99 protein-coding genes (2 of these 99 running past the window's edge) are annotated in these 115,343 nt (G+C 69.4%); 53 read left to right on the top strand and 46 right to left on the bottom strand.

Annotated elements, in window-relative coordinates:
- Positions 1 to 590: the 5' portion of a potassium channel family protein gene (locus RM423_RS05130; RefSeq protein ID WP_311421925.1), read on the bottom strand. 70 nt of this gene lie to the left of the window's left edge; the window shows 590 of its 660 coding nt (coding positions 1-590); its start codon is at positions 588 to 590; its stop codon lies beyond the left edge, outside the window.
- Entirely contained in the window at positions 590 to 1,258 is a 669-nt protein-coding gene (locus RM423_RS05125; RefSeq protein WP_311421924.1) for a potassium channel family protein, read from the bottom strand. The genes RM423_RS05130 and RM423_RS05125 overlap by 1 nt, the downstream gene beginning before the upstream one ends.
- Before the next feature lie 117 nt (positions 1,259 to 1,375).
- Between RM423_RS05125 and RM423_RS05120 the strand changes: the two genes are divergently transcribed.
- From RM423_RS05120 to RM423_RS05100, 5 genes are all read left to right on the top strand, one after another.
- Positions 1,376 to 2,758, top strand: coding sequence for a class I SAM-dependent RNA methyltransferase (locus RM423_RS05120; protein ID WP_311421923.1), 1,383 nt, complete (start codon positions 1,376 to 1,378; stop codon positions 2,756 to 2,758).
- A gap of 50 nt (positions 2,759 to 2,808) precedes the next feature.
- Positions 2,809 to 4,794, top strand: coding sequence for a 1-deoxy-D-xylulose-5-phosphate synthase (dxs, locus tag RM423_RS05115; RefSeq protein WP_311421922.1), 1,986 nt, complete (start codon positions 2,809 to 2,811; stop codon positions 4,792 to 4,794).
- 99 nt (positions 4,795 to 4,893) lie between these two features.
- Positions 4,894 to 5,610 carry a response regulator transcription factor gene (locus RM423_RS05110; protein ID WP_311421921.1) on the top strand — a complete coding sequence of 239 codons (717 nt, stop codon included), beginning with the start codon at positions 4,894 to 4,896 and terminating at the stop codon, positions 5,608 to 5,610.
- Between the two features lie 2 nt (positions 5,611 to 5,612).
- The gene (locus RM423_RS05105) at positions 5,613 to 6,794 is read left to right on the top strand and encodes a sensor histidine kinase (protein WP_311421920.1); all 1,182 of its coding nucleotides are present in this window, start codon (positions 5,613 to 5,615) and stop codon (positions 6,792 to 6,794) included.
- Between the two features lie 15 nt (positions 6,795 to 6,809).
- Positions 6,810 to 8,276 (top strand): hypothetical protein, encoded by a 1,467-nt coding sequence (locus RM423_RS05100; protein WP_311421919.1) that lies wholly within the window; start codon positions 6,810 to 6,812, stop codon positions 8,274 to 8,276.
- Positions 8,277 to 8,287: 11 nt separating this feature from the next.
- On the opposite strand, the gene RM423_RS05095 is transcribed toward RM423_RS05100, so the two are convergent.
- The 4 genes from RM423_RS05095 to RM423_RS05080 form a co-directional block, all read right to left on the bottom strand.
- Positions 8,288 to 10,399, bottom strand: coding sequence for a 3-hydroxyacyl-CoA dehydrogenase NAD-binding domain-containing protein (locus tag RM423_RS05095; protein ID WP_311421918.1), 2,112 nt, complete (start codon positions 10,397 to 10,399; stop codon positions 8,288 to 8,290).
- A gap of 20 nt (positions 10,400 to 10,419) precedes the next feature.
- Complete coding sequence (locus RM423_RS05090; protein ID WP_311421917.1) at positions 10,420 to 11,679, bottom strand: thiolase family protein; 1,260 nt, start codon at positions 11,677 to 11,679, stop codon at positions 10,420 to 10,422.
- A gap of 115 nt (positions 11,680 to 11,794) precedes the next feature.
- Positions 11,795 to 13,141 (bottom strand): HRDC domain-containing protein, encoded by a 1,347-nt coding sequence (locus tag RM423_RS05085; RefSeq protein ID WP_311421916.1) that lies wholly within the window; start codon positions 13,139 to 13,141, stop codon positions 11,795 to 11,797.
- A complete protein-coding gene (locus tag RM423_RS05080; protein WP_311421915.1) occupies positions 13,131 to 13,751 on the bottom strand; it encodes a DUF3000 domain-containing protein in 621 nt (206 codons plus the stop codon). Before RM423_RS05080 ends, RM423_RS05085 begins: the two co-directional genes overlap by 11 nt.
- A gap of 108 nt (positions 13,752 to 13,859) precedes the next feature.
- On the opposite strand from RM423_RS05080, the gene hemE reads away from it, so the two are divergent.
- From hemE to hemQ, 3 genes are read left to right on the top strand one after another with little or no spacing between them, the layout of a single operon-like run.
- Positions 13,860 to 14,915 carry a uroporphyrinogen decarboxylase gene (hemE, locus tag RM423_RS05075; RefSeq protein ID WP_311421914.1) on the top strand — a complete coding sequence of 352 codons (1,056 nt, stop codon included), beginning with the start codon at positions 13,860 to 13,862 and terminating at the stop codon, positions 14,913 to 14,915.
- 21 nt (positions 14,916 to 14,936) lie between these two features.
- Complete coding sequence (gene hemG, locus RM423_RS05070) at positions 14,937 to 16,391, top strand: protoporphyrinogen oxidase (protein ID WP_311421913.1); 1,455 nt, start codon at positions 14,937 to 14,939, stop codon at positions 16,389 to 16,391.
- Positions 16,378 to 17,073, top strand: coding sequence for a hydrogen peroxide-dependent heme synthase (gene hemQ / locus RM423_RS05065; protein ID WP_311421912.1), 696 nt, complete (start codon positions 16,378 to 16,380; stop codon positions 17,071 to 17,073). Before hemG ends, hemQ begins: the two co-directional genes overlap by 14 nt.
- Before the next feature lie 65 nt (positions 17,074 to 17,138).
- Here hemQ and msrB read toward each other — a convergent pair whose 3' ends face one another.
- Positions 17,139 to 17,558, bottom strand: coding sequence for a peptide-methionine (R)-S-oxide reductase MsrB (msrB, locus tag RM423_RS05060; RefSeq protein ID WP_311421911.1), 420 nt, complete (start codon positions 17,556 to 17,558; stop codon positions 17,139 to 17,141).
- A gap of 49 nt (positions 17,559 to 17,607) precedes the next feature.
- Positions 17,608 to 17,856 (bottom strand): hypothetical protein, encoded by a 249-nt coding sequence (locus RM423_RS05055; protein WP_311421910.1) that lies wholly within the window; start codon positions 17,854 to 17,856, stop codon positions 17,608 to 17,610.
- A 194-nt stretch (positions 17,857 to 18,050) separates the two neighbouring features.
- On the opposite strand from RM423_RS05055, the gene ligD (RM423_RS05050) reads away from it, so the two are divergent.
- A complete protein-coding gene (gene ligD, locus RM423_RS05050) occupies positions 18,051 to 19,112 on the top strand; it encodes a non-homologous end-joining DNA ligase (protein ID WP_311421909.1) in 1,062 nt (353 codons plus the stop codon).
- Positions 19,113 to 19,421: 309 nt separating this feature from the next.
- Here the strand turns inward: ligD (RM423_RS05050) and RM423_RS05045 are convergent, their stop codons facing one another.
- From RM423_RS05045 to RM423_RS05035, 3 genes are all read right to left on the bottom strand, one after another.
- The gene (locus RM423_RS05045; RefSeq protein ID WP_311421908.1) at positions 19,422 to 24,842 is read right to left on the bottom strand and encodes a winged helix-turn-helix domain-containing protein; all 5,421 of its coding nucleotides are present in this window, start codon (positions 24,840 to 24,842) and stop codon (positions 19,422 to 19,424) included.
- 516 nt (positions 24,843 to 25,358) lie between these two features.
- The gene (locus RM423_RS05040; protein ID WP_311421907.1) at positions 25,359 to 26,015 is read right to left on the bottom strand and encodes a nucleotidyl transferase AbiEii/AbiGii toxin family protein; all 657 of its coding nucleotides are present in this window, start codon (positions 26,013 to 26,015) and stop codon (positions 25,359 to 25,361) included.
- The gene (locus RM423_RS05035; protein ID WP_311421906.1) at positions 26,015 to 26,527 is read right to left on the bottom strand and encodes a helix-turn-helix transcriptional regulator; all 513 of its coding nucleotides are present in this window, start codon (positions 26,525 to 26,527) and stop codon (positions 26,015 to 26,017) included. Before RM423_RS05035 ends, RM423_RS05040 begins: the two co-directional genes overlap by 1 nt.
- A gap of 158 nt (positions 26,528 to 26,685) precedes the next feature.
- Between RM423_RS05035 and ligD (RM423_RS05030) the strand changes: the two genes are divergently transcribed.
- Positions 26,686 to 26,826 carry a non-homologous end-joining DNA ligase LigD gene (gene ligD / locus RM423_RS05030; RefSeq protein ID WP_311421905.1) on the top strand — a complete coding sequence of 47 codons (141 nt, stop codon included), beginning with the start codon at positions 26,686 to 26,688 and terminating at the stop codon, positions 26,824 to 26,826.
- A gap of 30 nt (positions 26,827 to 26,856) precedes the next feature.
- Here ligD (RM423_RS05030) and RM423_RS05025 read toward each other — a convergent pair whose 3' ends face one another.
- From RM423_RS05025 to RM423_RS05015, 3 genes are all read right to left on the bottom strand, one after another.
- The gene (locus tag RM423_RS05025; protein WP_311421904.1) at positions 26,857 to 27,420 is read right to left on the bottom strand and encodes a dihydrofolate reductase family protein; all 564 of its coding nucleotides are present in this window, start codon (positions 27,418 to 27,420) and stop codon (positions 26,857 to 26,859) included.
- Between the two features lie 111 nt (positions 27,421 to 27,531).
- Positions 27,532 to 28,365 (bottom strand): EamA family transporter, encoded by an 834-nt coding sequence (locus RM423_RS05020; RefSeq protein WP_311421903.1) that lies wholly within the window; start codon positions 28,363 to 28,365, stop codon positions 27,532 to 27,534.
- Positions 28,366 to 28,377: 12 nt separating this feature from the next.
- Complete coding sequence (locus RM423_RS05015) at positions 28,378 to 29,991, bottom strand: alpha/beta hydrolase (protein ID WP_311421902.1); 1,614 nt, start codon at positions 29,989 to 29,991, stop codon at positions 28,378 to 28,380.
- Positions 29,992 to 30,093: 102 nt separating this feature from the next.
- Here RM423_RS05015 and RM423_RS05010 point away from each other — a divergent pair, with 102 nt between their 5' ends.
- A complete protein-coding gene (locus tag RM423_RS05010) occupies positions 30,094 to 31,167 on the top strand; it encodes an ATP-dependent DNA ligase (protein ID WP_311421901.1) in 1,074 nt (357 codons plus the stop codon).
- Here RM423_RS05010 and RM423_RS05005 read toward each other — a convergent pair whose 3' ends face one another.
- Positions 31,168 to 31,953, bottom strand: coding sequence for a pyrimidine reductase family protein (locus tag RM423_RS05005; protein ID WP_311421900.1), 786 nt, complete (start codon positions 31,951 to 31,953; stop codon positions 31,168 to 31,170).
- Between RM423_RS05005 and zapE the strand changes: the two genes are divergently transcribed.
- From zapE to RM423_RS04980, 5 genes are all read left to right on the top strand, one after another.
- Complete coding sequence (gene zapE / locus RM423_RS05000; RefSeq protein ID WP_396327593.1) at positions 31,952 to 32,986, top strand: cell division protein ZapE; 1,035 nt, start codon at positions 31,952 to 31,954, stop codon at positions 32,984 to 32,986. The genes RM423_RS05005 and zapE overlap by 2 nt on opposite strands.
- Before the next feature lie 91 nt (positions 32,987 to 33,077).
- Positions 33,078 to 33,539: a GreA/GreB family elongation factor gene (locus RM423_RS04995; protein WP_311421947.1), complete on the top strand. Its 462-nt coding sequence runs from the start codon at positions 33,078 to 33,080 to the stop codon at positions 33,537 to 33,539.
- A gap of 250 nt (positions 33,540 to 33,789) precedes the next feature.
- On the top strand, positions 33,790 to 34,788 hold the full coding sequence (locus tag RM423_RS04990) for a TerC/Alx family metal homeostasis membrane protein (RefSeq protein WP_311421898.1): 999 nt from the start codon (positions 33,790 to 33,792) through the stop codon (positions 34,786 to 34,788).
- Between the two features lie 42 nt (positions 34,789 to 34,830).
- Positions 34,831 to 36,990, top strand: a complete 2,160-nt coding sequence (gene uvrB / locus RM423_RS04985; RefSeq protein WP_311421897.1) for an excinuclease ABC subunit UvrB — start codon at positions 34,831 to 34,833, stop codon at positions 36,988 to 36,990.
- Positions 36,987 to 37,715 (top strand): LmeA family phospholipid-binding protein, encoded by a 729-nt coding sequence (locus tag RM423_RS04980; RefSeq protein ID WP_311421896.1) that lies wholly within the window; start codon positions 36,987 to 36,989, stop codon positions 37,713 to 37,715. Before uvrB ends, RM423_RS04980 begins: the two co-directional genes overlap by 4 nt.
- Positions 37,716 to 37,762: 47 nt before the next feature.
- Here the strand turns inward: RM423_RS04980 and RM423_RS04975 are convergent, their stop codons facing one another.
- Together RM423_RS04975 and RM423_RS04970 are read right to left on the bottom strand one after the other, a co-directional pair.
- Positions 37,763 to 38,665: a carbohydrate kinase family protein gene (locus tag RM423_RS04975; RefSeq protein WP_311421895.1), complete on the bottom strand. Its 903-nt coding sequence runs from the start codon at positions 38,663 to 38,665 to the stop codon at positions 37,763 to 37,765.
- Complete coding sequence (locus RM423_RS04970; protein ID WP_311421894.1) at positions 38,662 to 39,600, bottom strand: pseudouridine-5'-phosphate glycosidase; 939 nt, start codon at positions 39,598 to 39,600, stop codon at positions 38,662 to 38,664. The genes RM423_RS04975 and RM423_RS04970 overlap by 4 nt, the downstream gene beginning before the upstream one ends.
- Between RM423_RS04970 and RM423_RS04965 the strand changes: the two genes are divergently transcribed.
- The gene (locus RM423_RS04965; protein ID WP_311421893.1) at positions 39,599 to 40,012 is read left to right on the top strand and encodes a VOC family protein; all 414 of its coding nucleotides are present in this window, start codon (positions 39,599 to 39,601) and stop codon (positions 40,010 to 40,012) included. The two genes, RM423_RS04970 and RM423_RS04965, sit on opposite strands and share 2 nt — an antisense overlap.
- A gap of 8 nt (positions 40,013 to 40,020) precedes the next feature.
- Here the strand turns inward: RM423_RS04965 and RM423_RS04960 are convergent, their stop codons facing one another.
- From RM423_RS04960 to RM423_RS04940, 5 genes are all read right to left on the bottom strand, one after another.
- Positions 40,021 to 40,308, bottom strand: a complete 288-nt coding sequence (locus RM423_RS04960) for an antibiotic biosynthesis monooxygenase family protein (RefSeq protein ID WP_311421892.1) — start codon at positions 40,306 to 40,308, stop codon at positions 40,021 to 40,023.
- A gap of 44 nt (positions 40,309 to 40,352) precedes the next feature.
- The gene (fahA, locus tag RM423_RS04955) at positions 40,353 to 41,561 is read right to left on the bottom strand and encodes a fumarylacetoacetase (RefSeq protein WP_311421891.1); all 1,209 of its coding nucleotides are present in this window, start codon (positions 41,559 to 41,561) and stop codon (positions 40,353 to 40,355) included.
- Positions 41,558 to 42,412 (bottom strand): hypothetical protein, encoded by an 855-nt coding sequence (locus RM423_RS04950; protein ID WP_311421890.1) that lies wholly within the window; start codon positions 42,410 to 42,412, stop codon positions 41,558 to 41,560. The genes fahA and RM423_RS04950 overlap by 4 nt, the downstream gene beginning before the upstream one ends.
- Positions 42,409 to 43,617 carry a homogentisate 1,2-dioxygenase gene (locus RM423_RS04945; protein ID WP_311421889.1) on the bottom strand — a complete coding sequence of 403 codons (1,209 nt, stop codon included), beginning with the start codon at positions 43,615 to 43,617 and terminating at the stop codon, positions 42,409 to 42,411. The genes RM423_RS04950 and RM423_RS04945 overlap by 4 nt, the downstream gene beginning before the upstream one ends.
- A gap of 63 nt (positions 43,618 to 43,680) precedes the next feature.
- Positions 43,681 to 44,280 carry a nitroreductase family protein gene (locus RM423_RS04940; protein ID WP_311421888.1) on the bottom strand — a complete coding sequence of 200 codons (600 nt, stop codon included), beginning with the start codon at positions 44,278 to 44,280 and terminating at the stop codon, positions 43,681 to 43,683.
- Between the two features lie 129 nt (positions 44,281 to 44,409).
- Between RM423_RS04940 and RM423_RS04935 the strand changes: the two genes are divergently transcribed.
- The gene (locus RM423_RS04935; RefSeq protein ID WP_311421887.1) at positions 44,410 to 44,949 is read left to right on the top strand and encodes a flavin reductase family protein; all 540 of its coding nucleotides are present in this window, start codon (positions 44,410 to 44,412) and stop codon (positions 44,947 to 44,949) included.
- 28 nt (positions 44,950 to 44,977) lie between these two features.
- On the opposite strand, the gene hrpA is transcribed toward RM423_RS04935, so the two are convergent.
- The 3 genes from hrpA to RM423_RS04920 all read right to left on the bottom strand — a co-directional run bounded on the left by hrpA (position 44,978) and on the right by RM423_RS04920 (position 51,118).
- Entirely contained in the window at positions 44,978 to 49,057 is a 4,080-nt protein-coding gene (gene hrpA / locus RM423_RS04930; RefSeq protein ID WP_311421886.1) for an ATP-dependent RNA helicase HrpA, read from the bottom strand.
- A 148-nt stretch (positions 49,058 to 49,205) separates the two neighbouring features.
- Positions 49,206 to 49,865: an MBL fold metallo-hydrolase gene (locus tag RM423_RS04925; protein WP_311421885.1), complete on the bottom strand. Its 660-nt coding sequence runs from the start codon at positions 49,863 to 49,865 to the stop codon at positions 49,206 to 49,208.
- Positions 49,862 to 51,118 carry a DUF4032 domain-containing protein gene (locus RM423_RS04920; RefSeq protein WP_311421884.1) on the bottom strand — a complete coding sequence of 419 codons (1,257 nt, stop codon included), beginning with the start codon at positions 51,116 to 51,118 and terminating at the stop codon, positions 49,862 to 49,864. The genes RM423_RS04925 and RM423_RS04920 overlap by 4 nt, the downstream gene beginning before the upstream one ends.
- A gap of 106 nt (positions 51,119 to 51,224) precedes the next feature.
- On the opposite strand from RM423_RS04920, the gene RM423_RS04915 reads away from it, so the two are divergent.
- A complete protein-coding gene (locus RM423_RS04915; RefSeq protein WP_311421883.1) occupies positions 51,225 to 51,902 on the top strand; it encodes a uracil-DNA glycosylase in 678 nt (225 codons plus the stop codon).
- An 88-nt stretch (positions 51,903 to 51,990) separates the two neighbouring features.
- On the opposite strand, the gene RM423_RS04910 is transcribed toward RM423_RS04915, so the two are convergent.
- Positions 51,991 to 52,461, bottom strand: a complete 471-nt coding sequence (locus RM423_RS04910) for a PPOX class F420-dependent oxidoreductase (protein WP_311421882.1) — start codon at positions 52,459 to 52,461, stop codon at positions 51,991 to 51,993.
- A 227-nt stretch (positions 52,462 to 52,688) separates the two neighbouring features.
- Here RM423_RS04910 and uvrA point away from each other — a divergent pair, with 227 nt between their 5' ends.
- The 10 genes from uvrA to RM423_RS04860 all read left to right on the top strand — a co-directional run bounded on the left by uvrA (position 52,689) and on the right by RM423_RS04860 (position 65,128).
- Positions 52,689 to 55,730, top strand: a complete 3,042-nt coding sequence (gene uvrA, locus RM423_RS04905; protein ID WP_311421881.1) for an excinuclease ABC subunit UvrA — start codon at positions 52,689 to 52,691, stop codon at positions 55,728 to 55,730.
- A 48-nt stretch (positions 55,731 to 55,778) separates the two neighbouring features.
- On the top strand, positions 55,779 to 57,746 hold the full coding sequence (gene uvrC, locus RM423_RS04900) for an excinuclease ABC subunit UvrC (RefSeq protein WP_311421880.1): 1,968 nt from the start codon (positions 55,779 to 55,781) through the stop codon (positions 57,744 to 57,746).
- A gap of 82 nt (positions 57,747 to 57,828) precedes the next feature.
- Positions 57,829 to 58,713 carry an RNase adapter RapZ gene (rapZ, locus tag RM423_RS04895; RefSeq protein WP_311421879.1) on the top strand — a complete coding sequence of 295 codons (885 nt, stop codon included), beginning with the start codon at positions 57,829 to 57,831 and terminating at the stop codon, positions 58,711 to 58,713.
- Positions 58,714 to 58,859: 146 nt separating this feature from the next.
- Positions 58,860 to 59,981 carry a gluconeogenesis factor YvcK family protein gene (locus RM423_RS04890; RefSeq protein WP_396327604.1) on the top strand — a complete coding sequence of 374 codons (1,122 nt, stop codon included), beginning with the start codon at positions 58,860 to 58,862 and terminating at the stop codon, positions 59,979 to 59,981.
- Positions 59,981 to 60,961 carry a DNA-binding protein WhiA gene (whiA, locus tag RM423_RS04885; RefSeq protein WP_311421877.1) on the top strand — a complete coding sequence of 327 codons (981 nt, stop codon included), beginning with the start codon at positions 59,981 to 59,983 and terminating at the stop codon, positions 60,959 to 60,961. Before RM423_RS04890 ends, whiA begins: the two co-directional genes overlap by 1 nt.
- Before the next feature lie 181 nt (positions 60,962 to 61,142).
- The gene (gene gap / locus RM423_RS04880) at positions 61,143 to 62,150 is read left to right on the top strand and encodes a type I glyceraldehyde-3-phosphate dehydrogenase (RefSeq protein WP_311421876.1); all 1,008 of its coding nucleotides are present in this window, start codon (positions 61,143 to 61,145) and stop codon (positions 62,148 to 62,150) included.
- 86 nt (positions 62,151 to 62,236) lie between these two features.
- The gene (locus RM423_RS04875) at positions 62,237 to 63,475 is read left to right on the top strand and encodes a phosphoglycerate kinase (protein ID WP_311421875.1); all 1,239 of its coding nucleotides are present in this window, start codon (positions 62,237 to 62,239) and stop codon (positions 63,473 to 63,475) included.
- Positions 63,476 to 64,285: a triose-phosphate isomerase gene (gene tpiA / locus RM423_RS04870; protein WP_311421874.1), complete on the top strand. Its 810-nt coding sequence runs from the start codon at positions 63,476 to 63,478 to the stop codon at positions 64,283 to 64,285.
- A gap of 116 nt (positions 64,286 to 64,401) precedes the next feature.
- Positions 64,402 to 64,635 (top strand): preprotein translocase subunit SecG, encoded by a 234-nt coding sequence (gene secG, locus RM423_RS04865; protein ID WP_396327592.1) that lies wholly within the window; start codon positions 64,402 to 64,404, stop codon positions 64,633 to 64,635.
- 148 nt (positions 64,636 to 64,783) lie between these two features.
- The gene (locus RM423_RS04860) at positions 64,784 to 65,128 is read left to right on the top strand and encodes an RNA polymerase-binding protein RbpA (protein WP_311421872.1); all 345 of its coding nucleotides are present in this window, start codon (positions 64,784 to 64,786) and stop codon (positions 65,126 to 65,128) included.
- A 178-nt stretch (positions 65,129 to 65,306) separates the two neighbouring features.
- Here the strand turns inward: RM423_RS04860 and pgl are convergent, their stop codons facing one another.
- From pgl to tkt, 6 genes are all read right to left on the bottom strand, one after another.
- On the bottom strand, positions 65,307 to 66,089 hold the full coding sequence (pgl, locus tag RM423_RS04855) for a 6-phosphogluconolactonase (RefSeq protein ID WP_311421871.1): 783 nt from the start codon (positions 66,087 to 66,089) through the stop codon (positions 65,307 to 65,309).
- A gap of 4 nt (positions 66,090 to 66,093) precedes the next feature.
- Entirely contained in the window at positions 66,094 to 67,068 is a 975-nt protein-coding gene (locus RM423_RS04850) for a glucose-6-phosphate dehydrogenase assembly protein OpcA (RefSeq protein WP_311421870.1), read from the bottom strand.
- A gap of 73 nt (positions 67,069 to 67,141) precedes the next feature.
- Positions 67,142 to 68,674 (bottom strand): glucose-6-phosphate dehydrogenase, encoded by a 1,533-nt coding sequence (zwf, locus tag RM423_RS04845; RefSeq protein ID WP_311421946.1) that lies wholly within the window; start codon positions 68,672 to 68,674, stop codon positions 67,142 to 67,144.
- Positions 68,675 to 68,740: 66 nt separating this feature from the next.
- Complete coding sequence (locus tag RM423_RS04840) at positions 68,741 to 70,417, bottom strand: glucose-6-phosphate isomerase (RefSeq protein ID WP_311421869.1); 1,677 nt, start codon at positions 70,415 to 70,417, stop codon at positions 68,741 to 68,743.
- Positions 70,414 to 71,598 carry a transaldolase gene (gene tal, locus RM423_RS04835; protein ID WP_311421868.1) on the bottom strand — a complete coding sequence of 395 codons (1,185 nt, stop codon included), beginning with the start codon at positions 71,596 to 71,598 and terminating at the stop codon, positions 70,414 to 70,416. Before tal ends, RM423_RS04840 begins: the two co-directional genes overlap by 4 nt.
- Before the next feature lie 43 nt (positions 71,599 to 71,641).
- Positions 71,642 to 73,762 carry a transketolase gene (tkt, locus tag RM423_RS04830; protein WP_311421867.1) on the bottom strand — a complete coding sequence of 707 codons (2,121 nt, stop codon included), beginning with the start codon at positions 73,760 to 73,762 and terminating at the stop codon, positions 71,642 to 71,644.
- A 352-nt stretch (positions 73,763 to 74,114) separates the two neighbouring features.
- On the opposite strand from tkt, the gene RM423_RS04825 reads away from it, so the two are divergent.
- The 3 genes from RM423_RS04825 to RM423_RS04815 all read left to right on the top strand — a co-directional run bounded on the left by RM423_RS04825 (position 74,115) and on the right by RM423_RS04815 (position 78,332).
- Positions 74,115 to 75,044 carry a heme o synthase gene (locus RM423_RS04825; protein WP_311421866.1) on the top strand — a complete coding sequence of 310 codons (930 nt, stop codon included), beginning with the start codon at positions 74,115 to 74,117 and terminating at the stop codon, positions 75,042 to 75,044.
- Between the two features lie 92 nt (positions 75,045 to 75,136).
- Entirely contained in the window at positions 75,137 to 76,411 is a 1,275-nt protein-coding gene (locus tag RM423_RS04820) for a DUF445 domain-containing protein (protein ID WP_311421865.1), read from the top strand.
- Positions 76,412 to 76,529: 118 nt separating this feature from the next.
- Positions 76,530 to 78,332: a serine/threonine-protein kinase gene (locus RM423_RS04815; RefSeq protein ID WP_311421945.1), complete on the top strand. Its 1,803-nt coding sequence runs from the start codon at positions 76,530 to 76,532 to the stop codon at positions 78,330 to 78,332.
- Positions 78,333 to 78,336: 4 nt separating this feature from the next.
- Here RM423_RS04815 and RM423_RS04810 read toward each other — a convergent pair whose 3' ends face one another.
- The 4 genes from RM423_RS04810 to RM423_RS04795 all read right to left on the bottom strand — a co-directional run bounded on the left by RM423_RS04810 (position 78,337) and on the right by RM423_RS04795 (position 81,819).
- Complete coding sequence (locus tag RM423_RS04810; protein ID WP_311421864.1) at positions 78,337 to 79,398, bottom strand: COX15/CtaA family protein; 1,062 nt, start codon at positions 79,396 to 79,398, stop codon at positions 78,337 to 78,339.
- Entirely contained in the window at positions 79,389 to 80,150 is a 762-nt protein-coding gene (locus tag RM423_RS04805) for an ABC transporter permease (protein ID WP_311421863.1), read from the bottom strand. Before RM423_RS04805 ends, RM423_RS04810 begins: the two co-directional genes overlap by 10 nt.
- A complete protein-coding gene (locus RM423_RS04800; RefSeq protein WP_311421862.1) occupies positions 80,147 to 81,073 on the bottom strand; it encodes an ABC transporter ATP-binding protein in 927 nt (308 codons plus the stop codon). The genes RM423_RS04805 and RM423_RS04800 overlap by 4 nt, the downstream gene beginning before the upstream one ends.
- A gap of 74 nt (positions 81,074 to 81,147) precedes the next feature.
- The gene (locus tag RM423_RS04795; RefSeq protein ID WP_311421861.1) at positions 81,148 to 81,819 is read right to left on the bottom strand and encodes a lysophospholipid acyltransferase family protein; all 672 of its coding nucleotides are present in this window, start codon (positions 81,817 to 81,819) and stop codon (positions 81,148 to 81,150) included.
- 100 nt (positions 81,820 to 81,919) lie between these two features.
- On the opposite strand from RM423_RS04795, the gene RM423_RS04790 reads away from it, so the two are divergent.
- From RM423_RS04790 to RM423_RS04755, 8 genes are all read left to right on the top strand, one after another.
- Entirely contained in the window at positions 81,920 to 82,693 is a 774-nt protein-coding gene (locus tag RM423_RS04790) for a helix-turn-helix transcriptional regulator (RefSeq protein WP_396327603.1), read from the top strand.
- A 67-nt stretch (positions 82,694 to 82,760) separates the two neighbouring features.
- The gene (gene sufB / locus RM423_RS04785; protein ID WP_311421859.1) at positions 82,761 to 84,191 is read left to right on the top strand and encodes a Fe-S cluster assembly protein SufB; all 1,431 of its coding nucleotides are present in this window, start codon (positions 82,761 to 82,763) and stop codon (positions 84,189 to 84,191) included.
- Positions 84,192 to 84,194: 3 nt separating this feature from the next.
- Positions 84,195 to 85,421, top strand: a complete 1,227-nt coding sequence (sufD, locus tag RM423_RS04780; RefSeq protein ID WP_311421858.1) for a Fe-S cluster assembly protein SufD — start codon at positions 84,195 to 84,197, stop codon at positions 85,419 to 85,421.
- Positions 85,418 to 85,741, top strand: a complete 324-nt coding sequence (locus RM423_RS04775) for a non-heme iron oxygenase ferredoxin subunit (protein ID WP_311421857.1) — start codon at positions 85,418 to 85,420, stop codon at positions 85,739 to 85,741. The genes sufD and RM423_RS04775 overlap by 4 nt, the downstream gene beginning before the upstream one ends.
- 2 nt (positions 85,742 to 85,743) lie before the next feature.
- Complete coding sequence (gene sufC / locus RM423_RS04770; protein ID WP_311421856.1) at positions 85,744 to 86,511, top strand: Fe-S cluster assembly ATPase SufC; 768 nt, start codon at positions 85,744 to 85,746, stop codon at positions 86,509 to 86,511.
- Between the two features lie 75 nt (positions 86,512 to 86,586).
- Entirely contained in the window at positions 86,587 to 87,846 is a 1,260-nt protein-coding gene (locus RM423_RS04765; RefSeq protein WP_311421855.1) for a cysteine desulfurase, read from the top strand.
- A gap of 2 nt (positions 87,847 to 87,848) precedes the next feature.
- On the top strand, positions 87,849 to 88,355 hold the full coding sequence (gene sufU, locus RM423_RS04760) for a Fe-S cluster assembly sulfur transfer protein SufU (RefSeq protein ID WP_396327602.1): 507 nt from the start codon (positions 87,849 to 87,851) through the stop codon (positions 88,353 to 88,355).
- A 2-nt stretch (positions 88,356 to 88,357) separates the two neighbouring features.
- Positions 88,358 to 88,702 carry a metal-sulfur cluster assembly factor gene (locus tag RM423_RS04755; protein ID WP_311421853.1) on the top strand — a complete coding sequence of 115 codons (345 nt, stop codon included), beginning with the start codon at positions 88,358 to 88,360 and terminating at the stop codon, positions 88,700 to 88,702.
- 31 nt (positions 88,703 to 88,733) lie between these two features.
- Here the strand turns inward: RM423_RS04755 and RM423_RS04750 are convergent, their stop codons facing one another.
- Positions 88,734 to 89,495: a dihydrofolate reductase family protein gene (locus tag RM423_RS04750; RefSeq protein ID WP_311421852.1), complete on the bottom strand. Its 762-nt coding sequence runs from the start codon at positions 89,493 to 89,495 to the stop codon at positions 88,734 to 88,736.
- 4 nt (positions 89,496 to 89,499) lie between these two features.
- Positions 89,500 to 90,435 (bottom strand): KPN_02809 family neutral zinc metallopeptidase, encoded by a 936-nt coding sequence (gene ypfJ, locus RM423_RS04745; protein WP_311421851.1) that lies wholly within the window; start codon positions 90,433 to 90,435, stop codon positions 89,500 to 89,502.
- A gap of 263 nt (positions 90,436 to 90,698) precedes the next feature.
- Between ypfJ and RM423_RS04740 the strand changes: the two genes are divergently transcribed.
- From RM423_RS04740 to RM423_RS04725, 4 genes are all read left to right on the top strand, one after another.
- Entirely contained in the window at positions 90,699 to 92,303 is a 1,605-nt protein-coding gene (locus RM423_RS04740; protein ID WP_311421850.1) for an ABC-F family ATP-binding cassette domain-containing protein, read from the top strand.
- Between the two features lie 204 nt (positions 92,304 to 92,507).
- On the top strand, positions 92,508 to 92,723 hold the full coding sequence (locus RM423_RS04735; RefSeq protein ID WP_311421944.1) for a helix-turn-helix domain-containing protein: 216 nt from the start codon (positions 92,508 to 92,510) through the stop codon (positions 92,721 to 92,723).
- A gap of 74 nt (positions 92,724 to 92,797) precedes the next feature.
- Positions 92,798 to 93,583 carry an enoyl-CoA hydratase/isomerase family protein gene (locus RM423_RS04730; protein ID WP_396327601.1) on the top strand — a complete coding sequence of 262 codons (786 nt, stop codon included), beginning with the start codon at positions 92,798 to 92,800 and terminating at the stop codon, positions 93,581 to 93,583.
- Positions 93,584 to 93,692: 109 nt separating this feature from the next.
- The gene (locus RM423_RS04725; RefSeq protein WP_311421849.1) at positions 93,693 to 95,591 is read left to right on the top strand and encodes an ABC transporter ATP-binding protein; all 1,899 of its coding nucleotides are present in this window, start codon (positions 93,693 to 93,695) and stop codon (positions 95,589 to 95,591) included.
- On the opposite strand, the gene RM423_RS04720 is transcribed toward RM423_RS04725, so the two are convergent.
- From RM423_RS04720 to RM423_RS04700, 5 genes are all read right to left on the bottom strand, one after another.
- Positions 95,537 to 96,754 carry an ROK family transcriptional regulator gene (locus RM423_RS04720; protein ID WP_311421848.1) on the bottom strand — a complete coding sequence of 406 codons (1,218 nt, stop codon included), beginning with the start codon at positions 96,752 to 96,754 and terminating at the stop codon, positions 95,537 to 95,539. The genes RM423_RS04725 and RM423_RS04720 overlap by 55 nt on opposite strands.
- A 23-nt stretch (positions 96,755 to 96,777) precedes the next feature.
- Positions 96,778 to 98,082 (bottom strand): sugar ABC transporter permease, encoded by a 1,305-nt coding sequence (locus RM423_RS04715; protein ID WP_396327600.1) that lies wholly within the window; start codon positions 98,080 to 98,082, stop codon positions 96,778 to 96,780.
- Positions 98,083 to 98,138: 56 nt separating this feature from the next.
- Complete coding sequence (locus tag RM423_RS04710) at positions 98,139 to 98,921, bottom strand: ATP-binding cassette domain-containing protein (RefSeq protein ID WP_396327591.1); 783 nt, start codon at positions 98,919 to 98,921, stop codon at positions 98,139 to 98,141.
- A 135-nt stretch (positions 98,922 to 99,056) separates the two neighbouring features.
- Positions 99,057 to 100,286, bottom strand: a complete 1,230-nt coding sequence (locus RM423_RS04705) for a sugar ABC transporter substrate-binding protein (protein ID WP_311421845.1) — start codon at positions 100,284 to 100,286, stop codon at positions 99,057 to 99,059.
- 297 nt (positions 100,287 to 100,583) lie between these two features.
- A complete protein-coding gene (locus tag RM423_RS04700; protein ID WP_311421844.1) occupies positions 100,584 to 103,433 on the bottom strand; it encodes an aconitate hydratase in 2,850 nt (949 codons plus the stop codon).
- 276 nt (positions 103,434 to 103,709) lie between these two features.
- On the opposite strand from RM423_RS04700, the gene RM423_RS04695 reads away from it, so the two are divergent.
- The 8 genes from RM423_RS04695 (at position 103,710) to RM423_RS04660 (ending at position 112,545) form a co-directional block, all read left to right on the top strand.
- Positions 103,710 to 105,554: a C40 family peptidase gene (locus RM423_RS04695; protein WP_311421843.1), complete on the top strand. Its 1,845-nt coding sequence runs from the start codon at positions 103,710 to 103,712 to the stop codon at positions 105,552 to 105,554.
- A gap of 59 nt (positions 105,555 to 105,613) precedes the next feature.
- A complete protein-coding gene (gene moaA / locus RM423_RS04690; RefSeq protein ID WP_311421842.1) occupies positions 105,614 to 106,663 on the top strand; it encodes a GTP 3',8-cyclase MoaA in 1,050 nt (349 codons plus the stop codon).
- Between the two features lie 137 nt (positions 106,664 to 106,800).
- On the top strand, positions 106,801 to 107,958 hold the full coding sequence (locus RM423_RS04685) for an AAA family ATPase (protein ID WP_311421841.1): 1,158 nt from the start codon (positions 106,801 to 106,803) through the stop codon (positions 107,956 to 107,958).
- Positions 107,955 to 108,926, top strand: a complete 972-nt coding sequence (locus RM423_RS04680) for a DUF58 domain-containing protein (RefSeq protein ID WP_311421840.1) — start codon at positions 107,955 to 107,957, stop codon at positions 108,924 to 108,926. Before RM423_RS04685 ends, RM423_RS04680 begins: the two co-directional genes overlap by 4 nt.
- Entirely contained in the window at positions 108,923 to 109,882 is a 960-nt protein-coding gene (locus RM423_RS04675) for a VWA domain-containing protein (protein WP_396327599.1), read from the top strand. Before RM423_RS04680 ends, RM423_RS04675 begins: the two co-directional genes overlap by 4 nt.
- A gap of 89 nt (positions 109,883 to 109,971) precedes the next feature.
- A complete protein-coding gene (fabG, locus tag RM423_RS04670) occupies positions 109,972 to 110,676 on the top strand; it encodes a 3-oxoacyl-ACP reductase FabG (protein ID WP_311421838.1) in 705 nt (234 codons plus the stop codon).
- A 29-nt stretch (positions 110,677 to 110,705) separates the two neighbouring features.
- Positions 110,706 to 111,473, top strand: a complete 768-nt coding sequence (gene fabI / locus RM423_RS04665) for an enoyl-ACP reductase FabI (protein ID WP_311421837.1) — start codon at positions 110,706 to 110,708, stop codon at positions 111,471 to 111,473.
- 31 nt (positions 111,474 to 111,504) lie between these two features.
- Positions 111,505 to 112,545, top strand: a complete 1,041-nt coding sequence (locus tag RM423_RS04660) for a ferrochelatase (protein ID WP_311421836.1) — start codon at positions 111,505 to 111,507, stop codon at positions 112,543 to 112,545.
- A gap of 34 nt (positions 112,546 to 112,579) precedes the next feature.
- Here the strand turns inward: RM423_RS04660 and RM423_RS04655 are convergent, their stop codons facing one another.
- A complete protein-coding gene (locus tag RM423_RS04655; protein WP_311421835.1) occupies positions 112,580 to 113,335 on the bottom strand; it encodes a hypothetical protein in 756 nt (251 codons plus the stop codon).
- Positions 113,336 to 113,423: 88 nt separating this feature from the next.
- On the opposite strand from RM423_RS04655, the gene RM423_RS04650 reads away from it, so the two are divergent.
- Entirely contained in the window at positions 113,424 to 114,263 is an 840-nt protein-coding gene (locus RM423_RS04650) for a DUF3097 domain-containing protein (RefSeq protein ID WP_311421834.1), read from the top strand.
- A gap of 9 nt (positions 114,264 to 114,272) precedes the next feature.
- Here RM423_RS04650 and RM423_RS04645 read toward each other — a convergent pair whose 3' ends face one another.
- Positions 114,273 to 114,992: a CPBP family intramembrane glutamic endopeptidase gene (locus RM423_RS04645; protein ID WP_396327598.1), complete on the bottom strand. Its 720-nt coding sequence runs from the start codon at positions 114,990 to 114,992 to the stop codon at positions 114,273 to 114,275.
- A gap of 85 nt (positions 114,993 to 115,077) precedes the next feature.
- Positions 115,078 to 115,343, bottom strand: the end of a protein-coding gene (locus RM423_RS04640; RefSeq protein ID WP_311421832.1) for an MBL fold metallo-hydrolase. 361 nt of this gene lie beyond the right edge of the window; 266 of the gene's 627 nt are visible here — the last part of the coding sequence; the start codon falls outside the window, past its right edge; the stop codon is at positions 115,078 to 115,080.

Raw genomic sequence — 115,343 nt, 5'->3', positions numbered from 1 at the left:
CCGGGCTCCAGCGGCTCGTCCGGGGTCGGCACGATCACCCTGGAGCCGCGGATGATGGCCACCATCGCCGCGTCGGAGGGCAGGTCCAGGTCGCGGAGCGGCACGCCGGCACAAGGGGCGCCGACCGGCAGGGTGACCTCGATGAGGTTGGCCTGACCCTGGCGCAGGGTGAACAGCCGCACCACGTCGCCGACGGACACCGCCTCTTCGACCAGCGCCGCCAGCACCCGGGGCGTCGAGACGGCGACGTCCACACCCCAGGACTCGTTGAACAGCCACTCGTTGGCGGGGTGGTTGATCCGGGCCACCACCCGGCGCACCGAGAACTCGGTCTTGGCCAGCAGCGACACCACCAGGTTGACCTTGTCGTCCCCGGTGGCGCCGATGACGACCTCGCAGTCCTCCAGCTGCGCGTCCTCCAGGCTGGACAGCTCGCACGCGTCGGCCTGCAGCCACTCGGCCTCCGGAATGCGCTCAGGGCGCACCTTGGAGACCTCCTTGTCGATGAGCAGCACCTGGTGGCCGTTGGTCAGCAGCTCTCGGGCGATCGAGCGTCCGACGGCCCCCGCTCCCGCGATCGCGATCCGCATCAGTGCAGCCCTCCTGTCGGGCCGGCCGCCGCGGCGGCGCGGACGGTGTCGGTGAGTTCGTCGGTGACGGTCACGTGCAGCTCGTCGCCCGCCTGCACCACCGTCTGTGCGGTGGGCAGCTCGCCCTTGCCGAATCGGCTGATCAACGCCACCCGGCTGCCGGTGGCCCCTTCGAACGACGTGAGCTTCTCACCGACCCACGCCTCGGCGAGGTTCACGTGCAGCATGACGATCTGGCCGGTCGGATCCCGCCACTCCTCGTCGATGGTGCCGCCCATGATGTTCTTCAGGAGCCGGTTGGCGGTCCAGGGCACCGTGGCGATGGTGGGGATGCCGAGCCGCTCGTACACCTCGGCGCGCAGCGGGTCATAGATCCTCGCGACGACGTGGCCGACGCCGAACGTCTCGCGGGCCACCCGGGCGGCAATGATGTTGGAGTTGTCGCCGCTAGACACCGCGGCGAACGCGTCGGCGCCCTCGATCCCGGCGGCCATGAGCGTGTCGCGGTCGAAGCCGACTCCGGCGATCGTCTTGCCCTGGAACCCGTCGCCGAGGCGGCGGAAGGCAATCGGGTTCTGGTCGATGACGGCCACGCTGTGGTTGAGGCGCTGCAGATGGTGCGCGAGAGTTGAGCCCACCCGACCGCAGCCCATGACGACTATGTGCACGACACGCGACGGTACACACTTCCGCGGCTGGTAGCGCTGTCAGCCCAGGTGACGTCGAGTCGGGTCGCCGTCGCCCGGCCGGCTGAGGACCCGCCGGGCGCCGAATACGCTGGAGCGGTGAGCGAACAGGATCGGCCCGCGCCCGTGGATAACCCGAGCTGGCTCGGTCGCCGAGTGGAGCTGCGGATCGAGTCCGTCGCTCACGGCGGCCACTGCGTCGCCCGGCACGAGGGCAGGGTGATCTTCGTCCGGCACACCCTTCCCGGCGAGCACGTGCTGGCCGAGATCACCGAGGACCGGGGCGGTTCGTTCTGCCGTGCCGACGCCGTCGAGGTCCTGGCCTCGTCGCCGGACCGGATGCCCCCGCCGTGCCCGTACGCCCACCCCGGCGGCTGCGGTGGCTGTGACTTCCAGCACGTCGCACTTGCCGCCCAGCGCGGGCTCAAGGCCCACGTGGTCGCCGAGCAGTTGCGGCGGCTGGCGGCCCTCGAATGGCCGGTGACCGTCGAGGAGCTGGGTAGCGGCGCTCCTGACGGGAACGAGCGGGCTGGGCTCGGCTGGCGGCGGCGGGTCCGGTTCGCGGTGGCACCCGACGGGCAGCTGGGGCTGCGGGCGCACCGGTCGCACACGGTCATCGCGCTGGACCACTGCCCGATCGGCGCCCCGGGTGTCGGTGACAGCAGCGTGCTGGGCGCGCGGTGGATCGGCGTGGACGAGGTCGAGGTGGCCGCTGACGACGAGGGGGAGGTCGCAGTGCTGAGCCACCGCGAGGTTCCCGTCCGGCAGTCCCGCGACCGAAAGCACCACGCCGGAAAGCAACACGGCGGAAAGCAACACGCCGGTCAGCAGCACGGACGGGGGACACGCACCAGGACGAGCACCGAGCACGTGGCGGGTCCCGAGCTGCTCCGGTACTCCGCCGGCGGCCGGCACTTCGAGGTTTCCGCCGGGAGCTTCTGGCAGACCCACCCAAGGGCAGCGGACGTGTTCACTGAGCAGGTGCTCGCCGCCGCCGAGCTGGCTGCCGGTGAGAAGGCGCTGGACCTGTACGCCGGTTCCGGCCTGTTCACCGCGGCCCTGGCCGGTGCCGTCGGCCCCAGCGGCCAGGTGCTGGGGCTGGAGGCGGCCGGCGGCGCGGTGCACGACGCCGCCAGCAACCTCGCCGCCCTGCCGTGGGCGCGGGTGCGCCGAGCGGCCGTCACCGGCGCGGCGGTCACCGCGGCGGTCACCGAGCTGGACGGGGTCGCGGTGATCGTCCTGGACCCGCCGCGTACCGGTGCCGGTCGCGAGGTGATGTCGGCGATGCTGTCCGCGGCAGGCGGCAGCGGACCGGCGCGGCCCCGGGCGATCGTCTACGTGGCCTGTGACCCGGCGGCGCTGGCCCGCGATATCCGCACCGCGACGGACGAGGGCTGGCAGCTGGCCGGCCTGCGCGCGTTCGATGCCTTTCCGATGACGCACCACGTCGAATGCATCGCCGTCCTGCGGCCGGTGGCCTGATCGCGCGGCACACCGGCTCAACTCCGGCACAGCCAGTAGGCTCCGGTCTTGTGAGCTCTGTATTGAATCGGCTTTCCGGCCCAGCAGACCTGCGCCAGCTCAGCACCGACGAGCTGGCCTTCCTGGCAATCGAGATCAGGGACTTCCTGGTCAGGAAGGTGTCCCGGACGGGAGGTCACCTCGGCCCGAACCTGGGTGCGGTGGAGCTGACGCTCGCGCTGCACCGGGTCTTCGACTCGCCCACCGAGCCGATCCTGTTCGACACCGGCCACCAGAGCTATGTGCACAAGATCATCACCGGCAGGCGCGACGGCTTCGACGGCCTGCGCCAGGCGGACGGCCTGTCCGGCTACCCCAGCCGCGCGGAGAGCGAGCACGACTGGATCGAGAACTCGCACGCCTCGACCGCGCTCTCGTACGCCGACGGTATGGCGAAGGCCTTCGACGTCCGGGGGGCCCGCCGTCCGGTCGTGGCGGTGGTCGGCGACGGCGCCCTGACCGGCGGGATGTGCTGGGAGGCCCTGAACAACATCGCCGGTTCGGACCGTCCCGTCGTCATCGTGGTCAACGACAACGGGCGCTCCTACTCTCCGACGATCGGCGGCCTGGCCAATCAGCTGGCCGGCTTGCGGTTGCGCCCGGGGTACGAGCGGATGCTGCAGAACGTCAAGGGGACCCTCGAGCGGACGCCGCTGGTGGGCCCCCCGCTGTACGACGCGCTGCACGGGTTCAAGCGCGGGGTGAAGGACCTGCTCGCTCCGCAGGGCATGTTCGAGGACCTGGGCCTGAAGTACATCGGCCCGGTCGACGGGCACGACCAGGCGGCCCTGGAGCACGCCTTCGGGCTGGCCCGGCAGTTCGGCGGACCGGTGCTGGTGCACTGCGTGACCCGCAAGGGCTACGGCTACGCACCTGCCGAGAACCACCTCGCCGACCACATGCACGGCGGCGGCGCGTTCGATCCCGAGACCGGGGTCTCGCTGAGTTCCGGTGGCCGCAGCTGGACGAAGGTGTTCTCCGACGAGATCGTCCGGCAGGGCCGCGAGCGCGACGACGTGGTCGCGATCACCGCCGCGATGCTCGACCCGGTCGGCCTGGGTGCCTTCGCCGAGGAGTTCCCGAGCCGCTGCTTCGACGTCGGCATCGCCGAGCAGCACGCGTTGACCTCGGCCGCCGGAATGGCAGCCGCCGGCCTGCATCCGGTCATCGCGCTCTACGCCACCTTCCTCAACCGCGCCTTCGACCAGCTGCTGATGGACGTCGGGCTGCACAGGGCCGGCGTCACGGTGGTGCTGGACCGCGCCGGGGTGACGGGTGAGGACGGCGCCAGCCACAACGGCATGTGGGACCTGGCCATGCTCGGCATCGTCCCCGGCATCCATATCACCGCACCGCGCGACGAGCAGACCCTGCGGACAGGCCTGGCGCAGTGCCTGGACATCGCCGACGCGCCCTCGGTGCTGCGCTATCCCAAGACCGCGCTCGGACCCGACATCCCAGCCGTCCGGAGCACCGGCGGGGTCGACGTGCTGGCCGAGCCGGACTCCGGTCCCGTCGACATCCTGCTCATCTCGGTCGGTGCGATGGCCGCCGACGCGCTGGCGGCCGCCGGCCGGATCGCCGAGGCCGGCTACACCGTCCGGGTCGTCGACCCACGCTGGGTCACCCCGGTGCCGCCTGCCTTGTCGGCGCTGGCGGCCGATGCCGGGGTGGTGGTCACGGTCGAGGACGGGGTCGTCGTCAACGGCGCGGGCTCCCGCTTCGCCCAGTTCCTGCGGGAAGGGAGTCCGACGGTCCATACTCGCGAGATCGGGATCCCGGTCGAGTTCCTGGACCACGGCAAGGTGGCCGAGGTCCGCGCCGCGATCGGGCTCACGCCACGGGGCATCTCCCGGCGGACGATCGAGTTCGCGGCCGCGGTGCTCGGCCGTGGAATCGCTGACGGCAAAGCCGGGGGCGGTGCCGCGAGCGGGGAAGGGACTGTGTTCACGACGTCGCCCGAGCTGTCTCGCCGCTCCGAGCACCGCCCGGACTGACGTCTGCTAAACATCGCGACATAACCCTTCGTGAGATCGTTGTTGGCTTACCCCTCGCCACACCACCGGCCGAGGTTCCCGGAGAAGGCGGAGACACCCGTGCGAGTACTCGTGGTTGAGGATGAGACCCAACTGGCCGACGCCGTCGTGCGCGGGCTTCGGCGTGAGGGAATGGCGGTCGACGTCGCCTACGACGGCGACGAGGGCTTCGGCAAGGCCACCACCACCCGGTACGACGTGGTGGTGCTGGACCGCGACCTGCCGGGCAAGAGCGGGGACGAGATCTGTCGCTCGCTCACCGACGAGGGCGTGCTCACCCGGGTCATCATGCTGACCGCCAGCGGGTCGATCGAGGACAAGGTCGAGGGGCTCGCGCTGGGAGCCGACGACTACCTGGCCAAGCCCTTCGCCTTCGCCGAGCTGGTGGCGCGGGTCCGCGCGCTGGGCCGCCGGGCGACACCCGCCGCCCCGCCGGTGCTGCAGGCCGGGGACCTGGTGCTGGACCCGTCCAAGCGGACCGTCACGCGCTCCGGACGCAATGTCGACCTCACTCGCAAGGAGTTCGGCGTCCTCGAGACGTTGCTCTCGGCGGCCGGAGTCGTTGTATCCAGTGAGGAACTGCTGGATCGGGTCTGGGACGAGCACGCTGATCCCTTCACCACCACGGTGCGGGTGACGATGATGACGCTTCGCCGCAAGCTCGGTGAACCGCCGGTGATCGAAACAGTCGTCGGCTCCGGATACCGGGTCGACCCGACGCTGGTGACAGCGGCCGCGGAGGACGACGAGTCGGAGGGGAGCTCGACCGAGCAGTGAGAGTGGTGCAGCCGACGCTGCGGATCAGGATGGCGCTGTTGTACGGCGCCCTGGTGCTGCTCATCGGCGCTGCACTTCTGGCGACGTCCTACATCCTGCTGGACCGGGCGCTGACCGAGATCGCGTTGCCGCCGAATCCCGGTGATGTGACCATCATCGACAACACCACCCAGGTCCGCACGATGTGGAACCCGTCCGAAGCCCGCGCGGCGATGCGCACGAGCGCCCTGCACTACCTGCTCAACAACGGGCTGCTGTACTTCGGGGTCATCGTCCTCATCGGCTCCATCGGCGGGTACCTGCTCGCGCGGCAGGCGCTGCGACCCGTCGCCCGCATCACCGCCACCGCCAAGCAGCTCTCCACCAAGACCCTCAGCGAGCGGATCAGCCTCGGCGGGCCGGACGACGAGCTGCGCGAGCTGGCCGACACCTTCGACGAGATGCTGGCCCGCCTGGACGCCGCCTTCGGCAGCCAGCGCAGGTTCGTCGCCAATGCCAGCCACGAGCTGCGCACACCGCTGGCCGTGATCCAGACCGAGCTGGACGTGACCCTGGCGGATCCGAACGCCCCGCCGGACGAGCTACGCCGGATGGGCGAGGTGGTCCGCGACGCCACCAACCGCGCGCAGCGGCTGGTCGATGCCCTGCTGGCGCTGGCCAGGCTGCAGGGCCGCGAGGGACAGGGGCTGGAGCTCAACGAGGTCGTGACGCTGAACGAGCTGATTCCGAACGCCGTCGCCGCCGCCCAGGCCGAGGCCGCGACCCGGGGCATCACGATCACCGCCGAGGGGGAGCCGGTGCGGACCACCGGCGATCCGCGGCTGCTGGAGCGGGTGATCGGCAATCTCGTCGAGAACGCCGTCCGCTACAACGTTCCCGGCGGCTGGGTGCGGATCGAGACGGCGCGCGAAGGCAGCGGCACGTCCCAGCTGTCCAAGATCGTGGTGCTCAACAGCGGTGTGTCGGTACGTCCGGACGAGGTCGAGGGCCTGTTCGACGCGTTCCGCCGCGGTGGCCGGGCGCGGACCGGGCAGCGGGGTGCCGGGCTGGGGCTGTCCATCGTCCGGGCCATCGTGGACGCTCACCACGGCTCCATCCAGGCGACCGCCCAGCCGGCGGGCGGCCTGCGCGTCGAGATCTCGTTTCCGGCATCGGCGGCCCAGTCCGCGTCGCTGATCAGCTAGCCCGCACCACACCTGATGACCCGACTGCACCCGCGGCTGCCGCACTGGACCGCCCATCCCGGCTTCGGGGTCGCAGTGCTGCTCGTGCTGGCCGTGGTCCTCATCGCTCACGGCGAGCCGCAACCCTCGTCCCGGCCGAGCGGAACGTCGGTCGGGGTGAGCGGAACCGCCACCGCGGCCGGGGCCATCCCGCCGCTGCTGGTGCTCCGGCCCGGCCGGGTCGAGCTGCGCGAGCACGGCAGCACCCGTCGGATCGGGCTGCCTTCCGGTGCGCGTCCGCGCTCGGTGATTTCCGGCCGCGGGCTCAGCGTCGTTCTTGCGGTGCTGGGCGAGCGGCAGCACGCCTACGCCATCGACGCCAACCACGCCGTGCACGACCTCGGGTACGCCGACGGCGCCATCCGGGCCGAGACCGGTTCCGCGGCGGTGATCGTCGAGACGGCCCTCACCGACCCCGGCCTGATCACCGCCCCGGACGTGTTGCCCGAGCCTGGCCGCACCAGCTCGGTGACCACGGCCGGCGGAACCGGTGGCCGGACCAGCGGATCGGAGCAGGTGAGACCGAGTCCGACGCCCACCGAGCAGCCCGCGCTACGTAACTTCTCAGCGCGCCGCTACGACGGCGCCGCCCGTCCGCTCGGCTCCGTGGTGGAGCTTCCACCGGCGACCCGGCTGGCCACGGACAGCTCGGTGGGGCTGGTGGTGTGGCAGCCCGCGAACCGGGTGTTCGACGCCGGCGTCGCGCTGGAGCCGCTGTCGGCCGCGGCCACGCTGATCCGCCCGGACGGCTCGCTGCGCCCGCTGGGCCCGGTGCATCCGCTGGCGGCCAACACCCGGGATCTGCTGGTGTGGGACGTGGTGGGGCGCCGTTTCGGGCTGATGCCGCTCAGCTACGTCACCTCCACCGCGACCAGTACGGCTTCGCCGTTGCACTCGCCGACGGATGACGCGTCGGCGTCTGGGCGCTCATCCCGCAGCGCCACCCCGAGCCCGACGCCGACCGCCGTGGCTGGTGTGCGCTGGTTCCAGCCGACCCGCGGCATGATCGTCGTGACCGGTCCCGCCTCGTTCAACGCCGACGGCACCGCCTTCGCCGTGTACGCCCAGGTCGGCTCGCGCCGGCGGCTGGTCGTCGCCGAACTGACCAACCTCGGCACCGATCAGGTCGAGGTGCTGGCCCTGGTGCGGGCCGCGCCCCAGACCTCTGCTCCACCGTCGCCCTCAGCCGTGATCACGCCGGGGTCGGTAAGCGGCTCGGGCACTCCGACGAAGTCGCCGTCCCCGACGGCCACGCCATCCATTCCGGCCCTGGAGCCGGACGGCTTTCCGATCCCGGCCCCGCTGACGCCGATGTGGTGGAACGACCTGGTGGTGGCGGTCGGCGTCGACGGCGCGGTGATCGGCTACCGGCCCGGTGGGCACCAGTCATCGCAGCTGGACCTCGGAATGATCGGTATCCGGGCGCTCGCGGCGGCTCCCTGATTCGGTCGCCGCTAGGCGGACGGGACGCTGGCCACGCCCGGTGCCAGGAAGCGCGTGCCGGTGACCTTCTCCGAGACGCCCTGGCGGTCCAGGTACGGCGTGATGCCGCCGAGGTGGAACGGCCACCCGCCGCCGAGCAGCATGCACAGGTCGATGTCCTGGGCCTGGGCCACCACGCCGTCGGCGAGCATCAGCTCGATCTCCTGCGCCAGCGCCGACAGCGCCCGGTCGCGAACCTGTTCCTCGGTCGAGGGTGAGTCGCCGGTGACGAACAGGGCCTGCACCTCAGGATCGATCTGCTGGGTGCCGGTGTCCCAGGTGTAGATGCCCGGCTTCTTGGCGGCCACCAGCCGCCGCAGGTTCTCCGAGATGGAGTAGCGGTCGGGAAAGGCCTCGTGCAGGGTTTCCGACACGTGCAGCGCCACCGCGGGACCGACCAGCGCCAGCAGGATGAACGGTGACATCGGCAGCCCGAGCGGGGCCAGCGCGCGGTCGGCCACCTCGATCGGGGTGCCCTCGTCCACCGTCGCGGTCACCTCGCCCAGAAAGCGGGTGAGCAGCCGGTTGACGACGAAGGCCGGGGCGTCGGACACCAGCACGGAGGACTTCTTCAGGGCCTTGGAGACCGCGAAGGCGGTGGCCAGCGCCGCGTCGTCGGTCTTGGCACCCCGGACGATCTCGAGCAGCGGCAGCACCGCCACCGGGTTGAAGAAGTGGAAGCCGACGACCCGCTCCGGATGCGCCAGCTCCGCCGACATCTCGGTGATCGACAGCGACGAGGTGTTGGTGGCCAGGATCGCCTCGGGTGACACGTACCGCTCCAGCTCGGCGAGCACGGTCTTCTTGAGGGACAGCTCCTCGAAAACGGCCTCGATCACGAAGTCGGCGTCGGCGAACGCGTCCTTGGTGAGCGAGCCGGTGACCAGGGCCTTGAGCCGGTTCGCCGTGTCGGAGGAGAGCCGTCCCTTGGCGAGCTGGGCGTCCAGGTCGTTGTGGACGTAGGCGACGCCCTTGTCCAGGCGCTCCTGGTCCAGATCCGTCAGCACGACCGGAACCTCCAGCCGGCGCACGAACAGCAACGCCAGCTGGCTGGCCATCAGACCCGCGCCGACGACCCCGACCTTGGTGACCTTGCGGGCCAGCGACCTGTCCGGGGCACCGGCCGGCCGCTTGGCACGCTTGTTCACCAGGTCGAAGGAGTACAGGCCGCTGCGCAGCTCGTCGCTCATGATCAGGTCCGCGAGGGCCTCATCCTCGGCGGCGATGCCGTCGTCGAACGGCGCGGTCCTGGCCAGCTCCAGTAGTTCCAGGGCGCGGTACGGTGCCGGCGCGGCGCCATGGACCTTGGCGTCGGCGATCGACCGGCCCTTGGTGAGGGCGGCATCCCAGCCGGCGCCGCGGTCGATCTCGGGACGGGACACTCGCACCGCGCCGTCGAGCACCCCGGCTGCCCAGCGCAGCGACTCCGCCAGGAAGTCCGCCGAGTCGAGCAGCGTGTCGGCGATGCCGTACTCGGCGGCCTGCTGTGGCCTGAGCATCTTGTTCTGGCTCAGGGCGTTCTCGATGATCACCTTGACGGCCTGGTCGGGACCGATCAGGTTGGGCAGCAACTGGGTGCCGCCCCAGCCGGGAACCAGCCCGAGGAAGCACTCGGGAAACGCGATGGCGGCCGCGGAGGCGGACAGCGTCCGGTAATCGCAGTGCAGCGCCAACTCCAGGCCGCCGCCCATCACCGCGCCGTTGACGAACGCGAAGGTGGGGACGTCGAGGTTCTTGATCCGGCGGTAGACCTGGTGACCGGACTGCGCAATGGCCAGCGCCTGGGACCGGTCCCGGATCAGCCCGATGCCGGAGATGTCAGCACCTACCGCGAAGATGAACGGCTTGCCGGTGACGGCCATCGCGGTGACCTTGGGGGAGTGCGCCTCGATGCCGTCCAGTGCCTCGGCCAGCGACCGCAGACCGCCGGGACCGAAGGTGGACGGCCGGGTGTGGTCGTGCCCGTTCTCCAGGGTGATCAGGGCGATCTCACCGGGAACGCCCGGCACCTCCAGGTAGCGCACCAGCGATCGGGTGACGACCTCGTCGGCGAGGTCGGGCGCGGCCCCTGTTGCTTGGCTCACGGAACTGTCGGTGGTGGTGCTCACTTGGTGTCGTCTCCCTCGAAGTTGGGGTTCTCCCAGATCACGGTGCCGCCCTGGCCGAAGCCGACGCACATGGCGGTGAGGCCGTAGCGGACCTCCGGGCGCTCGGCGAACTGGCGCGCGAGCTGGGTCATCAGGCGCACGCCGGACGAGGCGAGCGGGTGGCCCAGGGCGATCGCGCCGCCGTAGGGGTTGACCCGCGGGTCGTCGTCGGAGATGCCGTAATGGTCCAGGAAGCTCAGCACCTGGACGGCGAAGGCCTCGTTCAGCTCGAACAGCCCGATGTCGTCGATGCTCAGGCCGGTCGAGCGCAACGCCCGCTCGGTCGAGGGGATCGGGCCGACGCCCATGACCGCCGGGTCGACCCCGGCGAAGCCGTACCCGACCAGGCGCATCTTGACGTCCAGACCCAGCTCGTCGGCCGCTTCGGCGCTGGCGAGGATGCAGGCGGTGGCACCGTCGTTCAGGCCCGCGGCGTTGCCCGCGGTGACCCGGCCGTGCGGGCGGAACGGGGTCTTGAGGTTGGCGAGATCCTCATAGGTGGTGCCCGGACGGGGCGGCTCGTCCTTGGTGGCCAGGCCCCAGCCGAGGGACTCCGAACGCGTCGCGACCGGAACCAGGTCGGGCTGGATCTTGCCCTCGGCGTAGGCCTTGGCGACCTTCTCCTGGCTGCGCAACGCGTAGCGGTCGGCGCGCTCCCGGGTCAGGTGTGGAAACCGGTCGTGCAGGTTCTCGGCGGTCGCGCCCATGGACATCGCCGAGAGGTCGACCAGCTTGTCGGACAGGAAGCGCGGGTTGGGGTCGGCCGCCTCGCCCATCGGGTGGCGTCCCATGTGCTCCACGCCGCCGGCGATCGCGACGTCGTAGGCGCCGAAGGCGATGGAGCCCGAGATGCTGGTGACCGCGGTCATGGCGCCGGCACACATCCGGTCGATGGCGTACCCGGGCACGGACTTCGGCAGGCCGGCCAGCATGGCGGCGGTACGGCCGATGGTCAGGCCCTGGTCACCGATCTGGGTCGCGGCGGCGATGGCGACCTCGTCGATGCGCTCGGGCGGTAGCTCCGGATGGCGGCGCAGCAGGTCGCGGATGACGGCGACGATCAGGTCATCGGCACGGGTCTCGGCGTACATCCCCTTGCCGGCCTTGCCGAACGGGGTCCGCGCGCCGTCGACGAACACCACGTCACGCAGCTGTCGGGGGAGCCGCTGCGAGCTCGGCCCGGAGTGAGCGGTCGCAGCGGCGGTTGGTGAGGTCACAGCAGTCTCCCTGAGGTAGGTGCCCGGCCGGCAACCGTTCGGTTACCGGTGGGTAACTTGACTCTAGCGGGAGGTCGGCGCGCAGCGCAGCCCGACTCGTGCGATGTGCACGGTGTCAGGAAGCGGGCTGGTCCGGCGCCGCTGGATCCCCGACCGTGGGAAGTGGCGTCGCCAGGGCGGCGGTCAGACCGGCCGCCAGCAGGTCAACCTGCCAGGGGCGGCCACCGAGTTCGCTGAGCTTGTGCCGGACCGCGTCCTCGGTCAGCGGGCTCACCGAGCGCCACGCCAACCGGCGGATGACTTCACCCGCCAGCAGGTTCTGGCTGACGACCTGATGCTCGGCGGCGACGTCGGCGATCATCGTCCGGCAGGCGGCGAGCCGGACGGCGGCCGCCGGATCCTTGTCCCGCCAGCGTGACTGCGTCGGCATGGCGTCGGGATCGTTGCTGCCCTGGGCCAGCGGAGGCAGCTGATCCTCCGGCAGCTCCCGGCCCTCGGCCAGCGCGTCGAACCAGTAGTCGATCAGCTTGCGCTGCCGGGGGCCGTTGAAGACGCTGACGGCGGCAAGCTCGGCGGGCTTCTTGGGGTTGGCCTTCACGGCGGCGACGATGGCGGCGTCCGGAAGGGTCCGGCCAGGAGCCACGTCACGCTGGCTGGCGAGCCGGTCCCGGGCCTGCCACAGGGATCGGACCATGGCGAGCTGGCGGCGGGTGCGCAGGCTGTGAATGCCTGACACCCGGCGCCACGGGTCGCTGCGAGGCGCGGCCGGCGGGGCGTTGAGGACCGCCTCGCACTCCTGCTCCGCCCAGGCGACCTTGCCCGTCCGCTCCAGCTCCGCCAGCAGTACGTCCCGGAGCTCGATGAGCAGCTCCACGTCGAGTGCGGCGTAGTCCAGCCAGTCCGACGGCAGCGGGCGGGTGGACCAGTCCGCGGCGGAGTGGCCCTTCTCCAGCGCCACACCCAGGTACTGCTGGACCATGGTTCCCAGCGCGACCCGCTCGGAGCCGAGCAGCCGTCCCACCAGCTCGGTGTCGAAGAGGGTGCGGGGCCGCATGCCCACTTCGGCCAGGCAGGGCAGGTCCTGGGTGGCGGCGTGCAGGATCCACTGCGCGTCCGCGAGGGCCAGGTCGATGGAGCTCAGGTCGGGAAGTTCGATGGGATCGATCAGGACGGTGCCGAAGCCGGCTCGCCGCAGTTGCACAAGATAGGCCCGCTGGCTGTAGCGATAGCCGGACGCGCGCTCGGCGTCGATGGCGACCGGCCCGGAGCCGGCGGCGAGTCCGGCGGCTGCCTCGGCCAGCTCGGCCGGCGTGGTGAGCGGGCGGGGGGTGCCGTCGCGGGGACTGCGTAACAGCTCGGGGATGCCCGCGTCCGACGCAAGCCCCGTCTCGTTCGGAACCGGTTCGTCAGTGCGTCCGCTCGTCGGCCGGGCAGCCCCGCCGGAGCCGTTGTCAGCGCTCACCGAGAACGGCCACACCTTCCGGTGGCAATCCGGCGGCGACGCTGAGCAGGTCCACGAAGGCGAGCAGATGCGGCGTCAGGTCGGTGGAGGTGGCGGTCCAGGAGCCGCGCAGCTCCAGTTGGGTCGTGCTGGACGGACCGTGCACGTCCCCGAACCGGGTGGACGTGGTCTGGGTGACAGTTCCACCGACAGCGGTGGTCGGCGCGCCACGCTGCTGGAGGGACTCCGTCAGCCAGCTCCAGCCGACGGCCGGCAGCAGCGGATCACCGGCCATGTCCGCGGCCAGGTCGGCTTGGGCGTAGGCCACCAGGCGGATCTCGCCGTCCCAGGCCTCGGTGCCGTCCGGGTCGTACAGGACGACCAGCCGGCCGGTGGCGGAGTCGGGACCCAGCATGCCGATGTCGACGGCGACCGCGAACGACCAGGGCGCCAGCCGCTGCGGCGGCCGGAGCCGCTCCACCCGCGCCTCCGGTCGTACGGTGGTGGCAAGCAGCGTGCTCACGGCAGTACGGAAGGCTTCCGGGGCACTGCTCGGAACGGCATCGGCATCGGCACCGCCTTCGGCGGCCGGGGGGCCGGGGGCGGTAGCGCCGGGGTCGGGCAACAACATTGTGGATGCGGGTCCCTTCCGATTACAGTGGGCGCCCAGAACTTCGCATGACGCCCAGTGCTCCCGCGTGAGGCGCGCCGCAGCCGGCTCGTGCGACGATGGTGGGCGATGACTGAGATCGCCGCTGCTTCGGACCGTACGCCGCCTGCCGCCCGCTCACTACTCGCGCGCGCCGCCGCCGGTGAGCGGGTGCAACGACCGCCGGTGTGGTTCATGCGCCAGGCCGGGCGCTCACTGCCGGAGTACCGAGCGCTGCGGGCCGGATCGTCGATGCTCGCGGCCTGCCGGACGCCGGATCTGGTCACCGAGATCACCCTGCAGCCGGTGCGCCGGCATGGCGTCGACGCGGCGATCCTGTTCTCCGACATCGTGGTGCCGCTGGTGGCGGTGGGGCTGGACATCGAGATCGTTCCCGGCACCGGCCCGGTGGTCGCCCGTCCGATCCGTACCGCTGAGGACGTCGCCACGATCCGGCCGCTGGACCCCGGTGACGTCGCCGACATCGAGCTCGCGGTCCGCCAGCTGGTGTCCGAGCTGGGCGAGACCCCGCTGATCGGCTTCGCCGGCGCCCCGTTCACCCTGGCGAGCTACCTCATCGAGGGCGGACCGTCCAAGGACCACGCCCGCACCAAGGCGCTGATGCATTCCCGTCCGGACGTGTGGCACGCCCTGCTCGACCGGTTGGCCGAGATCTCCGCCACCTTCCTGACCGTGCAGATCGAGGCCGGGGCGTCCGCCGTCCAGCTGTTCGACTCGTGGGCCGGCGGGCTGTCGGCCGCGGACTACACCGAATTCGTGCTGCCGCACTCGCAGCGGGTCTTCGCCGGCCTGGCCGGTCATCCGGTCCCCAAGATCCACTTCGGAGTGGGAACCGGTGAGCTGCTGGACCTGATGCGCACCGCCGGCGCCACCGTCGTCGGCGTCGACTGGCGGACCCCGCTCGACGTCGCCGCCCAGCGCATCGGCGGTGGAACCCCGGTACAGGGCAACCTCGATCCCGCGCTGCTGCTGGCGGACTGGCCGGTTCTCGAGGCCGCCGTCCGCCGGATCGTGGACGAGGGCCGCCGCGCCCCGGGCCACATCTTCAACCTCGGCCACGGCGTGCTTCCCGACACCGACCCCGAGACGTTGACCAGGGTCGTCCACCTGATCCACTCGCTCTAGTTCTACCCAGGAGCCAACCTCGTGCCCAGGATTGCCGTGGTCGGCGGCGGCATCGCCGGACTGAGCGCCGCCACCAGGATCAGCCGGGCACGTCCCGATGCCGAGGTGGTCCTGCTGGAAGCCTCGCCCAGGGTCGGTGGCAAGCTGCTGCGCGCCGAGGTCGGCGGCGCCTGGGTGGACGTGGGCGCCGAGGCGATGCTGGCTCGCCGGCCCGAGGGCGTGGCGGCGGCGGTCGAGGCTGGGCTGGAGTCCGAGCTGATCCAGCCGCTGACCACGGCGGCGCTGCTGCGCAACCGCGGCCGCAACGCCCGGTTGCCCGTCCGCACGCTGATCGGGGTGCCGGCCGACCTGGACGCGGTCCGCGCCGCCGGCGTGTTGAGTGCCGAGACCCTGGAACGGATCGAGGCCGAGCCGGCCGGCGGCCCGTACCCCCCGCTTACCGACGATGTTTCGGTCGGCGACCTGGTCAGTGAACGTTTCGGCGCGGAGGTGGTGGACCGGCTGGTCGATCCGCTGCTCGGTGGGGTGTACGCCGGACGAGCGGACGCCATCTCGCTCGACGCGGCCATTCCGGGGCTCGCCGCGCGGTTGCGGACCGACGGTGGGTCGCTGCTGCGGGCCGCGGCCGCGAGCCTGCCGCCGCCGGCTGCTGCTGGCTCAGGTTCGGGTGGTTCCGGTCCCGCCAGCCTGCCGAAGCCGGTGTTCGCCAGCGTGGCAGGTGGGCTGACACGGCTGCCGGAGCAACTCGCTGCCGGGGCGATATTCAGCATCCGCAGGTCCACCGCTGTCCGGCGAATCCGGCGCACGCCGGACGGCTTCGAGCTCAGTCTGGGGGCTGTGCCGGTCACCGAACTGCTCACCGCGGACGCCGTCGTGCTGGCGACCCCGGCCAGCAAGGCCAGCATGCTGCTCACCGACCTGGCACCAGTGGCCGGCGCGGAGCTCGCGACCGTCGAGAGCGCGAGCATGGCCATCGTGACGCTGGCGTTTCGCGGCCTGCCGACCAGCGCCCTACCGGCGGGCAGCGGCCTGCTGATTCCTGTCGTGGAGGGGCTGCGCGTCAAGGCCATGACGTTCTCGTCCCAGAAGTGGCCGGGTGTCGGTGCGGAGTCCGGCGTGTTCCTGATGCGCGCGTCGCTGGGCCGGATCGGCGAGGAATGGGTGCTGCAGCGCGCCGACGACGAGCTGGTGTCCATCGTCCGGGCGGAGCTTGAAAGCATCACCGGGCTGGCGGCGACGCCGGTCGACACCCACGTCCAGCGCTGGGGCGGCGGCCTGCCGCAGTACCCGCCGGGTCATCTGGCCCGAATCGAGCGGGTGCGTGCGGCAGTGGCCGAGGTGCCCGGTCTCGCGGTGTGCGGCGCGACTTATGACGGGGTCGGCATCCCTGCCTGCATCGCCTCAGCTCACATTGCCGCGGACCGGGTGCTGGCCGCGCTTCCTCCATCGGGACAATGGATTAATGGTCGACGGTAAGCAGGCTCGCGAGCTCAACGATGTCATCCGCTACACCGCCTGGTCGGTGTTCTCGGTCAGTACCCCGATCGGCGCTGCCGACCGGGCCGCGCTCGCCAGCGAGGTGGACGCGCTGTTCGCCGAGTTCGCGGCCGCCGACATCACCGTGCGGGGTGCGTACGACGTGGCGGCCCTGCGCGCCGACGCCGACCTGATGATCTGGTGGCACGCCGAAACCGCTGAGCAGGTGCAGAGCGCGTACAGCCGGTTCCGGCGCACGAAGCTCGGCAGCCACCTGACGCCGGTCTGGTCGGTGATGGCGCTGCACCGGCCGGCGGAGTTCAACAAGAGTCACATCCCGGCGTTCCTCGCCGAGGAGCAGAGCCGCAAGTTCGTGTGCGTCTACCCGTTCGTCCGGTCCTACGAGTGGTACCTGCTGCAGGACACCGAGCGCCGGTCGCTGCTCGCCGAGCACGGCAAGATGGCGCGTGACTTCCCGGACGTCAGGGCGAACACCGTCGCCTCGTTCGCGCTGAACGACTTCGAGTGGATCCTGGCGTTCGAGGCGGATGAGCTGCACCGCATCGTGGACCTGATGCGCCACCTGCGCGGATCGGAGACCCGCCGGCACGTGCGCGAAGAGGTGCCGTTCTACACCGGCACCAAGCGCACGATGTCCGAGCTGGTGGAGTCACTGCCTTAAAGCGGTACGGCCGTACGGGTCGTACTGCCGTAGCCGGCTTCGATCACGCCGGCGGCACCGGTCGCTTATTCGTCAGCCGCGAAGCTCATGCTGATCGAGTTGATGCAGTAGCGCAGGTCCGTCGGCGTGGCGTAGCCCTCACCCTCGAACACGTGGCCCAGGTGGCTGTGGCAGTTGGCGCACACCACCTCGACCCGGCGCATTCCCCCGCTGCTGTCCACCCGTTCGATGATCGCCTCGCCCGCGAGCGGTGAGAAGAAGCTGGGCCAGCCGCAGTGCGAGTCGAATTTCTGGTCGGAACGAAACAGCTCCGCGCCGCACGCTCGGCACGAATAGATCCCGGTCCGGTGATTGTCGGTGTACTCGCCGGTGTAGGGGCGCTCGGTGCCTGCCTTGCGGAGCACGGCGTACTCGGCGGCGGACAGTTGCGCGCGCCACTCGTCGTCAGTTCTTGTGACTCTGGGAGCGGTCTGATCGGTGGTCATACCCTCGACATTACCGAGCGCCATTACCCAGTGGTGGCGGTCGCGCGTCTCACCAGCTGGTGAGCATCACCAGCACGCTGAGAGCGATCGGCGCGAGAATGAGAACGACCAGGATGATGGCCATCGGCCGGGACACCGCACCGCGGCGGCTGAGACCCGCGGCAAAGTCGCCCATCATCCGGATCTCGCCCTCGGGGGAGTACGGACTCACCGCTCGATCCAGGTTCGGATCGAGATAGACGATGTGCTGCCCCGTGGAAGGTGGCTGCCGTTGGGGCTCGCGCGGTTCGGTATCCACTAGCACAGCATGCCTTGTTCGGCGTCGCTGCCGTTAGTCCGTGAACATCAGAGCCCGCAACCGGGTGCGCAGCGCGAGTGCCGCCGGCTCGCGCGGGCCGGCTGGTCCGCGTCGGGGAGCGCTGAGCCGCTCGGCCGCGATGGTGCTCCGGAACCAGTGTCCCGAGAACTGCCCACTGCCAGTACGGTGCGGGGATGGCATCGCCGTTCACCGAGGTTCAGATAGGCGACCGGACTGTGCGGGTCAGCAATCCGGACCGGGTTTATTTTCCCGAGCGGGGCGAGACGAAGCTCGACCTGGTTCACTACTACCTGTCCGTGGGCGAAGGCATCGTCCGGGCGCTGTACCAGCGGCCCTGCATGCTGCACCGCTACCCCGAGGGCGTCGGCGGCGAGAAGATCTATCAGAAGCGGCTGCCCAAGGGGGCGCCCGACTGGGTGCAGACAGCGGAGGTCAGCTTTCCGTCCGGGCGCACCGCCGACGAGCTGTGCGTGACCGAGGTGGCCGCGGTCGCCTGGGCGGTGCAGATGTCGACGGTCGAGTTCCACCCGTGGCACAGCCGCCGCGCCGACGTCGAGAAGCCGGACGAGCTGCGGATCGACCTCGACCCCCAGCCCGGCACCGGCTTCGCCGAGGCCAAGCGGGTGGCGCTGGTGGTGAACGAGGTGCTGGCCGAGCTCGGGTTCGTCGGCTGGCCGAAGACATCGGGCAGCAAGGGCATCCACATCTACGTCCGGATCGCACCGAACTACGGGTTCCGCGAGGTGCGCCGGGCCGCGCTGGCGTTCGCCCGGGAAGTGGAGCGCCGGGCTCCCGACCAGGTCACGACCGCCTGGTGGAAGGAGGAGCGTGGTGAGCAGATCTTCCTGGACTACAACCAGAATGCCAAGGACCGGACGATAGCGGCGGCGTACTCGGTGCGCGGCTTCCCGCACGGGCCGGTGTCCGCGCCGGTGACCTGGGATGAGTTGCCCGACGTCGAGATGCGCGACTTCACCATTGCGACCATGCCGGAGCGGTTCGCCCGGTTGGGTGATGTGGGCACGGGGATCGACGACGTCCATTTCGACATCGATCGGCTGCTGGAATGGGCGGATCGCGACGAGCACGATCACGGCCTGGGCGATGCCCCGTACCCGCCGAACTTCCCGAAGATGGAAGGCGAACCACCAAGGGTTCAACCGTCGCGCAAGAACAAGGCGAACTGGACTGGCGAATCGACGGCAAGCGGCGTCGAGCCGCAGCAGCTCGATTGACCCGTGCAGATCGCCGACTATGCGCGGGCTCGGTACTCGAGTCGGCGGCGATTGCGCGATCAATATGCTCGCGATAGCGGGCCTGAGGCACATGACATTCAACATCTATAGCAGCTGCCACGTGCGGGTGCCCCAGCCCAAGTGACGTGACACCGTTGCGTGCAGCAGACCCCTGCTGGCCGGATGCGGCGTGCTTCCGAACCCGTCTTCCTCATCGACGAAGCCCCGGCGGCACGCCGTCTCGAATAGATCGGTAAGAGGCAGCGTGAGAGCGCCGCAATACTTTCATACGAGCCAGCTCCGGTCTGGCTACTCCGAGTACGGGGCCAGGCGGCTGTCTCCTGCCACGACGAGGGCATCAACTGTCCGCTGCCAGCTATTTAAGGCTCCAGCCGCTTGGGCCGCTGTTCTGATCTCGATCAGCCATGGCGCGACAGTATAGCAGCGGTTGGCAACTGCCGCCGGGTCAGCGAGCACTGCTCTCCAAACCCATGGGAGCCCGACGCGAACCTGCTCGTCTGCGGGCAGCGACGAGGCGATGAACCGGACGAGCCTGTCGACGCACTTCGGCTTACCGGCTGCAACACCCAGCCACCGCTCGACCGTGGTGTGCGCAGCGGCGGGGTCCCACCAGGCGATGGGCTTCCCGGCGTGCTCCGCGTGAAGGTAGCTGCCTTCCCCGGCAAACGCGGGCAGCAGCGCAGCCATCGTCCAGTCACGGTCGTCGCGGTGAAACGGTGTGTGTCCCGAGTCGTGCGCGTCGAGAACGTGTTCGACGATGGTCGGCCAGATCCGATGGGCGGTGTCGGCGCGGCGAGGGCCTTCCTCGGCAGCGGCGGAGATCGCACTGAGCGTGTGGTGAAGACCGGCGGGATTGTCCACGTAGGCGTCAACGTGAGCCAAGATGGCGGCGTCGTCGTTGACCGTGAGCAGGGCACGCGCTGAGGCGAGCGCGTGAGTGCCTCGCAGGTCGGTGTCACGGTCCTGCGCGAGCAGTGCACGACGCTGCGCGTCGATCAGGACGCCAAGCAGCGCGCTGGCTTCCGCAGCTACGCACGTGTCGGTGGCGGCAGCTTGGCCGAGCGCGCGGATCGCCGGGTCGAGCCGCGACACGTAGATGTCCTCGCCAGCAACGGCCGGCAGAGTGTCAACGACAGGGTCGGCAAGCACCTCGATGGAGTGTTCCTGCCGCTCCATGCTCCAAGGCCCGAAGACGCACTCCCGCATCATGTCGGTCGCGATCCTCAACGCGGTCTGATGGACACAGGCGGCGTCGTTCGTGCACGGTGCCGCCCACACGTGGTCGAGGCCGCGAGCGATGAACAGCCTGGTCTGGATGACGTTCGAGGCAGCCAACGCGGCGAGCGCGGCCTCGATTCGCGTGTAGGCGGCCGTGCCATCAGCCCCGTCGACGACGCGGCGCACGTGGTCAGCCGCCGGAGTCAGCAGGAGCGGCAGGGCGCGGGCCGCGCTGCGGTCTGCCCCCTGAGAGAAGTAGGACTCCTCGATGTCGTGATCTCGAAGCGGCGGATCGTTCTCACCGATCCCCAGCACGATGTCGGCGGCAATCTTCACGCTCGCGTCGGGCAACGGCAGCCCGTGACCGAGGTGCTCCTCTAACGCCACCAAAGCAACCGCAGCAACTCCGTCCACGTCCATCTCGTCCAACCCTTGCGGGTCGTCCATCAGCGCGGCCGCCGCGTCCAGGTCAGCGACCAACGCTTCGGTTGTGACCGGTTCCGCGGTGCGGTCCTCCCGGTTCACGTGATAGCGAAGGGTCAACCGCATCGCTTCCTGGCTGCGCCGGACCCATCCCAGCCCCTCGGACAGGACAGCGGTCACCTCCGCCGGCGGGTTGCTCTCGATCACCCAGCCCTCGTCCGTCTCCGTCGTCGAGTAGGTGGCCCGGTCGAGACCGCTCGCCCACCCGCGGACCGTGTTCAGCTCCATGTTGGCGGCCTGCGCCGGTACGGCGTCACCGAGCTGCTCGATTCGTTGACGGAACCGGTCGACCAGTTGCCGCCCGACACTGCGAAGCTCCTCGGCTCGTTCCGGCCCAGCGGCGAGCACCAGGGACATCGCCGCTTCCCGCAGCGACCACTGCTGCCGTTCCGCGTGAACAATTCCGTCTGACGATGCCCGGAAGAAGCCGTGGTCGTGCGTGATCCGGTTGAACTCGAAATGCCACACGTCCGGCTCGGCAAGGAATCGGTCCAGCAGCTTCCCCGCTTTGTCCAGGTGCCGCACGAGCAGCCCGACGACCAGCGCGACCATCGCGACGTTGTCGCACCCGTCGAGCAGCATCGACACGAGCCGTTCCAACGGCATCCCTAGCCCGATGATGTGGTCGCAGACCCGCTCCAGCGCCTGCAGCGCGCTCATGCACGGATACGGCCCCACGCCGGTCCCTCGATACCAGTTCCACACGTTGCCGTCACCGACGTACGCGTGAGGGACGCCCGTGATGGTCAGCTCGGTGCGGAACTGGTCAAGATCAGAGTCTTCCACCGGCCCGTAGTAGCCGTAGCCGCTGGCCATCGTCCGGGCGCGCACCAACGCCGCATGGTTCAAGATCCGGTTCAGGGCTGCTATGCCGCCAACTGGATCGTTCTCGAACAGCGCCATGAACGGTCCTCGCCACGACGCGGCGTGCGGAACCCCGATGCCCCAGAAGTTGTGGTCACGCACCCCCTCGTCGTTGATGTGGCCGCCCTGACCGTCCTGCTCCTCATCGAGGTAGTACGCGAGCACCATCTCGGTGAGGAACCCCTGGCGGTATCGGCCGAGCGCATGACCGCAGGTGACGCCTTCCATCGCAGGCTTCAAGTCCTCCGGCGCGGCCTCCGCAACCCGCCGCAACAACGCCTCTCCGTCGGCACCAAGATCAGCGCCGAGCAGCGCGAACAACTCCACCACCGTCTCGTCGGTGATCTCCCGCGAAATCGCCGGCCGTTCCCGACGCGGACGGCCGCGCGGGTACCCGATCTCCTGGAACAGTGAACGCGGCAACTTCTTGAAGCGGGCCTCCCGCTCCGCCCGCTCCTCGTCCGTCATCGCGGCTGCCCTTGCCGCCCGCTCCGCCTCACGCTCCTCATCGGCGACACGGAGCCGCTCGTCGGCCACCGCGCAGAAGTCCACGAGCAAGCCACGCAACTGCTCGCGCAACGCATAGCCAGACGGAGTCTGCGATGTCGCGAGCGACCGCAGCCAATCCATGAGCAGCGTCCGCTCAGGCTTGCTGGACGCCCATGGCGTCTCGTCCTCCAGCAGCGACTCAATGAGCGGCTCGACCGGAGCCACCCGCACGAACTTGCTCTCATCCCGCAGCCGCTGATCCACCAGCCGAACCAGTCGCTGCACCCCCGCCCCGTCGTCTGCCCGCAGCTGCGGCCACGCGTCCCGCAACACCGCCCGCGGATCACCGAGCGTCAGCAGTGCCTCCCCCGGCACATCCGCCCAACGCTCCCCATGCCCAGCACCGACCAGCTCGTTGAACCGGCCCTGCCACCGCATGAACCGCCCCGCCGCCGGATTCCCCGGGGTGTCGCCCGCGACGAGCATGGCCTGGCACGCCAACCGCGCCGCCCCCAACGCCCACCGAGGCACCCCCGCATCCACAAGCCTCTTGATCACATCCTCGGCAAGCAGCAGGCGCGCCACCGCATACCTGCGCAGCTCGTCATGCGCGAACTCCGGAGCCGGCCGGTACGGGTTGTCCTGCGGGGTGCGCAGCAGCCCGTCCTTCCGCAACCCCTCAACCGCATCCGGATCCAGCGTCACCGCAGCGTCGAGCTGGTCACGACCATCAAGCACCTGACGAGCAAGCTGCAACATCACAAGGTTCCGCGCGCCCGGCGTCCCCCGGTCGCTCGCCTCACGCCGACGCACCAGCCCGGCCCACACCTGCTCCATCGCGTCGAAGTCGCTGACCGGCACACCCTCGACCCCGCCGCGCACCAGCAAATCAACCAGCACCGGGCGACGCAGCAGCTCTCGCGACGACGGGTTCGCCGCCATCGCCTCCAACTCGCTCAACTCAGCCACCACCACGTCGACCTGCGCGTCGGTCAACGGCGGAACTGCCACCTCGACCACACCCTGGCCGACCGAACCAGTCAGCGTGTCGACGACCAGCTGCTTCACATCGCTCGCCGTCACCGCCACCACATGCACGTCCGCCGTGACCGCGGCGTTCACTACGTAGGTCAGCAGCTCCTGCCGACCCTCACCGACCGCATCCGCCCCGTCGACGACCAGCAGCCGCGTCGGCGCTGACATCTCCGCAAGCAACCCCTTTAGCGGCACCCCGAGCAGCGCCTCGAACTCAAGGACCGTGCCCGGCAGGTGCCGCAAGTTCATGCACACCACCTGCACCGCAGCAGCCTGAACGTCCGCGCCGCCCTCGGCGGCCGCCTCACCGGCGTCCTTGCCGGTCGCAGTAACCAGCCTCAGCGCAACCGCCGATTTCCCAACACCAGACTCGCCATGCAACACAACACCAGCCGACCCGACCGCCGACGTCGTCAACGCCTCGACCACATCGCTCCGGTCCAACCGAACCCGACGCACACGGTCCACCGACACGATCTCGTCGCCGACCGCGTCACGAGCCTGCTCGGCGAGCAGCTCCAGCGCTCGCCACCCCGCCGCGTGACGGCCAGCCTCCGAATCCAGCAGCTCATGAACCCTGCGTCGAACCATCGACACATCCACCAACGCAGCCACCGGCGCCCACTCGTCCGCCAGCGTCAGCAACCGATCCCGGAGCAGCGTCCCGCCATACAGCGTCCCCTGCGTCGAGAACGGCCGCAGCACACGCGGCAACGCCGCCCAATCCGAATCGTCCGGACCCTCCATCCGCGGCGACAACACCACCAGCCGCCTCAACAACTCCCACGTCCACTGCTCAACCACGTCCGTCGGCGGATTCTGCTGGCCAAGATCAACAAGCGCCTTCTCAACCAGGCCCTCGATCTGCTTGAGACGACCCTGCACCTCGGTGTTGAACTTCCCCGCCGTGCGCACCAGCGTGAAGAATCCGGTCGCCCCCGACTGGCCCGCGGCGGCCCCGACGAGCACCTTCAACTGCTCCGTGTGCTCCTGCGCACCCGACACCGCCAAACCAAGCCGCAACTCCGGCCCATCTGGCTCCGCGAGCATTAGCTGCTGCACCAAGCCCTTGAACAACTTCTGCGACTTCACGTTGCTCGTCTGAAGGAGCGGGGTCCGGCGGGCTGCCAACGCCAACACCAGCGACGGCTCCGCCTCACCCTCAAGCGCCGCCCTGACCACCACGTCATCCACGGTGAATTCAGGAGCCTGCTGCAACGCGACCGACACGACCACCCGGCTCGACCCCAGCCCCGCAGCCGTATCACCAGCAAGCAGCCGCCCCAAGTAATCGGCCACGACCTTCCGCTCGAACGTCACACCCGCGCCACCGGACGACGCGGGACTCGCCACCTCGCCGCCCGCCTCCCGCAACCACGCCCGAACCAGGTCGCAGTCCATGTCGAGCCCCCACAACTTCGCCCGACCCACCGTGCTCGACCGCACCAGCCCAGCAGCCTCAAGCAACGACAGATGGTCCGACGCGGTAGTCGGCGACACCTTCAACTCACCCGCGATCGCCCGCCCCGACACCGGCTCGACCTGACCCGCCACCGCACTCAGCACCGCGAACCGGTTCTCACCGAGGGTCGACCGCAACATCTCTGCCACACCAGCCATACCGCCACCCTATACATGTCCAGAATATTTGGACAAGTGATGTCCATAAATTTGGACACTTTACCGAGAGGTCGGGCGTCGTCCAACCTGCTGCTCCGAATGCCCATGGGACCCGCAGATAGGATTCGCAGGCATTCGCATCGCCGTGCCACCGCCGTTCGATTAAATCCAAACGGCGACATGATCACGTCGCCGCAGGCTGGTGTAGCGCTGTTCCCGGCAGCCTGCGGCGCTTAGACCTGGCTCAAAGTCACTGACCCATCGAACATAGTGATCAATCTGGACGGTGATGGCATTCCCGAGGCTTCACCCGATATCGACGGATCTTGCGCGTCCGCGCAGGCTCTGCATCACGGAAGGGGGAGCACTACCTTCGCGGCCGAGACGCAGTTGAGTCAGACGTTCACTGTGTGATGGGGATTCGGCAACGCCGTGTCCGCTCAGGGGTGGCTTGGGTGCTGCGACCTCGCGGTCGGCGAATGCAACGGCTACGCCCGGCAGTCGTGGCAAGTCCTCTTACGGCGCCGGGCCGGTTCGGATTTGATCGGCCCAGTCAGCGAAGAATTTGCGGACTGCTGACGGGTCGACAGTGCCGAGGGATAGATCGCGATCGGTGTATCGGACCAACATGTCGAACATGTCAGCGAGCACCTGCAGGTCGAAGCCCGCGTCAACCTCCGCTGCTAGTCTGAGGAGTTCGTCCTTGCCGAACGAACTGCTGAGGACGAACACGTCTACGAAGTCTCGAGCCGCTGCGCGATCGAACAATGCGATCACTTTGCGTCCGGCCAGTTCACTCGGGTCGAGCGTGGGTCCGGCGATGCTGGTGACTGGCGGGTGTCCTGGTGTCGCGTCTAGAGCGATGTCGATCAGCAGCTCGTCGGCACCAGTGATCTGTATGCGGCAGAAGGTGAGCTCGTCCCTAATTATTTGTAGTTTCCAGCCGCGGGTGCGCGCGGCGGCGATGAACTCGTCGCGGGCGGCTGGAACCTCGCCGCGACCTGGGCTGGTGAAGAAGTCAAGATCTTGCGTTGGTCGAGTCGTGAGGTGCTGTGCTGCCAGCGCTGCGCCACCGGCAAGAAGGAATCCTTGGGATGCGGGCAGCTGAAAGAACACTGCCGCTGCCTCCAACTGGAAGCTCGTCAGCGAGGTGGGTTGGTCGGCATCGCTCACTAGTTTGCCAGGGCGCGGTTGATGACCGCCGACCATGCCGCGCGTAGGTCGCGGGGAAGGACCAACTCCGGCCAGAGATCGACGAGCAACGTGCCGTCGACGTAGGTGAGAACGTCGTCGGCGGTGCCCTCGCGTAGGACCGCCTCGTAGACCCGGGCTCGGTCGGTGCGGTCGGCCATGCGGTACTCCCGTTCCTTGTCGGACCAATTGAGCCGCAGCGGGAGCTGCACGGTGGCCAACGCCTGGTCCGGAAGCAATTGTGGGAGCCGGTCGGGAACCTCGTAGCGATGGTCGCGCGCACCGGCGACCCAGTGAAAGGTGACGCGCGGCCGGGCGTCCAGCTCGTAGCCAGCCTCGGCCAGAAGGCGTTCGGCAGTGGACAGCGAGGGCGACTTGTGGCCGTTCTCGTACGCCGATACAGCGGTACGCGAGGTGTGCGCGCGCCGCGCCAGGTCTTCTTGACTCAACCCGGCCGCGCGGCGGGCGCGCTCCAACAGATGGCCACCCGTCATCGTCAATCACCCCCAATCCCTACCTCAGCGTATCCGATTGGATACATCGACGAGTGAATGAGCGGTGCGTCCAGGTGGGGGGCGGAACGTTTCTGAGCTTGAAGGCCACCTACGCCAACCAGAACGCCATGGACAGGACGATCGCTGCCTCGTATTAGGTGCGCGGCTTCCCGCACGGGCCGGTGTCGGCGCCGGTGACCTGGGACGAGCTACCGGACGTCCAGATGCGTGACTTCACCATCGCCACCATGCCTCAGCGTTTCGCCTTGTCTAACGAGGACGACAATTCTGCCGCGTGATCTGCAGCGTTGAGGACTCGGACGGGGGTGTCAGTCCGAACTCTCGCGGGCGCGACTGTAGCGCTCGTAGACCACGCGTGAGCTGAACGTCCTGGTCTCGACCAGGTTCAGCTGAACGACTTCGGTGACCGGCGGCAGGAAGGGCGTGCCGCCGCCGACGACGATCGGGTTCCGGAACATGTGCAGCTCGTCGACGAGGCCGAGCTTGATCGCTGCCGCGGCCAGGCCGGCGCCACCGATCGCGACGTCCTTGTCGGTCGCGTCGAGAGCCGCAGCGGCCTCCTCGGCCACCGACGCCTCGGCGAGCCGGGCGTTGCCCTGGACGCTCTCGAGCGTGCGGCTGAAGACGACCTTCGGGATAGCGCACCAGACATCGGCGAACGCGGCCCCGAGCTCGTTGTCGCGGAACGACGGATCCGTCTCCCACGGCAGCATGGTCTCGTAAAGCTTGCGACCGCACAGATGGACGCCGAGTTCGCGTGTCTGCGCAAGGTGGAAACGAAACTGCTCCTCGCTAGGGACCGTCCACCCGAACCCGCCCGTGCGGTCGGCGATGAAGCCGTCCACCGAGACGCTCATCGAGTAGATCAGCATGGCTCTCCGTCCCTCTGCGAGCTGCTCTGCCACAGCTGGTGACCGATCGCGAGATGACGACCTTCCCGTCGGGAGCGGTCCAAGCGATCGTACGACCATTGCCGACGCTGGTCAGCGGGTGAGCAGGACGACCGCGGCGGTGGCCAGACCGAGACCGGCTCGCTGCACCCGTCCGGTGTGCTCCTTCAGGATCAGCACCGCCAGCAGCACCGTTCCGGCCGGATACAGCGCGGTGATCACCCCCGAGAGCGACAGCAGGCCGTGCCGGCTCGCGAGCAGGAACGCGACGTTGGCACCGGCGTCCAGCACCCCGGCCACCGCGGCGAGCCCGAGCGCGCCCGAGGACATCCGGACGAACTTGGAACCGGCGAAGGCGATGGGAACCAGCAGCACCGCCGACACCCCGCGCGAGATGACGACCGGCCAGATGCCGGAATCGGTGTCCGACTGGGCAAGGCAGATGAAGTACGCCCCGAAGCCGACTCCGGCGAGCACGGCCATCATCAGCGGACGCCAACCGACCGGCCCGTGCGGATGGTCCTCCGGCTGCCGCGAGATGAGCACCACGGCGACGAGCCCAAGCGCGATACCGAGCCAGGCCAGCAGGTGCGGCCGCTCGCCTTGAACCACGCCGCCCAGTACCGGGACCACCGCCGACATCACCGCCGTGACCGGCGATATGATGTTCATCGGCGCCTGCGCCAGCGCGCTGTAGAGCAGGGCCACGCCGGCCAGACCGGCACCGCCCCCGGCGATGCTCCACCACAGCGTGGACGCCGTGACGGGTCCGCCGTAGAACGGCAGCGCGCCGGCCATCAACAGCGCGCCGACCGGATAGCTCACCAGCAGCACGGTCACCGCGGCGGCCCGGCGCGACGCCAGTCCGCCCAGGAAGTCACTGACCCCGTACGCGGCGGCCGCGAACAGGGCGAACAGCACAGCCATCGACAGCAGCCGCTAGCTGCGCGGGCAGGTGTCACCGGTGGGCGGCATGCCGGTGATCAGGTACTTGTCCACCTTCGTGGTGACGCAGCTGGTCTTGGGATAGGCCGTGTGCCCCTCGCCGTCCCAGCTCAGCACTACTCCGGTACCCAGTGCCTTCGCCAGCACGCCCGCCGCGGCGTACGGCGTCGCGGGGTCGTGCACCGTTCCGACCACCAGGATCGGCGGCGCGCCGGGCGCGGAGGCCGGCGGCAGCGGATGGCCCGAGCGCGGCCAGGCATGGCAGCTGTAGAGCGACGCGGAGGCGTTCGGGCCGAAGATCGGGTACTTCGCGATCCAGGTCTTCGCCCGGCTGGCGACCAGGGCGTCGGTCACCCGCAGTGTCGAGTCGTTGCAGTTGACCGCAAGGTTGGCGTCCAGAATGTTGGCATAGTGCCCGGTCTCGGGATCGCGCTCGGAGTACTGATCGGCCAGCGTGAACAGCTTGGCGGCATCACCGCGCTCGGCGGCGCTCAGGGCCGTCCCCAGTTCTGCCCACTGAGTCTGGTCGTACAGCGCCGACAGCACGCCGATGGTGACGATGCCGCCGGTCGCGCGGCGGGTCTCGCCCTTCTTGCTGGACTTGATGGGGGAGCGGTCGGCCGACTTGATCAGCTGCTCCACCACCGTCCGCGGATTGCCGATCGACGCGCAGGAACTCCGCTTCGCACAGTCGGCGGCGAACTGGTCGAAGGCGTCCTCGAAGGCCTTGATCTGCCGCTCGTCCGTCGTCAGCTCGCCGGCCACCGGGTCGACCGCACCGTCCAGCACGGCGGTGCGGATATGCGTCGGGAACTCGTGAGCGTACGCGGCCCCGAGCCGGGTTCCGTAGGAGAAGCCGAGGTAATTGAGCTTGCTGTCGCCCAGCGCCTGCCGCAGCAGATCCATGTCGTGGGCGGTCTCTTCGGTGTTGTAGTGGCTCAGCGCCGAGCCGTACTTCGCGATGCAGCCCTTGGCCACGGCGTCGGACAGCGCGCGTGCCTGGATGCGGCCGGCAGCGGTGCGCACGTCCGGGTCGGCGGCGGACAGCTGGTCCTTCTGCTTGTCGCTGATGCATTGCAGCGGACCCGACAGGCCCACACCCCGGGGGTCGAACCCGACCACGTCGAAGCGATCCAGCACGTCGGAGCTCAACGAGCTCACCAGGCCCGCGGCGAGGTTCACGCCCGAGCCACCGGGACCGCCGGGGTTGACCACCAGCGACCCGATCCGCGCCGACGTCTTCTGGGACTTGCTGTGCACCTTCACCACGAACAGGTCGATCCGCGCCCCGGTGGGCCTGGCATAGTCCAGCGGCACCGCCAGTTTGCCGCACGAGAACACCATGCTCTTTGCCTTGGGGCTGCGGATGGCGGCCTGGAACTGCTCCGAGCAGTCGGAGAACGCGATGCCGGCCGGTGCCGCGGTCGGCCTCGCGGTCGCGGTCGGGCCGGCGGACGCGCTCGACACGGACGCGCTCGAGGTGGCCGGAGCCGGTGTCGTCTTCGGCGCGTCCGCGGCCTTGTCCTTGGTGCAGGCGGCGGAAACCAGGAGCGTGACGGCAACGCTGGCGATCAGGGACAGACGGGGCGAACGACGGGTGGGTTGCACTGCCTCAGGCTACCGACCGCTCCGCCGCCGAAGCAGTCCGCCACCCGCGTCGCTCACCGCGGGGACGGCGCTCCCGGGCGGCCGATCCGTCACAATGGCCGGATGAAACTCCCTGTGCTGCCGCCGGTGTCCCCGATGCTGGCGAAATCTGTGTCCGAGATCCCGTCCGGGGCGTCGTACGAGCCGAAATGGGACGGCTTCCGCTCCATCATTTTCCGCGACGGGGACGAGGTCGAGTTCGGCAGCCGCAACGAGCGGCCGATGACCCGGTACTTTCCGGAGCTGATCGAGGCGGTCAAGGCCGAGTTGCCCGAGCGCTGCGTCATCGACGGCGAGATCGTCATCGCCACCGACGTGGGACTGGACTTCGATGCGCTGCAGCAGCGGATCCATCCAGCGGTCTCGCGGGTGACACTGCTGAGCACGCAGACCCCGGCGTCGTTCATCGCCTTCGACCTGCTCGCGCTCGGCGACGAGGACTACACCGGCCGGCCGTTCACCGAGCGCCGTGCCGCCCTGGAAGCCGCGCTGGCCGGCGTGCGCGCGCCCATCCACCTGACCCCGGCGACCCGGGACCGCGACATCGCCGTGCGGTGGTTCACCGAGTTCGAGGGGGCCGGGCTGGACGGCGTGGTCGCGAAGCGGCTGGAGGGCAGCTACGAGCCGGACAAGCGAGTGATGTGGAAGATCAAGCACGAGCGGACGGCTGACTGCGTGGTCGCGGGATACCGGGTGCACAAGAGCGGCCCGGACGTCATCGGTTCGCTGATGCTGGGCCTTTACACGGACGCGGGCGTGCTGAACTCGGTCGGCGTCATCGGCGCCTTTCCGATGGTGCGCCGCCGGGAGCTGTTCGCCGAGTTGCAGCCGCTGGTCATCGGGATGGACCAGCATCCGTGGAACTGGGCGGCGCACGAGGCCGGCGAGCGCACGCCCCGCAAGGGTGAGACCTCCCGGTGGAATGCCGGCAAGGACCTGTCCTTCACGCCGCTGCGGCCGGAGTGGGTCGTAGAGGTCCGCTACGACCACATGGAAGGGGAGCGCTTCCGGCACACCGCCCAGTTCAATCGCTGGCGTCCCGACCGGACCCCGGAGTCCTGCACCTATGCCCAGCTCGAACAGGCGGTGACCTTCCAGCTGGCCGACATCGTTCCCGGCCTCGGCAGCCGCGCCTAGTCAGGCGGCGTTCTGAACCCGGTACCGGCAGAACAGCGCGTCGTCCTCGGTCAGCAGGCCGGTCAGCGTCAGCCGTGGCGTCGGCTCGTCGGACCACGGCTTGCCACCGATGATGCGGCCCGCGCCCGGACCGGCCAGCAGCGGTGAGACGCTGAGGCACAGCTCGTCCACGCAGCCGGCGCCGACGGCGGCCCCGAACAACCGAGGACCGCCCTCGCACAGGATCCGGTGGTACCCGAGCTCGCGCAGCGACGTCACCGTGGCGGCGAAGTCCACCTCGCCGTCGCTGCCGGACGGCGCTTCGATGAGCTGCAGCCGGGTAGTCGTTCCGGCCAGGTCGATGAGGTCGTTGCGCCGGCTGAGCGGGGCCGAGGACCCGGTGATCACCAGGGTGGGCGCCACCGTGGCGGCGGTGAACAGCTCGGCCGAGAGATCCAGCCGCAGGCTGGAGGACATGACCGCGATGGCCGGTGCCTCGGCGAGGCCGTACGCCCGCCGGATCACCTTGCGCCGCTCGGGCGGGTCGGACGGGCGGTAGTTCTCGGCCGCGGCGGTCGAGGCTCCGACCAGGATCACATCAGCGAGGTCGCGCAGCGCCGCGAACACCGCGTTGTCGCCGGGGGTCTGCAACCCGCGTGAGAGGCCAGCACTACTGGCGGCGCCATCCACGCTGGTGACGAAGTTGATCCGGACACCGCCCGGCTCGACCCAGCCCTCGGCGTAGTGAGCATGCACGTCGACCTGTTCGGTGGTGGTGTCGGACGGGGCTGGCAGCAGTGCTCGCATGGCGCCTATCTCAACACAACTAAACTTCCCTGCTGTGCCGACCCGTCTCGCAGACCGCCGTCCCGAGGTGGCGGTCGACTCGCTGATCGCGGGACTGACGCCGCCGCCCCTGTTCGCCGACGTGCGCTTCGACAGCTACCGTCCGGACCCGGCCGAGCCGACCCAGGCCGAGGCCGCCGCGGTGCTGCGGCGGTTCGCGGCAGAGCTGGCGCCACCCGCTCGCAAGGGGCTGTTCCGGCGGTCGCCGCCGCCGGCCGGCCCGGCCGGGGTCTACCTCGACGGCGGTTTCGGCGTCGGCAAGACGCACCTGCTCGCCTCGCTGTGGCATGCCGCACCGTCGCCGAAGGCCTACGTGACGTTCGTGGAGCTCACCCAGCTCGCGGGCGCGCTCGGTTTCGCCCGGCTGGTCACCGAGCTGTCCGGGATGCGGCTGCTGGCGATCGACGAGTTCGAGCTCGACGATCCCGGTGACACCGTGCTGGTATCGACCCTGCTCGCCCGGCTGGACGAGGCCGGGGTTCGGTTCGCAGCCACCTCCAACACGCTGCCGGATCGACTCGGTGAGGAGCGGTTCGCCGCCCAGGACTTTCTGCGTGAGATCCAGTCGATGGCGGCGAGGTTCGCCTCCGTACGGGTGGACGGTCCGGACTACCGGCACCGCGGCCTGCCCGCGGCGCCGGCGCCCCGCAACGAGGCCGCGGTGGTCGAAGCGGCTCAGGGCGCGGGTGCCTCGCTGGACGATTTCGGCGAGTTGCTGGCGCAGCTGGCCACGCTGCACCCATCGCGCTACGGCGCGTTGCTCGACGGTGTTCGCCGGGTCTGCCTCACCGGGGTGGCGCCGGTACCGGACCAGAATGTGGCGCTGCGGTTGGTCGTCCTGGTCGACCGGCTCTATGACCGCCAGATCGAATTGGTCACCTCGGGGCTTCAGCTCGACGCGCTGTTCAGCGCCGAGATGCTCGCGGGTGGCTACCGGAAGAAGTACCGGCGGGCGATCTCGCGGCTCGTCGCGCTGGCCCGCCTGGCAGCCTGATTCAGAAACTCTCGGTAAGCCGGAACCATTTCGGCTGCTGCGGAGTTGCTACAGATTCCAGCCGTTTCACATAAAGGACACCTCCGTGACGATGATCATGCCTTCGATTTCGACTTCCGCGCGCGACGCCCTGATGGTGCGGCTGGAGGACCTGCAGAGCCAGCGCGAGCAGGCCGCCATCGAGAGCATCCCGCCCGGTGGATCGGGAGATGCCGCCGACCACGCCGGCAATGTCGAGGCCCTGATCCGCCTGGAGGAGCTGGACGCGCGGATTGCGGCGCTTCAGGTGCAGCTGCAGGCCCCGGTGTCCGACGCGCCCAAGGCTGTCGCGGCGGAGATCGGCAGCACCGTGACGATCCGTTTCGAGGACGATGACGAGACCCAGGACTTCCTCATCGGGCTCGTGGAGCAGGCGGCCGCGGGCGTGCAGGTGATCACTCCCACCAGCCCGCTGGGCGAGGTACTGCTCGGTGCGCGCCCCGGCGACAAGCTGACCTACCGCGTCGCCTCCGGGAGCTCGCTCACCGTGACCCTGGTAGAGATCGCCGGCTGACGGCGTCGCCGGTTTCCGCTGGTCGCCGGTTTCCGCTCTTCGGAACGGGACGGTGGGTCGGCTCGGTCGGGTAAGCTCGGGCGTACTGGAGGGGAGTAACCCAACACGATCGTCCCGTCATCACGGACCGCCGAAGAGGTTTTCGGCAGCGGTCCCGGGCGGTCGGCCCCGCCTCGGCGGGGTGGGTGAGACCTCCGGCAGCCACTGCATGCATCAAGCAGGCAGTACACAGCTGACCGGAGGTTGGACTATGCACGTATCCCCGCTCGTCTGGGCGCTCACGCTGGGCGGCGCCGTCCTGTTCCTGCTCGTCGATGTGTTCGTGATCGGCCGGCGGCCGCACGAGCCGTCCATGCGCGAGGCAGCAACACACCTCGCGTTCTTCATCGGCGCTGCCGTGCTGTTCGGGATCGCGGTGCTCTATTTCAGCGGCCACCGCTACGGCACCGAGTTCTACGCGGGCTGGCTGACCGAGTACTCGCTGTCTATCGACAACCTGTTCGTCTTCCTCATCATCATGACCAAGCTGCAGGTGCCCAGGCACCTGCAACAATCGGCCCTGCTGATCGGAATCGTGCTCGCGCTGGTGCTACGCGGCGTGTTCATCGCGGTGGGCGCGGCCGCCATCAACACCTTCTCGTGGGTGTTCTACCTGTTCGGCGCCTTCCTGGTCTACACCGCGTTCAAGCTGGCGAAGGAGGGCATCGGCAACGAACAGGCCGAGGAGTCCGCGGACTACGAAGAGGGCCGGTTGGTCCGCTGGCTCCGCCGGCGGGTGCCCTCGACGGACGAGTACGTCGACAGCCGGATCACCGTGCGGCAGGACGGCAAGCGCCGGATCACGCCGATGGCGATCGTGATCGTGGCCCTCGGCACGACGGACCTGTTGTTCGCGCTGGACTCCATTCCGGCCATCTACGGGCTCACCCGGGAACCGTATCTGGTGCTGAGCGCCAACCTGTTCGCGTTGATGGGGCTGCGCCAGCTGTACTTCCTCATCGGCGGTCTGCTCAAGAAGCTGATCTACCTGAGCCTGGGGCTCTCGGTGCTGCTGGCTTTCATCGGCGTCAAGCTGGTGCTGCACGCGCTGCACGAGAACACGCTGCCGTTCCTCAACGGCGGTCAGCACGTCGAGTGGGCGCCGGACATCCCGATCTGGCTGTCGCTGGTGGTCATCCTCGGCATCCTGGCGACCACCACGGTGCTGAGCCTGGCCAAGACCGCGCGCGATGCCCGCTCTGTGAGCTGACGGACGGCCAGGGTTGTCGGTGCCGCCTCGTACTCTTGAAGCATGCGGGTAGACAGCGACATCATTCCGAAGAGCGGCAAGTTCGAGGTCATCAGCGAGTTCGAGCCATCCGGCGATCAACCGACCGCGATCGCCGAGCTCGAGAAGCGGGTCCGCTCGGGTGACCGAGACGTCGTGCTGCTGGGTGCCACCGGAACCGGAAAGTCCGCCACCACGGCATGGTTGATCGAGCGGCTGCAGCGACCGGCACTGGTGATGGCTCCCAACAAGACCCTGGCGGCCCAGCTGGCGAACGAGCTGCGCGAGATGCTGCCGAACAACGCGGTCGAGTATTTCGTCAGCTACTACGACTACTACCAACCCGAGGCCTACGTCCCGCAGACGGACACCTATATCGAGAAGGACTCGGCGATCAACTCCGAGGTCGAGCGGCTGCGGCACTCGGCGACGATGTCCCTGCTCACCCGGCGCGACGTGGTGGTGGTAGCGACGGTCTCGTGCATCTACGGCCTCGGCACGCCTCAGGAGTACGTCGACCGGGCGGTCCGGCTCCGGGTGGGTCAAGAGATCGAGCGCGAGAAGATCCTCCGCGGCCTGGTCGGCGTGCTGTATGCGCGCAACGACATCGCGTTCACCCGTGGCACGTTCCGGGTGCGGGGCGACACCGTCGAGATCTTCCCGGTCTATGAGGAGCTCGCCATCCGGGTCGAGATGTTCGGCGACGAGATCGAGCGGCTGTACTACCTGCACCCGCTGACCGGTGAGGTCATCCGCGAGGTCGAAGAGGTCTTCATCTTTCCGGCGACCCACTACGCCGCCGGGCCCGAGAAGATGGAAAAGGCGATCGCCGGCATCGAACGCGAGCTCGAAGGCCGGCTGGAGGAGCTGAACAACCAGAACAAGTTGCTCGAGGCACAGCGGCTGAAGATGCGCACCAGCTACGACATCGAGATGATGCGCCAGGTCGGGTTCTGCTCCGGCATCGAGAACTACTCGCTGCACATCGACGGCCGCGCGCCCGGCAGCGCTCCGAACTGCCTGCTCGACTACTTCCCCGAGGACTTCGTGCTGGTCATCGACGAGTCCCACGTGACGGTGCCGCAGACGGGCGGCATGTACGAGGGCGACATGTCGCGCAAGCGGACCCTGGTCGACCACGGGTTCCGGCTGCCGAGCGCGATGGACAACCGGCCGCTGAAGTTCGAGGAGTTCGTCGATCGCGTCGGCCAGACCGTCTACCTGTCCGCGACCCCGGGCAACTACGAGCTCGGCCGGACCGGCGGTGAGTTCGTCGAGCAGGTGATCCGCCCGACCGGGCTGATCGACCCCGAGGTCGTCGTCAAGCCGACGAAGGGCCAGATCGACGACCTGGTGCACGAGATCCGCGACCGGGCCGCGAAGAACGAGCGGGTACTGGTCACCACGCTCACCAAGAAAATGTCCGAGGACCTCACCGACTACCTGCTGGAGCTGGGCATCCGGGTGCGCTACCTGCACTCCGAGGTCGACACCCTGCGCCGCGTCGAGCTGCTCCGCGAGCTGCGGATGGGGGAGTATGACGTGCTCGTGGGCATCAACCTGCTGCGTGAGGGGCTCGACCTGCCCGAGGTGTCGCTGGTCGCCATCCTCGACGCCGACAAAGAGGGCTTCCTGCGCTCGGCGACCTCCCTGATCCAGACCATCGGCCGCGCCGCGCGCAACGTCTCCGGCCAGGTGCACATGTACGCCGACAAGATCACCCGGTCCATGGCGCAGGCGATCGACGAGACCAACCGGCGCCGCGCGATCCAGGTCGCCTACAACACCGAGCACGGGATCGACCCGCAGCCGCTGCGCAAGCGGATCGCCGACATCACCGACATGCTTGCCCGCGAGGCCGAAGACACCGAAGAGCTGCTGGCGGCCGGCGCGCCGGTGGGCGGCTCGGGCCGGTCACAGTCGCGTGGCAAGTCCCCGACACCCGGTCGCGCCGGGCGAGGCGTCGGCTCCGGCGGCGTGGTGGGGGTCGGGGCGCATGCCGACGGCAAGCTGGACGTGGCAGAGATGCCGCGCGCCGCGCTGGCAGACCTGATCCAGCAACTCAACGAGCAGATGCTCGGAGCGGCCCGTGACCTGCAGTTCGAGGTCGCGGCCCGCCTTCGTGACGAGATCCAGGAGCTGAAAAAGGAGCTGCGGGGCATGGACGCCGCAGGCGTGCGTTGACGCGCCGACGCTCGCCGCTTCGCGGGCTTGCCGTCACCGTGCTGGTGTTGGCGATCCTGCTCGTGGTCGCCGACCGGGTGGCGCTGGTGATTGCCGACCGGGCGGTGGCCAGCAAGATCCAGAGCACTCAGAACCTGTCCCGCCGCCCAGGTGTGCACATCGAAGGATTCCCCTTTCTGACACAGGTCATCGGCAACAGGTACCGCGCCGTGCGGCTGAACGCCAGCCAGGTCACCGTCGGTGACAGCGGCCGCAAGGTCACCATGAAAACCGTGAACGCCAGGGCGACGGGCATCAACACCACCCGGGACTTCTCCCGGGCCACCGCCGACACGGTGAGTGGTACCGCCACCGTCACCTATTCGGAGCTGTCGCGGGTGGTGGGGGTTCCGCTGCGTTACGACGGCACCGGCGCGGACGGAGCGGGACGGGTAGCGACGACCAAGACCCTGAGCGCGCTCGGGCTGTCGGTCACCGGGTCGGTCAGCGCCGAGGTCAACGTGCTCGGCGGCGACCGGCTGCAGTTCTCCCAGGTCCGGGTTACCCTCGCCGACACCGGGGTATCGCTGCCGCAGTCGACGACGGATCAGTTCCTCTCCGTCTTCGGCAACCAGCTGTCGCTCAGCGGCCTGCCCTTCGGGCTGCGGATCGACCGGATCATCGCCACCCCGGCCGGTGTCGAGGTAGCCGGCTCAGGAACCCACGTCCCGCTCAACGGCGGCTAGGCCACCACAACTGGTGTCCGCACGGCCTAAAACGGATCGGCATCCGCTTACCTAGCCGCCCTCGGCCTACCTGGGCGGGCGCCGACCTGGCTCACGGCTCGGGCGCCGAGGGCGTTGCCCTGGCGGACCGCCTCGACCAGGTCGCTGCCGTGGTGCAGGGGCGCCAGCACTCCTGCGGCGAACGCGTCACCGGCTCCGGTGGTGTCCACCGCGGGCACCGGCGTGGCCGGTACCGGCAGCCGGTCCGCTCCGCTGGCAACGAGAGCGCCCTCGCCACCTCGCTTGAGTACCACGGTGAGGCCCCGCTCAACCAGGTGATCCAGCGCGGCGGCGTCGTCCGGCTCCGGGCTCAGGGCACGAACCTCGTCGGCATTGGCGAGCAGCAGCGCGCCGTCGGGCAGCCAGTCCAGGAAGACCGCGCCGCCGACCGCGCGGATGGGCCCGGCAGAGGCTGCGTCCACCGACACCGACGCCCCGACCGACGCCGCGGTGCCCAACGCGAACAACGCCGTCTCGCGGGAACCCTCGTTGAGCAGCGCATACCCCGACAGGTGTAGATGGTCCTGTGCCCCGAGCAGGTCGGCTCCCAGATCTGCTGGCCGGATCGTGAGGTTCGCACCCGATGAGGGAATCATCGTCCGCTCACCATCCGGCGAGACCAGCACGATGCAGACGCCGGTAGGCGCCGCCGGATCGATGGATACCAGCGGTGACACACCCTGATCGACCAGCACCCGGACCGCCTCGCGGCCGAAGGCGTCGTCGCCCACCCGGCCCACGAAGTAACCCGGCGCGCCACAGGCCGCCAGCCAGGCGGCGGTATTGGCAGCCGATCCGCCGTGCCCGAGTGTCACGGGGGCAGGGGTGTCGGAGGCGTGCCGCAACGGTCCGGGCAGAATCGCCAGCACGTCGACCATCACATCGCCGAGGCAGACGATCCGGCGGGTCACCCCTGTGCGGCGTACGCGGCGGCGATCTCGGCGGCCACCCGCGCGTTGTTCAGCACCAGTTTCACGTTGGCCGTCAGCGACGCGCCGTGCGTCTCGCGGTGGAAGAAGTCCAGCAGGAACGGGGTGACGTTCTTGCCACTGACCCCTTCCCGGTCCAGGGCGGCCAGGCCGGCCGTCAGGGTGCTGTCGTGCAGGTCCGCGTCCAGCTCGTCCTCGGCCGGGATGGGGTTGGCGACGATGAGGCCGAACCGGTCGGTGCCCAGCTCGCGGCGGGACCGCAGCACAGCGGCGACCTCGGCGGGGGAGTCCACCCGCCAGTCGAGGGTGTGCCCCGAGTCGGCACGGTAGAAGCCGGGGAAGGCGTTGGTCCGGTAGCCGAGCACGCCGATGTTCAGCGTCTCCAGCCGCTCCAGGGTGGCGGACACGTCCAGGATGGACTTCACCCCGGCACAGATGACTGTGATCGGGGTCCGGGAGAGCGTGGTCAGGTCGGCGGACTCGTCCCAGGACTCCCGCGCCTGCCGGTGCACCCCGCCCAGGCCGCCGGTGGCGAACACCGAGATGCCGGCCAGCGCGGCGAGGTGGCCGGTGGATGCGACGGTGGTGGCACCGGTGCCGCCGCGCGCCGCGATGGTGGCGATGTCACGGACGCTGACCTTGACCACATCGTCGGAGGTGGCGATCGCCTTCAGGGCGGCGTCGTCCAGCCCGATGTGCGGATCGCCGTCGATGATGGCGATGGTGGCCGGAACGGCGCCGCCGTCTCGCACGGCCTGCTCGATGTCACGCGCGATGCCCAGGTTGTCGGGGCGGGGCAAACCGTGGCTGATGATGGTGCTTTCCAGCGCGACGACCGGCTGGTTCGCTGCGAGCGCTGCCGCAACCTCGGGGTGTAGCTGCATGTCGGTTCTCTCGATCCGGTAGAGATGTGTCATGCCTGTTCGCACGACTCTGGATCACGTCACGATCGTCACCGACGACTTCGAAGCCAGTCGGCCAATATATGACGCCGTTCTCGGCAGCCTTGGACTCAGTCCCACCGTGGACTACGAGGACCCCGAGGGTGAGGAGGACGATCCGGATACCGTGGCCGCGCTCGGGTACGCCTACCCCGGCGAGCGCCCGATGCTCTGGTTGGCGGCCGGGCTCAAGGCCACCCTTGGTGCGCACCTGGCGCTGGGGGTTACCGACCCGGACCTGGTTCGGGCGGCGCACCGCGATGGCGTGGCAGCGGGCGCGGTTGTGGTGCAGGCGCCTCGGGACTGGGAGTCGGTGCAGCTCGGGTACTACGGGGTTCAGTTCGCCGACCCGGCCGGCAACGTGATCGAGGTCGTGGTGCGGGCCTGAGCCGCGGCTCAGCTCAGGTCGGTGAAGTGCTCGACCCGCGGCTGGCCGTCGAAGTACGAGCCGATGCCCGCGCGCCAGATCGCGTAGCGGTCGGAGTCGCGGAAGGCCTGGTGCGCCTCGACCGATTCCCATTCCACCATCAGCACGAACCGGGTCGCCGTCTCGACGCCCTGGGTCATCCGGACACTGAGCAGGCCGGCTGATTCGGCCAATGCGGGCTTGACCTTGCGGTAACCCTCGGCGAAGGCAGCCTCGCTGCCGGGAGTGACGTCGAGAAGCGCGAGTTCGAGAACCATGCATGGATCTTCGCAGGTCCGTTCGGCAATCAGGCAGCGGGCGGTCAGTCAGCACCCGCGATCCGGCCGCGCACCTCGTCGATCGTGACCCGGCCGCCGCCGGGACCGGGTGCCGCCGCCGTGATCACCACCTCGTCACCGTTGTCAAGGAAGCAGCGTGGGGACCCATCCGAGAGGGTGAACGGCTCCGCCCCGCCCCAGCTCAGCTCGAGCAGGCTCCCGCGCTGGTCCGGGTCCGGTCCGCTGACCGTTCCGGAGCCGTAGAGGTCACCGGTCCGAAGCGAGGCGCCGTTGACCGTCAGGTGAGCCAGCATCTGTGCTGCCGTCCAGTACATCGTCGCGAACGGTGGCCGGCTCAGGACCTCGCCGTTCAGACTGACGGTCAGCTCGAGCGCCAGGTTCCAGGAGTCGCCGGTGTCGTCCAGGTACGGCAACGGCGCCGGGTTCCGCTCGACCGCCGGTACCCGGGCGTGCGCCAGCGCGCTGAGCGGGGTGATCCATCCCGAGATGGACGTCGCGAAGGACTTCCCGAGGAAGGGCCCCAGCGGCACGTACTCCCAGGCCTGCAGGTCGCGAGCGGACCAGTCGTTGAGCAGTACCACGCCGAACACGTGGTCGGCGAAGCTCGCGATCGGCACCGAGCTTCCGAGGGTGGAGCCGACGCCGACGACGAAGCCGACCTCGGCCTCGATGTCCAGCCGCAGCGACGGGCCGAACTCGATGGCCTCCCCGACCTTGCGCTGTCCCTGCGGCCGGGTGATGTCGGTGCCCGACACCACCACGGTGCCGGCCCGGCCGTGGTAGCCGATCGGCAGGTGCTTCCAGTTCGGGGTCAGCGGCTCGGAACCTGGCCGGAAGATCCGGCCGACATTGCTGGCGTGATTCTCCGAGGCGTAGAAGTCGACGTAGTCGGCCACAGTGAAGGGCAGCACCGTCCGGGCGTCGGTCAACGGGATGAGCAGCGGCTCGATCACCGGGCGGTGCCGCTCGTCGCCGAGCCAGCTCGTCACGGCCGCGCGTACCTCGCTCCAGACGGCTGGGCCGGCAGCGAGGAAGGCGTCCAGGCAGGCACCGGCGAACAGCTCAGCGCAGCCTGGCAGCAGTGCCGCCGTGGCGGACCGCAGCGGCACGGCGACGTCGCCGATGCGCACCGCGGGTTGTGGCTGCCCGTTGCCGTGTGCGATCACGCCGTACGGCAGCGTGGCGAGTCCGAACGGTTCGTTCTCGGCCAGGTCCAGCCAGCATTCGGTCATGCCGCGCTCACCAATCCCAGAGTTCTGAGGTCGTTCAACGGCTCGGTGATGCTGCAGCTGCCGATCGAGCGGAACTGGGCGCGCAACGTCTCGGCCGCCTCGGGAGACAGCGCTCGCACCTGCCGGGCCAGGTCGGCCGGGTCTCGTGCGGCGAGCAGGTCCCCGGCCACTGCAGAGCCTATCTGCGCGGCGTGCACCGAGAGCAGGACGTTGAGAAAGCCGTGGTGCGCGAAGCCCGTCGCCGGATCGACATGGCGGATGGCGTTGTGCAGTCCGGCGGTGCACTTGAACCGGACGCGGCTCCGTACGGCCGTACCGATCGCGGCCGCCAGCATCGCATCGTCGGGAAAGGCCTCCGCCACCGTGCCGCCGGTGCGCACCTTCAGGCACAGACCCGACTCGGCGAGTTGATCGCTGATCGATGCGGTCACGTCCCTGACCGGAACCTCCACGAACACCGCGCAGCCCTCGGCGGCGGCAACCGTGCTGAGCTCGCGGAGCGCCGCTGGCAGTTCGCCGGCCGGCACCGGAACCTCGATCGCGGCCAGCCGCAGCCCCGGGTACGCCCCCACCGAGCGCACCGCCCGCGCCAGCTCGTCCGCCCCACCGGGCACCGTGAGCGAGACGGCCCTGGTGCCGAGGTCGTTCTCACGCGCGGCGGCATCGAGTTCGGACAGCCGCCCGCTCGGGCAGACGAAGCCGCCCACCAGGCCGGCGTGCGCGCTCCGCCGGTGCTCGCCATGCAGCCGCACCGCATCCGGCATGGGCGAGTTGCCGGGCGGGAACAGTGCCGCGTCGTCGAACAGGCCCTGGAACAGCGGTGGGATCTCTTCGCGAGCCGCCGTGGTCACGCCCGGCCGCCGGTCCAGCTCCAGGCGTACTTGCCGTCGTCGGCGGACCGGCCGGCCTCGCCCAGCTCCAGGGGGCGGAAGGTGTCCACCATGACCGCGAGCTCGTCGAAGAACTCGACGCCGATGCTTGCCTCGTACGCGCCGGGTTGCGGTCCGTGTGAATGGCCGCCGGGATGCAGCGAGATCGATCCCGGCCCGATGCCGGAGCCCTTGCGCGCCTCGTAGTTGCCGGCGACGTAGAACATGACCTCGTCGGAGTCGACATTGGAGTGGTAGTAGGGCACCGGGATCGACAGCGGGTGGTAATCCACCTTGCGCGGTACGAAGTTGCAGATCACGAAGTTGTCGCCCTCGAACACCTGGTGCACCGGCGGGGGCTGATGCACCCGACCCGTGATGGGCTCGAAGTCCCGGACGTTGAAGGCATACGGGTATAGGCAGCCGTCCCAGCCGACCACGTCGAAGGGATGGTGCGGCAGCACGTGCACGCTGCCCACGATGCCGGTCGAGTCGCGGTGCTTGACGAAAACCTCGAACCCGGACCCGGGCGCCTCGCCGGTCGCTGCCAGCAGTGGCTGCGCCGGGCCGCGCAGATCCCGTTCGCAGTACGGAGCGTTCTCGAGCAGTTGGCCGAACCGGGACAGGTACCGCTTCGGTGCGGCGATGTGCGAGTTCGCCTCGATGCAATAGAGCCGAACGGGCTCATCGCCAGTGGGGAGCCAGCGGTGCGTGGTGGCGCGCGGTAGCAGCACGTAGTCACCGTCGGCGACGTCGATCGCGCCGAAGATCGTCTCGACCGTCGCCGTTCCGCCCTGCACGAACACGCACTCGTCGCCGATGGCGTTGCGGTAGAACGACGACGCGCGCCCGGCGACGACGTAGCTGATCCGCACGTCCGGGTTGCCGAGCACCAGCCGGCGGCCGGTGACCGCATCGACCTCGGCGGGGTCCGAGCCCGCGAACAGCTGGGGCAGCACCAGGTGCCGAGGCGTCAACGGCGTGTTCGGAACCGTCCCCTGATCGGGCAGTTGCCATCGGCGCACGTCCATCAACGCCGACGGAATGTTGCGGTGATAGAGCAGGGACGAGTCAGAGCTGAAGCCCTCTTCACCCATCAGCTCTTCGAAGTAGAGCGTGCCGGCCGGATCGCGGTGCTGGGTGTGCCGCTTCGGTGGAACGGCTCCGACGCTGCGGTAGTACGCCATGGCGTGGACTCCCTTGTCTTTCGCCTTCGATTCAGTGCTTGCCAATGCTTGCCGAATTGCTTCTCAGACCGTAGCGGTGCCGGCTGACAGTTCGGACAACTTGCCTCCGACCTCTGGATCGGGCTGCTCGACAACAGCCGAACCGACAGCTGCATTCTGCGCCGGACCCGTGTCCGGCGAGCCGCCGATGTAGAGCCAGCCGAGCAGCTGCTCGTGCTCGGCCAGTTCGAGCAGCCGGCGAACCTCGGGTAGCTCCACCGCGGGGCCGCTGCGCCACATCGCCGTCCAACCGGCGTTGAAGAGCACCAGCTCCAGGGTGCTGACCATCGCGGCGGTCGCGGCCAGCTGCTCCCAGGCCGGCACCTTCGGGTGCTGCACCGGCGTGCAGACGATTGCCACCAGCAGCGGGGCTCGCAGCGGCCGGGAGGCGGTCTTGGCAGCCGCCGGTGTTCCCGGCTCGTCGCCGAAGCCGGTGACCAGTGCGTCGCCCAGCCGCTGCCGCGCGGCACCCCGGATGCTGATCAGCCGCCACGGCCGGAGCCCGGCATGGTCTGGGCTGTGCGCCGCCACCGCGAGGTGCTCACGCAGCTCCGCCTCCGACGGCGCCGCGTCGGTGACCGGGGCGGTGCTGCGGCGGGAGCGGATCGCGGTGATCAGATCCATGACGTCCTGTCTGCTGGAGCGGGTTGCTGGAGCGGGATTGTGGCGGTGAGCTTATCGCCGCGTCCGGCCGCACTCGACCGCGCGGGATGGCCGTTATGTCCGGACGTCGCTGCTGACTAGGCTGACCGGGTGGACGACGAACTGCTGATCACGTCCGGGCCGGCTCTCAGCCATCCGGACGCCGAATCCTTCCGGCATGTGCTGGGGCATTACCCGACCGGCGTCGCGGTGATCACCGCGCAGACCGGCTCCGGTCCGGTGGGGCTGTCGATGAACTCGTTCACGTCCCTGTCGTTGCAACCGCCGCTGGTGCTGTTCTGCCCGGCGCAGTCCTCGACCACCTGGCCTCAGCTGCGCGAGGTCGGCGCGATCGCCATCAACGTGCTGTCCGCCGGTCAGGAGGACGTCAGCCGGCAGTTCGCGGGTAAGGCCGGCGAGCGCTTCGAGGGCATCGCCTGGTCGGCCGGCGAGAACGGCGCCCCGCTGCTGGGCGACGCCCTCGGCTGGATCGAGTGCGCCGTCCAGGCCGAGTACCCGGCCGGTGACCACACCGTCGTCATTGCCGAGATCCAACGGATGGGCGTGCACGCCCACATCGGCGACCCGCTGGTGTTCTTCCGCGGCGCGTATTACGCGGGGATAGCGGCAGCGGTCAGCGCCACCGACTGACCCCCGGCCCTCAGCCCACCAGCAGTGCTCAGCCGGCCATCGCCGGGTCGAGGGCATCCATCGCGGCGTGGATCCGTGGCACGGACACCGGGTGGGCCGTTCCGAGCTTCTGGGCGAACAGGCTGACCTGCAGCTCCTCGATCATCCAGCCGATCTCGGTCAGCCGAACGGGCACCGCCCCGTCGTCCTCGTCCGCAAGCTTGGCCCGCAGCTCGGCCAGGTCGCGCCGCACCAGGTCGACGGTCGCCTGCCGCTCCCGGTCGCGTGCCAGGTTGGTCGGCGCGTCGGCCAGCCGCTGATCCAGCGCCCTGAGGTAGCGACGGACGTGCGGCAGGTGGGCCAACCCGGTGCCGGCGACGAAACCGGCGTACACCAGCTCATCGAGGTGTGCCCGTGCCTCGGCCACGACCGGGGCGAGCGGCTTGGCGGTCAGCTCGCCGAGGCGGACCTCGACGCGCTGGGCGTCGGCGATGATGCCCTCGACCACCCGGAGTGCCTGCGCCGCGGTCTCGTGCAGGCCCGCGCCCACGGCTGCGCGCAACCGATCGAAGCCCGCTCGGTCCCACGCCGGACCGCCGGCCTTGCGCATCAGCTCGTCCACCGACGCGGCAACGCAGTCGGCCAGCAACGCGGCAGGGGAGCCGTGCGGCGTCCGGCTCAGGGTGAGGCGCTGACGCTGGCTGAGGCCCCGGATGAGGTCCTTGACCGGTGACGGCAGGTTCAGCAACAGCAGCCGGCGGGTGCCGGTCCACATCTCGACCTGCTGCCGGGCTTGGTTGGGCAGCACCCGGATGGATACCGAGTCCAGAGCGTCCACGAGTGCCGGGTAGCCGGTGATCAGGTTGCCGCTGACCTGGCGCTGCACCGTCCTCGGCAGCTCGTCGAAGTCCCAGCTGGTGATCTTGTCGCGGGCGACGTCGGCGGTGGCGCTCTGCAGGGTCGCCGTCACCTCGGGCGCGAAGCGCTTCTGCAACTCGGCGAGGTCCTTGCCCTCAGCCAGCAGCGTGCCGTCGGCGTCGACCACCCGGTAGGTGGGGCGCAGGTGCTCGGGCAGTTTGGACAGGTCCCAGGCGTCGTCCGGGATGTCGACGTGCTTGAGCCGGCGCAGTTCCGCGCTGAGCACCCTGGTGACCCGTGCGCCCACGGGAGCGGGGTCGGGCAGTGCGGCCACCAGTTCGGCCGCGGTGTCCGGAATCGGGACGACGCCGCGCCGGATGTGCTTGGGCAGCGTCCGCAGCAACGCGGTGACCAACTCGGTGCGCAGGCCCGGCACCTGCCAGTCCAGGCCGGCGTCGGTAGCCTCACCCAGCACCGGCAGCGGGATGGTGACCGTGACGCCGTCCTCGGCCGCACCCGGCTCGAAGCGGTAGCTCAGGTCCAGGTCGAACGTGCCAGAACTCCACCGGTCCGGGAACTGGTTCGGCGAGATGTCCCCGACACCCGGCCGGATCAGCTGATTGGTGGACAGGTCGAGCAGGTCGGGAGTCTTGTGCCGGGCCTTCTTCCACCATGCGTCGAAGTGGCCGCCCGACACCACCGAGGCGGGAATGCGCTGATCGTAGAAGGCGAACACCGAATCGTCGTCCACCAGAATGTCGCGGCGGCGAGCCCGGTTCTCCAGGTCCTGGACCTCGGCGACCAGCTGCTGGTTGGCCTTGAAGAAGTGGTGCCGGGTGTCCCAGTCACCCTCGACCAGGGCGTGCCGGATGAACAGTTCCCGCGACAGCTCCGGCTCGATCTGGTGGTAACCGACCTTGCGCCCGACCACCAGCGGCACGCCGTACAGCGTCACCCGCTCGATAGCGACCACGGCGCCACGCCGGCGCTCCCAGTGCGGCTCGCTGTAGCTGCGCTTCACCAGCTGCGGGGCCAGCTCCTCGGCCCACTCGGCCTGGACGGCGGCGTTGACGCGCGCCCACAGCCGGGACGTCTCCACCAGTTCGGCCGACATCACGAACTGCGGCTGCTTCTTGAACAGCGCAGAGCCGGGAAAGATCGCGAATCGGGCGTTGCGCGCGCCGAGATAGTCGCGCCGCGCCGGGTCGCGCAGGCCCACGTGGGACAGCAGCCCGGACAGCAGGCTGCGCGAGATCTGCTCGGCGTCGCCGGGCTCGTCGCCGACGACCAGGCCCATCCCCTTGACGATCTGGCGGAGCTGGCTGAACAGGTCCTGCCACTCCCGGATGCGCAGGTAACTCAGGTACTCGGTGCGGCACATCCGGCGGAACTGGTTCGAGGACAGCTCCCGCTGCTGCTCGCGGACGTGGCGCCACAGGTTGAGGTAGGCGGCGAAGTCCGAGGTGGGATCGGCGAACCGGGCATGCTGCTGGTCGGCGGCCTGCTTGTGCTCTACCGGACGCTCCCGCGGGTCCTGGATGGACAGCGCCGCCGCGAGCACCAGCACATCGCGCAGGCAGCCACGCTTGTCAGCCTCGACGATCATCCGGGCCAGCCGCGGATCGACCGGCAGCTGCGAGATCTGCCGTCCGAGGTCGGTGAGCCGGGGGAGCGCCCGGCCGGTCGCCTCCAAAGCGCCGAGTTCGGTGAGCAGGCCGACACCGTCGGCGACCTGGCGGGCGTCCGGCGGGTCGATGAACCCGAACTTCTCGATCGACCCGAGCTCCAGCGAGGCCATCTGCAGGATGACGGACGCGAGGTTGGTACGCAGGATCTCGGGGTCGGTGAACTCCGGCCGGGACTCGAAGTCGTCCTCGGAGTACAGCCGGATGCAGATGCCCTCCGAGGTACGCCCGCAGCGACCGGCCCGCTGCTTCGCCGAGGCCTGCGAGATGGCCTCGATCGGCAGCAGCTGCACCTTGGTGCGCTGGCTGTACCGGGAGATCCTGGCGGTTCCGGTATCGATCACGTACTTGATGCCCGGCACCGTCAGCGACGTTTCGGCGACGTTGGTGGCCAGCACCACCCGGCGTCCCCGGTGCGCGCTGAACACCCGGTGCTGCTCGGCGCTGGAGAGTCGCGCGTACAGCGGCAGCACCTCGGTGCCGGTCAGGTCCATGCCGTTGATGGCGTCCGCGGTGTCACGGATCTCCCGCTCACCGGACAGGAACACCAGGACGTCGCCGGGCGGCTCGCGGCGCAACTCCTCCAACGCGTCGCAGATCGCGGTGATCTGGTCCCGGTCGTCGCCGTCGGCCCTTGCTCCCGCTGCCTTGGTGCTGCCGCCGGCCGGCCGCTCGTCGTCGAAGTCGTACTCGTCGTCGTCCTCGGAAGCCAGGAAGCGCTCGGCGACCAGCGGGCGGTAGCGCACCTCGACCGGGTAGCTGCGCCCGGACACCTCGACGACCGGCGCGCCACCGAAGTAGTCGGCGAAGCGCTGTGGGTTGATGGTCGCCGAGGTGATGATCAGCTTGAGGTCGGGCCGGCGCGCCAGCAGTTGACGGAGGTAGCCCAGCAGGAAGTCGATGTTCAGGCTTCGCTCGTGCGCCTCGTCGATGATGATCGTGTCGTACTGCCGAAGCTCCCGGTCGCGCTGGATCTCGGCGAGCAGGATGCCGTCGGTCATGAGCTTGATCAGGCTGGTGTCGCTTACCCGATCGGTGAACCGGACGGCGAAGCCCACCACCTCGCCGACCTCGCTGCCGAGTTCCTCCGCGACCCGCTCGGCGACCGCGCGCGCGGCGATCCGGCGTGGCTGGGTGTGCCCGATCATGCCCAGCACGCCGCGTCCCAGTTCCAGGCACAGCTTGGGAATCTGGGTGGTCTTGCCCGAGCCGGTCTCACCCGCGATGACGACGACCTGATGGTCGCGGATGGCGGCGAGCAGGTCGTCGTGGCGCTGGCTGACCGGAAGGTCCGGCGGGTAGCTCAGGGCGGGCACGGCGGCACGGCGGTCGCTCAGCCGCAATTCCGCGCGGTCCACGTCGGCGGCAAGGGAAGCCAGCTGCTCGGCCGTGGCGGCGCGCTTGCCGCGGAAGCCGTCCAGCCGCCTGCCGAGCCGGTGCCGGTCGCGGAGCCCGAGCTGATTGATGCGCTCGGCCAGCTCGCGCTGCAGTTCTGACGATCCGGACGGCTTGCCGCGACTGGGCGACTTCGGCGGCCGGGACGCGGGCGGTGGCGTAGTGGCCGGTGGCGTGACGGAAGCAGGCATGTCACGCTCCAGCGTAGTTGCGCTGCGGGAGTGAGCCGACCGCATTACCGCCGATGGGGTGCGGGCGCTCATCGAACATGGTCCGGCACCGAGATGAGCCCAGCGCTGCGGCGTGAGATCGCGCAGGCCTGCTCCGCGTGACCGCTGGTCACCAGCCGCGGGCGCGCCACTCCGCGAGCGAGCCACGCTCGGCACCCAGAGTGGTGTCGTTGCCGTGGCCGGGATACACCCACGTCGAGTCTTCGTAGACGCCGAACACCCGCTGCTCCAGGTCGTCCATCAGGCTGATGAAGTCCACGGGACTGGTGGTGCGCCCGGGGCCGCCGGGAAACAGCGAGTCGCCGGTGAACAGGTGCCCCGTCCCCTCGGGGTCCTGGTAATACAGCGCGACCGACCCCGGGGTGTGCCCGCGCAGGGTGATCACCGCGAGTTCGGCGTTGCCCACATGCACGGTGTCGCCGTGGTGCAGCAGCCGGTCCGTCTGCACCGGGATGCCGCCGGCATCGTCGGCTCCGGCCATCGTCCGCGCACCGGTCTGGGCGACCACCGCGGCAAGGGCCTGCCAGTGGTCGCCGTGCTGGTGGGTGGTGACGACGGCGCTTGCCGGAACTCCGCCCAGGTGCACGAACTCGGCCAGCCGCTCCGGCTCGGCGGCCGCGTCGATCAGCAGCGCCTCGCCGGTGGCGGTGCACCGAAGCAGGTAGGCGTTGTTCGACATCGACCCGACGGCGACTTTGGCGACGCTCAGCCCCGGCAGCTCGCGCTGGTCGACCGGACCGCCGACACCGACCTCACCCGTGTACGTCATTCCCGGATCACCGGCATCTCCTCAGTTATCGGATCGGTCAGGATGCGCACTGCCGTGTCGGGCAATTTGGACAGCACCGTCTTCACATAGTCGTCCACCGCCGCCTGGCGTCCGACATCGCGTCCCAGCTGCTCCGACATCAGCCACCGGTGCTCGGCGATCTCGTGGAACAGCTCGGCGTCGGGAAGCTTGCGGCGCAGCCGGTCCGGGATCATGCCGAGCACCCCGTAGAACTTCTCGTCCAGCCAGCGCCGGGCGGCCAGGTCCTCGGGAATGTCGTGCTCGACGCCCTCGATCCACTTCGCGCGGAAGCGGGCCAGGTCGGACAGGATCTGCCGTGCCTGGTTCTCTTGCACCCGCAGCCCGGTGAGCGCGTACACCCGCCGCTGGTGGTGTCCCGGCTCGACGATGTGTGTCTCGAACCGCAGCTTGCGACCGGCGTCCTCGGTCCGGATGCCGATCTCGGACACGTCGAAGCCCAGCGAATTCAGCCGGCGGACGCGTTCCTCGATGCGGTAACTCTCACCCGAGGGGTAGACCTCGTCGTCGGTCAGCTCGGCCCACAGCTTGTCGTAGCGCGGCTGCAGCGCCATCGCCGTCTCGACCGGGTCGTCGTCCATCGACAGGTAGCCACCGGCCTGCAGGTCCATCAGCTCACCGGCGATGTTCTCGGTGGCGATGCTGATGTCGTGCGAGCGCTGCCCCCGGGACAGCTGCGGATGCATCTCGCCGGTCTCGGCGTCGACCAGGTAGGCGGCCAGTGATCCCGCGTCCCGGCGAAACAGCGTGTTGGACAGCGAGCAGTCACCCCAGAAGAACCCGCTCAGGTGCAGCCGGACGAACAGCTGCGCCAGCGCGTCCAGCAGCCGGGACCGCAGATCGGGCAGTGAGCGCTCGGTGAACAGCGACCGGTAGGGCAGTGAGTACGGCAGGTGGCGGGTGATCAGCAGCCCGTCCAGGTGGTGATCTTGCTGGTCGCTGCGGTCGATCACGGTGCCGAAGGCGTCGACCACCGGAACCGAGGCGTCGGCGAGCTCGCGCAGCAGGTGATGCTCGCGCAGCACGTAGCGCTCGGTGGCTTCCTTGATGGCGAAGATCTGGTTGTGCGCGCGGACGAAGCGCACCACGTGCCGCGAGATGCCGCGCGGGACCTGGACGATCCGCGGGTCGTTCCACTCCTCCAGCGGCCGGTCGAAGGGCAGGTCGAGAAGCTCGGTGGCGGCACCGAGCGTCGTGATCGTGTAGTTGCGCATGAGAGTTAAAGCCTAAACCGGTTCGGTACCGGTGGGCGCCGCCACATCAGCGAGATCCCAGGTACCGCGTCGGCACGCGGGAAGTGGCCCGGCTACGGTTCGTACCATGGCTGGACGTTCTCTTCGCGACACCGTAGATCCTGGCTGGGCGGGTGCCCTGGAGCCGGTGGCAGCCGAGGTCGCGGCGATGGGAGATTTCCTGCGGGCCGAGCTCAGCGCCGGCCGCTCGTACCTGCCGGCCGGCCAGAACGTGCTGCGGGCGTTCCGCCAGCCCTTCGAGGACGTGCGGGTGCTCATCGTCGGGCAGGACCCGTACCCGACCCCCGGCCATCCCGTCGGGCTGGCCTTCTCCGTCGCCCCCGACGTCCGCCCGGTGCCCCGGTCACTGCAGAACATCTACCGTGAGCTGCGCGACGACCTCGGCGTCGAGATCCCGACCAATGGAGACCTGACTCGCTGGACCGAGCAGGGGGTGCTGCTGCTGAACAGGGTGCTGACCGTTGCGCCCGGCAAGTCTGGGTCACATGCCGGCAAGGGCTGGGAGCGGGTCACCGAGCAGGCGGTCCGCGCGCTCGTCGCCCGCGACCAGCCGCTGGTGGCCATCCTGTGGGGCCGACAGGCACAGTCCCTGCAACCGCTGCTCAGCGACGTGGACTGCCTCACGTCCGTGCACCCGAGCCCGCTCTCGGCCAGCGGCGGATTCTTCGGCTCCCGGCCCTTCAGCAAGGCCAACGCTCTGCTGGAGAAGCACGGCGGGAAGCCGGTCGACTGGCGGTTGGCCTGAGCCGCCCATTCAACAGAGCCGACGTGGGAGCCGTCGGCTGTGCTCGAAGGGCCGACCTAGGAGCCGTCGGCTGTGCTCGAAGGCCGACCTAGGAGCCGTCGGCCAGCCGAGCCGGGAAGCCACCGGTTGCGATCGGTCCCCAGTTCACGGGGGTGACCCGCAGCAGGGACTTGCCCTGAGCCACCATCGCCTGGCGGTACTCGTCCCAGTCCGGGTGCTCGCCGGAGATCGAGCGGAAGTACTCGACCAGCGGCTCGACCGAGTCCGGCAGATCGATCACCTCGGCGGTGCCGTCGACCTGCATCCAGGCGTCGCCGAACTTGTCCGACAGCACCAGCACGCTGCAGCGGGGATCACGGCGCAGGTTGTGGGCCTTCGCGCGGTCCGGGTAGGTCGAGATGACGATGCGGCCCTCGCTGTCCACCCCGCCGGTGACCGGAGAGGCCTGCGGGTCACCGTTGCGGCGGCGCGGAATGACGATCATGTTGTGGCGTGGCCGGACAAAGTCGAGCATGGTGTCGCGGTCGACCACGGTGTTGGTGGCAATGGTTCTCGGCATGGCCCGATCATGCCTTGGTAGCGCAGCTTTCTCCGGATCCGGCCCGTGCCTTCGCGCGGCGCGGATAGAATGAAACCTCCGAGCCGTGGACGGGGAATGCGGCGCCTCCCGAACGGCGTTGACGTCCCGGCCGGACGGACCTCGACCTGAACGACACGCGGTTGTCGTACCTCGCTACTACTGTCGCATTACCGTCCGGAATCCACTGCTCAACCAGAGAGAAGATCGTGGCTGACCGTTTGATCGTGCGTGGCGCGCGGGAGCACAACCTCAAGGACGTTCACCTGGACCTGCCGCGCGACGCGATGATCGTGTTCACCGGCCTGTCCGGGTCCGGCAAGTCCTCGCTGGCTTTCGACACCATCTTCGCCGAGGGGCAGCGTCGCTACGTCGAGTCGCTGTCCGCCTATGCGCGGCAGTTCCTGGGGCAGATGGACAAGCCGGACGTCGACTTCATCGAGGGCCTGTCCCCGGCCGTCTCGATCGACCAGAAGTCGACCTCGCGCAACCCGCGCTCGACCGTCGGCACGATCACCGAGGTCTATGACTACCTGCGCCTGCTCTACGCCCGCATCGGACACCCGCACTGCCCCATCTGTGGCGAGCAGATCAGCAAGCAGACTCCGCAGCAGATCGTCGACCGGGTGCTCGAGATGCCCGAGGGGACCAGGTTCCAAGTTCTCGCGCCGGTCATCCGCGAGCGCAAGGGGGAGTACGTCGACCTCTTCACCGAGCTGCAGACCAAGGGCTACTCCCGGGTCCGGGTCGACGGAACGAACTACCCGCTGACGGACTTCAACGGCACGGACGGGCCGACCACCAAACTGAAGAAGCAAGAGAAGCACACCATCGAGGTGGTGGTCGACCGGCTGACGGCGAAGCAGACCAGCAAGCAGCGGATCACCGACTCCGTCGAGACCGCGCTCGGCCTGGCGGGTGGCCTGATCATCCTCGACTTCGTCGACCTCGCCGAGGACGATCCGCACCGTGAACGCCGGTTCTCCGAGCGCCTCGCCTGCCCCAACGACCATCCGCTGGCCATCGACGAGCTGGAGCCGCGCTCGTTTTCGTTCAACGCCCCGTTCGGCGCGTGCCCCATCTGCAGTGGCATCGGCACCCGCAAAGAGGTCGATCCGGAGCTGCTGGTTCCCGATCCCGAGCGGTCGCTCGCCGAGGGGGCGATAGCGCCGTGGGCGAATGGCCAGAACAACGACTACTTCCTGCGGCTGCTCGAGGGCCTCGGTGATCAACTCGGTTTCAGCGTCGACACGCCCTGGGAGAAGCTGCCCGCCAAGGCGCAGAAGGCGGTGCTGCGCGGAGCGAGCGAGCAGGTCCACGTCCGGTACAAGAACCGGTATGGCCGCGAGCGTTCCTACTACGCCGCCTACGAGGGCGTCATCCCGTGGATCGAGCGCCGCCACGCCGAGACGGACAGCGACTGGAGCCGAGATAAGTACGAGGGCTTCATGCGCGAGGTGGACTGCCCGACCTGCGGCGGCACCCGGCTGAAGCCCGAGATTCTCGCGGTGACTGTGCAGGGCAAGTCCATCGCCGAAGTGTCGGCGATGTCGATCGGGAAGGCGGCGCAGTTCCTGGCTGGGCTCACGCTCAACGCGCGCGAAGAGATGATCGCGCTGCGGGTCGTCAAAGAGATCAACTCCCGGCTCGGCTTCCTGGTGGACGTCGGCCTGGATTACCTGTCCCTCAACCGGGGCGCGGCGACCCTGGCCGGTGGCGAGGCCCAGCGAATCCGGCTCGCCACCCAGATCGGCGCCGGCCTGGTCGGCGTGCTCTACGTGCTGGACGAGCCGTCGATCGGGCTGCATCAGCGTGACAACCGCCGCCTGATCGACACCCTGGTCCGGCTGCGCGACCTCGGCAACACCCTCATCGTGGTCGAGCACGACGAGGACACCATCCGGGCGGCGGACTGGATCGTCGACATCGGCCCGCGGGCCGGCGAGCACGGCGGCGAGGTCGTCGTGTCCGGAACGTTCGACGACCTGCTCAAGTCCCAGGAGTCGATCACCGGCAGTTACCTGGCCGGACGGCGCGCTATCGAGGTTCCGGTGATCCGCCGACCGACCACGCCCGGACGCGAGCTGGTGGTTCAGGGCGCCCGCGAGCACAACCTCACCGACCTCGATGTCGCTTTCCCGCTCGGAGTGTTCGTCGCGGTCACCGGCGTTTCCGGCTCCGGCAAGTCCACCCTGGTCAACGACATCCTCTACGCCACCCTGGCGAACAAGATCAACGGCGCCAAGCTGCCCGCTGGCCGGCACCGCAGGGTCACCGGCCTGGAGCACCTCGACAAGGTGGTCGGGGTCGACCAGTCACCCATCGGGCGCACGCCACGCTCCAATCCCGCCACCTACACGGGGGTCTTCGACCACATTCGCAAGCTGTTCGCCGAGACCACCGAAGCCAAGGTCCGCGGCTACCTGCAGGGCCGGTTCTCGTTCAATGTCAAGGGCGGACGCTGCGAGAACTGCGCCGGCGACGGCACCATCAAGATCGAGATGAACTTCCTGCCCGACGTCTACGTACCGTGCGAGGTATGTAAGGGCGCCCGGTACAACCGCGAGACGCTCGACGTGCACTACAAGGGCAAGACCATCTCCGAGGTGCTGGACATGCCGATCGAAGAGGCGGCCGAGTTCTTCAAGCCGATCTCGAAGATCGCCCGGCACCTGGACACCCTGGTCGACGTCGGGCTCGGCTATGTGCGGCTCGGCCAGCCTGCGCCGACGCTGTCCGGCGGCGAGGCGCAGCGGGTGAAGCTGGCGAGCGAGCTGCAGAAGCGCTCGACCGGCCGCACCATCTACGTCCTGGACGAGCCGACCACCGGCCTGCACTTCGAGGACGTCTCGAAGCTCCTCGGGGTGCTGCAGTCCTTGGTGGACAAGGGCAATTCGGTGCTGGTGATCGAGCACAACCTCGATGTCATCAAGACGGCCGACTGGGTCATCGATATGGGGCCCGAAGGGGGCTCGGGCGGTGGCACGGTGGTGGCCGAGGGCACCCCCGAGACGGTCGCGGAAACCCCGGGTTCGCACACCGGGCAGTTCCTTGCCGACCTGCTCGGACAGCGGGTCAAGCCGAAGCGCACCGCCGGAAAGCTGGTGGACGCCCGTAAGACGACCCCGGCCAGCAGCACGTCCGCCAACGGCACTGCCGCCAAGGGCACTGCCGCCAAGGGCACCGCGGCGAAGACCGCCCCGGCGCGCCCCGCGAAGAAGGCGACGGCGCGGGCCCGCGCCGGAGCGTGAGTGGACGGCCCGTCATGAGCGCATCCGCAGTTTCACTAGGGTTGACCCGTGGCTGATCCGTCCTCCTACCGGCCCGCGACCGGCACCATTCCGGTCGAGCCGGGCGTCTACAAGTTCCGTGACGCCACCGGCCGGGTCGTCTATGTGGGCAAGGCGAAAAGCCTTCGCTCGCGCCTGAACTCCTACTTCGCCGACCTGAGCGCGCTACATCCGCGCACCCGGCAGATGGTGACCACCGCCGCCTGCGTGGAATGGACGATCGTCACCACCGAGGTCGAGGCCCTCCAGCTGGAATACAACTGGATCAAGGAGTTCGACCCGCGGTTCAACGTCCGTTACCGCGACGACAAGTCCTATCCGTCACTGGCTGTGACGCTGAACGAGGAATTCCCACGGCTGCAGGTTATGCGCGGTCCGAAGAAATCCGGCGTCCGCTACTTCGGCCCGTACGCGCACGCCTGGGCCATCCGCGAAACCCTCGATCTGTTGCTGCGAGTGTTCCCGGCCCGTACCTGCTCCAACGGCGTTTTCAAGCGCGCCGGCCAGATCGGGCGCCCCTGCCTGCTCGGCTACATCGGCAAGTGCAGCGCGCCCTGCGTCGGCAAGGTGTCGGCCGACGAGCATCGGCAGATCGTCAATGACTTTTGCGAGTTCATGTCCGGTCGCACCGACAGCATGATCCGGCGGCTGGAACGGCAGATGACGGAGGCCAGCGAGGGCCTGGAGTTCGAGCGGGCGGCCCGGCTGCGCGATGACCTCGGTGCGCTGCGGCGCTCGATGGAGAAGCAGGCCGTGGTGCTCACCGACGGCACGGATGCCGATGTCGTCGCCTTCGCCACCGACGAACTCTCCGCCGCCGTCCAGGTCTTCCACGTTCGGGGTGGCCGGGTGCGCGGCCAGCGCGGCTGGGTGGTCGACTCGACCGCCGGCCTGAACGACGAGTCCACGGTCGGCGAGCTGGTCGAGCAGTTCATCCTGCAGTTCTACGGCCAGGACGACGCCGTGGTGCCGCGTGAGGTGCTGGTTCCGGAATTACCCGAGGACGCGGAGGCGCTCGCCGAACTGCTCACCGAGCGCCGAGGCGGCAGGGTGTCGTTGCGGGTGCCCCAGCGCGGCGACAAGCGCTCGCTCATGCAGACCGTGCAGCGCAACGCCGAACAGGCGTTCCTGCAGTACAAGCTCCGCCGGGCCAGCGACCTGACCGCGCGGTCCCAGGCGCTGGCGGAGCTGCAGGAGGCACTCGCAATGCCGGATGCCCCTTTGCGGATAGAGTGTTTCGACATCAGCCACGTGCAGGGCACCAACGTCGTCGCGAGCATGGTGGTGTTCGAGGACGGCCTCGCGCGCAAGAGCGAGTACCGGCGCTTCACCATGCAGAGCAGCGGCGGTGACACGGACTGGATCGCGGAGGTGATCCGGCGCCGGTTCACCCGCCACCTGCAGGATCAAGAGAGGCAGTCAGCCGTCACCGACACCGTCACCGACTGGCAGGCTGGGCCTACCGAGGCCGCTCCGCCCAAACGCTTCGCCTACCCCCCGAACCTGGTGGTCGTGGACGGTGGCGCCCCGCAGGTGGCCGCGGCTCAGGCCGTCCTGTCCGAGCTGGGGGTCACCGACATCACCCTCGTCGGCCTCGCGAAGCGGTTGGAAGAGGTCTGGGTGCCGGACGAGGGCTATCCCGTCATCCTGCCCCGGACGTCGGAGGCGCTGTACCTGCTGCAGCGGGTGCGCGATGAGGCGCACCGGTTCGCGATCACGTTCCACCGGCAGAAGCGGTCGAAGTCGATGACCGAGTCCGAACTCGCCGGCATCGCCGGACTGGGACCGGCCCGCCGCAAGGCGCTGCTGAACCGGTTCAGCTCCCTCAAGCACCTGCGCTCGGCCAGCGCCGACGAGATCGCCGCGGTGGCCGGCTTCGGTCCGGAGCTTGCCCAGCGCGTGGTGAGCGCCCTGGCCGAAGGCGAGGCCGAGCGCGAACCGGCCGTCAACATGTCCACCGGCGAAGTGGTGGGCTAGCGAATTCCCCGCCGAGCGGGCACTGTGTCGCACACACCCACCATCGTTTCGCCCGGCACAGCAGAATCGAGAGGAACCACCGATGGCCACCGCAGAACGCGGCGCACTGGAGACGGTGATCGTCACTGGCCTGTCCGGGGCGGGCCGCAGCACCGCAGCCAAGTGCCTGGAAGATCTCGGCTTCTTCGTCGTCGACAACCTGCCACCCGAACTGGTGGCGACGATGGCCGAGCTGGGCAGCCGCAGCCAGGGGGCGGTGACGAAGCTTGCGGTGGTCATGGACGTGCGCAGCCGGGCCTTCTCGACCGACCTCGCGGGCGTCATCGGCGAGCTCGAGCAGCGCGAACTGCAGCCGCGCATCCTGTTCCTGGAGGCCAGCGACAACGTCCTGATCCGCCGCTTCGAGAGCAACCGACGTGCGCATCCGCTGCAGGGCGACGGACGGCTGTCCGACGGCATCACCGCGGAACGGGCCATTCTCGAAGGGCTCCGGGATCTCGCAGACCTGATCCTGGACACCTCCGACCGGTCGGTGCCGCAGTTGCGGCGGGCCATCGAAGAAGCCTTCGCCTCCGGCGGCATCGACGTTCCCGAGCTGCGCGCCACCGTCGTCTCGTTCGGGTTCAAGTACGGGCTGCCCCCGGATGCGGATCTGGTGGTGGACGTCCGGTTCCTGCCCAACCCGTACTGGATTCCGGAACTTCGCGAGCTGACCGGTGAAGACGCCGAGGTGTCGGACTACGTCCTCAGCCAGCAGTCGGCCGGTGAGTTCCTGGACAAGTACGTCGACATCCTGCGGATCATCGGCGCCGGCTACCGCCGCGAGGGCAAGCACTACCTGACCCTGGCGGTCGGCTGCACCGGTGGAAAACACCGCTCGGTCGCCATCAGCCACGAACTCGTCAAGCGGTTGACGAACCTGGGGGTCCGGGCCACTGCGGTACATCGGGACCTGGGACGCGAATAGTGGGCGGCGACCCCATCGGCTCCGCCGCCTCGGACAGCCCCGCCTGGGACAGCGCCGCTCGGGACAGCCCTGCCTGGGACAGCGCCGCCGGCTCCGACAGCATCACCGCCTCGGACAGCCCCGTAGCGCAGTCCCGAAGGCTGAGCATCGTCGCGCTCGGCGGTGGGCACGGCCTGTACGCGTCGCTTTCCGCGCTGCGGCTGCTCGACACCGACATCACCGCCGTGGTCACCGTCGCCGACGACGGCGGCTCGTCCGGGCGGATCCGTCGCGAGCTGGGTGTCCTGCCGCCCGGTGACCTGCGGATGGCCCTCGCGGCGCTGGCCACCGGCTCGGTGCCCAATGCTGTCTGCACGGGCTCAGCTTCCGAGGCCACCGGCTCGGTGGACGAGGAGGCACGGCAGGCGCTGCCCTGGGCCACGCTGCTGCAACACCGGATGGGTGGCGCGGGCGCCCTGGCGGGTCATCCGATCGGCAATCTGTTGCTCACCGGCCTGATGGAACTGCACGACGACGGGGTGACCGCGCTCGACGCCCTCGCCGGCCTGGTCGGCGCGCGCGGCCGGGTGCTGCCCATGTCCCCCCGTCCGCTGGATCTGGTCGCCGAGGTCGCCAGCGTTGATCCGGACGATCCGGTGCGGCTGCGCACCATCCGTGGCCAGTCTGCGATCGCCGCCACCTCCGGTCGTGTCAGGTCGGTCCGGCTGATCCCCGAAGACGCTCCGGCGTGTGCCGAGGCGGTTCAGGCGATCGCCGACGCCGACGCGGTCATCCTGGGGCCGGGTTCGTGGTTTACCAGTGTCATCCCGCACCTACTCGTGCCGGGGCTGGCCGAAGCGCTCACCGGGACCAATGCGAAGCTGATGACGATCCTGAACCTGGAGCCCCAGGTGGGAGAAACCGACGACTTCTCACCGGAGGAGCACCTGCGCGTATTGCGTGAGCACTGCCCCGGCCTGCGGGTCGACGTGGTGATCGCCGACACCGATGCGGTGACGGACCCGCTGGGTCTGCGCCGTTACACCGACAGTTGCGGTGCCAGGTTGGTGCTGGCATCGATCGCTGCGCCCCGGCCCGGAGCAAGGCATGATCCAGGCAAGCTCAGTATGGCAATCGCCGACGCGGTCGCAGTGCGGAAGGCCGAATCGAAGAGAACAGCGCGGGACGATGCGGCACCCCGTCCCGCGACCGAACAACCCGCGACCGAACAACCCGCAAGCGAACAACCCGCAAGCGAACAATCCGCGACCGAACAAGGAGTGTGCTGATGGCGATGACGGCTGCGGTCAAGGACGAACTCAGCCGGGTGGCGATCAGCAAGGCCAGTGCCCGACGCGCCGAGATCGCCGCCATGCTGCGGTTCGCCGGGGCGCTGCACCTCGTCGCCGGCCACATCGTCATCGAGGCCGAGCTGGACACCGGGTCAGTCGCCCGCCGGCTGCGCAAAGAGATCGCCGAGGTCTTCGGCCACACCGCCGAGATCCAGGTGGTCACCGGCGGCAGCCTGCGCAAGGGCACCCGGTACCTCGTTCGGGTGGGCAAGGACGGCGAGGGGCTGGCCCGCCAGTCCGGCCTGGTGGACCTGCGCGGCCGTCCCGTGCGGGGGCTGCCGTCACAGGTCGTCGCCGGCACCATCGCCGAGGCCGAGGCCGCCTGGCGGGGAGCGTTCCTGGCGCACGGCTCACTCACCGAGCCCGGCCGCGCGGGCGCACTCGAGATCACCTGTCCGACGAACGAGGCTGCGCTGGCTCTGGTGGGGGCGGCGCGCCGGCTTGGAATCCTGGCGAAGGCACGCGAGGTACGTGGCGCGGACCGGGTGGTCGTACGGGACGGCGACGCCATCGGAGCGCTGCTCACCCACCTCGGGGCGCACGACTCCGTGATGGCCTGGGAAGAGCGGCGGATGCGGCGTGAGGTGCGCGCCACCGCCAACCGGCTCGCCAACTTCGACGACGCGAATCTGCGCCGGTCCGCGCGCGCGGCGGTCGCCGCCGGCGCACGAGTGGAGCGCGCAATGCACATCCTCGGCACGGACGCCCCCGACCACCTGCTACAGGCCGGCCGGCTGCGGCTGGAACACAAGCAGGCGTCGCTGGAGGAGCTGGGTAGCCTGTCCGAGCCCCCGATGACCAAGGACGCGGTCGCCGGCCGCATCCGCCGACTGCTCGCGATGGCGGACAAACGGGCCTCGGACGAGGGCATCCCCAATACCGAGGCAGCCGTGACCCCGGAGATGCTCGCGCCCTGATCTGTCGGATGAGGCATTTCCGGCCATAGCTACTCGCCGGTATCGGGCTGGCGACAAGTCGATGTGACCCAGGCGATAAAGTTCAGAGGGCTTGCGGGCCCGGTCAGCAGCGTCGCGGCCATCGAAATCACCGAACGCGAAGACCAATTGACTCTCGCGCTGAAGCACAAGGAGATTTGCAGTGACTGTTCGGGTTGGCATCAACGGATTCGGCCGCATCGGCCGTAACTTCTTCCGGGCCGTCCAGGCCTCGGGCGCGGACATCGAGGTCGTCGCCGTCAACGACCTCACCGACAACAAGACTCTCGCCCACCTGCTGAAGTACGACTCGATCCTGGGCCGCTTCCCGGGTGATGTCGGCTACGACGCCGAGAACATCATCGTCGCGGGCAAGTCGATCCGGGCGCTGGAAGAGCGCGACCCCGCCAACCTGCCGTGGAAGGACCTGGGCGTCGATGTCGTCCTCGAATCCACCGGCTTCTTCACCAAGGCGGCCGACGCCCGCAAGCACATCGACAGCGGCGCCAAGAAGGTCATCATCTCCGCGCCCGCCACCGACGACGACATCACCATCGTCATGGGCGTCAACGAGGACCAGTACGACCCGGCGCGGCACGCCATCATCTCCAACGCCTCGTGCACCACGAACTGCCTCGCGCCGCTTGCCAAGGTGCTCAACGACTCCTTCGGGATCGAGCGCGGCATCATGACCACGATCCACGCCTACACCCAGGACCAGAACCTCCAGGACGCCCCACACAAGGACCTTCGCCGGGCCCGCGCCGCCGCGCTCAGCATCATCCCCACCTCGACCGGCGCCGCCAAGGCGATCGGCCTGGTGCTCCCCGAGCTGAAGGGCAAGCTGGACGGTTACGCGCTCCGCGTCCCGGTTCCGACCGGCTCCGCGACCGACCTCACCGTGACGCTGTCGCGTGAGACCACCGTCGACGAGGTGAAGGCGGCCTACCAGGCTGCCGCGTCCGAGGGCCCGCTCAAGGGCTACCTGGTGTACACCGAGGACCAGCTTGTCTCCGCCGACATCGTCACCGACCCGGCGTCCTGCATCTTCGACGCCACGCTCACCAAGGTGATCGGCAACCAGGTGAAGGTCGTCGGCTGGTATGACAACGAGTGGGGCTACTCCAACCGGCTGGCTGACCTGATCAGCTTCGTCGGCGACCGCCTCTGACGCCGATCCGCTCAGCCGCCGGGGTGCTCACCCGGCGCCTGGCTCGTCCGCCCACTCGTTCGAATGGCCTTACGGAGATCCAGTACATGCGCACAGTTGACGACCTTCTCCACGTCGGGGTGGCGGGTCGGCGGGTTCTGGTCCGCTGCGACCTGAACGTCCCGCTGACCAGGCCTGCCGCGGCGGGGGAGCAGCCCGAGGTGGCCGACGACGGCCGGATCAGGGCCTCCCTGCCGGTTCTGGTGAAGTTGCTGGGCCAGGGCGCGCGGGTCATCGTGGCCGCCCACCTGGGCCGGCCGAAGGGCGAGCCGGACCCAAGGTACTCGCTGCGCCCGGTCGCTGACCGGCTGGCGGCGTTGCTGGGCACGCCCGTCGAGTTCGCGCTCGACACGGTCGGCACCAGCGCGCGACTGCTGGCCGACGGCTTGCAGGACGGCCAGCTGCTGCTGCTGGAGAACGTCCGGTTCAACGCGGGGGAAACCTCCAAGGACGAGACGGAGCGCGTCCAGTTCGCCGAAGCGCTGGCGCTGCTCACCGGTGGCGGGGACGAGGGCGGCGCCTACGTCGACGACGCGTTCGGCGCGGTCCACCGTGCGCATGCCTCGGTGTACAACGTCGCGCGCCTGCTGCCGCACTACGGCGGTGACCTGGTGAGCCGCGAGGTCGACGTCCTGCGCCGGCTGACCGGCGAGGCCGGGGAGGTGGAGCGCCCGTACGTGGTGGTGCTGGGCGGCTCGAAGGTCTCCGACAAGCTCGCCGTCATCGAGGCCCTGCTACCCAAGGTCGATCGCCTTCTCGTCGGCGGCGGCATGTGCTTCACGTTCCTCAAGGCGCAGGGTTACGAGGTCGGCGAATCGCTGCTCGAGGATGACCAGGTCGAAACCTGCCGCCGGCTGCTGACCACCGCCGGGACCAAGATCGTGCTGCCCACCGACATCGTCGTCTCGGCCGACATCTCCGACGACGCAGCGACCGAGGTGGTCGCGGCCGAGGCCATCCCCGCCGGGCAGAAGGGCCTGGACATCGGCCCGGACTCGGTGAGCCTGTTCTCCGAGGTTCTTGCCGGGGCGAGCACCGTCTTCTGGAACGGCCCGATGGGCGTCTTCGAGGTGCGGCCGTTCGCGGCAGGAACCTGGGGCGTCGCCGAGGCGGTCACCTCGGCAAGCGGCCTGACCGTGGTCGGCGGTGGCGACTCGGCCGCCGCGGTGCGCGCGCTAGGCATCGACGAGGAACGGTTCGGCCACATCTCCACCGGTGGCGGCGCGTCGTTGGAGTACCTCGAGGGCAAGACCCTGCCGGGACTCGCCGTCCTCGAGGAGAGCTGAATGGCTCGCGCGGGAGCGTCCCCGTCCCGGAAGCCGCTGATAGCCGGCAACTGGAAGATGAACCTCAACCACCTCGAGGCCATCGCACTGGTCCAGAAGATCGCGTTCAGCCTGAAGCCACCGCACTTCGAGGCGGTCGACGTGGTGCTGCTGCCGCCGTTCACCGATATCCGCTCGGTGCAGACGCTGGTGGACGGTGACAAACTGCAGTTGCGGTACGGCGCCCAGGATCTGTCGCCGTACCCGTCGGGGGCGTACACCGGCGACATCTCCGGTGCCATGCTGGCCAAGCTGGGGTGCACCTTCGCCGTGGTCGGTCACTCCGAGCGGCGCGAATACCACCACGAGGACGATCAGGTCGTCAACGCCAAGGTCAAGGCGGCGTACGCGCACTCGCTCACCCCGATCCTGTGCGTGGGGGAGCCGCTGCAGGTCCGGGAGGCCGGCGATCATGTCGGGCACTGCACCGACCAGCTGTGCGCCGGGCTGCTGGGCGTGGGCGAGGCGCAGGCCGCTTCCCTCGTCGTCGCGTACGAGCCGGTATGGGCCATCGGCACGGGCAAGGTGGCGACCCCGGCCGATGCTCAAGAGGTGTGCCGCGCTATCCGGGCCCGGCTCGCCGAGCTGTACAACCCCGAGCTGGCCGACGGAATCCGCGTCTTGTACGGCGGGTCGGTCAAGTCGACGAACGCAGCCGAGATCATGGCCCAGGCCGATGTCGACGGCGCGCTGGTCGGCGGAGCGAGCCTGGACGGCGCCGAGTTCGCCGGGATCTGTATCGCCGCGGCGGGCGGGCCACTCACCGGTTGATCTTGACCAATGCGGGTGTGCGCAGGCCGGTCATCCCGCCGAGCAGGTATTCTCTTCCAGGCACCTCCACGCTGAGCCACCACATCGTCCAGACACAAGCGAGGCCCTGGAAACACATGATCATCACGTTGTCGATCGTTCTGATCGTTGCGAGCCTGCTGCTGGTTGTTCTGGTTCTGCTGCACCGCGGCAAGGGCGGCGGCCTGTCCTCGATGTTCGGTGGCTCTCTGTACTCCAGCCTGTCCGGCTCCTCTGTGGTCGAGCGCAATCTCGACCGGCTCACCATCGTGTCGGGCATCGTGTGGGCCATCTGCATCATCGGCCTCGGATTGCTCTACAAGGCAAGCTGATTGCGCCGCCGGGCCGTCCATAGCGACGCAGCGGCCTGGTCGCACAATTGCAGACGGTGACACAATTGCAGACGGTCGACACAACTGCAGATACAAGCGGCCGAAACACAGCGGCCCAGATACCAGCGCTGAGTAAGAGGAGTCGAACGTGGCAGGTGGCAGCGCGATCCGCGGTAGCAGAGTCGGCGCGGGGCCGATGGGTGAGCGGGAGCGCGGTGAGTCCGCACCCCGGCAGTGGATCTCGTTCTTCTGCTCCAATGGCCACGAAACCGTCCCCGCCTTCGCGGTGGACGCCCTGGTGCCCGACACCTGGGATTGCCCGCGCTGCGGCTTCCCGGCCGGCCGCGAGTCGGCTACCCCGCCGGCGGCGCCGCGCAATGAGCCGTACAAGACCCACTTGGCCTACGTCAAAGAGCGCCGTTCCGACGCGGACGGCGATGCCCTCCTCGAAGAGGCGCTGGCCCGTCTGCGCGCACGCCGCGGCGAACGCTGACCGGCCCGCAGGGAACGCACGACAGGGGCAGCTCGAACCGGCAAGGGCCGGATGACTTGATCGGTCCGGCCCTTGCCGGTTCGCCGTTCTGTCACAGCAAAGCCGGACCGGGTGGTCCAGCCGTTCAGCTGCGCAACTGTCGAGCTGAACCCGGGGAGCATCGCCCCGGCGCAACGCGTCAGGTAGTAGAGCCGCCGTCGTCATCAGCCGGCAGCTTGGCGGCGGCGTCCTGATCCACCAGCCACAACGTCCGGACGCGCCCGCGCGGCGCGGACGAGGGCACCTGCACCGGGTCGTTGCCGCCGAGGGCCCGCGCGACCGCCTCGGCCTTGCCGGTACCCGACGCGACGAACCAGATCTCGTTCGCCGCGGCCAGCCCCCGCAAGCTCAGCGAGATCCGGTTGGGCGGCGGCTTGGGTGAATCACACACCGCGATGACGGTGCTGGAGTCATCGCGCACCCCAGGATGGTCGGGAAAGAGCGACGCGCAGTGCCCGTCCGGCCCGACCCCGAGCAGGACGACATCGAAGTTCGGGATCTCACCGGAGTCGTCCGGGCGCCGGGCGCCGGCAAGCTGCTGGGCATAGCCGGCGGCGGCCGCGTCCAGGTCGGCGTAGCTGCTGTCCGTCGCGGGCATCGGGTACAGCCGCGCCAGGCTGAACGGGGCCTGGGAAAAGAGGATTTCGCGAGCCGGGCCGTCGTTGCGGTCCGGGGAGTCCGAGGCCACATAGCGCTCGTCAGCCCAGAAGACATCGACTGCCGACCAGTCGACGTTCTCCTTCGCAGCCGAGGCAGCGAGGGCAGCCCAGGTCTTCTCCATGATGGAGCCGGCCGTCAGGGCCAGCACAGCGCGGCCGTGTTGCTGCTGGGCTGTTGCCAGCGTGGAGAGCAGCCGTTGAGCCACCTCGTCGGCCAGCTGATCCGCAGTCGGCTCGATGATCAGTTCGGGCTGCTCCGCCACCGGCTCAGCCCTCTCGCGCGGCGAGTGCGGGATCGTGCCAGATATGCGTCCGGACGGCCGGCCGCTCGTTCAAGCCGGTCAGGCCGGATACCGCGCCGAGCGCCTCGCCGTACGGGCCGTCGGCGTCGAGGCGCCGAAGCTCCTCGGCCAGCATGTCGCCGGTGGTGCGCTGTGGGAAGGGCTGGATGGTGTCCACCTGGCCCGGCCGGCGCATCAGCAGCTTGTAGCCCTCGTTCGTCATCTTCACCTTGCGCCCGTCGGCGAAGTCCAGCGACACCGACGAGATGTACTTGCCCTGCGCGCGCTCCACCGGAACGTAGATGCCGAGCCGGGACGACAGCCAACCGGCGAGCAGTTGGGCTGAGGGGTCCAGCGGGTTTCCGGAGACGATGACCGAGGTCGCAGGCGCCGAACCGGTGTCGAACGCCGCCGCGAGCGCCGCACGCCACGGGGTGATGACGGTCCAGGTGAGGTCGGTGTCGCCTGGCGCGTAGTCGACGGCCCGCTGCTGCAGCGAGGCGGCCGGGTTGGCGTCACGGATGACATTGGTGATCCGGCGGTCGGCGAACACCCCGAGCGGGTCGTAGGCGATGACCTCGGGAGTCTCGGAGTACCACCACGCAACGACCGGCGCGTCCGGCGCCAGCAGCGGCAGGGTGACCGACTCGGCGTGCAGGGCGAGCCGGCCGAACATCCGCAGTACCACGGACTCGCCGGGACCGTGCCGACCGCCGATGGACACCTCGGCATCCAGCCGGGGCACCGGGGCTTCGATGTTGTGCCGGAGCACCATGATCACGCGCATCGGGTGCCGAGCCGCGGCCGTCGCGACGGCCGCCTCGACCACGGCGGTGTCCTTCTCTTCGAGCACCACGACCAGCGTCAGCGCGAGACCGCTGGTCACCGCGCCGCCGGATCGCCGTTCGGCCGCCAGCGCCTTGACCACGGCAGTGCCTGTCGTATCCCAGAGGGTGGTCACAGCACCTCTTCCTTTCTGAATCCGATGCCGCTGAATTCGATGCCGCTCGATCGGACGGGGCTCGTTCGGGCCGTCACGGCCGCCGCCACGCGCGGCCGTCACGGGCCAGCATCTCGTCCGCCGCCTTCGGTCCCCACTCGCCGGCCCGGTATGGTGCTGGTTCCTGCCCCGCCCAGAACTTCTCGAGCGGGTCGATCACCCGCCAGGAGGACTCGACCTCTTCGTTGCGCGGGAAGAGCGTCGCGTCGCCGAGCATGACGTCGAGGATCAGGCGCTCGTAGGCCTCGGGGCTGGACTCGGTGAACGCCTCGCCGTACAGGAAGTCCATCGACACGTCACGGACCTCCATCATCGAGCCCGGCACCTTCGAGCCGAACTTGAGCGTGACGCCCTCGTCGGGCTGAACCCGGATCACGAGCTGGTTGTGGCCGAGCTCTTCGGTGTCGGTGTGGCTGAACGGCAGGTGCGGCGCCTTCTTGAACAGCACCGCGATCTCGGTGACCCGGCGGGGGAGCCGCTTGCCGGTTCGGACGTAGAACGGCACGCCGGCCCAGCGCCGGGTGTCGATCCCGAGCCGGACAGCCGCGTAACTCTCGGTCCGCGAGTCGGCCGGGACGCCCTTCTCGTTGCGGTAGGCAAGCACGCGCTCGCCGGCCAGCCAGCCCTGCTCGTACTGGCCGCGCACCGCGTAGGCACCGAAGTCGCTCGGTAGCCGGATCGCCCGTAAGACCTTGATCTTCTCGGTGCGGATGGCCTCGGCGGTGAACTCGACCGGCTCTTCCATGGCGGTGAGCGCCAGCAGCTGCAGCAGGTGGTTCTGCAGCACGTCGCGGGCAGCACCGGTCTCGTCGTAGAACGCGGCCCGCCCCTCGATCCCGACGTCCTCGGCCATGGTGATCTGAACCGAGTCGACGTAGTTGGCGTTCCACACCGGCTCGAACAGCTGGTTGGCGAAGCGGAGCGCCATCAGGTTCTGGACGGTCTCTTTGCCGAGGTAGTGATCGATGCGGAACACGTCGTCGGCGGTGAAGACGTCGTCGACGAGGGAGTTCAGCTCCTTGGCGCTGGCCAGGTCGTGCCCGAACGGTTTCTCGACGACCACCCTGCGCCAGCCCCCGGACGCGGCGTTGTCGGCCATCTTCGTCCGCTCCATCTGCTTGAGCACCGTCGGGAACAGGCTCGGCGGGATCGAGAGGTAGAAGGCAGCGTTGCCCTTGATGCCATGGCTCTGGCGCAGGTCGTCCAGCGTCGTCGCCAGGGTGTCGAAGGCATCGTCGTCGTCGAAGGACCCGGCGACGAACTTGATGTCACCGGACAGCCGGGACCAGACCTCTTCGTTCCAGTCGGTCCGCGCGTGCTGCTTGGCTGCGTTCTTCGCCAGGGTCTCGAAGTCACCGTCCTCCCAGTCACGCCGGGCGAAGCCGAGCAGCACGAAGTCGGCCGGCAGCAGGCCGCGGTTGGCCAGGTCATAGATCGCCGGCAGCAGCTTCTTGCGGGCCAGGTCCCCGGTCACGCCGAAGACCACCAGCGCGCAGGGCTCCGGCACCCGCGGCAGGCGCCGATCGCCGGGATCTCGCAGCGGGTTGGAGCGCAACCCGGCGGGCATTTGCGGCCCGTCACCCGCGCTGATCGCGGGTGATTGGTCTTCTTCTGTGACACTCACGGTTTCTCCTTACAGGGTTTCCAGGAGCTGCCCGATGCCCGCGGCACGGTCGGTCAGGTGCAGGTGCAGCACCGGACGTCCCTTGTCGGCCAGCACCGTGGCGTCACCAGCGGCCTGGGCATGTTGCAGCGAAGCGAAGGTGTACGGGCGGTCGGGCACGGCCAGGTCGCGTGCCACGGCGCCGGTGATCTGGAGGAAGACACCGTTGGGGTGGCCACCCTTGTGGTACTGCCCCGTGGAGTGCAGGAATCGCGGCCCCCACCCGAAGGTGGTCTGCAGGCCGGTACGCAAGGCCACCGCGCTGCGCAGGTCGGCGGCGGAACGGTCGGCGTGCCGGTCGAGATAGGCCTGCACCGAGACGTACCCGAGTTCCGGCGCCGTCGCGAAGAAGGCCTGCACAGCCTCGGCCAGGGTGCTCGCCGACGAGAGGTCGAAGCCCATGCCGAAGACCTGGACGGCGCCATCGGTCAGCTGCGGCTCTTCGGTGCTGCCCTGGTCCGGCGCGTCCAGCAGCGCCCGGGCCTGCTTCTTGGCCTCTTCGACGTTGGGCTGGTCGAACGGGTTGATGCCGATGATGCGGCCCGCGACAGCGGTGGCGTACTCCCACAGCAGCAGCTGCGCGCCCAGCGGGCCCGAAACCCCGGCGGCCCACCCGGAAGTGGGCTCCGGAGAGCCCTCGACGCCACCCAGGTACACCGGGATGGCGTCCTTCTTGGCGTCGGCGAAGCCCGGCGCGCGGGAGTTCTCGACGACAACGGGCAGCAGGCCGAGACCCAGCTTGCCGGTCGACTCGGCGATGAGCTGCTCGGCCCAGTCACCGAAACCGGTGATGCCCGAGCCCACATCGGCGAATACGACTTTGTCGGAGCCAGCACCGTCGGAGCCAGCACCGTCTGAACCGGAAGCACCAGCGCCGCCGTTGTGCGCGACGCCCAGCAGCGCCCCGAGCCGGAGCCCCGGGTTGTGCTCGTCGTCGGCGGCCAGCGCGGACGACACCGCGACCGCCTCGTCCAGCAACTGGCCGATGTCAGCGCCGGCCAGGCCGGTCGGCACGAGGCCGAAGGCGGTGAGCGCGCTGTACCGGCCACCCACGTCCGGGTCGGCCAGGAAGACCTTGCGGTAGCCGGCGTCCTCAGCAGTCTGCTGTAGCGGCGAGCCGGGGTCGGTCACGACGACGATCCGCTGGGTGGGGTCGATGCCCTGGTCGGTGAACGCCTTCTCGTACGCGCGGCGGTGCGAGTCGGTCTCCACCGTGCCGCCGGACTTGCTCGACACCACCAGCAGCGTGCGGTCGAGGCTGTCGGCGAGCGCGGCCGCGACCTGGCCCGGGTCGGTGGTGTCCAGGGTCACGAGCTCGACGCCGGCGGTGGCGCAGATGACCTCAGGAGCCAGGGAGCTGCCGCCCATGCCGGCGAGCACGATGTGGTCGACGTTCTCGGCGAGGAGTTCGTCGCGCAGCGCGGTGATTTCATCGACCAGCGGGCGTGAGGATTCACCCAGGGACACCCAGGACAGCCGCTTGCCCGCCTCGGACTCGGCGTCCGGGCCCCACAGAGTCGGGTCCTGGGACGTCATCCTGCTGGCCACGTGGTCCGACACCAGCTGGTCGAGCGTGCTGGAGTAGGCGGCCTCATCACCGCAGATCAGTTCGAGCCGCACGCCACCGGCTTCCGAGGGCACGCTCATGCGCCGGCTGCACCGGACTTGTCGGCGTTGCCGGCCTCGCCGGGATCGCCGTTGTCGGCCTTCTCGGCACCGGCGGTCAGCTGCTTCTGGACGCCTTCGAGCAGGCTGGCCCAGGAGTCCATGAACTTGTCGACGCCCTCGGACTCCAGCAGCTCGGTGACTTCCTGCAGCTCGATGCCCAGCGACGAGAGGTCGCTGACGACCTTGCGCGCGTCGTCGTAACCCGAGTCCGCGGTCGGACCGCTGATGACGCCGTGGTCCGCCACCGCGTTCAGGGTCGCCTCCGGCATGGTGTTCACGGTGTCCTTGGCGACCAGCTGGGTGACGTACATGGTGTCGTCATAGGTCGGGTCCTTGACGCCGGTCGAAGCCCACAGCGGGCGCTGCACATGTGCGCCGGCCGACTTGAGCTCGTCCCACTCTGGGCCGGCGAAGACCTCCTGGAAGGCCTGGTAGGCCAGCCGGGCGTTGGCGATCGCGGCCTTACCGCGGACGGCCTTGGCCTCGTCGGTGCCGATCTTGTCCAGCCGCTTGTCGATCTCGGTGTCGACCCGGGAGACGAAGAAGGACGCCACCGAGCGGATGCTGGACAGGTCGATACCGGCCTCGCGAGCCTGCTTCAGACCGCTCAGGTAGGCCTGCATCACCTTGCGGTAGCGCTCGATGGAGAAGATTAGCGTGACGTTGACGCTGATACCGGCCGCGGTCGCGGCGGCGATGGACGGCAGCCCGGCCTCGGCCGCCGGGATCTTGATCATCACGTTCGGGCGGTCGACGAGCCACCACAGCGCGGTGGCTTCGGCGGTCGTCTTGTCACTGTCGTGAGCAATCCGCGGGTCGACCTCGATCGACACCCGGCCGTCTTGGCCGTCGGTGGCGTCATAGACCGGCCGGAGCACGTCACAGGCCCAGCGAATGTCGTAGGAGGTCAGCAGCCGCACGGCCTCTTCCAGTGAGACGCCCCGGACGGCGAGGTCGTGCACCTGCTGGGCGTAGGCGGAGTCACCGTCCGCGGCTCCCTCCATCGCCTTCTGGAAGATCGAGGGGTTGCTGGTCACCCCGACGACGTGCTTGGTGTCGACCAACTGCTGCAGGTTGCCGCTGACGAGCCGTTCACGGCTGATGTCGTCGAGCCAGATGGATACGCCTTGGGCCGACAGATCGGCGAGTGCGTCGCTCATGAGAATTCCCTTCCAAGGGCTGCGGAGGTCTGATTGATCACTACTAGCTGCCGGTCGTGGTGCCGGTGATCTCGCCGACCCGCTCCAGGCTGGCGTGCGCCGCCGCCACGACGGTGTCGGGGGTGAAGCCGAACTGCTCGAACAGCACGCTGGCCGCGGCGCTGGACCCGAAGTGGTCGAGGGCCACGATCTCGCCGGCCTCGCCCACGACCTCGCGCCAACCCATTGATACGCCGGCCTCGACACTGACCCGGGCCCGGACCACCGACGGCAGTACCTGGGTCTGGTACGAGCGGTCCTGTGCGTAGAACCACTCCTTGCACGGCATCGACACGACCCGGGTGGGGGTGCCCTCGGCTTCCAGCCGCTCGCGAGCGGTGAGCGCGAGCCCGACCTCGGAGCCGGTCGCAATCAGGATGACCTTGGGCAGGCCGGTCGAGGCGTCCTCGAGGACGTAACCGCCCTTGCTGGCGTTGGTCACCTTGCTTGCCTCGAGTACCGGCAAGCCTTGGCGCGAGAGGGCCAGGGCGGCGGGCCGGTCGTTGTGCTCGAGCACCGTCCGCCAGGCCACCGCCGTCTCGTTCGCGTCCGCGGGCCGCACGACGTCCAGACCAGGGATGGCCCGCAATGACGCCAGGTGCTCGATCGGCTGGTGGGTCGGGCCGTCCTCACCGAGGCCGATGGAGTCGTGCGTCCAGACGTAGATGGTCGGCAGTTGCATCAGGGCGGCGAGCCGGACCGGCGGCCGCATGTAGTCGCTGAACACGAGGAAGGTGCCGCCGTACACGCGCGTCCCGCCGTGCAGGGCGATGCCGTTCATGATCGAGCCCATGGCGTGCTCGCGGATGCCGAAGTGCAGTGTCCGGCCGTACGGGCCGCCCTCCCAGGTCTTGGTCTGGCGGTCGGCCGGGATGAAGCTCGGCTCGCCTTCCATCGTGGTGTTGTTGCTCTCGGCCAGGTCGGCGGAGCCGCCCCACAACTCGGGGAGCACGCCGGCGAGGGAGTTGAGCACCTTGCCCGAGGCGGCCCGGGTGGCCATCGAGTTGGCCTTGCCGTCCTTCTCGGTGGGGAACTCCGGCAGGGCATCGGTCCAGCCGGCGGGCAGACTGCGGGTGATCATCCGGTCGAACAGGGCCTTGCGCTCAGGGTTGTCCGCGGCCCAGGCATCGAAGGACGGCTGCCAGTCGGCGCGCGCCTTTCGGCCCCGCTCGACGGCCTTGCGGGTGTGCTCGACGACCTCGGGCGCGACCGCGAAGGTGAGGTTCGGGTCGAAGCCGAGGATCTCCTTGGTCTTGCGGATCTCGTCCTCGCCCAACGCCGAGCCGTGCGCCTTGCCGGTGTTCTGCTTGGTAGGGGCCGGCCAGCCGATGATGGTGCGAACGGCGATGAACGACGGCCGGTTCGTCTCGGCCCGAGCGGCCGCGAGAGCTGCTTCCAGGGCGGCGACGTCCTCGCCGGAGTCGACGTACTGGACATGCCAGCCGTAGGCCTCGTAGCGCTTCAGCACGTCCTCGGAGAAGGCGACGTTCGTGTCGTCCTCGATGGAGATGTGGTTGTCATCCCATAGCAGGGTGAGGTTGCCGAGTTGCTGGTGCCCCGCCAGCGACGAGGCCTCTGCCGAGACGCCCTCTTCGAGGCAGCCGTCGCCGGCGATGACGTAGATGTGGTGGTCGAAGGGCGACTCACCCGCAGCGGTGTCCGGGTCCAGCAGCCCCCGCTCGCGACGGGCCGCCATCGCGAAACCGACTGCGTTGCCGACACCCTGGCCGAGCGGGCCGGTGGTGACCTCAACGCCGGAGGTGTGACCGTGCTCGGGATGACCGGGCGTCAGCGATCCCCAGGTTCGTAACGTCCTGAGATCCTCGAGCTCGAGACCGTAGCCGCTGAGGTAGAGCTGGGTGTAGAGCGCCAGGGAGGCGTGGCCGTTGGAGAGCACGAAGCGGTCGCGCGCCACCCAGTTCGGGTCCGTCGGGTCGTTCCGCATGATCTTCTGGAAGAGCAGGTACGCCAGCGGGGCGAGACTCATCGCGGTGCCGGGGTGGCCGTTGCCGACCTTCTGCACAGCATCCGCCGCCAGCAGCCTGGCAGTGTCCACCGCCTTGGAATCCAGTTCGGTCCACCACTCGGGGTAGGTTTGAACGACGCCTGTTGCGGTCTTCGTCACGTGCTTCTCCTGCTCTATGAACGGTCCAGCAACGGTCCAGCTGGGACAATTTTCAGCCTAATCGCATTCTCCGACAGGTTGTGGGCGGGTGGGCGCTGGTGTTTCCGCCGCTCGCGGTATGAGCCGCAGGTTGCCCGGCAGGCACGGTCGCACCTTTATCGGCGCTAATACGGCCTTATTACTCGGGATTACTCGCGCTGGACGGCGGATTGCTCGCACGAGCCGGCAGATGTCGGAGCCGATTTTCCGTCTTGGCAGCAGCGGATCCCGATCAGGCGGCGAGCCGGAGCCGCTGCTGGTGCGGCGCTGAGCGCGTGCGCCGGGTGGGTTGGGCGGGCGTTACGCTGATCTGGTGACGCAGACGCCGGTGGCCGCGACCCAGGTCGGTGACCCGGCAGTCGCTCCCCGAACTCCGATGACCGTCGTCCGCGGGTATGTCGCGCTGACGAAGCCACGCATCATCGAACTGCTCTTGGTCACCACGCTGCCGGCCATGGTGCTGGCGGCGCACGGACTGCCCGACTGGTGGACGGTGCTGGTGACAATGGTCGGCGGCACCCTCGCGGCCGGCAGCGCCAATGCCCTGAACTGCTTCGTGGACCGCGACATCGACGCCCTGATGCGGCGGACCGGGCACCGCCCGCTGGCGACCCATGACGTCTCACCCACCGGGGCACTGATCTTCGGAGTGCTGCTCGGCGTGTTCGCGGTCGGCTTGATGGGCTTCACCGCCAACTGGCTGGCGGCCGGCCTCACCGCCCTCGCGATCGGCTTCTACGTCATCGTCTACACGGTGCTGCTGAAGCGCCGCACCCCGCAGAACATCGTGTGGGGCGGGGCAGCGGGGTGCATGCCGGTCCTGATCGGCTGGGCGGCCGTGACGGACTCGCTGTCGTGGGCAGCGGTCGTCCTGTTCGGTCTCGTCTTCTTCTGGACGCCGCCGCACTTCTGGGCGCTGGCGATCCGGTATCGCGAGGATTACGCGCGCGCCGGAGTGCCGATGCTGCCCGTAGTGGCCACGCCGGCTCAGGTCAGCCGGCAGATCCTGGGGTATTCCTGGCTGACCGTGCTCACCTCGCTGGTGTTGTGGCCGCTTGCCACCGGCTGGGTGTACGGCGTGCTCGCGCTGCTGGCCGGTGCGGGACTGCTCATCGAGGCGTACCGGCTCAACGCGGCCACCAAGCGCGGCGAGGCCGGAAAGCCGATGCGGCTGTTCCACTTCTCCAACAGCTACCTGGCCTTCGTGTTCGTGGCCGTCGCGGTGGACACGTTCCTGCGCTGACCGATGGCCAGCAGGCACCGGCGTCCGGCCGCGCGCCCGTACGATCAGCCGGGTGACCCGACCTCTCACCACATTCCCGGGGACGACCTGAGATGGCCGATCAGTCCTCGGCGCTGCTGATCCCGTCTGCAGCCGGCGACGCGGCCCGCGGGTCGGCGCTGACCCGGATGAAGCTCGTCGCCACCGGCGCCCTGGTGCTGGCGGCGGTCGTGTTCGTGCTCTGCAAGGTGATAGGCGATGACCACGGCGCGTGGCCGTTCGTCCAGGCGGCCAGCGAGGCTGCCATGGTGGGTGGCCTGGCGGACTGGTTCGCGGTGACCGCGCTGTTCCGCCATCCGCTGGGCGTGCCGATCCCGCACACTGCGATCATCCCGCGCAAGAAGGACCAGATCGGCGAGAGCCTGGGTGACTTCGTCCAGCAGAACTTCCTGACGCCCGAGGTGGTCGGGCCGCGGCTGCAGGCGGCGGAGATCCCGCGCCGGATCGGGGAGTGGCTCTGCGCGCCGGATCGGCCCGAGCAGCTGGCCGCTGAGTTCGGGGTCGCCGTGGCCGGGGCGAACACCGTCCTCGCCGACGACGACATCAGGGAATCGATCGGACGCTTCGCCGACGCCCAGTTGCGCCGGCTGCCCGCCGCGCCGGTGGTCGCGAAGGTGCTCGACCTCGCAGTGGAAGGGGACCAGCACCAGGTCCTGCTGAGTGAGGGCCTGAAGTCGCTGATGCGATTCCTGGAGGACAACCGCGACCTGTTCCGGCAGCGAGTGGCCGAGGAATCACCCGAATGGGTGCCGAGCTGGGTGGACGGCAAGGTCTTCAACCGGCTCTTCGCCAGCGTCCAGAACTTCCTGGCCGATGTGGCGGGCGATCCCGACCATGCGTTGCGCAAACAGTTCGACCAGCGGCTGCGCGACTACGCCGAGGCGCTGCGTACCGATCCGCATGCCTCGGACCGGCTGGAACAGTGGAAGTCCGAGCTGCTGGACCACCCGGCGGTACGCAACGCCCTGATGTCACTGTGGACGCCGCTGAAGCGGGCCGTGCTCGAGGCAGCCGTGGACCCGGACTCGGAGCTGCGCCGGGTTGGCGTGTCTGTCATCCGCCAGACCGGATCGGCCCTGAGCACGGACGCGGACCTGCAGGCCAAGTGCGACCGGTGGTTGTTGGGTGTGATGCGGCACGTGCTCACGCACTACGCCGGGGAGCTGACCGGCGTGATTACCCACACAGTCTCGCGCTGGGACGCCGAGTCCACGTCGAAGCGGCTGGAGCTGCAGGTGGGTCGGGATCTGCAGTTCATCCGCATCAATGGCACCGTGGTGGGCTCGCTGGTGGGCCTGGTCATCTACTCGCTGAGCCGCCTGCTCTGATCCGGTGGCGGCCGAACCCGAATCGCGGCCCGATGGTGTCCGGAAATCCTTCGATCCCGGTTAATGTTGTCGATAGGTGTGCTGAACGCACTGCACCCGTTCGACAGCTGGGGGAGTCATTTCCGACATCACCTCTGACGAGGCTGACCCCGGGCCGCGCACCGAGGCGATTTCCGCCGTTGGTCCACCGGACCCGCCCGAACCGGCCGAGACGCGCCCGGCGGGATGGCTGCTGGGTGGGCGCTACCGCATTCACGAGCGCATCGGCGCCGGTGGAATGGCGGAGGTGTTCCGGGCCACCGACGAGCTCCTGGCCCGTGACGTCGCGGTCAAGGTGTTCCGCCACCATGTCGACCCCGACAACAGCGCGGGCGGCCCGCAGCGCCAGAGCGTCGAGCTGCAGGCACTGGCCCGCCTGAGCCATCCGAACCTCATCACGCTCTTCGACGGATCGATCGGCGAGGGCGGCGAGCCGGCCTTTCTGGTGATGGAACTGGTGCACGGTCCCAGCCTCGCCGCCCGCATCGCGGAGGCGCCGCTGCCGCCGGACGAGGCCGCCGAGATCGCCGGGCAACTGGCGGACGCCCTCGGCTACGTGCACTCGCAGAACATGGTGCACCGCGATATCAAACCTGCGAACATCCTGCTCGGTGTGGACGGGGTGTCCGGTGACGCCGCCGTCCGGGCGCGGCTGTCGGACTTCGGCATCGTCCGGTTGCTGGGCAGCGAGCGGCTCACCAGCGTGGACTTCATGGTCGGTACCGCGACCTACCTGGCGCCGGAGCAGGCGCGCGGCGCCGATGTGGGACCCCCTGCCGACGTCTACGCGCTCGGCCTGGTTCTGCTGGAGGCGCTGACCGGCGTCCGGGCCTACCGGGGCAGCGTGCTGGACGCCGTGACCGCCCGGCTCGAGCGTTCGCCCGAGATACCCGAGCACTTCCCCGCGCCGTGGCCCGGCCTGCTGCAGGCGATGACCGCGATGGAGCCGGAGCTGCGCCCGAGCGCCGCCGACGTGGGCCGGACACTGCGCGCCGGACGCTTCGCCTCGCTGCCGCTTGCCGGCGCTGACTTCGCACCGACCGCCGAGGTCGCCGCGGTGGACCACTCCGGAACCGCCTCGGTCGGAGGTCTGGGCTCGGCAGCGGCGATCGCTGACGCGGCTCTGTTCGACGCGCCGGTGGGCTCCGGGCAGCCCGCGTTCGCCCAGGGCATCGTGCCGGCCGGCAGCGCAACACCGGTAGCTCACCAGATGCCGGCCACCGGATCGTCCGCCGAATGGGCCACCGGGTGGGCACCCGAGCCTGCCCCGGAGTCGGGCACGCACCGGCGGCTGAGAGGGCTGCTGGCCGCGGCAAGCGTGCTGCTCGCCGCGGCCGTGGGGCTCGAGGGTGTTCTGCTGTCGCGGCATTCCAGCCCGGCACCGCCACCGGCTACGGTGACTGCCCCGACCGCGGTCGAGTCACCGGTGGCGCCCAGTCCGACGCGCAGCCCGCAGCCGATCGTGCGCAGTTCCAGCGCCGTCCCGTCGGAGGCGTCGGTCCAGACCTTTTCCGCGAGCAGCGCGACCGCGCCCTCCAGTGCCGCGCCGTCCAGCGCCTCCCGGTCCAGCGCCGCCCCGTCCAGTGCCGCCCCGTCCAGTGCCGCCCCGTCCAGCGCCGCGCCGACGTCGCGGCCGCCATCGTCGTCCGCGCCGGCTCCGGTGCCGAGCGCATCCACGGCGACCCGCACAGTCACGGCGACCGCCACCGCGCCTGCCGCCAGCACGTCACCCAGCACCAGCCCCTCGGGCGTGGCAAGCACCAGTACGCCGGTCACGACCAGCACCTCGCCCTCGGTGTCGGCCACTACGCCGGCCACCTCGGCTCCGCCATCCGCGGCGGGTACGCCGACGCCCGTGGTGAAGGCTGACGCGAAGGGCTGACGCGCTAGCGCCGACCGTGCTGCCGGGTGAGTGAAGGTGTTGCAGCCGTCGAACCGGAGCGGTCCCACCGACCGGGGGTGGCGCCCCCGTCGACCGCCTCGTGCCAGTGCGCCGGCGTTCCAGCAACTGAGCCGGTGGCAACCGATCCGGTGACAACCGAGCCGGTCGCGGCGAACACCCACAGGGCGCTGACCCACACCAGGCAGGCGCCGAGCATGTGGATGTCGACGAGCAGGGCCGGAACATGCGTGAAGTACTGGACGAAGCCGATGACGCCCTGCGCCAGTTCGACACCGAGCAGGATCCGGGCGGCGCGCTGAAGCCGCTCCGACGCGCCGGCCGCCCGGGCGAGGACCGCGAATCCGATGGTGACGCCGATCAGCAGCATCACCACGTCGGCGTGCAGCTGGGCTACCGAGGACGGGGCGAGGTCGATGCGCCGGGTCGCGCCCTTGTCACCGGCGTGCGGTCCGCTGCCGGTGACCACCGCGCCGATGGCGAGCACGGCCGCCGTCAGCAGGACGAGCACCAGTGCCGCCCCGCGCAGGCTGCCGGCCCACCCGGGCCGGTCGGCGGCGCGAGGGACCGGCTCGTGCCGTAACCGGGGAGCCGGCTCGTGTTGTAGCCGCCACCACAACGCGAAGGCGACCGCAATGATCGCCATGGACAGCAGAAAGTGAGCTGCGACCAGCCAGGGGTTGAGCTTGGTGAGCACGGTGATGCCGCCCAGCACCGCCTGCGCCGGGATAGTGGCCGCGAGCAGCACGGCCAGACCCCGCTGTCGGCGCTGCAGCAGCGCGAGGGCCACGGTCGCGAGCACGACCGCGCTCAGCACGAACGTGAGCTGCCGGTTGGTGAACTCGATGATGCCGTGGATCGCGTACTCCCTGGTGGGGGTCAGCGAGCCCTTGGTGCATGACGGCCAGGTCGGGCAGCCGAGCCCCGAGCCGGTGAGCCGCACCGCGCCGCCGGTCACCACGATGACGATGTTCGCCAGCACCGCGGCGAGCGCGACTCGGGTCAGCACGACAGGCCTGCGAATCCACTCCAGCATCGTCATTCCCATCGAAACCAGCGAGCGGCGGCAGGCAGTGCCAGAGCTGCCCAGACCAGCAGGGTGAGCACCGCCCGGACCGGCAGGCCCTGGCCGTGTTCCAGAACCTCGTGAAGCCCGTCGGACAGCGCGGCCGAGGGTAGGAACCGCAGCACGTCCGCCGCCGCGCTGGGATACCTGCTCAGCGGGATGGCGATGCCACCGGCGAAAAGCAGCACCAGCCAGACCAGGTTGGCCGCCGCGAGGGTGATCTCGGCGCGGACCGTGCCCGCGAGCAGCAGTCCCAAGCCGCCAAACGTGAAGGTTCCCAGCACGATCAGCAGCACCGCCCACACCGGATCGCCGGTGGGATGCCAGCCCAGCACCAGCCCGAACAGGCAGATCAGGACGGCCTGCAGGACCTGCAGCAGCAGGACGGCACAGGTCTTGCCCAGCAGCAGCACCGGCCGCGAGAGCGCCGTCGCCCCGAGCCGCTTGAGCACGGCGTACTTTCGCTCGAAGCCGGTTCCGATTGCCAGGCCGGTGAACGAGGCGCTCATCACCGCGAGGGCGAGCACCGAGGGCACGACGAAATCGATGCGGCGCGGCGCGTCCAGGGAGTACAGCAGCGGCAGGTTGAAGAAGAACTCCAGCAGCAGCGGAATGACGAGCGTCAGCCCGACCTGCTCGCCGTTGCGCAGCAGCAGCCGGAGTTCCATGCGGGTCTGCGCGGCCAGCATCGCGGCGGTCGGAGCAGCGCCGGGCGCGGGCGCGAAGCTCGTCATCGGGCTCCCTCGGCCGTGGTGAGGGCGAGGAAGACGTCTTCCAGGCTGCGGCGCTCCACGGTCAGTCCCTCGGCGAGCACCTGCTGGGACGCGCACCACGAGGTCACCGCGGCGAGCAGTTCCGGGGTCACCTCGGCCGACACCAGATAGTGCCCGGGAGCGACCTCGGTGACCGCGCTGCCGACCGGCAGGGCGTCGCGCAGGCGCTCGACCGGAAGGCCGCGGCGGGCCGAGAAGCGGACCTGGCCGACGGCGTTGGTGCGGGTCAGCTCAGCGGGGCTGCCCTCGGCCACGATGCGCCCGGCGTGCAGCATGATCACGTTGTCGGCGAGCTCTTCGGCCTCGTCCAGGTAGTGGGTGGTGAGCACCACGCTGACGCCGTCCGCCCGCAACCGCCGGATGAGGTCCCAGGTGGTGTGGCGGGCCTGCGGGTCCATGCCGGTGGTGGGCTCGTCCAGGAACAGCAGCTCCGGCCGCGAGATCAGCGCCATCGCCAGTGACAGCCGCTGCTGCTGGCCACCGGAGAGCCGCTTGACCGGGGTCCGTGCCGCACCGGCCAGGTCCACCAGGTCCAGCAGCCCGACCGCGTCCAGCGGATGGGCGGCGTAGCTGCCGAACAGTTGCAGCAGCTCCAGCGCCCTGGCGCCGGTGTAGCCGCCGACGCCGTCCTGCAGCATCACGCCGACCTTGGGACGTAACCGCGCGCCGTCGGCCACCGGATCGAGGCCGAGCACCCGGACCGAGCCGCTGTCGGCGCGCCGGAACCCCTCGCAGATCTCGATGGTCGTGGTCTTGCCGGCCCCGTTGGTGCCCAGCAGCGCGAGCAGCTGGCCACGGGGCACGGTGAGCGAGATGGAGTCCACGACGGCCCGTCCGGCATAGCGTTTGACGAGATCGCGGATCTCGACGGCGGGGGCGGGCACTCCCTGAGTCTAGGTAGCCGCGCTGTGATCCCGCCGTGCGCAGGTCGGCCGGGGTGATCGGCTAAACACCGCGGTCATTCGGCGGCCTTCACGGAGCTGCCGTACGCGTCGACGTACTCCTGGCCCGACAGCCGCTGGACGGCCTCGCGGATGGTCTCGGTGACCTCGCGCAGCACCCGTGCGGACCGCTCGTCCTCGGGGCGGCCGGAGAAGTCCAGGGCCGAGCCATAGTGCACCTCGACGGGCTCGCGATGCCAGCGCGGATCACCGGTGGCGAGCACGTGCTGGGTGCCGACCAGGCCGACCGGGACGACGGGGGCGCCCGAGCGCAGGGCCAGCCGGGCCACTCCGGTGCGGAACTTGTGCAGCCGGCCATCGGGGGAGCGGGTGCCCTCGGGATAGATGCCCAGGGCCTTGCCCGCCGCGAGCAGCTCGACCCCGACGTCGATGGTCGACGCCGCGGCGCGCGGATTGCTGCGGTCGACCGGGACGTGGCCGAACTCGCGGAACCCCCAGGCGCTCACCTTGCCGCGCACTCCGGAGCCGGTGAAGTACTCGGCCTTGGCGAAGTAGATCACCTGCCGGCCGGCCGTGATGGGCGTGAAGACCTCGTCGGCGGCGGACAGGTGGTTGGCCGCGATGATCGCCGGGCCGGTGCGCGGTACGTGCTGCTGCCCCGTCGCATGGGGACGAAAATAGGTGCGCAGCAGGGGCGATACGGTCAGCTCAGCAGCGCGATACAGCACGGTGAGAAAACCTACCGCGTGCGCAGGTGAGACCGGAATCGCGCTGGCGTCCCCCCAACTGTGATCCCGCGCGGAAATACGTCATACTTGTCTTGTGAAAATGACCCGGTCCGCTGAGGTTGCCACTGTGGCGCCCGCAGGACGCGCTGTCACCACACCCGCCTCGGAGGGACGGACCAGGGACGCGGTCGTCCGGCTCGCGCAGGAATCCGGCCCGCTGACCGCCGCCGCCTTCGCCGAGCGTTTGGAACTATCGGCCGCCGCGATCCGCCGCCATCTGGACGCCCTGGTGGTGGATGGCATCTTCGTCGACGTCGAGCCCCGAGTCTCCGCACTTCACCCGCGCGGGCGTGGCCGTCCGGCTCGGGCCTACCAGCTCACCGACGCGGGCCGGGCGAGTTTCGGCCACGCCTATGACGACCTCGCCTCGACCGCGCTGCGCTACCTGCGCGAGACCGGCGGTGAGCGTGCGGTGGCCGCCTTCGCCGACCATCGCGCCCACACCCTGGCCGCCCGCATCGATGCCAGGCTGACCACCGCAGCGACCGCCGGCGGACCCACCGCCGAAGATGACCTGGCCGGTCAGCGCGAGCGGGCCTCGCTGGTAGCGGCTGCCCTCACCGACGAGGGCTACGCCGCGAAGGCGACGCCGGCCGGTCACGGCACCCAGATCTGCCAGCACCACTGCCCGGTGGCCCACGTGGCCGCGGAGTTCCCGGAGCTGTGCGAGGCAGAGACCCGGGCGCTGGCCGACTTGCTCGGCACGAACGTCCAACGACTCGCGACCATCGCCCATGGCGACGGCGTGTGCACCACCCATATCCCGCACGGCAGCCAGATTCCGCAAGACACCGTTACAGCCGAGCAGCCCTGACGGGGATGTTCGGACCACCGGCAAGTCAAGCCGCTAACAGCAGTTATCCCAGCCTGGGAGGCACATAATGACCACAGCAGCAGAGCGCGTTCAGACGCAGGGCGAGCAGATCGATGCGCTGTCGACGTACAAATTCGGTTGGTCAGACACCGACGTAGCGGGATCGACTGCGCGTCGTGGCCTGAACGAGGACGTCGTCCGCAACATCTCGGCGCTGAAGAACGAGCCTGAGTGGATGCTGGAGCGACGGCTGAAGGCTCTGGAGATCTTCCGCAAGAAGCCCATGCCCAACTGGGGTTCGGACCTGTCCGGAATCGACTTCGAGAACATCAAGTACTTCGTGCGCTCGACCGAGAAGCAGGCCGCGACCTGGGACGACCTGCCGACCGACATCAAGAACACCTACGACAAGCTGGGCATCCCCGAGGCCGAGAAGCAGCGGCTGGTCTCCGGCGTCGCCGCCCAGTACGAGTCCGAGGTCGTCTACCACAAGATCCGCGAAGACCTCGAGGAGCAGGGCGTCCTGTTCCTGGACACCGACACCGCGCTGCGCGAGCACGAGGACCTCTTCAAGGAGTACTTCGGCACCGTCATCCCGTCCGGTGACAACAAGTTCGCCGCGCTGAACACCGCCGTGTGGTCGGGTGGCTCGTTCATCTACGTGCCCAAGGGCGTCCACGTCGACATCCCGCTGCAGGCCTACTTCCGGATCAACACCGAGAACATGGGGCAGTTCGAGCGCACCCTGATGATCATCGACGAGGACGCCTACGTGCACTACGTCGAGGGCTGCACCGCGCCGATCTACTCCTCGGACTCACTGCACTCGGCGGTCGTCGAGATCATCGTCAAGAAGGGTGGCCGGTGCCGTTACACCACCATCCAGAACTGGTCGAACAACGTGTACAACCTGGTTACCAAGCGCGCGGTCGCCCAGGAGGGCGCCACCATGGAGTGGGTCGACGGCAACATCGGCTCGAAGGTGACCATGAAGTACCCGGCGGTCTGGATGACCGGCGAGCACGCCAAGGGTGAGGTGCTCTCGATCGCGTTCGCGGGCGAGGGCCAGCACCAGGACGCCGGCGCCAAGATGGTGCACGCCGCGCCGTACACGTCCTCGACCATCATCTCGAAGTCAGTTGCCCGGGCGGGTGGCCGGACGTCCTACCGCGGCCTGGTGCAGGTCGAGCCCGGCGCTCACCACAGCAAGTCCACGGTCAAGTGCGACGCGCTGCTGGTCGACACCATCAGCCGCTCGGACACCTACCCCTACGTCGACGTCCGCGAGGACGACGTGTCGATGGGCCACGAGGCCACGGTGTCCAAGGTCAGCGACGACCAGCTCTTCTACCTGATGAGCCGGGGCCTGTCCGAGGACGAGGCGATGGCCATGATCGTGCGCGGCTTCGTCGAGCCCATCGCCCGTGAGCTGCCGATGGAATATGCCCTTGAGCTGAACCGGCTCATCGAACTTCAGATGGAAGGCGCGGTCGGCTAACAAGTGACTGCTACACGTACCGAATCAGAACTGCAGGCCGAATCAGAACTGCAGGCACCGGACGCCGGGGCCCACAGCCACGGCGCTCCGGGTACGACCACCGGGACCGGCTCGCCGGCAGAGCGCTTCACCTCGCGGAACCCGGACGACTTCGGCGTGCCCACCGGCCGCGAGGAGGACTGGCGGTTCAGTCCGCTGCGCAAGCTGCGGCCGCTGTTCCAGCCGTTCGAGTCCGAGGACACGTTCCGCTTCGAGAGCGAGCTGCCCGAGGGTGTGACCCTGACGTCCGTCAGCCGCGAGCACCCGCTGGTGGGCACCGCGCTGACGCCGGGCGACCGGGTCAGCGCGCTGGTCGCGGCCAACGTCGCGCAGGTGGTGCTGGTGACCATCGACGCGAACGCCGAACTGACCGGGCCCATCACGCTGCGCTCCGTCGGCAAGCCCGGGCTGAACTACGGCTACTTCGTCATCGACGCCCGTGCTCACAGCTCGGCCACCGTGGTGATGGACCACCTGGGTGAGGTCACCGTCGCGGCGAACGTCGAGGTGCTGGTCGGCGACGGCGCCCGGCTCACGTTGATCAGCGTGCAGGACTGGGACGCCGGAGCGGTGCACGTCGCCGCGCACGCGGCGAGGGTCGGTCGGGACGCCGGCTACACCCACCTCGCCGTCAACCTCGGCGGGGATGTCGTCCGGTTGAACCCGACGGTGACCTACGCCGGACCGGGTGGATCGGCCGAGCTGTACGGGTTGTCCTTCGCCGGTGACAACCAACACCAGGAGGCCCGGCTGTACGTCGACCACGCCGTGCCGCAGTGCAGCTCCAACGTCGTCTACAAGTCCGTCCTCGACGGTGACACCTCGCGCACCGTCTGGATCGGCGACGTGCGCATCCGTCCGGACGCCATCGGCACCAGCACCTACGAGCTGAACCGCAACCTGCTGCTGACCGACGGCGCGCGGGCCGACTCGGTACCCAACCTCGAGATCGAAACCGGTGAGATCGCCGGCGCCGGCCACGCCAGCGCGACCGGGCGCTTCGACGACCTGCAGCTGTTCTACCTGCAGTCACGAGGCATTCCGGCCGACGAGGCCCGCCGGCTGGTGGTGCGCGGGTTCTTCGCCGACATCGTCGACCGGATCAAGGTTCCCGCCCTGCACGACCGGCTGATGGACACCATCGACGCCCGGCTCGGCGGTGCGCCGGCGGTGGCCGGGAGCGAGGAGTGAGCACCCGGCTCTGTGCGCTGGCAGACCTCACACCCGGCACCGCCCTTCGGGTCGAGCTGGACGAGGCCGACGTCGCCGTGGTGAGGGTCGGTGACGAGGTGTTCGCGATCGAGGACGTCTGCTCGCACGCCGACTACCCGCTGTCCGATGGCGAGGTCACCGACTGCACCATCGAGTGTGAGCTGCACGGGTCGCGGTTCGACCTGCGCAGTGGCAAGCCGACCGGGCCGCCGGCGACGCGACCGGTTGCCGTGTACGAGACATCCGTGATCGACGGCGCCGTTTATGCAGATCTGAATGCCCCGAAAGAGGAGAACTAGTCATGTCCGAGCTCGAAATCCGCGACCTGCACGTCGCCGTCGAGGACACCCCGATCCTCAAGGGAGTGAATCTCACGGTCAGCTCCGGCGAGACGCACGCCATCATGGGCCCCAACGGCTCCGGCAAGTCGACGCTGGCGTACTCCATCGCTGGTCACCCGAAGTACACCGTGACCAGCGGCGAGGTGCTGCTCGACGGCCGGAACGTCCTCGAGATGGCCGTGGACGAGCGCGCCCGCGCCGGGCTGTTTCTGGCGATGCAGTACCCCGTCGAGGTTCCCGGCGTGTCGGTGTCGAACTTCCTGCGCACTGCGGCGACCGCGGTCCGCGGCGAGGCGCCGAAGCTGCGCACCTGGGTCAAAGAGGTCAACAGCGCGATGAGTGACCTCGAGATGGACAAGGCGTTCGCCGAGCGCAACGTCAACGAGGGTTTCTCCGGCGGCGAGAAGAAGCGCCACGAGATCCTGCAGATGGCCTTGCTCAAGCCCAAGATCGCCATTCTGGACGAGACCGACTCCGGCCTCGACGTGGACGCGCTGCGAGTTGTCAGCGAGGGCGTGAACCGAGTTCGTGAGACGGGCATCGGCACGCTGTTGATCACCCACTACACCCGGATCCTGCGCTACATCCGGCCCGACTTCGTGCACGTGTTCTTCGACGGCCGCATCGTCGAGTCCGGTGGTGCCGCGCTGGCCGAGAAGCTCGAGACGAACGGCTACGCCAGCTACGGCGTGAACGAGCCGGCCCTCGTCGAGCCGGCGTCCATCTAGCCATGCCTGGGGCCGTCGCCGGAAGGGAATTCGGCGGCGGAACCAGCAGTTTCAGCAAGCGGAGGCGGTGCATACGTGCTCAACACCCTTGATGTAGAAGCCATTCGCAAGGACTTCCCGATTCTGACCCGTCAGGTGCACGGGGTGCCGTTGGTCTACCTCGACTCGGCGAACACCTCGCAGAAGCCGCAAGCTGTGCTGGATGCGCTCGAGGACTATTACTCGCAGCACAATGCCAACGTCGCGCGTGCGGTACACACGCTCGGGTCCGAGGCCACGACGCTTTTCGAGGCAGCGCGGGACAAGGTCGCGGCATTTATCAACGCCCCGCGCCGCGACGAGGTGATCTTCACCAAGAACATCTCGGAGTCGCTGAACCTGCTGGCGTACTCGCTGTCGAACGCCACAACGACGATCGGTGCTGAAAGATTCAGGATCGGCCCCGGCGACAACATCGTCGTCACCGAGATGGAGCACCACTCGAACCTGGTGCCCTGGCAGCTGCTGGCGCAGCGGACCGGTGCCGAGTTTCGCTACATCCCCATCGATGCCGACGGGCGGCTGGTCGAGGCGGCGATCGAAGAGCGGATCGACGAGCACACCAAGGTGGTTTCGTTCGTACACCAGTCCAACGCCCTGGGCACGGTGAACCCGGTGGCGCGGATCGTCGCCCGCGCGAAGGCTGTCGGAGCGCTCACCATCCTCGACGCGGCACAGTCCGCGCCACACCGGCCGCTGGACGTCCAGGCCCTCGGGGTCGACTTCGTCGGCTTCACCGGCCACAAGCTGTACGGCCCGACCGGCGTGGGCGTGCTCTGGGGCCGTTACGAGCTTCTCGCCGAGCTGCCGCCGTTCATGGGCGGCGGCGAGATGATCGAGACCGTCGACATGACCGGCACCACGTACGCGCTGCCGCCGCACCGGTTCGAGGCCGGCACCCCGATGATCGCCGAGGCGATCGGGCTCGGCGCGGCCATCGACTACGTCAGCGCGATCGGCATGAGCGCGATCCAGGCGCACGAGGACGAGTTGACCGCCTACGCCCTGACCGCCCTCGCCAAGGTCCCGGGGCTGACCATCATCGGACCGAGCGATCCGGTCGACCGTGGCGCGACGATCTCGTTCACGATGAAGGGCATCCACCCCCACGACGTGAGCCAGCTGCTGGACGAGCAGGGCATCGCCGTGCGTGCCGGGCACCACTGCGCCCGCCCGGTGTGCGTCCGTTACGGAATCTCCGCGACCACCCGCGCCTCGTTCGGCATCTACACCACTCTCGGTGAGGTCGACGCGCTGGTGGCCGGGTTGGCACGAGTACAGGAGATGTTCGGATGAGCCTGTCGATGGATTCGATGTACCAGCAGATCATCCTCGACCACTACAAGAACCCGCAGCACCGCGGCGACATCGAGCCCTTCGACGCCGAGGTTCACCACGTCAACCCGACCTGCGGCGACGAGGTCACCCTGCGGGTCAGGGTGACCGACGGCGAGATCGCGGAACTCGGGTGGGTCGGCGAGGGGTGCTCGATCAGCCAGGCGTCGACCTCGGTGATGAGTGACCTGGTGGTGGGCACGCCGGTCGACGAGGCGCTGCACCTGCAAGAGAAGTTCCTGGAGCTGATGCAGTCCCAGGGGCACAGCACGCTGAGCGAGGACGATGCCGAGGCGCTCGACGACGCGGTAGCGTTCGAGGGTGTGTCGAAGTACCCGGCGCGGGTGAAGTGCGCGCTGCTGGGTTGGATGGCCATGAAGTCAGCCGTCGCTGCCGCGACAACCAACTCTGTCGCTGCCGCGACAACCAACTCTGTCGCTGCCGCGACGGAAGCCCGGACAGGGGAGTAGCAATGACCGAGATGACCACCTTGCCGGTGCCCTCACGCGACGATGTGGAAGAGGCGCTGCGGGACGTCGTCGATCCCGAGCTCGGGATCAATGTCGTTGATCTGGGCCTTATCTATGGCCTCGACATCGCCGATGACGCCACCGTGACGGTCGACATGACGCTCACCTCGGCGGCGTGCCCGTTGACCGACGTCATCGAGGAGCAGGCGCAGAGCGCGCTCACCGGCGGTCCCAAGCCGCTGGCCAGCGCCATGAAGATCAACTGGGTCTGGATGCCGCCGTGGGGCCCGGACAAGATCACCGACGACGGCCGCGAGCAGCTCCGCGCGCTCGGCTTCAACGTCTGAGGTTGCCGTACGGCCCCGAGTGCCTTGTTACTCAAGACTCGTTACTCAGGACTCGCGCCGTCCGAGCGGCGAGCGAGTCGATGACGTCGTATTCCAGGTGCAGATAGCTGTGCGCCAGCGGCGTGGCCTTTACCAGCCTCAATCGAGGTAGCTGCACCAAGTGGCTTCCCGGCGGTGCGCCCGGCCCGTCGACCAGGGTGGGCGTGTCCCCGCCTCCCACCAGGAGCGGTGCCACCGTCACCGACACCCGGCCGATCAGCCCCGCGCGCAACAGCACCGCGTTGAGTTGACCACCGGACTGGACAGTCAACCGGTCGACACCCTCGTGCTGGAGGGAGCCGAAGAGGTCGACGAAGTCGATCTTCGGGTTGTAGTAGCGGGTCACGAGCTTCGGGTCCGGTATGCCGAAAGCCGGGTGCCCGGCGTTCGTCGTGACCACGACGAGCCTGCTGCAGTGCCTCAGCAGATTTCGTAGGCCCAATGAGGTCAGGTGCGGTGCGTTGTCCACCACCACGAAGGCCACCGGTGTCGGGTCGATGCGCTCCTTCGGGTCATTCCAGCCCACCTTCGCAAGTACCTTGCCGGTGATGAGTGAGACGAGGTCGGTCTCGCGCTCTAGTTGGTAGTACCGCGCGAGCCCGTCACAGATTCCCGGTATGAGAGGCAGGTCCCTGTCGAAATCCCGGTCGCCGGTGGGGCCGGTAGAGATCTTGCCGTCCAGCGACATCAGCAGAAACAGCGTGGTCAACGGAAGCCGGAGCCCATCGGCGGCGTCGCCGTGCTTTCGGGTCATCGCCTCAGCCCAGGCTGCTCGCGCTGAAGGTGTTGCAGCCGTTCGGATCGCCGCCGCGGTAGCCGGTTCCGAACCACTTCTTCCGCTGCGCCGACGAGCCATGGGTGAAGCTGCTCCGGTCGACCTGGCCGCTGCCCAGATGTGACTGGATCCAGTCGTCACCGATCCGTCCGGCGGTGTCCAGCGCGGCGTTGATGTCGGCTTGGGTCAGGTCCTCGATGAAGGGCCGGCCGTTGCTGGCAGGCACCGTCGTGGCGTGGTTCGCCCATACCCCGGCGAAGCAATCGGCCTGCAGCTCGAGCCGTACCGAGTCCGAGGACGCTCCGGTCCGGGAGTGGTTCACCTTGCCCTCGATCCCGAGCAGGTCCTGGACGTGGTGGCCGTACTCGTGCGCCAACACGTAGGCGTTGACGAACGCGCCGCCGGTCGCGCCGAACTGGGTCTTCAGCTGATCGAAGAACGTCAGGTCGATGTAGACGAGCTTGTCGGCCGGGCAGTAGAACGGGCCCACCCCGGCCTCGGCGGCCCCGCACCCGGTGTTGGTCTGGCCGCTGAAGAAGACCGTGTCGGCTCGGGTGTAGCGCGCCCCGAGCGCGGGCAGCTCCTGGTTCCAGAAGGCTTGCACCGAGTCGATGTCGGCCACGATGGCGCAATCGGACTTGGTATTGGCGTCGGCACCGGTCTTGCACTCGCTGCTGAGCTGGGTGTTGTCGACCGAGCTGGCGTTGGAGCCCTGGCCGACGTCGCTCAGGCCGCCGATGCCGCCGGGTAAACCACCGGACGAGCCGCCGCCGCCCAGCACGTTCATCAGCACCACCACGATGAGGCCGACGATCCCGAGGCCGCCACCGCCGGCAGCCACCCGACCGAAGCCCATGCCGCCGCCTCGGGTGTCCCGCACCTCAGACGTGTCCAGTTGGGCATCGTCGTTGTACTGCATCGCGTTATGTCCTTTCGTAAGCCCGGCACGGGTTACTGCCCAACCAGCACAGCTCAGCCAGCACAGCCTCAGCCAGCACAGCCGAGCTCGAAGAGCAAAACACCCAGCCGAGCGGTGCACAAAACTCGACCGTCCGCCAGCTCCGCACCGGTAACGCCCCGCAGGCGCTGCCGTGGGGTAATCTGGCTGGACGTGAGCACTGTTCCGCGCTGAGATCGGCACTGTTCATCCCTGCCCATCAGCCCTGACCGGAAAGTCCTCACATGATCACCGCGACCGACCTCGAACTGCGAGCAGGCGCGCGCATCCTCTTGCAGCCCACCTCCTTCCGCGTCCAACCGGGCGACCGGATCGGTCTCGTCGGGCGCAACGGCGCCGGCAAGACCACGACTCTCAAGGTGCTGGCCGGCGAGACGCTGCCGCACGGCGGCACGCTCACCGCGGCGGGACCCATCGGCTACCTGCCGCAGGATCCGCGCACCGGCGATCTGGAGCAGCGCGCGGGTGACCGGGTGCTGTCCGCCCGGGGCCTGGACGCCATCCTGCACGAGCTGACGGCCGTCGGTAACCGGCTGGCCGAGGAGCACACCGACGACGGCCTGGTCCGGCGCTACGGCCAGCTCGAGGAGCGCTTCTCGTCCCTGGGTGGCTATGCCGCCGAGGCTGAGGCCGCGCGGATCTGCTCGCACCTCGGACTTCCCGACCGGGTGCTCGACCAGGCCGTCGGCACCCTGTCCGGAGGCCAGCGCCGCCGCATCGAGCTTGCCCGGATCCTCTTCGCCGATTCGGCGGGGGAGCCGACCACACTGCTGCTGGACGAGCCCACCAACCACCTGGACGCCGACTCGATCGGCTGGTTGCGTGACTTTCTCAAGGGTCACCGCGGTGGGTTGATCGTGATCAGCCACGACGTCGACCTGCTCGCCGCAGTGGTGAACAAGGTCTGGTATCTCGACGCCAACCGCTCCGCCCTGGATGCCTACAACGTTGGCTGGGCCACCTACCTCAAGCAGCGGGAGGCCGACGAGCGGCGCCGCACCCGCGAGCGGGCCAACGCCGAGCGCAAGATCGACTCGCTCAAGGGGCAGGCCGACAAGATGCGGGCCAAGGCCACGAAGGCGAAGGCCGCCCAGCAGATGCTGCGCCGAGCGGAGGCGCTCAACGCGGGCCTGGCCGAGGTGCGCGCGCACGACAAGGTCGCCAAGCTGCGCTTCCCGGACCCGGCACCCTGCGGCCGGACGCCGCTCACCGCCGAGGGGCTGTCGAAGTCCTACGGCTCGCTCGAGGTGTTCAGCGGCGTGGACCTGGCGATCGACCGGGGCACCCGCGTCGTGGTGCTGGGGCTCAACGGGGCGGGCAAGACCACGCTGCTGCGACTGCTGGCTGGTACCGAGCGCTCGGACACCGGCTCGGTCGTGCCCGGGCACGGCCTGCGCCTGGGCTACTACGCCCAGGAGCACGAGACCCTGGACACCGAGCGCACGGTGCTGGAGAACATGCGCAGTGCCGCCCCGGACCCCGCCGACCTGCAGCTGCGCAGCGTGCTCGGCGCCTTCCTCTTCTCCGGCGACGACGTCCAGAAGCCGGCCGGTGTGCTCTCCGGTGGCGAGAAGACCCGGCTCGCGCTCGCCATGCTGGTCACCAGTGCCGCCAACGTGCTGTTGCTGGACGAGCCGACCAACAACCTCGACCCCGCGAGCCGCGAGCAGGTGCTGGACGCCCTGCGCCACTACTCCGGCGCCATCGTGCTGGTCACCCACGACGAGGGTGCCGTCGAGGCTCTCGATCCGGACAAGGTGATCTTGCTGCCGGACGGCGTGGAGGACACCTGGAGCGCGGATCTGGCCGATCTGGTCGTGCTCGCCTAGCGCCGTTCCCGGGCTGCCGGGATCATCAGCAATTCCGCGGATCGGCAATAGACAACCTTGCCCATTGCGGTGGCGTGTGCGGACTGCTAGCAAGGTCATATAGCACTTGTTCGTCTCCGGACGCGGTCGCCCTGACCCGTGCCCGGACCGTACGACCGCAGCGCGGAGGGTGTCGCGCCGCGTTATTGAACGGGAGGACCGACGGTGGCAGAACTGAAGAAGGGGGCCCGGATCACGGGCCCGGACCGGAACACCCTCGCGGTCGAGGTGCGCGAGCAGTACGAGAACGGCCACAGCATTCGCGAGCTGGCGCAGCAACACGGCAGGTCCTACGGGTTCATCCACCGGCTGCTCAGCGAGAACGAGGTATCGCTGCGCGGTCGCGGCGGCGCCACCCGTGGAAGGAAGAAGACGTCCTGAGCACCGACACCGACGTCCCCACGAGGTCCGGAGCCGCTGAGGCACCGGGCGTTCCGCATCCCGGCAGCCATGCCATCCCGGCCGAGGCCGGGTTCTCGCTGGAGCTGTCGCGAGCCGGCGAGCTGGCGACCGTCACGCTGAACCGGCCGCACAAGCGCAACGCCCAGAACCCGCTGACCTGGACGTGGCTGGAGCGGGCGGTCAACGCGCTGCCGGGCACCGTGCGGGTGCTGCTGGTCCGGGGCGATGGATCGTCCTTCTCCGCCGGTCTGGACCGGGCTCTGCTCACTCCCGAAGGCCTACCGGGCGTCAGCAACCCGATGGAGTTGGCTGCGCTCAGCGAGGATGAGGCGACGCGCCAGATCGCCTCGTACCAGGCCGGCTTCGCCGCCCTCGCCCGTCCCGGTGTGGTCAGCGTCGCCCTCGTACAGGGTCACGCGGTCGGTGCCGGATTCCAACTCGCGCTCGCCTGTGACCTCCGGATCGCCGCCGCCGACGCCCAGTTCACCATGGCGGAGGTCAGCCTGGGCCTGGTGCCGGATCTGGGCGGGACGAAGCGGCTGGTAGAGCTGGTCGGCTATTCCCGGGCGGCCGGCATCTGCCTCACCGGCCGTCGGGTTCCCGCCGCCGAGGCTGACCGGATCGGGCTCGTGTCGGCCGTGGTGCCACCGGAGCAGCTGGCGGCGGTGGGCGGGCAACTTGTGTCGCGGCTGCTGGCGCTGCCACGCACCGCGGTGACGGAGACCAAGGCGCTGCTGCTGGCCGCGTCCGGCCGTTCACAGCCGGAGCAGGAGGCCGCGGAGCGAGCGGCTCAGTACCGCCAGCTACGCGAGCTGACGGGCCTGCACGGCGAGGCCTGATCGCGGCTGCCTTCAGCCCGCAGCGAACATGGCCGCGAACACCACCGGCCCGGGGGCTGTGGGCGGGTGCCACCCGGTGACAAGGCGATAATCGACGGGTGATGCTTTCATGAACCCCGGCGGCAACTACGCCGTGATGCGGTCGATGCGCCGTGACTCCGCACTGTCCAAACGGCCACTGCGCAAGGGCACCGCCAAGCGGGTGGTGGCCTTCGCCCGTCCGTACCGCCTGGAACTCATCCTCTTCCTGGTCATCATCGTGCTGGATGCCCTGATCGGCGTGGCCACGCCGGTACTGGCCGGCCGGGTGGTCAACGAGATCACCTCGCACGGCGCCGTCCGGGTGGTGGCCTGGACGGCCGTCGTCATCGCCGGCCTGGCCGTGGTCGACGCCGGGCTGTCGCTGGCCCAGCGCTGGTACTCGGCCCGGATCGGCGAGGGCCTGATCTTCGACATGCGCACCGGCGTGTTCAACCACGTGCAGCGGATGCCGCTGGCGTTCTTCACCCGCACCCAGACGGGTGCCCTGGTCAGCCGGCTCAACGGCGACGTCCTCGGTGCCCAGCAGGCGTTCACCTCGACCCTGTCCGGCCTGGTCAGCAACGTGGTCAGCCTGGTGTTCACCGCCGCGGTGATGTTCACGCTGTCCTGGCAGATAACCCTGCTCGCGCTCGTCCTGCTGCCGGTGTTCGTGCTGCCGGTACGCCGGATCGGCACCCAACTGCAGGCCATCACCCGCGAGTCCTACGGCCTCAACGCCTCGATGAACACCACCATGACCGAGCGGTTCAACGTCTCGGGCGCGCTGCTGGTGAAGCTCTTCGGCAACGCCGGGGACGAGTCGGAGTCGTTCCGCGCGCGGGCCTCGCGGGTGCGCGACATCGGCATCCGGTCGGCCATGTACGGCCGGACGCTGTTCGCCGCCCTCAGCCTGGTGGCAAGCCTGGCCCAGGCCCTGGTGTACGGCCTGGGCGGCTACTACGCCCTCACCGGGCAGCTGTCGACCGGCACGGTGGTGACCCTGGCGCTGCTGCTGTCCCGGCTCTACGGGCCGCTGATGGCGCTGTCCAACGCGAGGGTGGACGTGATGAGCGCCCTGGTCAGCTTCGACCGGGTCTTCGAGGTGCTCGACCTGGCCCCGATGATCGACGACGCCCCGGACGCCGTCCCGATCGATCCGCAGGCGGCCACCGTGACCTTCGACAACGTCTGGTTCTCATACCCGTCCGCCCAGGAGGTGTCGCTGGCCTCGCTGGAGGACGTCGCGGTGCTGGACCAGACCCCGACGCAGGACGTGCTCCGGGGCGTCGACTTCACCGCGCAGGCCGGTCAGATGGTGGCACTGGTCGGCCCGTCCGGCGCCGGCAAGACCACCATCAGCCAGCTGGTGCCCCGGATCTATGACGTCCGCTCCGGTGCGGTGCGGGTGGGCGGCCAGGACGTCCGGAGCGTCACCCAGCAGTCCCTGCGCAACGCCATCGGCGTGGTCAGCCAGGACGCCCACCTGTTCCACGACACCATCGCCTCGAACCTCCGCTACGCCAAGCCCGCCGCCACCGACGCCGAGCTGTGGGAGGCGCTGCGGGCGGCCAATATCGGCGACAAGATCGCGGAGCTCCCGGACCGGCTGGACACCGTGGTCGGCGACCGCGGCTACCGACTCTCCGGCGGTGAGAAGCAGCGGATCGCCATCGCACGGCTGCTGCTCAAGGCACCCCGCATCGTGATCCTGGACGAGGCGACGGCGCATCTGGACAGCGAGAGCGAGCGTGCCGTCCAAGAGGCGCTGGCGGTGGCGCTGCGCGGCCGGACGTCGCTGGTCATCGCGCACCGGCTGTCGACGATCCGGGCCGCCGACCAGGTGCTGGTCATCGACGACGGCCGGATCGTGGAGTCCGGCACCCACGAGGAGTTGCTGCGCCGCGGCCGGCTGTACGCGGAGCTGTACCGAACTCAGTTCGCGGCGAGCGAGACGACGGGGGAGTCAGGCGACGTCAGCAGGGTCTGAAAGGCCAGCTCGGAGGCGCCGATCAGGGCGGAGTCCTGATCCAGACCCGGCAGCAGCACCTGCACGCCGGACCGGGCCGCGGCCATCGCCCGGCGGTCCAGCTCGGCCTCGACGGAGCTGCGGTCCAGCCGTACCACTTCGGCCAGCGAGCCGCCGACCACGATGGCTTGCGGGTTCAGGCAGTTGACGACGTTGGCCAGGCTGCGGCCGAGCCACACGGCGACGGTGTGCACGGCGGCCACCGCCCGCGCGTCCCCGGCGTCGGCGTCGGCGAAGATCGCGGCGATGGCGGCGGGACCATGCCGGTCGGTCACCCCGGCGGCGCGCAGCAGGGCGTGCTCGCCGATGTAGGTCTCGATGCAGCCCGTGCTACCGCAATGGCAGGCCGGGCCGTCCGGATTGATGGTCATGTGGCCGATCTCGCCGGCATAGCCGCCGACCCCGTGCAGCTGGGCGCCCTCGGAGATGATGCCGCCGCCGACACCCACGCTGCCGTTGAGGTAGACGAGATGGTCATAGCCGACCGCGGCGCCGCGCTGGTGCTCCGCGACCGCTCCCAGGTCGGCGTCGTTGCCCACCTGCACATCCAGCTGGGCAGGAAGGGTGGCGGCGAGCAGAGCCGCGAAGGGCACCGCCCGCCAGTTCAGGTTGGGCGCGTGCTCGACGAAGCCGTCCCGCCGGCGCACCGTCCCCGGAATGCTGACGCCGACGCCCACCGGCCAGGCGGAGTGGGGAAGCTGCTGCGCCAGCCAGGCCGCGTCGTCCACGATCCGGCGGACCACAGCCTGTGGGCGGCGGTCGTGCCCCTCGATGGCGGTCACCCGGCGGGCCTGCACGGCACCGCCGAGGCTGACCACCGCGATGGAGATTCGCTCCACGGCGACCTCCACGGCCAGCACGTACGGGCCGTCCGCCCGGGGCGCGACCACGTGGGAGGGGCGGCCGGCCCGCTCGCCCCCGGACGGCACGTATTCCGTGACCAGTCCGAGGGCGACGAGGTCGGCGACCAAGGCCCCGATGGTGCTTCTGTTCAGACCCATGGCAGCTGTCAGCTCTGCCCGGGTGGCCTCGCCATGCCGGTGGATGTGGCGCAGCAGCATGCTGAGGTTGTGCCTGCGAATCTCTTCCGGCCGAACAGCGACCCGCTGTTGTGTCACCGTCACGGATCACCAGCCTCCGGTGTTGATCAGCCGAGGCCGGCGGCGCCGGCACGCCGGCGGGACAGGGCGTCGATCGCGGCGGCGAGCATCAGCACCAAACCGGTCACGATGTACTGCACCGCTGAGCCGTTGGTGCCCTTCACCAGGTCGGACATGCCGTTGTAGATGACCTCGACGACGAGCCCGCCGATGATCGCGTCGATCACCCGGCCCTTGCCGCCGAAGAGGCTGGTGCCACCGATGACGGCCGCGCCGACGGCCAGCAGCAGGGTGTTGCCGCCGTAGTTGTCGACGCTGACGGACTTGACGTTGGAGGCGATCAGGATGCCGCCGATGGCCGCCATGAACGAGGAGATCACGAACACCGAGATGCGGATCCGGTCGACCGGGATACCGGCGCGGCGCGAGGCCTCTTCGTTACCGCCGACGGCGTAGACGTGCCGGCCGTACCGGGTGCGGGTCAGGATGAAGGTCCACAGCACCAGGAAGGCGACGACCATCGGGATGACCCACGGAACGCCCTGCAGCGGCTGCGGGGCGACCCGGACCAGCTGGCCGTTGACGTTCTCGATGGACGAGGTCTTGATGATCGCCCGGTTCTTGTTCAGGACGTAGACCATGCCGCAGACCAGGACCGCGACGCCGATCACCTTGAGCGCGATGACCGACGTGGGCTCGGCGTGCAGACCGGCCCGGCGCCGGCTCAGGGCGGCGGAGAGCTTGACCGCGAGGTAGAGGGCCACGCAGATCACCGCGAACAGCCAGCCACCCCAGGTGGGCATTTGCGCGTTGTCGATCCCGTTCACCACGTTGTCGGTGACGGTGACGTTGCCCTGCTGGCCCTTGCCGTTGTTCAGGATGTAGAGCACGACGCCCTGGAAGGCCAGGAAGAAGGCCAGCGTGACGACGAAGGACGGGATGCGGACCTTGGCCCGCAGCAGCCCGATCAGGACGCCGATCACCACGCCGGTCAGCAGCGCCAGGCCGATCGAGACCGGCCACGGCGCGTTGTAGCCCACCATGACCCGGACCATCACCGCGGCGCAGACGCCGGCGGCGTAGCCGGCCGAGAGATCGATCTCACCGAGCAGCAGGACGAAGACCAGGCCCATCGCGATCACGATGGGGCCGGCGCCCTCGGTCAGCAGCACGGCGGTGTTGTACAGGCCGCCGAAGGACGGCTGCAGGATGCGGAACAGCACGATCAGGACGATCAGGCCGGTCACGGCGGGCAGCGAGCCCATGTCCCCGCCGCGTAGCCGCGACACGTAGTTGCGGGCGTAGTCGGCTATGCCGTTGCCGACCGGAGCCGTCGAGGCCAGCACCGACAGGTCGGAGCCGGGGTTGTCATCGGCCGGGGGCTTGGTTCCGACCACATTGCTGGTGCTCACGCGGAGACTCCCGTCGCGCTGGTAGCGGTGCCTTGGACGCTGTCCGAGCGTCCGGTGGTGATGAGTTCGACGAGCTGGGTCTGGTTCACGGCCGAGCGCTCCACGATGGCCGCCATCCGGCCCAGGTAGAGGGCCGCGATCCGGTCGGACACCCGCAGCACGTCGAGCATGTTGTGTGAGATGAGGACGACGGCGAGGCCGCGGTCGGCCAGCCGACGCACCAGTTCGAGCACCTGCTCGGTCTGCGCGACGCCGAGGGCCGCGGTGGGCTCGTCGAGGATGACGACCTTGGAGTTCCACAGCACCGACTTGGCGATCGCGACGGTCTGCCGCTGGCCGCCCGACAGGCTCGAGACCCGCTGGCGTACCGACTTCACGGTGCGCACGGACAGCGAGGCGAGCGTCTCGGACGCGGCCTTCTCCATGGAGTTCTCGTTGAGCACCACACCGCTGGTGCGCTCGCGCCCCAGGAACATGTTCTGCACGATGTCGAGGTTCTCGCAGAGCGCGAGGTCCTGGTACACGATCTCGATGCCCATGCCCGCGGAGTCGCGGGGAGTCTTGACGCTCACCGGGCTGCCCTCGAAGAGGTACTCACCGGAGTCGGTCGTGTAGGTGCCGCCGATGCACTTGACGAGCGTCGACTTGCCGGCGCCGTTGTCGCCGATCAGGGACACGACCTCTCCGGCTCGGGCTTCGAAGTTCACGCCATGCAGAACCTGCACGGGCCCGAAACTCTTGTTCACGTTTCGCAGCTGGAGTATCGGCTGGTCAGTCAAGGATCCTCGTCCCCTCGTTCTGCGGCGGCTCTGCAGTCGGTGCGGATGGCAGTCGGTGCTGGATGTTCTTACGGGCTGGCGGGTGGTGCGAGAACGGGCGGCCGGCAAGAGCTGCCGACCGCCCGAACGTCGGTGTTACTTGATGCCCGCCGCGGTGCACATGGCTGCGTACTTGGCGGTGCAGACCTGGTCCTTGGCCGTGTAGCCGGCGTTGATCGGCTCCGCCACGTTCGCCTTGGTGATGGCGATCGGGGTGGCCAGGATGGCCGGAACCATCTGGTGGGTCTTCGGGTCCTCGATCTTGGAGGTGGTGGTGGGGATCTGGCCGTTTGCGAGCTGCGCGGCGGCGTTCACGGCCGGGCCGGCTTCACCGGTGGACGGCTTGTAGATCGTGAAGCACTGGTTGCCCGCGAGGATCTGCTGCAGACCGGCCGGGGAGGCGTCCTGGCCACCGACGGCAACCTTGCCGGCGAGGTGCAGGTTGGTCAGATTGGTGATGACGGCGCCGGCCATCGTGTCGTTGGCGACCATCACCGCGCCGATGTCGGGGTTCTTCTGGATGAAGGAGTTGAACACCCGGCCGGCGGTGGGAGCGTCCCAGTTACCGGTCTGGTCCCCGACCTTGGTCCAGCCGGAGGTCTTGCTCAGCACGCTGTCGTAGCCCTGCTTGAACAGGGTCGCGTTGTTGTCGGTCGGCGCGCCGTTGATGTCGACGTACTTGACGGCCGGCTTGCCCTTGACCTGCGAGCACTCGGTGAGGGCCTTGCCCTGGAGCTCGCCGACCTTGGTGTTGTCGAAGGAGACGTACAGTGCCGCGCCGCCGCCCGGGGTGAGCCGGTCGTAGTCGATGGTGATGACACCGTTCTTCTTGGCCTGCTGCTCGATGGTGGCGCCGGAGGCGGCGTCGAGGTTGACCAGCATGATGACCTTGACGCCGCTGGCGGCCATCTGACCGGCGATGGTCTTCTGCTTGGCGGCCGAGCCGCCGGCGTTCTGGATGTCGCACTTGAGGTTGGCCTTGGCACAGTCCGCCTTCAGCGCGTCCGGGTCGGCCGAGACCCAGCGGTTGGAGGACTGGGTGTCGGGGAGGATGATGCCGACCTTGGCACCCTTGCCGTCCACGGTGCCGCCGCCGGTGCCGGACCCGGTGCCGGAACCCGAGTCAGAGGCACTGGCCGACATGCTGGCCGACATGCTGCCGGTGGCGCTCGACGCGGCGCTGCCAGCGGCACTGGTGGCGCTCGAGGCGGCCCCACCCGCCGCGGACGTCACGTCGGAGGTGGTCTTCTTGCTGGAGGAGCACCCGCTCAGAGCGAGCGAGGTCGCAGCCCCCACGACGAGCAGGCCGATTGCGCTCTTGCGCATGGGCAATTCCGCCTTTCGCGGTTTGGAGTCGACGGCTCCATCGGCCGACGACCACAGGAATGTTGTCGGCGGGAACATATCCCCGAATTGACGTCCTGGCAAAGACCCCGACACGGAGTTGTTACCGAGCCGTCGTCTAAATGAAGACCGGGGGACGGACACATCGCCCCGAAACCGACGATGTGACGATCGCCGCGGCGGTCTTTCGTGATGCCGCCGCGGCGGTCTTTCGTGATGCCGCCGCGACGGCGCGTCTCGTATCGCTCGGGACCCGCCGGTTCCTACAGCAGCGAGTACCTACAGCAGCGAGCGCAGCACGTACTGCATGATGCCGCCGTGCCGGTAGTACTCCGCCTCACCGGGTGTGTCGATGCGCAGCGTCGCCGAGAACGTCGTGTCGTCCGCCGAGACGGTGACCTCTCGCGGGATGCCCCCGTCGTTGAGCGCGGTGACCCCGGTGACCGAGAACGTCTCCTCGCCGGTCAGCCCCAGCGATTCGGCGTTCTCACCCGGCGGGTACTGCAGCGGCAGCACGCCCATGCCGATCAGGTTCGAGCGGTGGATGCGCTCGTAGGACTCCGCGATCACGGCGCGCACCCCGAGCAGTGCGGTGCCCTTGGCGGCCCAGTCCCGCGACGATCCGGAGCCGTACTCCTTGCCGGCCAGGACGATCAGCGGCACGCCGGCCTCGGCGTAGTCCACCGAGGCGTCGTAGATCGTGGACACCGGCGCTGCCGAGGAGTCCGCCACCGCCGCGAAGTTCCGGGTGAAGCCGCCTTCGGGAAGAGCCGCAGCACCAGGGGGCGTCAGCTGGTTGCGCAGCCGGATGTTGGCGAAGGTGCCACGGATCATCACCTCGTGGTTTCCGCGCCGGGAGCCGTAGGAATTGAAGTCCTTGCGCTCCACGCCGTGCTCGGCGAGGTACGTGCCGGCAGGGGAGTCGCCGCGGATGGAGCCGGCCGGGCTGATGTGGTCGGTGGTGACCGAGTCGCCCACCTTGACCAGCACCCGCGCGCCGGTGATGTCGGTGACCGGCGCCGGCTCCAGCTGCATGCCGTCGAAGTACGGGGGCTTGCGGACGTAGGTGGACTCCGGGTCCCAGGTGAAGGTCCGCCCCTCGGGAGTGGGCAGCGACTGCCAGCGCTCGTCACCGGCGAAGACGTCGGCGTAGTCGTCGACGAACATCTCGCGCGCGATCGAGCCGGTGACGACCTCGTCGATCTCGGCGGTGCTGGGCCAGATGTCGCGCAGGAAGACGTCCTGGCCGTCCTGGCCCCTGCCGAGCGAGTCGTTGAACAGGTCGACGTCCATGGAGCCCGCGATCGCGTACGCCACGACCAGCGGGGGGGACGCCAGGTAGTTCATCTTGATGTCGGGATTGATCCGGCCCTCGAAGTTCCGGTTGCCCGACAGCACCGCCGCGACGGCCAGGTTCCCCTCGTTCACCGCGGCGCTGACCTCAGGGATCAGCGGGCCGGAGTTGCCGATGCAGGTGGTGCAGCCGTAGCCGACCAGGTTGAAGCCGAGCTTGTCCAGATACGGGGTCAGCCCGGAGCGGTCGTAGTAGTCACTGACCACCTTGGAGCCGGGCGCCAGCGTGGTCTTGACCCACGGCTTGCGGGACAGGCCCTTCTCGACCGCCTTCTTCGCCAGCAGCGCGGCGGCCACCATGACCGACGGGTTCGAGGTGTTCGTGCACGAGGTGATGGCAGCGATCGTCACCGCGCCGTGGTCGAGCTCGAAACGAGTTCCGTCGGCCAGCGTGACGGCAGTGGGCCTGCTCGGACGGCCGGCGTCGCCGGGGACGCCCGAGATCAGCTCGTTCGGGGCCGGCTCGGAGCTGTCCACGTCGTGGCTGGGCGGGTCGCTCGCCGGGAAGGACTCGGCCACCGCCTCGTCGTGCCCGCTCTGGTCACCCGTCGCCGGCGAGTCCTCCACGTAGGCGGTGAGAGCGGCGCGGAACGACGTCTTGGCGTCGCTGAGCGAGACCCGGTCCTGCGGCCGCTTGGGCCCGGCGATCGAGGGAACCACGGTCGCCAGGTCCAGCTCGAGGTACTCGGAGTAGGTCGCCTCGCGGGACGGGTCGTGCCACAGCCCCTGCGCCTTGGCGTACGCCTCGACCAGCGCGATCTGCTGCTCGTCGCGCCCGGTGAGGCGCAGATACTTCACCGTCTCGTCGTCCACCGGGAACACCGCGATGGTCGAGCCGTACTCCGGGCTCATGTTGCCGATGGTGGCGCGGTTGGCCAGCGGCACCGCGGTGACGCCGGTGCCGTAGAACTCCACGAACTTGCCGACCACGCCGTGCTTGCGGAGCATCTCGGTGATCGTCAGCACCAGGTCGGTCGCGGTCGCGCCCTCGGGCAACTGGCCGACGAGCTTGAAGCCGACGACGCGCGGGATCAGCATGGACACCGGCTGGCCCAGCATGGCGGCCTCGGCCTCGATGCCGCCGACGCCCCAGCCCACCACGCCCAGGCCGTTGATCATGGTGGTGTGCGAGTCCGTGCCGACGACCGTGTCGGGATAGGCCTGCAGCTCCGGCTCGCCCGAGCCGGTGTCGACACTGCGGCCGAAGACCACGCGCGCCAGGTGCTCGATGTTGACCTGGTGGATGATGCCGGTGCCCGGCGGGACGACCTTGAACTCGTCGAAGGCGGTCTGGCCCCACCGCAGGAACTGGTAGCGCTCGAAGTTGCGCTCGTACTCGAGTTCCACGTTGCCGGCGAAGGCGTCGGGGCCGCCGAAGAGGTCGGCGATCACGGAGTGGTCGATGACCAGCTCGGCCGGTGCCAGCGGGTTGATCCTGGCCGGATCGCCGCCGAGTTCGGCCACTGCCTCACGCATCGTCGCGAGATCGACCACGGCCGGGACGCCGGTGAAGTCCTGCATGACCACTCGGGCCGGCGTGAACTGGATCTCGGTGTCGGGCTCGGCATCGGCGCGCCAGCCGGCCAGCGCCTGGATCTGAGCGGCGGTCACATTGGCGTCGTCCTCGGTGCGCAACAGGTTCTCGAGCAGCACCTTGAGGCTGTAGGGCAGTCTCTCGGCGCCCGTGACCTTGTCCAGCCGGAAGTAGGTGTAGCTGGTGTCGCCGACCTGGAGCTGGTCCTTGGAATCGAAGCTGTTCGGATTGCCTGCTGGCACGTTCTTCTCCTTGGGACGGACGAATGGACGAACGCCGGAGCTGTCCGGGCGCTGGTCATCCGGCCCGATACCCGACCGCTCTCGCTGGTGTCATTGTTCCGCACGCCCGATTCAAGTCCCGAGCGGGTAGGCCGATGATGTGAGACAGGCAATCGGTTGGTGCCGATGTGACTGGTGAAACGAGTGTTACTGGCGTGACGACTGGCACGGATGGGGTCAGGCTGGCACTCTGTCGCATGGCACTCGAATCGCAGCAGCAGAACAGAGGGGTTCCACGTGTTCGGACAGGCCCGCGACAGAACCGCCGCACCGGCCGGCGGCCGACGCGCCTGGCGGGTGCTCATCTCCAGCGCCGCCGTGAGTGTCTCGCTGGTATGCGCGCTGAGTCCGGCCAGCGCCGCGCCCACGCCGCCGCCCAACCCCAGTGATTCCCAGATCGGCGCCGCGGCGTCGGCCAAGGCGTCCCTCGCCACTACGGTGGGCACACTGTCCGGCCAGATCGTTCAGGCACAGGCAGCCCTGCAGTCGCTCAACGCCCAGGCCGAACTCCAGGAGCAGAAGTACGCCTACGCGATCTCCAGGCTGAACGACGCCAAGGACGGCGCGCTCCACGCCAGGGCTGCCGTCGAGACGGCTCAGCAGGGCATCGACAGCGCGCGGGGGAACCTCACCACCTTCGTCCGCAGCACCTATATGTCTCCGTCAGCGGGTTCCACCACGGCGGGGCTGCTCACCGCCACCGACCCCGACGCGCTGCTGCAGAGCGGGGACTACCAGCACTACGTCTCCGCCCACAACCTGACCGCGATGGGTGCGCTCGACCGCGCCACGGTCGCGAAATCCAACGCCGACGCCAAGGCGAAGGCCTCGGTCGAGCTGCAGCGCCGGTTGACCGACGAGGCCGCGCAGGCGCAGCGTGCGGCGCAGGCCGCCTTCGCCAACAAGCAGGCCCAGACAGAGCAGCTGCGCAGCCAGCAGGCCAGCTATCAAACGCAGCTGCTCTCCGCGCAGACCCAGCTCGCCACTCTGAACGGCCAGCGGACCACGTTCCTCGCTTACCAGCAGGAGCAGGCCCGGATCGCGGCCGAGAAGGCCCGGCAGCTCGCTCTGGCCCGGGCCCGTGCGGCGGCAGCCCAGGCCCAGGCGCTCGCCCAGGCCCAGGCGCTTGTCCAGCAACGGGCCGACGCCGCCGCTGCGGCGGCGTCGGCGGCGGCGGCGGAGCGTGAGCGCCAAAGAGCCCGCGAGGCAGCCAACAGCAGCAGCAGCGGTGGGAGCAGCAGTAACAGCGGGACCGACAACAGCGGCGGGAGCAGTAACAGCGCCGGCAGCAACAGCAACAGCGGTGGCAGTGACAGCAACAGCGGTGGCAGTGACAGCAACAGCGGTGGCAGTGACAGCAACAGCGGTGGCAGTAGCAGTAGCGGTGGTAGCAGTAGCGGCGGCAGCATTAGCAACAGCGGTGGCAGTGACAGCAACAGCGGTGGCAGTAGCAGTAGCGGTGGTAGCAGTAGCGGCGGCAGCATTAGCAACAGCGGTGGCAGTAGCGGTGGCGGAAGTAGCGATGGCGGCAGCAGCACCGGTGGCGGCAGCACCGGCGGTGGCGGCAGTGACAGCGGCGGCGGCAGCACCGGCGGTGGCGGCAGCGCGCCGCTGCCCGCGCCCGGATCGACGGGCGGCTGGACGGCAGCCAAGGGGCAGGCCGCGGTCAGCCGCGCGATGACGCAGGTCGGCACGCCGTACAGCTGGGCAGCCGGGAACTACGACGGCCCCACCTACGGCGTGGACTCGCCCGGCACGGACGGCTGGAACGACCACACCGTCCTCGGCTTCGACTGCTCCGGCCTCACCATGTACGCCTGGGCGCCGCAGGGACTGTTCATGCCGCACTACGCGGCCAGCCAGTACCTCGTCGCCGGCTCGTACCACCCCCAGTCAGGCGACTTCCTGCCCGGTGATCTGCTGTTCTGGTCCGACAGCGGCCAGGCCGGTATCCACCACGTGGCGATGTACATCGGCGACGGCAACGTCATCCAGGCGCCCAACTCCGGCGACATCGTGAAGATCACGCCGTGGGACCAGGTCGCCTCCGGGTACTTCGGTGCCACCCGGCCCCTGACCTGAGGCGGCGGCGGCTCGCACGGAACCGGGAACTGCGCCCAGAGTGCGGTTACCCTGACAGGATGATCCACGCTTCCGCAGCAGAGACCGGGCCGGTGCTGATCGACACCTTCGGCCGGCGCGCCGAGGATCTGCGGATCTCGTTGACCGACAAGTGCTCGCTGCGCTGCACGTACTGCATGCCGGCCGAGGGCCTGAACTGGCTGCCGGCCACGTCCGTCCTCAGTGACGACGAGCTGGTCCGGCTCGCGGGCATCTTCGTGTCCCTCGGCGTGCGCACGATCCGGCTGACCGGCGGCGAGCCGCTGGTGCGGGCCGGGGTCGCCGGACTGGTCGCGCGGCTGGCGACGCTGGACCCGAAGCCAGAACTGTCCCTGACCACCAACGCCATCTCGCTCGCCGACAAGGCGGGCGACCTGGCGCGGTCGGGACTCAACCGGGTCAACGTCTCGCTGGACACCCTGGACCGGGCGAAGTTCGCCGCGCTCACCCGGCGCGACCGGTTGCCCGACGTCATCGCCGGCCTCGCCGCGGCCCGTGCCGCCGGCCTGCGCCCGATCAAGGTGAACGCCGTGCTGATGCGCGAGCAGAACCTGACCGAGGCGCCGCAACTCCTGGCCTGGGCGCTGCGTACCGGCTACCGGTTGCGCTTCATCGAGCACATGCCGCTGGACGCCGACCACCTCTGGACGATGGAAGGCATGGTCACCGCGGCCGAGGTCCTCGACGTGCTCAGCGAGTCCTTCGAGCTCCGTCCGCTGGGCCATGAGGGCCACGCCCCGTCCGAGGACTTCGAGGTCGTCGACGGCCCCGGCCGCGCGGACTGGGTCGCGCCCGAGAACGGGCCGCACCGCGTCGGCATCATCGCCTCGGTGACCCGGCCGTTCTGCCGCGACTGCGACCGGCTGCGGCTCACCGCGGACGGCCAGCTGCGCACCTGCCTGTTCGCGCACCAGGAGACGGACCTGCGCGCGCTGCTGCGCTCGGGCGCCGGCGACGACGAGATCGCCGAGCTGATCAGGACCGCGGTGCGCGCCAAGCCCGCCGGGCACGGCATCAACGCTCCGGGCTTCCGGCAGCCGGAGCGGACGATGTCGGCGATCGGCGGCTGAGCACAGCGAGTCCTCAGCACCTCGTCGGGCCGCGGTCGGCGCCGCTCAGATACCGTTACGCCCAGTAGCGAAATCCAGCCGAGTAGCCAGACCCAGCCGAGTAGCGAGACCCACCGGAAGACCTATCGAGGAGACACATGACGGAGCGTGGTCTCACACCCACACCGGCCAGCGACGCCACCGCGCTGGAGCGGGCGATGTTCGAGGTCAAGCGGGTCATCGTCGGCCAGGAGCGCATGGTCGAGCGGATGATGGTGAGCCTGCTGGCCCGCGGTCACTGCCTGCTCGAGGGCGTGCCGGGCGTCGCCAAGACCCTCGCCGTCGAAACCCTCGCGCACACCGTCAGCGGCAGCTTCGCCCGCCTGCAGTTCACTCCTGACCTGGTTCCGTCCGACATCGTCGGCACCCGGATCTACCGTCCGGGAGCCGAGCACTTCGACACCGAGCTCGGTCCGGTCTTCGCCAACTTCGTCCTCGCCGACGAGATCAACCGGGCGCCCGCGAAGGTGCAGTCCGCGCTGCTGGAGGTGATGGCGGAGCGGCAGGTGTCCCTGGGCGGCAAGCGCTACCCGCTGCCCAACCCGTTCCTCGTGCTGGCGACGCAGAACCCGATCGAGAGCGAGGGCGTGTACCCGCTGCCCGAGGCCCAGCGCGACCGGTTCCTGATGAAGATCACCGTCGACTACCCGTCGGCTGCCGAGGAGCGCGAGATCGTCTACCGGATGGGCATCGACCCGCCGGTCGCCCAGCCGGTCATCACGACCGACGAGCTGATCTCGCTGCAGCAGCGCGCCGGCCGGGTGTTCGTCCACCACGCCGTCGTCGACTACGTCGTGCGCCTCGTCATCGCCACCCGGCAGCCCGCCGAGTTCGGGATGGTCGATGTGGCCAACTGGATCTCCTACGGCGCCAGCCCCCGCGCCAGCCTCGGCCTGATCGCCGCCGGTCGTGCCCTGGCGCTGCTGCGCGGCCGGGACTACGTGCTGCCGCAGGACGTGCTGGACGTGGCCATCGACGTGCTGCCGCACCGGATGGTGCTGTCCTACGACGCCATCGCCGACGGGATCTCGGCCAACCAGGCGGTGTCGCGGGTGCTGCAGACCGTCTCGCTGCCGCAGGTGGCGCCCCGGCAGCGGGCGACCGGCGGGTTCATTCCCGCGGCCAGCGCGCCGGCGCCGCAGTCGAGCACCGCCACGTACACCAACGGCGCGCACGCGGCGCCCACCGCTCAGCAGGGCGGTGGCCAGCTGGGTGGTCAGGGGCAGCAGTCCGGTAACTGGGCGCCGCCGGCGTGACAGAACCCGGGTTCCCGTCGTCGCGGGCGTCGGCCACCGAGCTGGTCAGCTCGCAGACCGAGGCTGTCCTCCGGCGGCTCGAGTACGCCGTGCGCAACAAGCTCGACGGGCTGCTGCTCGGCAGTTACCTGGGGCTGGTCCCGGGACCCGGTAGCGACCCCGGCGAGTCGCGCCAGTATTACCCCGGTGATGACGTCCGGCGGATGGACTGGCCGGTCACCGCGCGGACGATGACGCCGCACGTCCGACAGACCACCGCCGACCGTGAGCTCGAGACGTGGCTGGTGATCGACCTGTCCCCGAGCCTGGACTTCGGCACGGTGAACACCGAGAAGCGGGAGCTCGTGCTGGCCGCCGCGACCGCGATCACCCACCTGACCGCCAAGGCCGGCAACCGAATCGGCGCGATCGTCACCACCGGCGAGGACAGCTACCGGATCCCGGCGGTCGCCGGTACCAACCACGCCCGGTACCTGATGCGCAAGCTGGCGGCCACGCCGCGCGCCTCGAGCGGCCGGCGCGGCGACCTCGCGCAGGCTCTGGAACAGGTCCGGCGCCCACCGCGGCGCCGGGGCATGGTGGTGGTCGTGTCCGACTTCCTCGGGGAGCCGGACTGGGAGCGGCCGCTGCGTGGTCTCGGAGACCGCCACGAGCTGCTCGGCATCGAGGTCCTGGACCCCCGGGAGCTCGAACTGCCGGCCGCCGGTCTGATGACCTTCGCCGATCCCGAAACCGGTGAGCAGGTCGAGGTGCAGACCTCGGACCCGAAGCTCCGCGCCCGCTACGCCGAGGCCGCGCAGCTGCAACGGACCGGCATCGCCACCATGCTGCGCCGGGCCGGTGCCGACCACCTGCAGCTGCGCACCGACTCGGACTGGCTGTCGGACATGGTGAAGTTCGTGGTGGCCAGACGCAGAGGTGTTGCCGTGCGCCCACCTTCCCGGGCCGGAATGATCGGAGTGCACTGATGCATTTCAGGTCCCCGTACTGGCTCTTTCTGCTGCTCGGCGCCGCTGCGATCGCGCTGGTGTACCTGCTCCTGCAGCTGCGCAAGCGGACGTTCGTGGCCAGGTTCAGCAACACCCAGCTGCTGGCGTCGGTGGTGCCTCGCCGTCCCGGCTGGCGGCGCCACCTGACGTTCTCGCTGCTGCTGGTGTCGCTCGTCGTGCTGTCGCTGGGCGTGGCCGGGCCGACCGCCGCCGTCCGGGTGCCGCGCGAGAAGGCGACCGTCATGCTCGCCATCGACGTGTCGCTGTCGATGGAGGCCACCGACGTGGTGCCGACCCGGTTGCAGGCGGCTCAGCAGGCCGCGGCGAACTTCGCCGACATCCTGCCGAAGCAGATCAACCTGGGCCTGGTGAAGTTCGGGCGCTCCGGCGACGTGCTGGTGCCCCCGACGCTGGACCGCAACGCGGTCAAGCATGCCATCGCCGGGCTGCAGCTGGAGGAGTACACCGCGATCGGCGAGGGCGTGTTCGCCTGCCTCGACGCCCTCACCACCTTCAGCAAGACCAGCACCACCAGCAACGACAAGCCGGCCCCGGCGCGGGTGGTGCTGCTCAGTGACGGCTACAACACCGTCGGCCGGACGGTGTCGGAAGCGGCGGCGGCCGCCAAGAAGGCGGACACCCCCGTCTCGACGATCGCGTTCGGGACCGACAACGGCACCGTGGACGTGCAGGGAACCGTCCAGTCGGTTCCCTCGGACAAGGTCACCCTGCGCGGTCTCGCCCAGTCGACCGGCGGCTCGTTCCACACCGCCACCTCGGTCGAGGAGCTCAAGTCCGTCTACAAGGACATCGGGTCCCAGATCGGTTACACCACGGAGCAGCGCGACATCAGCTGGCGGTTCATGCTGGCCGGGCTGCTGCTCGCCCTGGGCGCGGGCGCGACCTCATTGCTGTGGTCCGGCCGGCTCGCGTAAGCACCTGCGGTTCGGGGCCGGCTGCTCAGAGGGAGGCGGCTACTCAAGGGTAGGCAGAGCGCCAAGGCTGATCGGCTAGCGTGGCCCGGGTGAATAAGACTGTTCTAGTGACTGGTGGAAATCGCGGCATCGGGCTGTCCATCGCGCAGGCGTTCCAGGCTGCCGGTGACCGGGTGGCGGTGACGCACCGTGGCAGCGAGGTCGCCGACGGCCTGCTCGGCGTTCGCTGCGACGTGACGGACGAGGCGTCGGTGGACGCCGCGTTCAGCGCGGTGGAGGCGGAGTTCGGCCGCGTCGAGGTGCTGGTATCCAACGCCGGCATCACCGACGACACGCTGCTGATGCGGATGGGGGAGGACTCCTTCAACCGGGTGCTCGACGCCAACCTCACCGGGGCGTACCGGGTCGCCAAGCGCGCCACCCCCGGCATGCTGAAGGCCCGCAGCGGGCGGATGGTGTTCATCTCGTCCGTGGTCGCGATGATGGGCGCGCCGGGGCAGGCCAACTACGGCGCGAGCAAGGCCGGTCTGATCGGTCTGGCCCGCTCGATCGCCCGCGAGCTGGGCGGCCGCAACATCACCGCGAACGTGGTCGCGCCCGGCTTCATCGACACGGACATGACCGCGGAGATGACCGACGAGCGCCGGGCCACCATCCTGGCCGGCGTTCCGCTGAAGCGCTACGGGGCGGTGGAGGAGGTGGCCGAGGTGGTCCGCTTCCTCGCCTCCGACGCGGCCGCCTACGTCACCGGCGCGGTGCTTCCGGTCGACGGCGGCCTGAGCATGGGAATCTGAAGCTCCACACGAGAAGAGGACTGCGCGGTATGGGAATTCTGGACGGCAAGCGACTGCTCATCACCGGCGTGATCACCGATGCGTCGATCGCCTACTCCGTGGCGAAGGTCGCCCAGGAGCAGGGCGCCGAGGTGGTCCTGACAGGGTTCGGGCGGATGTCGCTGGTGGAACGGGTGGCCCGGAAGCTGCCCGAACCCGCGCCCGTGGTGGAGCTCGACGTCACCTCCGCCGACGACCTCGCCGCGCTGCCGGACCGGGTCCGCGAGCACGTCGACGGCCTGGACGGCGTACTGCACTCGATCGGCTTCGCCCCGGCATCCTGCCTCGGCGAGGCCTTTCTCGACGCGCCGTTCGCCGACGTGGCCACCGCGATGGAGGTGTCGGCGTTCAGCCTGAAGTCCCTCGCCGTGGCGACACTGCCGCTGTTCGGTGAGGCCGGCGGCTCGATCCTGGGCCTGGACTTCGACGCCCGGGTGGCCTGGCCCGCCTACAACTGGATGGGGGTCGCCAAGGCGGCGCTGGAATCGACGTCGCGCTACCTCGCCCGTGAGCTCGGCCCCCGCAACATCAGGGTGAACGTGATCGCGGCCGGGCCGGTGCGGACCATGGCCGCGCGCAGCATCCCCGGCTTCGACCAGTTCGAGGAGGCCTGGGGGCCGCGGTCCCCGCTCGGCTGGGACATCGACGACGCCACCCCGGTCGCGATGAGCTGCGCGGCCATGCTGTCGGACTGGTTCCCGGCCACGACCGGTGAGATGGTGCACGTCGACGGCGGCTTCCACGCGATGGGCGTCTGATGCCGGTGTGGCGGCAGGTACTTTCAGAGGTGTGATCAAGCCCGACTTCGACTCGTTCCTGCTGCTGTCCTTCGGAGGTCCGCAGGGGCCGGACGAGGTGATGCCGTTCCTGCGCCGCGTGACGGCCGGTCGCGGCGTGCCGGACGAGCGGCTGACCGAGGTGGCCCAGCACTACCTGCACTACGACGGGATCTCGCCGATCACCGCGCAGAACGAGGCACTGCTGGCCGCGCTGCAGGCGGAGTTCGACCGCCGGGGCATCAACCTGCCGCTGTACTTCGGCAACCGGAACTGGCATCCCTTCGTGACCGACACCGCCCGGAAGATGCAGGCTGACGGACGCCGGCACGCGCTGGTGCTCGCGACCAGCGCCACCGGGTCCTACTCCGGCTGCCGGCAGTACCGCGAGGACCTGGCCCACGCGGCGGCGGAGCTGGACGGGGTGGCGCCGGGCTTCACCAAGCTCCGGCACTACTTCGACCACCCGGGCTTGATCACGGCCAACGCCGACGCGGTCCGCCGCGCCCTGGCCGGCATCCGGCCCGAGCTGCGCGACGAGGCCCGGCTGGTCTTCACCGCCCACTCCATCCCCGTCAGCATGAACGACTCGGCCGGTCCGGACGGCGGCCTGTACGTCGCCGAGCAGAGCACCACGGCACGGCTGGTCGCGGAGGCGGTGCGCGGACCGGGTGCCGAGTTCGATCTGGTCTGGCAGTCCCGTTCCGGTCCGCCCCAGGTGCCGTGGCTGGAACCCGACATCAACGATCACCTGCGCGAGCTTGCCGCGACCGGGACGCGTGCGGTCGTCGTCGCTCCGACCGGCTTCGTCTCCGACCACCTCGAGGTGATCTGGGACCTGGACGAGGAGGCCCGCGAGACCGCCGTCGAGCTGGGGCTGGACTATGTGCGGGCCGCCACCGCCGGGACCGACACCGCGTTCGTGTCCGGGCTGGTGGACCTGGTGGAGGAGCAGCTCGACGGCAAGCCGGCCGAGTTCCTGGGCAGCCTCGGCCTGTGCGGTGTCGACTGCCCCGCCAGCTGCTGTCCCGCGCCGGTTCGCCGCTCCGCCTGAGCCGGCGGCTAGTTGGCCGATACCTCGGCTCGCCCTAGTTTGCCGATATCTCGGCGGCAGCGTTGTAGCCGGCCAGCAGCGCGCGCCGGACCGCCAGCCGTAGCGGCGCCAACGCCGCAGACCGTTCCGCGGCCGCGGCGACCGTGAGCTGAGCGGTGTCGTCGGCGTCCACCACGGTCAGCACGGCCGACAGCCGCTCGCCCTGCGCGAGAAGCCGCACAGCCCGGGGCGGGTGGCTGGGCGGCAGGTGCAGGCGCTCACCGGCCCGCCGGGCGTTCGACAACGCCGGGGCGGTATCTGTCAGCCAGCTGGTGACACCCTGGCGCGCGAAGAACGACGCGGTCTCGCGGATGCTCTCGGTCAGGTCGTGCTCGGCGTCGGCGATCCTGATCGGGTCCGGCGGCAGCTCACTCACCTCGCCGCGGTGCCAGCTGTATTCGCGTCCGGCGCTGCTGGGGGTGTCCCGGCCCGGTAGCACGGTCACGCCGAACTCGCGTCCGTACACCGCCTCGCCGGCCCGTAGCGCGGCGTCGCGGAACTCGCTCGGACCGGCCAGTCCCCGCACGTCGCCGGGAACGGGTAGGGCAAGACGCAGGACGGACGTACCGGCTCGCTTCCATTCGCTCAGCGCGGCGCCGACGGGGTGGACATCGCCCGGGCTGAAACCGGGACCGCCCGCCTGGCGGCCGCGGCTGGCCACGGCGTCGAGCACGTCATCGAAGGCAGCGGCGCCGGCCAGCCAGGCAGAGCCCCAGGCAGCCAGCTGCGCGCATCGGCGATGGTCGGACATAGGTTCTCACGGTACCGAACGATCCGTGGCTGTCAGTGCTACGCGCGCCGTTCCAGGAACTCAGCGTCCGCGTCCTTAAAGTGGTCGGGTGTATTCCGACGATGTCCTTGCCGACCGCTTACCCCGGCGCCGGAAGGTGGTTCGCGAGGTTCCGGCCGACCTGGACCTGGTGGTCGAGACCTCCGACGGCCGGTTCTGCGGTGCCGTGGTGGCCGTCGGTAAGACGGTGGTCGCGGGGGAGCAGCGCGACACCGTGACCCTGGCGGACCGGCTGGACCGCGAGCGGGTGTTCCCGATGCTGCCGGCCAGCTTCCTGCTGGAAGGCGAGGTGGTCACGCTGGTCCGGCCGGTGGCGACACCGGCCGCGCCGGTCAAGCCCGGACGGACCGCGTCCGGTTCGGTGGCGGTCGCCGGGGTTCGCGCGCAGGTCGCCAAGGCGAGCCGGATCTGGGTCGAGGGCGTGCACGACGCGGCACTGGTGGAGCGGATCTGGGGCGAGGACCTGCGCATCGAGGGCATCGTGGTGGAGCCCCTCGGCGGCATCGACGACCTCGCCGCCCAGGTGCGGGAGTTCCGACCCGGCCCGACCCGGCGACTGGGCGTGCTGGTGGACCACCTCGTGCCCAACTCGAAAGAGAGCCGGATCGCGGCGACCGTGACCTCGCCGCACGTGCTGATCAACGGTCACCCCTACGTCGACGTCTGGCAGGCCGTGAAGCCCACCGCACTGGGCATCGACCGGTGGCCGGTGATCCCGCGCGACATCGAATGGAAGGTCGGCATCGCCACCGCATTGGGAGTGTCGGACAGCCGTGAGATGTGGCGGCGGGTGCTCGGCTCGGTCAACAGCTTCGCCGATGTCGAGGTGCCGCTGCTGCGGTCGGTGGAGGAGCTGATCGACTTCGTGACCGTCGGGCAGTCGGCCTGAGGTGACGTGTCAGAGCCAGCTCACCCGTCCGTGCAGGGCCGCGTAGCCGACAAAGCTGACGGTGTCGAGGATGCTGTGGGCGATGATCAGCGGCAGCACCCGCTTGGTCCGGGTGAACCACCAGCCGAAGATCGCCCCCATGACGAAGTTCCCGACGAACCCGCCCAGCCCCTGGTAGGTGTGGTAGCTGCCCCGGATCGCGGCACTCAGCACGATGGCCTTCCACGGCGTCCAGTCCAGCTGCCGCAACCGGCTGAGCAGGAAGCCGATCATGACGATCTCTTCGAGCACGCCGTTCTGGATCGCGTCGAGCACCAGCACCGGATAGCGGTACCAGATGTCGGCCAGTCCCGATGCGCTGATCTCGGCGTTCAGGCCGAGCTGCCGGGCCACGATCACCAGGCCGAGCCCCGGCAACCCGATCAGCGCGGCGAACCCCAGCCCCACCCGGAGGTCGGCCTTCAGCCGCCGGGTGTCGAGCCCGATCCCGAAACCGGCGAGGCCGGGCGCCCGGCTCAGCAGGTACAGCGCCAGCAGGGCGGGCACCACGCCGTTGACGACGCCCAGCAGCTGGTATGAGAGATCGACCCAGGCCCGTGGATTCTGCGCGGTGTTCAGGGTCGCTACCGCACCCCGGAAGCCGCCCCTGGTCTGGATGTCGGCGAAGTTGATCAGGGAGTCGATCGCGGAGACGCCGAGCGAGACGCCCAGCACCAGCAGGATCTCGATTCCCCATCGGTCCCGGGCGTGGGGTTCGGCGGTCGCTGCCGGCGAAGGATTGGCCGCGGTGCTCACGTTCAGCCGACCCGGCCCATCAGTGGCCCCGCGCGATCCACTCGTCGAGGTGCGGGCGCTCGCCGCCGATGGTCGTGGACGCGCCGTGACCGGTGTGCACGACGGTGTCCGGCGCCAGCGTGAACAGCTGGGACCGGATGGAGTCGATGATGGTGTCGAAGCTCGAGTACGAGCGTCCGGTCGCGCCCGGACCCCCCTGGAACAGGGTGTCGCCGGTGAACACCGTCGCGAGCTCGGGAGCGTAGAAGCAGACCGCGCCGGGAGCGTGGCCCGGGGTGTGCCGGA

The sequence above is a fragment of the Jatrophihabitans lederbergiae genome (assembly GCF_031845305.1).
Lineage (GTDB): Bacteria > Actinomycetota > Actinomycetes > Mycobacteriales > Jatrophihabitantaceae > Jatrophihabitans_A > Jatrophihabitans_A lederbergiae.
This window is presented reverse-complemented; position numbering and strand designations above follow the sequence as displayed.

Bases quoted from the DNA above. Each gene is read 5' to 3' on its own strand.
- RM423_RS05100 (WP_311421919.1), top strand. From the start codon at position 6,810: ATGACCCGACTGCACCCGCGGCTGCCGCACTGGACCGCCCATCCCGGC.
- RM423_RS05080 (WP_311421915.1), bottom strand. From the start codon at position 13,751: ATGTTGTTGCCCGACCCCGGCGCTACCGCCCCCGGCCCCCCGGCCGCC.
- hemE (WP_311421914.1), top strand. From the start codon at position 13,860: ATGACTGAGATCGCCGCTGCTTCGGACCGTACGCCGCCTGCCGCCCGC.
- hemQ (WP_311421912.1), top strand. From the start codon at position 16,378: ATGGTCGACGGTAAGCAGGCTCGCGAGCTCAACGATGTCATCCGCTAC.
- msrB (WP_311421911.1), bottom strand. From the start codon at position 17,558: ATGACCACCGATCAGACCGCTCCCAGAGTCACAAGAACTGACGACGAG.
- ligD (WP_311421909.1), top strand. From the start codon at position 18,051: ATGGCATCGCCGTTCACCGAGGTTCAGATAGGCGACCGGACTGTGCGG.
- RM423_RS05045 (WP_311421908.1), bottom strand. From the start codon at position 24,842: ATGGCTGGTGTGGCAGAGATGTTGCGGTCGACCCTCGGTGAGAACCGG.
- RM423_RS05035 (WP_311421906.1), bottom strand. From the start codon at position 26,527: ATGACGGGTGGCCATCTGTTGGAGCGCGCCCGCCGCGCGGCCGGGTTG.
- RM423_RS05025 (WP_311421904.1), bottom strand. From the start codon at position 27,420: ATGCTGATCTACTCGATGAGCGTCTCGGTGGACGGCTTCATCGCCGAC.
- RM423_RS05020 (WP_311421903.1), bottom strand. From the start codon at position 28,365: ATGGCTGTGCTGTTCGCCCTGTTCGCGGCCGCCGCGTACGGGGTCAGT.
- RM423_RS05010 (WP_311421901.1), top strand. From the start codon at position 30,094: ATGAAACTCCCTGTGCTGCCGCCGGTGTCCCCGATGCTGGCGAAATCT.
- zapE (WP_396327593.1), top strand. From the start codon at position 31,952: ATGGCGCCTATCTCAACACAACTAAACTTCCCTGCTGTGCCGACCCGT.
- RM423_RS05005 (WP_311421900.1), bottom strand. From the start codon at position 31,953: ATGCGAGCACTGCTGCCAGCCCCGTCCGACACCACCACCGAACAGGTC.
- RM423_RS04995 (WP_311421947.1), top strand. From the start codon at position 33,078: ATGATCATGCCTTCGATTTCGACTTCCGCGCGCGACGCCCTGATGGTG.
- RM423_RS04990 (WP_311421898.1), top strand. From the start codon at position 33,790: ATGCACGTATCCCCGCTCGTCTGGGCGCTCACGCTGGGCGGCGCCGTC.
- uvrB (WP_311421897.1), top strand. From the start codon at position 34,831: ATGCGGGTAGACAGCGACATCATTCCGAAGAGCGGCAAGTTCGAGGTC.
- RM423_RS04965 (WP_311421893.1), top strand. From the start codon at position 39,599: ATGCCTGTTCGCACGACTCTGGATCACGTCACGATCGTCACCGACGAC.
- RM423_RS04970 (WP_311421894.1), bottom strand. From the start codon at position 39,600: ATGACACATCTCTACCGGATCGAGAGAACCGACATGCAGCTACACCCC.
- RM423_RS04960 (WP_311421892.1), bottom strand. From the start codon at position 40,308: ATGGTTCTCGAACTCGCGCTTCTCGACGTCACTCCCGGCAGCGAGGCT.
- fahA (WP_311421891.1), bottom strand. From the start codon at position 41,561: ATGACCGAATGCTGGCTGGACCTGGCCGAGAACGAACCGTTCGGACTC.
- RM423_RS04945 (WP_311421889.1), bottom strand. From the start codon at position 43,617: ATGGCGTACTACCGCAGCGTCGGAGCCGTTCCACCGAAGCGGCACACC.
- RM423_RS04940 (WP_311421888.1), bottom strand. From the start codon at position 44,280: ATGGATCTGATCACCGCGATCCGCTCCCGCCGCAGCACCGCCCCGGTC.
- hrpA (WP_311421886.1), bottom strand. From the start codon at position 49,057: ATGCCTGCTTCCGTCACGCCACCGGCCACTACGCCACCGCCCGCGTCC.
- RM423_RS04925 (WP_311421885.1), bottom strand. From the start codon at position 49,865: ATGACGTACACGGGTGAGGTCGGTGTCGGCGGTCCGGTCGACCAGCGC.
- RM423_RS04920 (WP_311421884.1), bottom strand. From the start codon at position 51,118: ATGCGCAACTACACGATCACGACGCTCGGTGCCGCCACCGAGCTTCTC.
- RM423_RS04915 (WP_311421883.1), top strand. From the start codon at position 51,225: ATGGCTGGACGTTCTCTTCGCGACACCGTAGATCCTGGCTGGGCGGGT.
- RM423_RS04910 (WP_311421882.1), bottom strand. From the start codon at position 52,461: ATGCCGAGAACCATTGCCACCAACACCGTGGTCGACCGCGACACCATG.
- rapZ (WP_311421879.1), top strand. From the start codon at position 57,829: ATGGCCACCGCAGAACGCGGCGCACTGGAGACGGTGATCGTCACTGGC.
- whiA (WP_311421877.1), top strand. From the start codon at position 59,981: ATGGCGATGACGGCTGCGGTCAAGGACGAACTCAGCCGGGTGGCGATC.
- RM423_RS04875 (WP_311421875.1), top strand. From the start codon at position 62,237: ATGCGCACAGTTGACGACCTTCTCCACGTCGGGGTGGCGGGTCGGCGG.
- tpiA (WP_311421874.1), top strand. From the start codon at position 63,476: ATGGCTCGCGCGGGAGCGTCCCCGTCCCGGAAGCCGCTGATAGCCGGC.
- secG (WP_396327592.1), top strand. From the start codon at position 64,402: ATGATCATCACGTTGTCGATCGTTCTGATCGTTGCGAGCCTGCTGCTG.
- zwf (WP_311421946.1), bottom strand. From the start codon at position 68,674: ATGCCCGCCGGGTTGCGCTCCAACCCGCTGCGAGATCCCGGCGATCGG.
- RM423_RS04840 (WP_311421869.1), bottom strand. From the start codon at position 70,417: ATGAGCGTGCCCTCGGAAGCCGGTGGCGTGCGGCTCGAACTGATCTGC.
- tal (WP_311421868.1), bottom strand. From the start codon at position 71,598: ATGAGCGACGCACTCGCCGATCTGTCGGCCCAAGGCGTATCCATCTGG.
- RM423_RS04820 (WP_311421865.1), top strand. From the start codon at position 75,137: ATGGCCGATCAGTCCTCGGCGCTGCTGATCCCGTCTGCAGCCGGCGAC.
- RM423_RS04810 (WP_311421864.1), bottom strand. From the start codon at position 79,398: ATGGGAATGACGATGCTGGAGTGGATTCGCAGGCCTGTCGTGCTGACC.
- RM423_RS04805 (WP_311421863.1), bottom strand. From the start codon at position 80,150: ATGACGAGCTTCGCGCCCGCGCCCGGCGCTGCTCCGACCGCCGCGATG.
- RM423_RS04790 (WP_396327603.1), top strand. From the start codon at position 81,920: ATGACCCGGTCCGCTGAGGTTGCCACTGTGGCGCCCGCAGGACGCGCT.
- sufB (WP_311421859.1), top strand. From the start codon at position 82,761: ATGACCACAGCAGCAGAGCGCGTTCAGACGCAGGGCGAGCAGATCGAT.
- sufC (WP_311421856.1), top strand. From the start codon at position 85,744: ATGTCCGAGCTCGAAATCCGCGACCTGCACGTCGCCGTCGAGGACACC.
- RM423_RS04755 (WP_311421853.1), top strand. From the start codon at position 88,358: ATGACCGAGATGACCACCTTGCCGGTGCCCTCACGCGACGATGTGGAA.
- RM423_RS04750 (WP_311421852.1), bottom strand. From the start codon at position 89,495: ATGACCCGAAAGCACGGCGACGCCGCCGATGGGCTCCGGCTTCCGTTG.
- ypfJ (WP_311421851.1), bottom strand. From the start codon at position 90,435: ATGCAGTACAACGACGATGCCCAACTGGACACGTCTGAGGTGCGGGAC.
- RM423_RS04740 (WP_311421850.1), top strand. From the start codon at position 90,699: ATGATCACCGCGACCGACCTCGAACTGCGAGCAGGCGCGCGCATCCTC.
- RM423_RS04725 (WP_311421849.1), top strand. From the start codon at position 93,693: ATGAACCCCGGCGGCAACTACGCCGTGATGCGGTCGATGCGCCGTGAC.
- RM423_RS04705 (WP_311421845.1), bottom strand. From the start codon at position 100,286: ATGCGCAAGAGCGCAATCGGCCTGCTCGTCGTGGGGGCTGCGACCTCG.
- moaA (WP_311421842.1), top strand. From the start codon at position 105,614: ATGATCCACGCTTCCGCAGCAGAGACCGGGCCGGTGCTGATCGACACC.
- RM423_RS04685 (WP_311421841.1), top strand. From the start codon at position 106,801: ATGACGGAGCGTGGTCTCACACCCACACCGGCCAGCGACGCCACCGCG.
- fabI (WP_311421837.1), top strand. From the start codon at position 110,706: ATGGGAATTCTGGACGGCAAGCGACTGCTCATCACCGGCGTGATCACC.
- RM423_RS04655 (WP_311421835.1), bottom strand. From the start codon at position 113,335: ATGTCCGACCATCGCCGATGCGCGCAGCTGGCTGCCTGGGGCTCTGCC.